The sequence below is a fragment of the Virgibacillus dokdonensis genome (genome assembly GCF_900166595.1).
Lineage (GTDB): Bacteria > Bacillota > Bacilli > Bacillales > Amphibacillaceae > Virgibacillus > Virgibacillus dokdonensis.
Genome location: NZ_LT745763.1, coordinates 2076174 through 2191516 on the forward strand (window position 1 = coordinate 2076174; position 115343 = coordinate 2191516).

Genomic DNA, 115343 nt, shown 5'->3' on the forward strand with positions numbered 1-115343 from the left:
CCACTATTAGAAGTGTGCCGTGAGGGACAAAAACGGATGAAGAAAAGAAAAGAGGTAAACGCGTAAATATTGCGTTTACCTCTTTTCTTACTCTATAATCGAAACTTTTAAGTTAACCGCATTCCTTAACTATTTAAGTTATTATCAGTTTAGCTTTCGTCACTAGCCCCTTGTTCTTCATCTGCTCCACCATCGGTTTGACCATTTTCATCAGAGGGGGTTTCTTCATCCTCCTCTTCTGGTGGACGAGCTTCCCCGTTATCTTGACCATTATCACCAGTATCAGCTCCACCGTCCCCTCCATCATCATCAGCAGGAGGTTCTTCTTGTTCTGCTGGTATGGTTACAGATGTTTGTTGAGCGGGTCCTCTTACGCCTTCGTTTTTACCTTTCTTACCAATAGGTGTAACAGATATGTTGTACGTTTCTCCCTGTGTAGCCCCACTTATTTCTAACCCATTTGACTGGACTGTTTGTGTCTCACCATTAACAGATACTTCAAAGGAAGCGGGCGGACCATTGTAATTCCAACTAACAACGATGAGTTTATTTGCCTCATTATAGGTAGCTGTTAACCCTGCTACTTCAGGTAACTCCTCTGGTTCTTCGTCACCTGTTGCTACAGTGGTTGTTTTCGGTTCACTTTTAGAATCGTCTTCATTACTAACTACCACAACTTGGATCGTATATTCTTTATTTGGTTCCACCGCGGATATTTCCATAGATGTATCTTCGGTTGTTGATAATGCTTGCATCTCACCGCCATCCACTTGCGCACTGACTTCAAAGGAAACATCTGCATCAGCATCATACTTCCAAGAAACGTCGATCGCACTCTTTTCTTCGTTAAAGCTTGCCGTTAATCCGCTAACCGGATCTAATTGATCAAACTTCTCGGAAGTCTCTTTTGGCTCTGTACCTTTAACAAACAACTCTGTAATAATCTTATCGCTAGGTGTATGTTCGCTTGGTTTTGCAGGTGGGTTAGATCCTTTTTCTACTTCGGCTTCTATTACGTTATCTGGTTTTACAAAATCCTTTGTCTCTATGTCCTTCGATATTTCTGTCATCGTATTTTTAAACATTTGTAATGGAATTTGCGTATTTCCATTTCCAGGAGGAATAACATCTCGACCTCCTCCTTTATCTTTATAACCACCAACCCATGCAGAAATGGTGTAATTCGTTGTATAACCACTAAACCAAGCATCAGGGCTTCCTTCACGGTCTTTTAAATTTGTCGTTCCGGTTTTACCAGCTACTGGAAGGCCTGGAATGTTTGCGTTCTTACCTGTACCCTCAGTTAGAACGGTTTTCATCATATCTGTCATCATATATGCTGTATAATCCGACATAGCAGGTTCTGCTTGTGGTGTTAATTCAACCGTTTTTCCATCTGGAAATTCGACTTTTGTGACAGAATAAGGTTCATTATACAACCCTTCGTTACCAAAGGCTCGGAAAGCTCCAGCCAGCTGTAAAGGTGTAACCTCTGTTCCTGTACCCCCGATAGCATCACCGACTAAAATTTTATCGTCTTTAAATTTGATTCCTAATCCTTCTGCAAATTCTTTTGCTTTTCCATAACCAACTTCTTCTAAAACCTTCACAGCAGGTACGTTTAGTGATTGTTTAAGTGCATGACGTGCTGTCATCCAGCCAGCATATTGCCCATTCCAATTACCAATTACTGAATCTGTACCACCGATTTTATATGGTTTATCATCGTTTATTTGATGGTATGTTGACATTTTATTATATTCAATTGCTGGCCCGTAAGCTACAATAGGTTTAAAAGTTGAACCTGGCTGTGTTGTGTTTTGAATAGCGTAATTTAGCTCTCTTTTCCCTTCGCTATTCCTTCTACCACCAATAGCCCGAATGGCTCCAGTCTTCGTATCAAGAACTGTCATTGCTGCTTGCATCTCATCGTCAGGATATTGAATCGGATTTGAGTCACTATCCGTTAGTAAGGATTCCACATGCTTCTGCACACCTTGATCAATTGTCGTATGAATGGTTAAACCATCTGTATAAATATCTGCACCGTCTACTTTTTCTTTCACTTCTTTTTCCACCTGTTGTAAGAAACCTTCATAAGGTGTCGTTTCTGGCTTATCTTCAACTAATAAAGAAGGAATATCAACATTTCTAGCTTCTTCGGCTTCTTTTGCAGAAATTTTATCATGGCGTACCATTAAATCTAAAACAGTATCCATCCGCTCTTTCGTCAATTCGGGATTTTTAAACGGGTTGTATGCTGTTGGTCGCTGTGGCAACCCAGCTAAAATGGCCGCTTCAGGCAATGTTAATTCGCTTAAATCTTCTTTGCCGAAATAAGTTTCTGCAGCTGTAGCCACTCCATAAGCATTACTACCGTAAAAGATTTTGTTCAAATACATTTCCAAAATTTCTTCTTTTGAGTAGTCTCTTTCTAATTGTAATGCTAACCATTGCTCTTGAACTTTTAAACTAATCTTTTTTTCAGCAGACAAGAAAGATTTTTCAACTACTTGTTGCGTAATCGTACTTGCCCCCTCTGAACCAAAGCCATTTTTTATATTGGCAATAATTGCACCGCCAATTCTCCTTAAGTCAATACCAGAATGCTCAAAAAACCTCGCATCTTCGGTTGCTGTAACAGCATCAATTAACACTTGTGGTAGATCATCGTAGCTAATTTTCGTTCGATTTTTCTCACCCATAACCGCAAATGATTTCCCATCAATATCTAGGAATTCTGAGGCAAGAGGGTCGGATAATTTCGACTCATCTAAATCAGGAGCTGTTGCTACCCAGTAAGCTGCTGTAGCTCCAGCACCAAGTCCCATAATTATAAAAATAATTATGATTGAAAGTAATATTTTTTTCCATAATGGTTTTTTCTTTGTTTTCTTTTGTTTTCTTCTCGCTGTACGAGACTGGCTATTATTTGCCATGCTTCATTCCTCCATCTCTAAAAATAAAGCTTATCAATAATTGTTAAATAGTCAACTCTAGCTTTATATTGAAAAGGGATAAAATAACCCTGCTGTTTTATTGTTTTATACGCAATAGATTTTTTATCTCCTTTTAGGTGAGCATACCAATGCGTAAAAAGTCTTTCAGCAGGAAATAAATATGTTTCATCAAGTACAGAAAAGCGTATGAGCAGAAAAGTAATACCGCCTTGAGCAGCAACTGCCTGCATATGTTCGACTTGATGAGCATGTATATTTGCTAACGGAAATAGCGTTTTATTTTTTGTTTCCTTTGCTTCAAAATCAATGTATTTTTCGCGATACACTCCGTTGTAATCCGTTGTTGAAGCTTGTTTGAAATAAGCTTCTGTAATTACTGCTGCACTTCGTTTTGGATAATTGACCTTAACAATTTGAACAGGTGTCGGTTTTTTGTGAATGACAGCTTTTTTTGTTTCTAAATAGTATGCATTTGTATCATTAATATCCTTTTCTAATGACATCCCACGATTACCAAATTGATGAGAATATAATTTTTTTTGCTTGTATAGATCCCCATTTTTTCTTCCATTTGGGTAATTCATTTATTTACAACCCCTTCTTTAAATCAACGTATGAATAAATGAAATAGCTGACACGTTTCATGGCGAAAAGAAATTGTTCAACAACACAAAATGTAAAGTTTAACCTTTTGTGTTGTCTCTGAAAAATTCACCTTGATTGAAATTCACTTTTATTTACATAGTATTTCCTCTCTGCAAAAAAATACTAGCGCCTTATGATGCATAGTAATGTCATGCTCCGTACATGTTATAAAATAATTGTTCTGAAAGGATGGGAGGCAGATGTATATAGATGCAAACATCAAAGCCTATCTTCATTATATAACAAATAAAACAACAGCACATAACCAAGATAATATAACACGTACAAACGCTTATTTTAAGTTTTATCTGAAATTCCCAGAAATAAAATGGGCTTTTTTAGCAAGTATCGTATCGAGAAATGCTGGCTGGAACATGACCGATCTGCAAATGACTCCATTTCAACATTTATTAGGGAGGCAAGAAAGACAGCGGCTGTTTATGACGTATGAGCGTGCTAATTGGCTCATTTTTTCAGATGCCTTCCCTCAACTCTTAGTATACCAATTATCCAAGCAAAACAACAAACCAATGTTCGATCTTCTTTCTCTGTTTCATGTTTCTAGTTATATGATAAAAGAATGGCACTATTTTTGGAAGTATTGTGATAAAAATCGTCTTGTACAAGCACTTATTATAAACGAACAGAATGTTATTCAAGAGCCTGTTATTAATCAGCATTATTTTCAACGCCGTGTATTTCATCAATTGCCTTATCAAATGCAAAACTTTTTTATGATGAATGCTGTTCTTTTGCCTTCTATGTCCAATGATGATTTATATGGTGCCTATGTCCATAACTTCACAAATAAAACGAACCGAATTCAGTTAGGGAAAAAACTAGCTTCTATTATTTTTTCCCCAACTGTCTATAAGCAAACGTTTTTATTTACTAAATATTGTACACACACTGGATCCAGACGTGATTATGAACGTTTTTTGAAGCTTCCCAAACAACCGATAACCCCAATCTTGCGAATGGTATATCCCAGTATTACACATCAAGATACCATACGAAAGGATTGGTATCAATCAGGGGGTGTAAAGAAAAAATGGATTCGCGACGCACCTCGATGTAACAAACAACAAATCGGAAAAACTTTTTATCAAAAACGACAAATGTTATTTGCTTATTTCTATACTAAACAAGTGTTTACGGCAAAAAAATATTTTTCAAAAAGGGATTAGCTTCTCTAAAATATAAATTAGGTTACAGTAAAAGAAAAAAAATAAAGATATTTTACGGTAAGGCAAACGTATCTCCAACTAGAAGCAGAAACAAAGTAAAGAAATACAACGTGTCATTTCGAGTAATTTTTAAAATCATTTTGAATAGATAAAGTGCTGCCATGCACGTATATGGCAGCACTTTTTTAAACACTTTTTTAACATCTAAGTTGCTGGAAAGTTGGGTCCGTTCAATTTTTTGTCTCCTTTTTTCAAAGATTTAGAACGGATGCTTTCTGTTTTGGTTTGTTTCTTCTTTTTATCTTTCATCGTTTACCCTCCTTTCATCATTAGTTTGTCAAAAACGTAAAAATAAATGAGTATATTCACTTGTTTTGTAAGCTTCATTCTAGTTTTGTCGAACGTGAAGGAAGCCTTCTTTTTAAGGCGAAATGTATACAGTAAGATGGAAAGGGGAGGTAGCATAAGAATGCTTGCGTATCAATCACCAAAAAAAGGAAAGCGCGGTGTGGACCGTAAAAAAGTGGAAGCAGCTTTATACGAATTATCAAATCAAATTCGCCGATTGGATCAAAAGTTGATCATGAAAGTAGAAAATAATATATCAAATCAATATTATGAAAAACTAAATGAAATTGCGCTAGTGAAGAAGCAATGTATACAATTAGAAAAAAATACAAGAGAACAAACAAAGTAAGCCTATCCAGTATCAACTTGTATCTACTTCGTTCCTCAAAAGAAATCATTTGAAAAAAATTTAAAATAGCACCATAGTAAAAAGTTCTTATTCATCTTCATTATATGTTACTATATAGACATATCATTATATTTAAGTAGGTTGAGATTTGCATGTATATAAAACAACAAACCAATATATTACAACAAAATTTATATCAGTTGAAAGAAAAATTTGAGCATACTAATCCTCCAAAGGATCGAAAAGATAGAGCGTTGTTTCTGAAAGTTAAAGAGGAAACAACGCCTATTTATCAGTTGCTTGAACGTTGGGAAACAGAAGCTTTACAGTTGGTACAAAAGCGCAAAGTGAATGTACATCCTCACCAAATTGTTTCTACAAGAGAAAATATGGAACTATTACTGTTACATAGTTATTATATAGATGTAAAGAAAAAACGATATATCGAATTATACAAATCAATACAATACATTTTCGATCAGTTAATGCGCGAGTTGGATACGCTGTTGTAAATCTGTTAGATGATTCTAAAATCAATTCGAGAAGGGGATGCATGATGAAAACAAAACAAGCATTAATAGAAGCTGCTAAAACAATTACAGAAAAAGCATATGTACCGTATTCTAATTTTCAAGTTGGAGCAGCGTTACAAACGGGTTCCGGAAATATTTATACAGGCTGTAATATCGAAAATGCTGCTTATCCTGTAACATGCTGTGCAGAGCGAGTGGCTATTTTCCAAGCAATTGCCAATGGTGAAAAATCATTTACGGAAATGGCTGTTGTTGCTGATACAGAAAGGCCCGTACCTCCATGTGGGTCTTGTAGACAAGTAATGAGTGAATTTTTTCCTTCAGATATGCTTATTCATCTAACTAACCTAAAAGAAGATATAAAAACGGTTAAAATGGAAGAACTATTGCCTTTTTCGTTTCAGCCTTCTGATTTAGAGCAAGAAGTGTAGCGAATTACGACATTTGTTCTCTATTGTAAAAGTATTTTTTATATTTTGGAGTGCTTGCAGACAAACTCGGTAACAGTAAACAATGTATTTTTCAATCGTAACAAACACTTTTTGATACTTCATTATGTACCACTCAAAACGCATTTGCACGGATTCATTTTTCACACCTCTTATTTAATGCTATAATAAAAAAAGAGTACACAAACATATTATTTTTTTCCAATCATACAATGGAAAAAAAGAAACAAACAAAGCCACACTTAATTATAGAACTGGTATGAGGTGATCGTAATGAGTATGAACCAAGTGCATTTAACAAGTAAAGATATTTTAGATAAAGATTTTAAGACCGCAATGCGAGGATATAACCAAGAAGAAGTGGATGAATTTCTTGACTTAATTATTCAAGATTATGATTTGTTTAAACAGGAGATCAATCGTTTACAACAAGAAAATGAGCAATTGCGAAAAACAAGTACTGAGAAACCAAAAGCAAGGTCTGTGCAAACTGCACCTAATCATCAAGTTAATTATGATGTGTTAAAACGTCTTTCAAATTTAGAAAAAGCAGTGTTTGGTAAAAAGTTTGCTGATTCAGAAGGGTGATTCTCATTTCTTAACTTGCTTTTTTTTATCAATATGGTATAATCTTATCTTGCACTAGTTGTTAAATACTCAAGTGATCGCTGTAATTTTTACAGAGGAAAGTCCATGCTCACACAAACTGCGATGTTTGTAGTGTTCGTGCTTGACGAAATCATAAGTCAAGGTAACCTTTTGGTTAACGGCAGGTGCATTTCCTAAGTCCAGTAATCGGATACGGAAGTAACCTTGAAAGTGCCACAGTGACGTAGCTGATTGGGAAACCTTTCAGGTGGAACGAGGTAAACCCCACGAGTGAGCAACCCAAATAATGGTAGGGGCATCTTTTAGTAGGGAATAGGAACCGAACGGAGGACAAGCTAAGCTTGTAGATAGATGATCACCACCAAAGTACGAGGTTGACCACCGTTAGCAGTACAATGGTACAGAACATGGCTTATCGAGTATTTAACAGGTCAAAATAATTAACATGAAGTCTCTCTATCGTTAAAGTGTATAAACGAAAGAGAGACTTTTTTCATTTAATCAACGATCTGTTTCTATCCATTCTTGTATGAAATTCATTTGCATAACGAATATTTATTCATGATGCATAAGAAAATATGGTAAACTAAAACACAAACAGTCATTGAAAGGACGTTTTTTTATGCAGACAGTTACATTAATAGCTACCGCAGCGATGGGATTAGAGTCTGTTGTTGCAAAAGAAGTTAAAAATTTAGGTTATGAAGTACAAGTTGATAATGGAAAAGTAGAATTTGAGGCGCCTATAAACGCAATTCCTCGTTGTAATTTATGGCTTCGTTCTGCGGATCGAGTAAAATTATTAGTTGGTAAATTTAAAGCTACATCCTTTGATGATTTATTTGAGGGAACAAAGGCTTTACCCTGGGAAATTTACATTGATGAAGATGGTGAAATTCCTGTAATAGGAAAATCTGTTCAATCAACATTACATAGTGTTCCTGATTGTCAAAAAATAGTCAAAAAGGCGCTCGTTGAAAGGATGAAATTAAAATATGGCATGATTTCTAAACTACCAGAAACGGGAGCAATGTATCGTGTCGAAATCGCCTTATTAAAAGATGAAGCAACACTTACGATCGATACTTCAGGCGTAGGTTTACATAAGCGAGGCTATCGAGTTGGACAAGGTGAGGCTCCGCTTAAAGAGACCCTTGCTGCTTCATTAGTATTATTAACCAATTGGCATCCAAATGAGACTTTCGTTGATCCATTTTGTGGTTCAGGTACTATCCCTATTGAAGCTGCAATGATTGGACAAAATATTGCTCCAGGTTTTAATCGTGAATTTTCATCCGAAGATTGGTCATTTGTTAAACAAAAGTATTGGGACAAAGCTTTTGAAGAAGCGGAGGATGTCGCTAATTATGATCAACCTTTAAATATTACTGGGACGGATATTGATCATAAAATGATTAACGTTGCGAATAGAAATGCACTTGAAGCAGGGCTAGGGGAACTTATTCAATGGAAGCAAATGCAAGTTAGTGATCTTCACTTTAAACAGCCTAACGGTTATATTGTAAGCAATCCGCCTTATGGGCAGCGTCTCGGAGATCAAAAACAATCAACGAAAACAGCAAAACAACTTGGTGAAATCATAAGTAACCACCCTAGTTGGAGTGTTTATATAATAACGGCATATGATCATTTTGAAGCCGCTTTTGGTAAAAAAGCAACGAAGAAGCGAAAGTTGTTTAATGGCTATATTCGAACAGACTATTATCAGTACTTCGGTCAGAAAGAAAGGGGAGATTCTGATGAAATTAAGTGATAAAAAACAGCAATTTAAAAATTATTTAAAAGAAATAGATTATTATCGAGAGGCACTTTCCCTTATACATTGGGATATGCGTACGAAAATTCCAACTAAAGGAGTAGAGCAGCGTTCAGAAGTGGCAGGTTTTTTGGGAGAAAAAATTCACCAATTGCAGACATCGAAGCAAATGGAAGCATTTATTAAAGAACTTAAACCTAACGCTGATGATCCTATTCTTTTAAGAACAATTGAAGTTTGTGAAGAAGAATATGAAAGAAATAAAAAAATTCCTCACAAGCTGTATAAAGATTTTATGATTACACAGACTAAATCTGAAGCAATTTGGCAACAAGCTAGAGAGACTGATGAATTTCATCTATTTCGACCCTATCTTAAAAAGTTAGTAGATTTCAACCGTGAATTCGCTTCTTATTGGGGATATGAAACTAATATTTACGATGCTTTGCTACACAAATTTGAGCCAGGTATCACAGTGAACAAACTAGATCATGTATTTCCTAAATTACGCAGATCGTTACGCTCTATATTAGAAAACGTACAAGCAAGTGGTGTAAAGCCTGATCCTAGCTTAATACAAGTTCATTTCCCTAAACAACAGCAAGTAGCTTTTACAGAGCAACTGCTTAAACAAATGGGCTATGACTTTACATCTGGGCGCTTAGATGAGACTGTTCATCCATTTGCTATTCCATTAAATCAAAATGACGTACGATTAACTACTCGTTATGACGAAAATGATTTCCGAATGGCTGTATTTGGAACAATTCATGAAGGGGGACACGGCTTATACGAGCAAAATATTGACCCTCGTTTATCCCAAACACCATTAGCGACTGGAACTTCTATGGGTATACATGAATCACAATCGTTATTTTGGGAAAATTTCATTGCCAGAAGTTATCCATTTTGGCAAAAGAATTACGACTTATTCTTGCAGTATGCTCCACATTCATTTCAAAATATAGATTTAGAGCAATTTTATCAAACAATCAACGAAGTGAAGCCATCTTTTATTCGAATTGAAGCAGATGAATTAACATATCCGCTACATATTATGATTCGATATGAGTTAGAAAAAGCACTTATGAATGAAGAAATCATAGTAGATGACTTACCTCATTTATGGAATGAAAAAATGAACGATTATTTAGGTATCACGCCGCCAACAGATAGGGAAGGTGTACTGCAAGATATTCATTGGGCAGGTGGTGATTTCGGGTACTTCCCATCTTACGCTTTAGGGTATATGTATGCAGCACAAATTTATCATACATTATCTAAAGACCTTCATGTAGAGAGCCTTATCCGAACTGGTGACCTTACTCCTATTAAAAGTTGGCTCGCCAATTCCATTCATCAATATGGAAAATTGAAAGAACCGCTGAAAGTTCTAACTGATGTAACGAACGAAACATTAAACCCTGACTATTTAGTACAACATTTAGAAAAAAAATTCAAGGCTATTTATCAGTTTTAATCGTATAAAAGATGCTGTAAGTAGGTTTAAGTAACGGTGTGTGTTTTAGTATGCAATTACATTTTGGTCGATTAACAGGGGGAACAACGCTCACACGTCATGATTTGTAAAGGAGATTAAAGCATGTCATATATTTGTTCCATTGGCTTGGGAATACCAGAGTATCGTCTAAGTCAACAACGTGTAAAAGAAATGGTTCAGGAAATTTTTCCTTATTCCAAGCGAGAAATTAACCGGCTACTCCCTGTTTTTGATCATGCACAAGTGGACGAAAGGCAGTTTGTAGTGGAAACTAATTGGTTTACAGAAAATCATTCCTTCCAAGAGCGCAACAATTTATTTATTGAACTTGCTAAAGCGTATGCGTTAAAAGCCATTGATGATTGTTTACATCAGATGGCGTTTTTATCAAATCCTATTGATTACGAAGATATTGATATGATTATCTTTGTGTCAAGTACCGGTGTAGCAACCCCTTCATTAGATGTGCATGTAATGAATGAACGTCCTTTTCGACAAGATGTAAAGCGCATGCCTTTATGGGGATTAGGGTGCGCTGGAGGAGCTATTGGCTTAGCAAGAGCACACGATTGGTTGTCAGCAAACCCAGATAAATCTGCATTAGTTATTTGTTGTGAATTATGCAGCTTAACGTTTCAAAAAGGGGATCTGAAAAAAAGTAACCTGATAGGAACTGCTTTATTTGGTGACGGTATAGGGGCCGCAGTTATTGTTGGAGAAACATCTCCATTAATTCAACATAGTAAAAATAAAGTACCACGTTTGCTGCAATCCGATTCTTATACTAAAAAGGACAGCATTTCGGTAATGGGATGGCAAATCACCGAAACAGGATTTGAAGTGATTTTTTCCAAAAGCATTCCTGCGCTCGTACAAAGTTTTTGGAGGGAGCATGTACAGCTATTTTTTAATCAACACCAATTAAACGAAAATGCTATTGCTACTTTTATTGCCCATCCAGGAGGCAAGAAAGTTATAGAAGCGATGCAACATGTGTTGCAAGCAGATGTTGATAAATTTCGTCACTCTATTTCTGTACTAAGAAAACACGGTAATATGTCTTCAGCAACCGTTCTTTATGTACTTTATTCATGGATGAAGGAAGCACGATATACAAATGAAAAAAGTGTGCTCTCTGCACTTGGTCCAGGGTTCAGTTCGGAATTGATTTTAATGGAGTGGATGTAGTAATGCCAATTTTTATGTGGATTATTTTGTCGGTGATTATAATACAGCGACTAGTAGAGCTGGCTATTGCACGTAGTAATGAGCAATGGATGAAACAAAGAGGAGCCATTGAAAAAGGAAAGAAACACTATAAATGGTTTATTATTATCCATACATTGTTTTTCTTGTCTCTCATTGCGGAAATTATTTTTCGTAATCAACAAAGCTTTTCCTTTAACTATGTTCTATTTGCTGCTTTTATAATTACCCAAATTGGCCGTATTTGGTGTATTACAACATTGGGTAGATTTTGGAACACCAAAATAATCATTGCACCGCAATTTGACGTTATTAAGCGAGGTCCATATAAATACGTAAAACATCCTAACTACATTATTGTTGGTGTAGAATTGTTTGTCATTCCTTTACTGTTTGGTGCGTGGTTTACAGCGATATTATTTCCAATTCTACATGTGTTATTATTATATGTACGCATTCCCGTAGAAGAAAAAGCTGTTTATGGGCATTAGATACACTTATAATTTCCTATAGTGCTTAAAATAAATAAAATGTTCCACTTATATGAAAGTGGAACATTTTATATAGTGAATATGAATGGATTTATTTAGGTTATGCTCAAAAGAGCGGCTTTTTACTAAAATTGTATAAAAGTTAGTCATGATTCATTTTTTTAGCTATATACATAAATGGCGTATCCATAATGGCTACAATAAACTTAATGATATAAGTAGTAATGAAAATTTCAAAAAATATTTCTGTTGGATAGCTTCCATAAAAAGCGATACTGCAAAATACGACCGTGTCCAATAATTGGCTAACACCTGTACTTCCATTGTTACGGATCCATAGATGCTTGTCAGCAGGAAACATCTTCCTAAATTTATCATAAATCCAAACGTCGAATGACTGGCTGATGATATAAGCTGCTAGACTTCCAGCAACCACCCTAGGAATTAAATCAAATATAGTTGTTAATGATTCATGAGCGATGTCGTCTGCACCAGGTTGAAACGTCAGGGCTATTTGCATAAAGATGGTCATCGCTAATAGCGTAGCAAACCCCATCCAAACCGCTTTTTTCGCTTCATCTTTTCCATGCTTTTCGTTAATAATATCTGTTGCCAAATAAGCTGTCCCATATAGAATGTTACCAAGTGTAGCAGTCAGACCAAAAAGTTCGACAGTCTTTAAAACTTGGATGTTTGCAATAATTGTAGCCATTCCAATCCAAACATAAAGACCTATTTTTCCAAACAGACGATAAAACAATAATAGCATGGAAAAATTTACGATAGCGAAGATAATCCAAATTATTTCGTTCGTCACATAAATTCCTCCTTAGTTTTGATAACGCGGGAGTTCTCGAACCGCGAAAAACACAAATGATATTATACGCCGCAAAGAACTAAAATGCAATTATTAATTGTGTATCTCCTGATTCAAGTAGTAAAAGGTGGCACATTTTCTTATATAAAATTAAAATACTAAAAAAAGTTTTAATTTAAAAAACGATTAATATGTGAGTTTATTGTTCTGATGATGAAAGAGATACATTATTATTTTGTTTAAAAGCTTTACATGAGGTTCTATTTTCTTTAGAGCATATAGAACACTTGCTAACTTCAATGAGTTGTAGTCCATAATTAACTGCTTCTTCTGAACGATGAAAGATATGATGTTCCCCAATTTTATACAAAAGACCACTTGCCTTTAGCATAGCCGTTACATCTGAATTTGCTTCTGAGATAATAATTGTTCCACCCATATTTTTAAAATCGGTAACTAGAGAGTCTAAATTAGCTGCGCCTGTGGCATCTAAAATAGAAACATGCTTCATTTTTAAAATTAGTACCGTTGGACGCTGATTGATGCACCGTGTAATGATAGATTCAAACTTGTCTGCAGCACCAAAGAATAACGCTCCACCAACAGTATAAAATGAAAGTTTGGGGCATGTGGAGCTTAACGTGTCCAAATGATTACCATGTGTTGTGTCTTTGACTTTATCAGGAATAACTTTTTCTACTTGCAACACTTCGCTCATCCGCTTTATGAACGAAACCATTGCAAGTAATAGACCAATTTGTACAGCTGTCGTAAGATTAACAAATACAGTTAATAGAAAAGTAACTACTAGTACAAGTGAATCGCCTGTTTTTAATTTAAGTATATGTATAAACGATTTATATTCACTCATATTATAGGCGACGATCATTAAAATAGGCGCCATACTTGCTAGAGGTATGTTCGATGCAAATGGTGCAAATAACAATAGAATTAATAAGACAAAAACACTTTGAAATATTCCTGAGAACGGACTAATTGCTCCACTTTTAATATTCGTAGCTGTTCTAGCTATAGCACCTGTTGCTGGGATTCCGCCAAACATGGGAGTGACCATATTAGCAATTCCTTGGCCAACTAATTCTCGATTGGAGTTATGCTTTGTCCCTGTCATTCCATCAGATACAACCGCAGATAATAGTGATTCTATTCCTCCAAGCATTGCAATCACAAAAGCAGGTTGCCAAAGCTCAGCAATAGTTCCCCAAGTTATTTCTGGCATTCGAAAGCTAGGTAAAGATTGAGGGATACCACCAAAGGATGTACCAATGGTTGCTACTTCAGAAGGATATAGCAGCATGGCGACAGCAGTTGGTAAAATTAATGCAACAAGTAGAATAGGAACCTTTGGAAGAATCTTTGGGATAAAGATGATGGCGAAAAGACCTATAAATGCTGTACATACGCTATACCAATTAATAAAAGCAATATTATCTATAATTTGCATCATATTCTCATGAAAATATTGCTTTTTGTCAAGTTCCTCAAGACCGAGAAAATTACCAATTTGACCACTAAATATAATAACAGCAATTCCCGATGTAAATCCGATAGTTACTGATCTAGGAATGAATTGAATCAATTTCCCAAATTTTAATATCCCCATTAACAAAAGTATAAATCCAGCCAAAAATCCGGCAACTAATAACTTTTCATAGCCGTACTCTAATACAATAGCAAGTAATATTGGAATAAATGCTCCCGTTGGACCAGCAATTTGAAATCTGGAACCTCCAAATAAAGCTACGAAAAGCCCTGCAAAAATGGTTGTGTATAACCCATACTCAGGTTTAACACCAGAGGCAATAGCAAACGCCATCCCAAGTGGAATGGCTACAATCCCTACTGTTAAACCTGCAATCATGTCACGCTTTATATCTACTAATGAAAAACTGTTGAAACGATTGTCTTTAAACAAATAATCTGATCTCTCCTTAAAATAAATTTTTAAAGCATTAAGAAATAAACCACTAAATTGGTAGAGAATTAGATTTAGCTTTTGGAGTTAGGTTTTTCTGAAGCAGGAAGGAACATGTGCGTTCACGAAAAAAGCCACTCTCCCTCAGTAGAGTGACAACATCTAATAAATTATTCGTTAGAAAAACTTGGCTTGTCACCAAGTATTAGCTGCGGATAGTGCAAAAAAAGCGGTAATCTAACGAAAAGATTACCGCTATATCTATGAGGTACGTTCGTTATTTTTTTACAACATTAGCTGCTTGTGGTCCGCGTTCACCTTCAACGATATCAAAAGAAACTTCTTGGCCTTCTTCAAGTGTTTTAAAACCTTCTTCTTGAATTGCTGAGTAATGTACAAAGACATCGTTTCCTTCTTCTTGCTGAATAAATCCATATCCTTTTTCAGCGTTAAACCATTTTACTACTCCGTTTTCCATCTAATTAATCCTCCTAAAATGCTTCACGTTCCCTTTGAAAAACGTGGTAATGCAAAGCAGATAACAGAACATAAAAATAGACAGCCTCTATAGAAGTGTAGGATCACTTTACACCCACTTCTATGGAAGCTGCCTGCATGAATGAATCCGTACATCTTCTTTGCTTGATTCTAATATAGCTTATTTATGTAACTTCGTCAAGGAAAGTAAGGACGATAACTCGACATTTTTTATGTTTCCAGTTATGATTTAAATGTATTAAATAAGCAATGAAAACGATTACTTAAACATCAAATTGAAAGGGGTCATACTATAATGAATAAGGATATTGAAATTGCCCAACAAACACCGTTAGAGCCAATACATAACATTGCAGAGCAACTTCAACTAACTTCAGAGGATTGGGAACCATATGGACATTCAAAAGCTAAGCTGTCAGCAACCTTATTTGAGAAATTAAAACAAAAGAAAAGCGGAAAGATCATTTTAGTCACATCAATTAATCCAACACCCGCAGGAGAAGGAAAATCAACAGTTACGGTTGGACTTGGACAAGCATTAAACCAAATGAGAAAGAATGCAATTATTACACTTCGCGAGCCTTCACTAGGTCCAGTTATGGGAATTAAAGGTGGGGCAGCTGGAGGAGGTTATTCCCAAGTTTTACCGATGGAAGATATTAATTTGCATTTTACTGGGGATATTCATGCTATAACTACAGCAAATAACGCTTTAGCTGCATTGATTGACAATCATATTCATCAAGGCAATGAATTACAAATTGACCCAAGAAAGATTGAATGGAAACGAGTAGTAGATATGAATGATCGCGCTCTAAGGCAGATCGTTGTTGGTCTAGGTGGAGCAAAACAAGGAGTTCCTCGAGAAGATGGTTTCAATATTACCGTTGCATCTGAAATTATGGCTATACTCTGCTTAGCCACCGATGTACAAAATTTAAAAGAAAGGCTTCGTTCAATCGTTATCGGCTATACATTCGATCATCAGCCTGTCACAGTTAGCGATTTGAAAGTAGAAGGTGCATTAACTCTGTTATTAAAAGACGCAATAAAACCAAACCTTGTACAAACGACAGAAAACACACCTGCTATTATTCATGGCGGCCCATTTGCTAATATCGCTCATGGCTGTAATAGCATTATTGCAACAAAAATGGCGGCTAAATTGGCAGATTATACAATAACAGAAGCTGGGTTTGGGGCGGATTTAGGAGCTGAAAAGTATTTTCATATTAAATCTCATGCAGGTAATATTGATACCTCAGCTGTTGTCATCGTCGCTACTGTACGTGCGCTAAAAATGCACGGCGGCGTTACAAAAGATAGGTTGATGGAGGAAAACATCACAGCTTTAGAGGCTGGCATGGATAATTTACAGAAACATATTGAAACCATTCAGGCTTTCAATGTACCATTTGTTGTAGCAATTAATCAATTTCCAACCGATACAAAGCAGGAAACATCATTTATTCAGCAATGGTGTGAAGCGCGAGGTTATGATGTTGCGCTAACCACTGTATGGGCTCATGGAGGAAAAGGAGGAATAGAGTTAGCTAAAAAAGTAATCGCTAAAGCAAATAATTCTCATTCTTCTTTTCAACCTTTATATGACATAAACGAGTCCTTGGAAAACAAATTAAGAATAGTAGCTCAGAAAGTATATGGGGCAGATGATATTGAAATAACAAAGGGAGCCCGTAAACAATTACGTTTTTTCCAAGAACAAGGTTGGAGTAATTTGCCTGTCTGTATGGCTAAAAACCAATATTCATTATCAGATGACCCAACGTTATTAGGGAGACCAACAGGTTTTACTATTACAATTAGAGAGCTTCGAGCATCTATTGGGGCCGGATTTATTGTCGCTTTAACTGGTGACGTGATGACAATGCCAGGGCTTCCTGCCAAACCGGCTGCTTTAGGAATGGATGTAGGGGAAGATGGACGAGCAAAAGGATTATTCTAATGCAAACAGCAGAACAACTATCTGAGATAGAGCATTTTGTATACAGGTTATTCTCTGATGACATTACTGGTCACGATTATTATCATATGAGGCGAGTTGCTCGTTTGGCAAAATATATAGCGGAAAAAGAAGACGCTAATCCGTTTATTTGTGAAACAGCTGCTTGGCTTCATGACGTTGGGGATGAAAAATTGTTTTCAGATCCTCATGTTGTCATTCAAGAAATAAGAGATTTGCTTGATCGCCTTTCTTTAACAAAACAACAAATAGAGAAAATAAAGCAAGCAATGCAAGATGTTTCTTTTCGTAAAGGGAAAACTCCGGTAAGCCTAGAGGGGAAAATCGTTCAAGATGCTGATCGGTTGGATGCTATTGGAGCGATTGGCATCGCTCGTGCTTTTAGCTATGGTGGGGCAAAAGAACGCCATCTTTATCATGAGGAATTAGACAATCATACAATCCAACATTTTTACGAGAAGCTATTACGTATTCGAGATAAGTTGCATACAGCAACCGCTAAAACCATTGCAAAAGAACGACATCACATCATGCAGCAATTCCTAGAACAGTTTTATCAAGAATGGAATTTCCCTAGCATAGAAAATAGGGGGTAAAAAATGAATATTCGTTTAACTAAGCTAAAAGATAGTGATGCAAAAGCTCTACTAGTGTTTGAAGCGGAAAATCGTTACTTCTTTGAGACGATGGTGCCCAGTCGTGGGGATGCGTACTATATGTCTGAAAATTTCCAAACAAGACATAAACAACTTTTAAAGGAACAAAGCCTAGGAATTTCACATTTTTATTTAATAAAAGACGATCATGATTTCATATTAGGTAGAATTAATGTGGTTGATTTAAATAAACAACGCCGAGGAGAGCTAGGCTATCGAATCGGAAAGTCCTACACTGGAAAAGGAATTGCGACAAAAGGTTTACAGCTTTTCATGAAAGAAGTAATAAAATTGGACATTAGAAAAATACATGCTAAAACAACCAGTAATAATTTTCCATCTCAAAGTGTGTTACAAAAAAATGGTTTCCATTATGAAGAAACAGATGCGGATTCATTTATTATGAATGGTGAGAAAGTAAAGTTTATGTACTATTCATGGGAGAATGGTAGAGAAATCGTATGACATGCTATTTTTAAAACTAGGATTGAGCGTTTTATGCAATGGAGGAATTCTGCTTGCAAAAACGCTCTTTTATAAAGACTAATCATTGCTTTACACGTGTAGCACCTAAATACCGTTCTTGCCAATAAGAATTATTCATTTTGCTTACTTCAACACCTCTCGATTCTCCTGCATGTATAAAGCTACCATTACCGACGTAGATCCCCATATGAGAAGGACCAGGCTTATAGGTTTCAAAAAAAACGAGATCTCCAACAGATGGCTCAGAAATTGGTTGTGAAAAATTATAGATTTCACTAACTGTACGTGGAATGGTGATACCTTCTTGTTGAAAAACATACTGAATAAAACCACTGCAATCAAATCCACCTGGAGATGTTCCACCCCAAACATAAGGTGTTCCCATTTGGGATCGGGCTTTCTCTACAATACCTGAACCATTTATACCTGTATAAGAAGGTTTTTGAACGGTCTTTTGTTTTGTTTTTTCTTTTGGTTCCGTATTCGGTTCTTTATTGGTAGCAGATAATGTTGGTTGTTTTTCTGTTGGTGTGGGTGGAGGGTCTATGATCAATTTCAAGTCATGCTTATTTTCAGCAATTTCTAACGCTTGCTTTGTTAGCGGGCCATATATGCCATCTAATTCACCTTCATAGTACCCAAAATATTGTAAGGATTTTTGTACAAGTTTCACTTTTTCGTTATGCATACCAGGCTGAATTTCTTTAGCAAAGGTTTTTAACTGCTGTTTATATTGTTTTTGCTCATTCTTTACGATAGCTGTTAATGTCTCTTTTTTTGCATTTCCGTTTATAGATAGCTTATGATTTGCTTGAAAATTTTTAATCGCATGCTTCGTATAATATCCAGACATTCCATCAACTGGTTGGTCAAAATACGATAATGTATGTAATTTTTTTTGTAACAAACGAACACTCTCACCGTGTTCGTCAATTTCTAACTGATCTGATTTAAATAAGATTTTATTTTGCAATTCAGGATATGCGTCGACATAATTTACAAAAGGCTGCGTCATTACAAAGCCATAGAGTAAAGATGTTTTCATAATTTTTTCCACATTTCTATTCATACACAGAACTCCCCTCCAATTACACTCTTGATGCAAGCAACTTTTGGCAAATTGGCGTCATGTGGTCTATTAATAGAAATATGTAGTTTTCAGCTAGTTATGAATTACGTTTTGATTACAAATGATTGGGTCAAGCTTTTATGTTACAATAAAACAGATAAGATGGAGTAGTTTGGAGGAATAATTATGATCATTGGTGAAGAAGCTTATTTAAACCTATGCCAACATATTTTGACGAATGGCACGAAAAAAGGGGACAGAACCAATACAGGAACCTATTCTGTATTTGGTCATCAAATGCGCTTTAATTTAGAGGAAGGATTTCCTTTATTAACGACAAAACGGGTGCCTTTTCGCTTAGTGGCTAGTGAACTTCTATGGTTTATTAAGGGAGATACAAATATTCGTTACCTGTTAGAGCATAATAACAATATATGGAACGAATGGGCTTTTGAGAAATGGGTTACTAGCAGTAATTATTCTGGGCCCGATATGAGTAATTTCGGTAATCGTTCTCAGGGAGATACTAATTTCAAAAAACAATATCAAGAGCAAATGGAAATTTTTAAAGATAAAATTTTAACCGACAATGCTTTTGCGAAGAAATATGGAGATTTAGGAAATGTGTACGGCAAGCAATGGCGTAAGTGGAAAACATCGCAAAATGAAACCATTGACCAGTTAAAAGATGTGATAGATAATATTAAAGACAATCCAAACTCCAGAAGACATATTGTCTCTGCTTGGAATCCGGAAGATTTACCATCCATGGCGCTTCCGCCATGTCATACATTGTTTCAATTTTATGTAGCGGATGGAAAGCTTTCGTGTCAATTGTATCAACGAAGCGCCGATGTATTTTTAGGAGTTCCGTTTAATATTGCTAGTTATGCGTTACTAACCTATCTAATTGCACATCAATGTAATTTAAAACCAGGGGAGTTTGTGCATACACTTGGAGATGCGCATATTTACCTGAATCATGTGGACCAAGTAAAAACACAACTGACGCGAGATATAAAACAAATGCCTCAGTTAGAAATAAATCAACAAAAAGCATCTATTTTTGATTTTGAATTAGATGACTTTAGAATTGTTGGATATGATCCTCATCCTACAATTAAAGCACCTATTGCTGTATAAAGGAAAGGAGATTGTTGTTACGAATGATATCATTACTTTTAGCGATGGATAAAAACCGTGTAATTGGTTTAAACAATGGCCTTCCCTGGCATTTGCCTAAGGATTTACGTTTTTTTAAAGAAAAAACGATAAATCAAACAGTTATTATGGGTAGGAAAACATATGAATCAATAGGGAAACCACTTCCGAATCGTAGAAATGTAATACTAACCAAAACAAAGAGGGACTTCCCAAAAGATATTGAAGTTATCCATGATTTACAAACTGTTTTACAGTGGAATGAAGAGCATCCAGAACAAGAATATTTCATTATTGGTGGCGCACATGTTTTTGAACAAATATTACCGAAAGCAGATCGTATGTATATTACGTGGATAAATCATTCCTTTAAAGGTGATACATATTTTCCTTCTTTTTCTGAACAGGATTGGGGGGTAACTTCAAAGGTAAAAGGAGAAAAAGACGATAAAAATCCTTATGATTACTATTTCTTACAATATGATAGAAAATAATGAATTGATTGCAATGTGCACGTATAATTGAGGTGTTTCTATTTAATGTAACTTTGGTTAATAATACATCGATACATTCCTTTAAAATAGAAAAATTAAAATTGATACTATTTAAATTTTGCTTCAAACAAGCGGATAATAAGGGATGCTTAGAAGCTTGTTTTGCGATAGAAAAACATGTTACACTTAAAGCGCTTATAGAATAGTGATGTGCATATATAAAAATAAGTTATGATCCGGATAATTACTTTTAAGAAGAGATCATCTAAAGAGGGTGGAAAAATGTTATCTAGCATTGGTTTCCCAGGACTCATTTTAATATTGGTCATTGCTTTAGTTGTTTTTGGGCCGAAAAAATTACCTGAGATCGGTAAAGCAGCTGGACAAACTTTAAAAGAGTTTAAAAACTCGACTAATGACTTAACGAGTGATGTGAGAGATGAGTTTAGAGAAACAAAAGATCTAATTACAAACAATAATCATGATCGGTAATGGGGAGTGAGGAGAATGTTTCAAAGTATAGGTATTCCAGGGCTTATTCTAATTTTAATTATTGCATTAGTAATCTTTGGACCATCGAAGCTACCTGAAATTGGTAAAGCATTCGGAAACTCATTAAAAGAGTTTAAAAATGCGACAAAAGATATTGCTTCAGACGATAACGATAACGCATCAGATAAGAAGGAAAACCCTACATCAAGTAAAAATTAGCAAGCGAAGATGTAAGGAAACTCCTTACATCTTCTTTTATGTGAAATGAGCACTTATACGAGAACTTACATAGTCTTTCACATAGTCATTTTATACATTTATAGCTTAAAGCTCTTAATGCGGGGCAGTAGGGGGAGTAACATGATGTCTGACAATCAACCAACAGAAGATAAAGAAATGAATTTAACAGGCCATCTCTCTGAGCTAAGAAATCGAATTATTGTAACAGCAATTTTTTTTATTTTGTTTTTTATAGTTGGTTTTGTTTTTGCAACGGATATATATGATTTTTTCCAGCAAGATTTATCCTTTAAACTTACCGTCATTAGTCCCGGTGAGATTATTTGGATTTATTTTACTTTAGCATCTGTAGTTGCTATTGCATTTACATTACCCATTCTAATTTTGCAAATATGGTTATTTGTAAAGCCAGGATTAACAAAAGGTGAACAAAAAGCAACAATCGCTTATATACCAGCTGTATTTTTCTTGTTTATTGGTGGACTGGTCTTTGGCTATTTTATGTTTATTAAACTTATTCTTCCATTTTTGCTTTCACTAAATGACGGTATGTTTAATGAAATGTTTACAGTAGATAAATATTTTCGCTTTTTACTGCGTGTAACACTTCCATTTGCTGTGTTGTTTGAAATTCCGGTAATCGCTATGTTTTTAACAGCATTGGGGATTTTAACGCCACAATTTATGAGAAAAACGAGAAAATATGCCTATTTTATTCTTATTATTATTGGCACTATCGTTACACCACCAGATTTCGTTTTACAACTTGTTGTTGCTGTTCCATTAATTCTACTTTATGAACTAAGCATTAATTTAGCTTCCATCGTATATCGAAAGAAGCAACGAAAACACGAAGCTTTTATGAACAACGCTGATTTATAGGGAAGGAGGAGGCCAATTGCGCTCCTTTTATCATTATTTAATGACTTACAGAGGAAAAAAACAACCAGATGATCAATCACATTTAGCGGATTGGGCATTCCAAGATCATCATTTCCCAAAACACGCTACAAGCTACAATGAAATAAGTAATTACTTGGAATGGAATAGTCCTTTTCCAACAGCTTTAACGGTTTTTGATGAATTGTGGGAAGCGTACGTTATGGATAATTAAAAACTGGCGTAGCGTCAAATCTTTATGTTAAATTTAACAGTATATTAAAATTGTATACTGTGTACCCTTAACTAGATGGTGGGGATTCCCTGGGAGCTTTGAAGGCTTCCTAAAAGCTTGAGCTTATCGCTCAAGCTTTTTTAAATTTTGTGTTCGTTGCAAAATATCCTTTACCCGCCTTATTATATTAAAAAAATAGCAAGAATTCGTGTCTAGCAACTTACTATTAAAAAAGAGATGCAATTATATATCTTAAAAGAGAGGATTCTACTGCTGTAAGTTGACATTGACAAACCTCAGCCTTAAAATTATATTGACCGATCGATATAATTAAGAGGTGATTAAAATTGAAATCTAAAAAAATGAATACAAAAGAGAAATTGATTCAAACAGCTTCTCGCCTTTTTCAATTACAAGGTTATCATGGAACTGGAGTTAAGCAAATTGTGGAAGAAAGTCATTCGCCTAAAGGTTCCTTATATTATTATTTTCCAGGTGGAAAGGAACAATTGGCAATCGAATCTGTTTATGCAACGGCGCAATTCATACGTATCAATATTCAAGAAAATTTAAATAAAGAAGATGATCCAACAAAAGCAATTCAATCATTCATTTATAAAATAGCTGAAATCTTTCAGAAACAATTCAGGCTTGAAGGAGTTCCCATTGCATCTGTAGCTCTGGAGACTTCTTTAATTAGTGAGCCTTTGAGAAAAGCGTGCCAAGAAGCATATATCAGTTTTCAACACCAATTTACAGAAAAATTAATTCAAGCAAAAGTAGCACAAAATAGGGCATGTGAATTAGGAATTGTTATTAATTCAATGATTGAAGGAGCTTTTCTACTATCCTTTACAATGGATAGTGCAGAACCATTATTGTTAGTAGCTGAACAAATTCCATTACTTTTACAACAATGTCATTAATTTAGAAAGAGGGTATACTTATGAAAGTTTTAGTAACAGGCGCTTGTGGTAATGTAGGAAAATATGTGGTTCGTGAACTTCTTCAAATGGGAGAACATGTTGTGGCTGCTGGAACCAATATAGAAAAGCTTAACCATTTATTTGGAGGAGATGTTGAAAAAGTAATTTTAGATTTTCAAGATTTGAAGACGTATCAACAGGCGCTTCATGATGTAGATCGCTTGTTTTTAATGCGCCCACCACACCTAGGTAAAGCAGATGACCTGTTCCCATTTATAGATGCAATGAAACAACATCATATTCAATTTGTATCTTTCTTATCGCTTATGGGAATAGAAAGAAACACCATCCCACCACATCATAAAATGGAGAAATATATAGAGTCAGTAGGTATACCATATGGACATATTCGCCCTGGGTTCTTTATGCAGAATATCTCAGGTATTCACGCAGCTGAAATTAAAGAAAAAAAGCAAATTTTTATACCAGCAGGGAAAAGCAAGACGAGTTTTATTGATGCAGAAGATATCGCTCTTTCTGTAGCGACTATTTTGCACGATCCTGGCAAGTATGAGAATACAGCCCATACCATTACCGGGTCAGAATCACTTGATTATTACCAAATAGCCGATATTCTTACAAAGGTTACTGGAAGCAAAATTACTTATGCAAAACCAGGTTTTTTGCGATACAGAAATTATTATCTAAAAAAAAGAAGGCTGAATAAATCTTATGTAAATGTCACAGTTGCGCTATATTTCATGACTCGATTAGGTACAGCAAAACATATCACCACCGATTTCACCAAATTAACTGGGAAGCAACCGTGTACGTTTGAAGATTTTTCAAGAAAACATATCAAGTGCTTTAAATAAACGAAGAGGGTTAAAAGATAACTTGAAAGAACTGAGTGTGCGGGACACTCAATTAAAGGGGGATGACAAAGCTATCATCATGATGACATTAAAAACGGTATGATAATTTCAAACAAACGTTTGATTAAATTATTAGCACACTTGTTTTAATGCTGTTTTTCAGCAATATTCGGCAAGTAAAGGAGAGTACATTAAGAAAACTGTAATTATGTGCGGTTGCCCGGGAAATATTTTATTTAGTGAATTGATTGAGCATCAAATTAATGAATGATGTTTTTCGTTTATTTGATTACAGCTGAGCCTACACTATTTTTATAACTTAACGTACACTATTGATAGGTGATTTACTTAAAGAAAGGAGTATGATCATATGGTATTTTCGCCAAATCAATCGGCTAATTTCCCATTTCATATGCAGCAAGGTCCTCCTATGAGACCAAATATGCGAGCCTTTACCCCTCAACAAAGTTTTTCTCGCGCACCATTTCCATCTGGTCCTTTCTCTGGGGGGCTTCTGCCAGGGGGACAATCATTTCCTAAAGGAGGGAAATTACAAAACTTATTGAGCCTTTTTCAACCACAAGCCGGTGTAAATAATGTTGGTGGTGGATTTTTAAGCAAAGGGGTTGGTGGCTTAAGTGGCGCACTGGATAATGTTCAGCAAGTATTAAATGTTGTACAAAACGCAGCTCCTATTGTGCAAGAATACGGACCAATGGTAAAGAATCTGCCTAGGATGTATCGGATGATGAAAGCTTTTAATTCATTTAATGATGAAGATATAGAAGATACAGAGAAAGGCAATACGGAAGCACCTTCTGATGATGATTTATTAAATACAAGTACTGTTCAAGCAGAAGATTCAGCAGGGAAGCAAGAAGAGGATAATCAACAGATTGGAAAGTCTGTACCAAAGTTATTTATTTAATTTAAATGCTCCTAACTTGATTTTTTCTTCTATAAAGTGAAGAATAGAAGAAAATGCGTCTAAGAAGGGGATGAAAATGATGAATGCTACAGCTACAGTAAAAGAATATGCAACCTTTGCTGGAGGATGTTTTTGGTGTATGGTAGAGCCGTTTGATCAACGTCCTGGAATTATCCGAATTACAGCTGGATATACAGGAGGGTCTGTGGAGAACCCAACGTATGAAGAAGTATGTTCTAATGCAACAGGACATGTGGAGGCAGTTCAAATTGAATTTAATCCAAGTATTATTAGCTATAAAAAGTTATTGGATACATTCTGGAAACAGATAGATCCAACAGACCCTCATGGTCAATTTAATGACCGTGGTGAGTCTTATACAACGGTGATATTCTATCATACAGACCAGCAAAGACGAGAAGCAGAAGCTTCCAAAAAGGAACTAGAAGCTAGTGAAAAATTTGCTAAACCAATTGCGACTAAAATTGTCCCTGCCAAAACCTTTTATCCTGCAGAAAAACACCATCAGGATTATTATAAGAAGCAAGGCTTTCATTATCGTCTATACAAAAAGGGTTCAGGTAGAGAGGATTTTATTAAGAAGCATTGGAAAAACAGATACGATCAAAATGAACTAAAACAAAAGCTTACACCTATACAATATCATGTGACCCAAGAAAATGGCACAGAACCACCATTTCAAAATGAATATTGGGATAAACAAGAAGAAGGGATTTATGTAGATATCGTTTCTGGTGAACCATTATTCTCATCTAAGGATAAGTATGATGCTGGTTGCGGTTGGCCAAGTTTTACTAAGCCTATAGACCGTTACCACATTGCAGAGAAAACGGACATATCGCACGGAATGATACGTACAGAAATCCGCAGTAAGGAGGCAGACTCGCATTTGGGACATGTATTTGAAGATGGTCCCAAAGATCAAGGAGGCCTTCGTTATTGTATGAATTCTGCTGCTATGCGCTTTATCCCAAAAGATAAGTTGGTCGAAGAAGGCTATGGAGAATATGTAACCTTATTCACTGATTGAGTTAACTACAATAATATTATGTAAACAAAAGGAGTAAAAAAATGATTCATTTAAATTGGGAAAACCAAAAATCGATTAAGCAATTAAAATGTGTTCATGCAAATGCAAAAAAGTTTGTAGTGAATAACAAATTAACACCTGGAAAGATATATGATGTAAAAAATGAAACAGATGAGTTTTATTTTATTATTGATAACAGTAAACGCATCGGCGGATTTCGAAAAGAATATTTTGAAGAAGTAAATTAACAAGAAAAGTTTATAAAATGACTAGTTACTCGTAGTGACTTTTTGCTAAAGTAAACCAACGCTTGTTGACAACTAGCAAAAAATAACCACAAAAACAAACTAGTTAAGTTATGAGTGGTTATTTTTTGAGTTAGAAACCACAGCATTACTAATTAATGTTTGAAATTCCCAGTATTGAATTACTTCACTTACGATATTGCTTTCATTTTTTATAGCAAATGCGTTATAATAATTAGTACAATAATAAATAACTACATAATAACATTCGTCTTAATGGATTCAAGAAGGAGGAGAGCCGTTTTGGCTTTTGTAATTACATCACCATGTAAAGAAGAAAAATCGGGAGAATGTGTGGAAGTATGCCCTGTTGATTGTATAGAAGAAGGAAAAGATATGTTTTATATTGACCCTGATATATGTATAGATTGCGGTGCATGTGAAGCTGTATGCCCTGTAGAAGCAATTTATATGGAGGATGAAGTTCCTGAAGAGGAAACAGAATATATAGCTTTAAATCGCAAGTTTTTTGAAGAACAATAAATGAATAATAAGCAAGCTGTAATCATTCAGCTTGCTTATTTGTATCTAAATAGCACGTAAACTCTTCATTTTGTTACAATTTGTTTTAAAGACTTAAACTCACATTTCTTTAAATTTTGTTAATTAAGTCTTGGCCAATTAGCAAAGCTTCTACAAAAATGAAATGCACTACGTTTATTTGACAGAAAAAGTTGAATAACCAGCTTCATTATAAAGTAATTTTTGATCAATATGAGTTACTTTAATAAAGGGATTCAATCCGTTTATTAAAGCGCCCATAAACTTTCTTATATGAGCTTCATTGCCTTCAGCTTCTAATTCAACCGTGCCATCCTCCTTATTTTTCACCCATCCGTGAACATCTAATTCAAGAGCTTTCTGTTTAGCAGAATAGCGAAAACCCACGCCTTGCACTCTTCCATGAAAAATCGCATGTATACGCATACTTATCACCTCAGTTACAATTATCCCTTTATACTAAAGTTTAAACATATTTTTCGATTAAAACCTAATTTTCATGTTCATACTAGTTAGTACATTTGGAATAGATATGACTTCAGCTTGGATTTTTTCTGTGTCTTATCTAATCCCATATAGAAAACATTATTAAACAAGAGAAGCAAAGTAGCGCACTCAGTAATGCCCCATTTTAATGCACTTTTTGAACAACCTCGATAAATAAAATAAAAAATGTTGAAAGGGAGTGAAGATGATGGTTGATAACCACTTGCCGAATCACTCACAATCATTTTGGCGTGAAACATCTACAATACCTAAATATCCATCCTTAGATACCTCCATTCAAACAGAAGTTGGGATCGTTGGAGGAGGAATAACCGGAATTACAACAGCATATTTATTATCTAAAAAAAATGTAAAAGTTACATTAATTGATGCGAATCCAATTTTAAAAGGAACAACGGGTCATACAACAGCTAAAATTACTGCACAACATGGTCTGATTTATGATGAGCTTATACAGCACTTTGGTATAGAACAAGCTACTCTTTATTATAAAGCTATGGATGAGGCTAAGCAATTAATTGAAAACAATATAAATGATCTACAAATAGATTGCGATTTTTGCCATGAAGATGCTTTTCTTTACACCAATCTAGATTCTTGGAAGCGTGATTTAGAAAAAGAAAAGGATGCCTATGACCAAATTGGTATTGAGAGTGAAATAACAAAGGATACCCCCCTAAAATTTCCGATGAAATTAGCTTTACAAATGAAGAATCAAGCTCTATTTCATCCGTTAAAGTACTTAAGCGAATTACTAAAAGAAAGTATAAGGAATGGGTTAACGGTCTATGAAAATACAGTAGCTGTAGATATTGAAAGTGATCGCTCAAACCCCTCCATTATAACGAAAGATGGTCATCGTATAAAGTGTGATTATATTATTGCTGCATCTCATTTTCCTTTTTATGATCGAGACAGCTTTTATTTTACTAGAATGTACGCAGAACGTGCTTATGTGCTGGCGATGCAATCTAAGGAAAAGTATCCTGGTGGAATGTACATTAATGCAGAATCACCAACAAGATCTGTTCGCACTACAACATGGAAGGGAAGAGATTTATGGTTAATAAGTGGGGAAAATCACAAAGCTGGCCAAGGTAAACCTATGCACGAACATTTTAAAGCATTACAATCATTTACGAATGAAAACTTTGAAGTAGCATCATATGATTTTCGCTGGTCAGCGCAGGATTTAACAACATTGGATAAAGTTCCTTATATTGGTCGTATAAAAAGTTCAACACCTAACATACTCGTTGCGACAGGGTACCGTAAGTGGGGAATGACGAACGGCACCGCTGCTGCAAATATGCTAACAAAGATCATTGTTAACAAAGCAAGTGAGTATACGAAACTTTTTGATCCGGCCCGATTTAAAGCAGATCCCACGATAAAAAAGTTTGTGAAAACGAATACAGATACAGCTAAGCAGATGGTGAAAGGAAAATTAGATAATACGAATAACCATTTGGATATTAATCAATTGCAAGCAGATCAAGCAACCGTTACACGAATTAATGGAAATCGAGCTGGTGTCTATAAAGACAAGAAAAACCAAATATATATTGTTGATACAACATGTACACACTTAAAATGTGAAGTCGAATGGAATTCCGGAGAACGCAGTTGGGATTGTCCGTGTCATGGTTCAAGATTTTCATATACAGGCGAAGTTTTGAATGGACCTGCGAACAAACCTTTAAAACATATCGATCCAAATAAATTAAAGTGAAGAATAAAAATTACTATGAGATTTAATAGCTCATAGTAATTTTTATTCTTGTCTCAATATCAAGAGAATACTTTAAAATTGAGATAAAAATAACTGTTTTCCCAGTAACTTCCGATAATATATATTATGTAAACCAGTATTTTAAAAAGCACTATAATTGCTTCTTCCCCTCGCTGGTTTATTTTTTCTATTTGGGAAACTTCCCAATTCCCCTTATGTAAACGAAACACATCTATAGCGACTGATTTGCCTACACCTGCTCTCCGAAACTTTTCATAATCAGAAATTGAAAAATAGGATTTAGTTTCTGTTCTATCAATTTAATTAAGACAAATCCAATGACACATTTTTTGCTTTTTAATATGCCACACTTAATTGGAAAATAAATCTGCTGATCCCATTGTCGTTTTATTTGAAGAAAAAGTGTATCAATTTATTAATTGAAAACTGTACCATCCCAATTTAGCGGTCACAAACATATAACTTTCTGTAAATGTTGATGCAAATAGAATATAGAATTTAGAGTTAATAATTATAATAAGACCTTTAAGTGCAAATTACCGCTTATGTTCCTATAATAAGCAGAATATATATAAATGCAAAAGTAAACGTTGCGGTCATCGTAATTACATCCATTGCTTTTTCAATCTTAGTGAGCCTTCTTTGTTTTTTAAGCAATTTGAGTTGGCGATAATACATAATACTTGATATAAATATTAACATAAATGCTAACGCTTTTAAATTTTCTAGAAAGATAAGCAAATAATCAGCCTTCTACTCTAATTATTGATAAAAAACACAGAAGTCTTCTAAAATAGAAGACTTCTGTGACAATTGGGGTGCGTGAAAAATTAAAAATAAATTTGCATACATAAATGTATAATGATCTTTTCTTCAAAAAAGGAGCATTTTTAAATTTTAATAGAAAATAACCTTTATTTTATTAAGACTTTTCAACTTCAATTGGGTTTAATGTAGGATTAGGTTGAAGTGTTGCTGTCTGATCATATTGAACATTTAAAAATACCAAACCACCTATAAGAAATGTACCACAAACTAATAATTTTAAGACTGTTTTTTTCACTTTCCTTCTCCTCCTTTATAAATTAAATAATTTCTCATAACTGCTATTAGCTAATTTATAATATTGTAAAGATGTTTTATACTTACCACTTTTCTCTAAATGGTTACCTAACATTTTTGCATAAAAAGCTAAATACTCATAATTTCTTTTTTTCTCTAGGTAAGGTATAAAATCATTAGCTAATACAGATATAAATTGTTTAGTTTCTCCATTTAATAAATGTGTATATACTTTGATAACATAGTCGTGTAAATCATCAGTATATTCGTTATAATCATTAATATATGTTTTCAAAACTAATGTTGTTTGATCCAAATAGTTCTTGGCTTTTTTATAATCCCCAACTAAATAAAACTCTTGAATTAATCGAATTAGGGATACTAATTTAGTTTTTTCTTTAAAGTTATTATTTTGTATTGCAATTAGATAATGTTCGATTGCTTTTTCTGAATTTCCAGTTATTGAATGCAGGTAACCCAGATTGTAATGTGCTAGATGAACTACATCTTCATTGTTTTTTAATTCTCCCAATTGTAATGCCAAGTTATAATTTTTGGTAGCCTTATCTAAATTCTTAATTCTATGGTGCGCAATCCCCAATAGGATATGGCATTGAGCACAGCGAATAAAATTGTAGTTTTTTTGAAAAATTCCCATTGCCTTTTTTGCATATTCAATACTCTCAAGATCATTCCATAATTTACTATGTTCTATAGATATGATATATTGCAGATCTGCTGTTTCATGTTCTTGAATATTTGCAAAACTGATAGTTTCTTCTGCTAATTTATAATGTTGTATAGCTTGATGGTGGTACGTTTTAAATGAGTAATAGTTTCCTTGAAATTTATGCCAATAATATTTATGTATAGGGTTAAATGAACTTGCCATCTCATGGAGTTCGTTAATTTTACATAATGCTTTTTTAAGATCCCGCATAATACAGTAATAACGAATTTTATGAATCTCAAACATGAGTGTCTGATCATTAATACTTCGGCCCAGCAACTGCTGCAATTCTTCATATATTTCTGATATTTTCTGTTTATCGAATCGGTCATAAAGCATTCCGTACCACTCTTGACATTTTTCTTCAATTTCTACATCTAGCTTTTCCGTAAGCTCAATCTCTAATCGGTTACAAAGCAATTGAATAATTTCAGGACTAGCTTTTGTCTTCTTATTTTCTATTTTTGATAAGTAGGATAATGAAACAATGCCTTCTGACAATTCCTCTTGTGTCATATTGCGCTTGGTTCGCTGTAATTTGATAATAGAACCTATATCTATCAATTTATCACCTACCAATCTCCCATTAATCTGTTATGTATCTAGTATAATTGTAACATAAATCCCAAAAATGCCTATTGGGAAAATAATTAGATTTTTTAACTAATTTCATAACGAATTGCTATGATTAATTAATTAGTTTTCCTCATATAGGAAAATTGCGGTAATGAATCCTTTTTATACCTAAAACAAGAAAAAGCATGTTTAAGTTACAACTTTAAAAATAATTCAAGATAAAAATATGTTAAATAAACCTGCACCAGTGATAGATCTGATTATTTTGATTGTTTTTCTGTCTTTTAACCAACAAGAACCTTTCTTTATAAGCTTTATTATTTGCTGTTAATGAAAAAACTACTCATCATAAAACAATACTTCTCGTCGAATCCCTTCTTGTTTGAACCCTAGTTTTTCATACGATTTCCTTGCTCTTGTATTAAAGTCAAAGACCTCTAATTCTATTCGATGTAAATTTAATTGTTCAAATCCATAGTTTATTAATTGTTCCATTGCTTCTGTCCCATATCCATTACCCCAATATGCTTTGTTAAATATAGCAATTCGTACGGAAGCATGTCTATTTTGCCAGTCAATATCACTCATTGCTATATCGCCAATGCATAGATCATTCTCTTGTAGACAAATTAACAGATCCATTCTAGTCTGATCATTAGCAGCAGAGGTAATAAACTGTTCTACACCTTTAAGACTAAATTTAGCTTGTGTTCCTGTAAACCGTCTTTCTTCATGATCCCAAAGATTTGCATACAACATGGGGACGTCTTCGTCTTCATCTTCAATCGGACGAAGATATATACGCCTTCCTTCTATAAATTTTATTGGCATTTCCATGTATTCACCCCTTCTCTTTTATCTTAGAAATAAATGCTTTACTGTTTTGTCTAAATGTAAAATTATTTTTTTATCTTTATGAAACAGTTCCTACTTTCACTCAAAAACACTAAAAATTACTGTTCCTGCGAACAATAGGTATTCCAATCTCCAGATTTAATATACATTTCACACATAGATTGATTTTTTCCTTCTATATACACAAATGCGTCCAATTCCCCCTGCTTTGTAAAGACAGTTTGTATCATGCGTTCATACAAGTTATCATTTGCTTCACAGCTTGTATATCCTTCCAGTTCATCTAAAAGATGTAATCCAGCTTTATCAACTTGGTACAGCTCACCATACACTGCATCCAATTTATCGATCTTATGTAAGACGGGATAGCCTCTTTTCGTATCAAACAGTGTCCCTTTTACCCAACAATACTCTGAAATACAAATTGCTCCGCTTAATACATGATGGTTAGCTTGATTTTTTCGTAATGTACCATAACAAAATACGTAATAAGTTGTCATTACATTCTCCCTTTTATACAAATTATACCAAAATAATTTTGTAATGTTGTGGTAATTAAGTCTTAACTGCACAAATTTTTAAATTTTTCTTAAAGTAAACCAGATATGTTTAGTGTAGTAAATAAATCGATTTCAAACAAATGAAATGATAATCATTATGATACATATAGGAGTGCTATTGAAGTGCGTATTTTCAATAATAAAAGCTGTAAGCCACCATAATCTTTTTATTTTTAAAGAATAAAACAATATGTACTGAAAAAAAGAGGTTGACTCAATAGAAAATAGCCCACAGCTTCATGATCTGCGCCCTGTCAAGTAGACAGTTAAAAAATAAAAAATTATGCCACAGCCTGGCGCCGGTATTCTAATGGTGCTAGGCTGTTTAATCTCTTTTGGTATCGTTCCTCATTATAAAATGTAATATACTTATCAATATCTTTTTCTAGCTCCTCAAAGTTCTTGTAATTCTTTAAGTCATAGATTTCACATTTAAAATGACCAAAGAAGCTTTCAATTGGTGCGTTATCAATACAATTACCTACACGTGACATACTGCGTTTCATCCCAGCTTCTGCCGTAAGATAACGATATTCCTTTGATGTGTATTGTGAACCACGATCGCTGTGAATTAAAGGGGCTGCATCGGGATTTGCCTTTATAGCTTCTTTTAGCGTGTTCATAACCAAAGGATTGTCATTATAGCGCCCAACCTGATAGGCGACAATCGAACCGTCATAAAGATCTTTAATAGCACTTAAATAAGCCTTGTTACCAAAGCCATACGTCAGATGCGTAATATCCGTTACCCACTTCTCATTCGGATTCTCCGCAGTAAATTCACGATTCAAAATGTTTTCTTCAATATTGATATAGCTTGTCTTTGTGGAATAGCCATTCGAGCGACGAATATGCGATTTTAAGCCCATTTGAATCATTAAGCGTCTAATTCTTTTCTCGTCATATTGTTTCTTATATTTGCGATTGATCACCATAGTTATTCGACGATAGCCGAAGTTACCGTTATACTTTCTGAATTCCTCTTTCACTTTTTTCATGAGCCACTCATTTTCCCTTTGTCCTTCTGTAGGTTCATGTTTCAACCATTTATAGTATCCAGATCGGGATACATCTAAAATTTCACAGAGTAATAGAATGGGTATTGTTGTCTCCTTGTGATAGTCATGAATCGCTTGAAATTTAGCTAGATGTTTACCTAGTCGCGCTGTCCCATCCCCCTTTCGATTTCCTTCAACTTTTTTAATAAGCCATTCTCCGCCTCTAAATACTGATTACGGTGTTCCAATTCTTTAATACGAAGTTGTAATTTCTCCTCTTCGGTAAAGCTAGCCTTTGTTTCTAGTGTTTTTCCACGACGATCCTGAAGACCCTGTTTCCCATCTTTTTCATATTTACGCAGCCAGCTATATACTTGTTGATAAGAAACGTTATACTTTTTAGCCGCCTCATGATAATTGTGCTCGTTCGCAATCGTATATTGCACAATTTCAATGCGTTCTTGAAGTGTGGTTTTACGCCCTTTTGTCATGGTTTCTCTTCCTTTACTAGTAGATTTTATCTCTTTCCCACTAGTATACTGGTTTATCCATTGACGTAAAACCGAATTAGATGAAATATTAAACTTCTCACAAGTCATTCTCAGACTGCCTTCTCCATTTAGATAAAATTCAACAGCTTCCCTTTTCAGTTCGCCGGAATACTTCTTCCATGTCCTCGCTTCCTTTAAACCATCCACCCCATCTGCTTCGTATTTACGCACCCATGAGTTAATCGTAGTACGGTCAACAGCGTATTCTTTAGCAATCGTACTGACAGACGCCATCCCCTCAATCACACGTAATACCGCCTCGATTCTTTCATCTAACGTATGTTTACTTCTTCTTTTAGACATAGAAAATGCCCCCAATATCGTAGTAAAGAGTTTTTATTATTTCTCTGTCTACCATATTGGGAGCATATCATCATATTGAACGAGGGCTATTTTCTAACTATTGCTTTTTTGATAGTATGAAACGTTACTATAATTTGTTTAAATAGTCACGTTGGAAGATACACATACGTAACACATCGTGATACCTTCCATTTACAAAAAATTCTTCTTTTAAATCCGCTTCTACATAAAATCCTAGCTTTTTATAAATATGAATAGCTTTTTCATTTTGTTTATCAACAATGAGATATAATTTATGCAAGTTTAATGTTGAAAATGCATAGTCCATTGCTAATTGAGCAGCTGGAAGAGCGTAGCCATTACCTTGATGTTTTGGAGAAATTATAATTTCAAACTCTGCGTTTCTATGAACAAGATAATCAATATAAGCAATATCTACTAAGCCGATTCTTTCTCCTTTACTTTCTACTATAAACCTCCGTAAATGCTCATCCTGTGCATGTTTTTCATACATTTCCTTTAATCTTGCAAACGAGTAGTATGGTTCTTCAAACCAATAAGACATAATAATTGGGTCGTTTACCAATTCATGAATAAATGGTAAATCCTCTTCCTCTAAAGGCCGTAATCGTAAATCATGTTCCACTTTTCTATATACCTCCACAATTAATTTAAATAACGACAAATTCTTTCAATAATTCTCTCCATCTAATTATATATGTTTACCTATAGAAAGAAAAAGATACTGCATTTCTACTTATTTATAAATAGCATTTTTCCAGGTTTGAAAGGCTTCTTCAACTAGTTGCAAAATGATTGTACAGCATCATCGTTGCTACATTTGATTATCCTCAGTATTTCAGAAATACTCTCCTGATCATTATTTTAATCGTCCTTTTGCAAGAACAATAGGTTTTATGTCACTCATTGTAGCTTTGTATAACATGATATTTCCTGTTTGTTGTCTTCCATCGTTAATGGCTTCAGCATCAAAATTTTTATCTAATGCGATCGTCCATACAGCTTGATTCTCTTTCATTAGAACAATAGCAAGCGTCCCGTATTGAATAGTCTCCTCCCAACTAAATGTCTCTGAAGTGCCGTTTGTTATAACGGTAATTCCTTCTGGATGATTGATCACCTCAACTCCATCACCACGCCATTCACCAGACGTAACCGCTCCAACTTCATAATAAGATGTCCCATCCCCACGATCTCCATAGGTAGCTATAAATTGCTGTAAATTGTCATCTGAGGTTTTGTAAGTAACTGCCGCTATATCATTTGCTAACCACTTTATCTTGGGTGAACTTTTCAAGTCTTCTGGAAGCGTTTGGTGAGGCATTGCCAAAATGCCGAATCTTGAACGATAATATGTAGCTGTTTGCGTGTTTGTCTGCTTTTTTATAACTAATACTTCTTTAAAATTAGGTGAAATGCTAATGATATTTCTTACTTGCTGATTAGTTGAAACAAGCATCCAAGTATTTACAATTGCAAATAACCCTAAGCAAACAACGACAAAAAGCCTCCACATCTTTGACAGACCTAGCAAAAACAAAAGCGCTAACGATAAAAAAACAGCAAAGCTTATATTAAAAAAATAAAATAGACGATTATCAGTATATTCTACCTGAGGATAAATAGTAGGAAGAAATAAAAAAACAATCTGGCCACAAAATATCAGACCCGCTAATAGAAACAGCAGCCAACCTGCTATACGTAATTTACTCTGTTTCAACAGGATCCACCTCCGATACAAACTCCCATGTTTCTCCGCCGTCCATTGACTTAAACTTACCTTTTACATTTCCACCTTTATAATCCCCATTTGGCCCTTGCCTAACTAGCATAGTTAGTTCATTACCATTTTTTTCAGGAGTTTCAGCAATTACAAAATGAAGTGTGTATGTATCTGGCACATAAACTTTTGCTTGTTTCCATGTTTGCCCAGCATCCTTCGTCACATAAAGCTGCGGCTCTTGAGGGTTAATAGTACCATAAGACAAAAAGCCAGTCCGTTCATCAACAAAGCCCCCATCTGCAATTAACCTTGAAATATTAGGACTTGATGTTTTTTTCCAGCTTTTACCGCCGTCAAAAGTAAGATGGACACTGGAATATTCCTGAGACATAGTTCGATTACCTGAAAGAATGGCATAACCAAAATCATCATTCAAAAATGCTATTTTCCGAAATCGAATAACTCCATAATTATCAACAATAATTGATGTGTTCCATGATTCCCCTTTGTTTAAGGAGTATGTTATTGCGACGTCCTTGTCTCCTTTCGGATGCAAAAATACCGTTCTCTCCTTAGTAAGTATGTAACTTTGCGGAATCAGTTCATCCTTCCTTCCATTGTAATCTCCAGCAAACAAAAGATCTCTTTCTATCGGAACACGGATCCAATTCTCCCCTTTGTTATAGGTTATAAACAGTTTTTCATTGTCAATAGCATGATCGACAACCTGATCTGTGACTAATGAATCCGTTATATTATCATTTTCATGAGGATCACCTCCTTCTGAATGATCTGTTTCATCAGTATCCATCATTAAAGTGGTTTGATTACTTTGCTGATAAATAATTGTAGCAATAATTAAACCGACCAACATAAGAGCGGACAAACTGGTCAAAAACGCTTTCATGAGGATTACCTCCTTTCTTAAAAGTAAGTTTATGCTCTAAATAACGAAAAAGTTCATCCCAAATTGCTAGCAATAACATATTATAGACATTTCCATATACAAAACTGCTACCCCTATTAATCTAGTATTATAAAAGCTTAAAAATAGAATAGCGTTATACCTATGGCAATAATCATAATATCGGCACATACATGGATGATCCACGAAAACCAAATTGTCTGGTTTCTCTCATTTACCTTATGAAAAACTATGGCGATCCCCCAAAGTCCTACAAAACAAGTGATAATTAAACTAGGGCTAAACCATAAGGCAATCATGGGTATATGGTAAGTTGCAAATAGCAAAGGGCTAAAAAAGTATCCGATTTTCCTGGGTAATTGAAAGAAAATAAACCCGCGAAAGAAGTACTCCTCTAACAAAGAATTAATAAAAGTAATATAGATGCCAACGAAAATAAACCCCGTGGCGCTTATACCTAATCTTCCAGTTATATCTCGCTTGATTTGGCTAACTGAGAAATAAGGAGATAGAAACAAATAAGCAGCTAAAACGACGGAGGCAGATAATGCTCCAAGAAAAAGTAAGAGTAACCGATCTCTTCGGTTCATTTTATCTAAAGTTAGAACATCTCTAAAGCGAAAATCGCCAAATAGACGAGCGTATAACCACATTCCAAGAAAAAACAACGTCATTTTGCTTAATGATTTAACAACATAATTAACATCCATTCCATGCTCCACAAAGGCAAGTAAGGCACATATTAGACTAGAAACACTGATAATATAAGCTGACTTTTTCATTGAAGTTCTCCTCAGAAGTATTTGTGCAAAAGGATTTCACTTCTTTTATTTATTGAAGCTATTATAAGTAATGAAAATACAAAACGATTATCCTAGTTATGCTTATTTTAACATATAAAAGCCAACGATGACGAAGCTTCGTTGGCTTTTATATGTTAATAATGCATAGATACGTGTAGTTATACCTTAGCTCTATTTTCCAATGAAAGATGAAGAAAAAGTTTGCTTATCGTTAAAAAAGCACCATGTCGGAAGTATTTATTTTGGTTATAGCAAAACCTTAACATCTTTATGAGAAATAGCGTCAGCGATGATACATAAAAGGATACCAATTTTATTCCGCAAATAAATTCATGCTTAAATAGCGTTCTCCAGAATCCGGAGCAATACAAACAACTTTCTTTCCTTTTCCAAGACGCTTAGCTGTTTGGATAGCTGCATATACCGCAGCAGCACCTGATAGACCAATAAAAATGCCTTCTTTTTGTCCAAGTTCTTTAAACAATTGAACTGCATCATCATCTGCAATTTGCATAATTTCATCGTAAATAGACGTATTTAAAATCTCTGGTATAAAACCAGGGCTTGTGCCGACAAGCTTATGCTTACCAGGCTTTCCTCCTGATAAAACAGGAGATCCTTTTGGTTCTACTACAGCGATATGGATGTGTGGAAGCTTTTCTTTTAATACTTCACCTGTACCAGTTACTGTTCCTCCAGTTCCTGCAGTACATACAAAAGCATCTAGCTCACCTTCCATTTGCTCAAGTATTTCCAAAGCCGTTGTTGTTTTGTGAATATCCGGATTGGCCATATTTTCAAATTGTTGTGGAATAAAACTTCCAGGATGTTCTTTTTGTAACTCCAACGCTTTGTTTATTGCACCAGGCATCTTTTCTTCACTAGGCGTTAAAACAACTTCTGCACCATAAGCTTTAAGAATATTCCTTCGTTCAGCAGTACTATTATCGGGCATGACAATGATCGTTTTATACCCTTTTGCCGCCGCACTCATTGCTAATCCAATGCCAGTGTTTCCACTCGTAGGTTCAATAATAGTATCACCTGGTTTCAATAATCCTTTTTCCTCCGCTACTTTAATCATATTATACGCGGCTCTATCTTTTACACTTCTACTGGGATTATACATCTCTAGTTTCACATATACGTCTGCAGCATGGTCAGGAACAAGTTTGTTTAATTTCAACATTGGCGTGTTTCCAATTAATTGACTAATATTTTCTACTACACGCATTTCCCCATCCTCCTTGTTAAACAAGTACTTTAAGAAAGTGATTGTTTCAACGACTTTTCCATTTTTATATGCGGGTTTATAGCAATAAGTGCTTGTAAAAATTGTTGTTTGTCTAGCGGTGATATACTTGTTACGTTAAATTTTCCACAATGCAATACAATTCGGTCAAGTGATAAAGCTGGCGCAGCAGCTAAAGGATTTTTTTTCGCTTGAAAAACGACTTCAATCTCTTTTATATTTATCGTTTGACGAACAGGCCCATAGCGAATTTTAAGTTTTTCACCAATAATCCGATAATCCGTGGCAAACCAAAACCATAATAAGAACACAATTAAAGGAAGGATTAGTAAAATAGACAACCCGTTTCCTGTAATTATCGGTATAAAAAATCCTATTATAGAAATCCCCCATAAGAGAACAGTAATCCATTGATCCTTCTTGGAAGGAAACACCATATATTTTCCTCCTGTATGTTTTTTATTCATTATAAAGGGAATACAACCTTTTTTCCAACTATACCTATTGGATTAACGTATGTACAGAATCGGCTTCGTCCCTTATAGAGAGTTTAAAGCAATACAGAAGTGTTCGATTTAATGACACTTTCATTTTATATTGAATAAACACGCAACAATAAAAGATCCCAATTCCTTTGTCAAACTTAAGAAATCGGGATATTACTTTATAAAGAAAATCACCTATATAAATGATGTGTTGGATGAAACAAATCTTCCTCTGTTTTTCTTACAATGGAAAAGTTTTCAACATTGTAATGTCCATGCAGAGTATTATTATGATGCTGGATAATTTGCTCTGCATGTAAAATATCGCTTCCTGTTGTAGAATGTCCATCACCTACTAATGTAACATCTAACCCATTAATCGTAGCTGTTCTGACTGCGCTATCAATACAATGCTGGGTCGTACACCCCATCATAACTACATGTTCAATTTCTTCAGATTTAAAGTAATTTAAAAGTCCAGTTCCATAGAAAGAATTTGTTGCGGTTTTATCAAAGAATGTTGTATTTTTAGGTATATGGATTTCCTCATGCACTTGAAAACCCTTCCCTTTGCCTTCTGCAACATCTAAATCCCTAACAAAGACAACAGAAATATTTAATTTACTTGATTTTTCAATGAACTATTGATATTTCTAATTAATTCCTCTTTTAAAAAAACGGCTCCATATTCTTTGTTTCCCTCTATTAGCTCTTGTTGTGCATCAATGATTAATAAAATTTGTTTCAAATAATGCCCCCCTTTCTTATTTTAGCAAACGATATCTTAAAGAAACATGTCCCTAGCTTCGTATTCGCTACGTCAATATTTACATGGTTAATTATACTATCTACCTCCTTAAATCAACTATTTGACAATATATTGAAGATTGAATTTTTATGATAGTTTAAATGTTACCATAATTAGGTGTTAAAGAACATTTTTTATAGTATGTGTTATGTTACTTTTATCTTTTTTAATGAGGCACAAATGAAGAAAGGAATTTCAATATTCTATCATAAAGCTAATAATTCTTCCCAACCATTCATAGGTCACTAACAAAACTATTTCACTTGCTAGTCTATATTATTAAGAAGAAAGTCTCTTTTCGAAAAAAGTTTAAACAGTAGCTAAGTTAACACATATGGAACGCGTACTTGTTTTTTTAAATACTAGTCATCAGAAAATTTCAATTGTGCACGATGGTTAAAGAACGCTTTGTATGTTAAATGGAGAAAAATTACAACAGTAATTGAAACAGTTCCTGCTACACCAAGCATAATTGCAATCTGATACTTCACAGCACTGACAGGTGATGCTCCAGCAATAATTTGTCCTGTCATCATACCAGGTAAGAATACAATTCCCATACCGACCATTGAATTAATAGTTGGAAGCAGTGCAGAATCAAAAGCTTCATTAATAATCGAATTGGATGCTTCTTTTGGCGTTCCACCTAACATTAAAGCTGCTTCTACTTTTTCTTTTTGTTCTCTCATACCAATAAGTAATTGGTTTACACCTAAAGTAATACCAGTCATCGCATTACCGATGATCATGCCACCAATCGGAATAAATAACTGTGGATCATACCAAGGATCTAATTGAAGAACAACGAATAAAAAATAAGCCATACTCACAGATATGCCTAATACCATAGCTAACGCAATCGTCTTTTTAACAGATATATGAATGGCTACGGTTGCACGTTTATACACATTATAGATAGCAAATCCAAGCATAAATAAAACAATGACTGAAGTGATCGCTGGATGCGGATTTTCAAACACAATCATTAATAAATAACCAACTAAAACCAATTGCACTGTCATCCGTACTGTGGAAATAACAATTAATTTTTGCCTCGGGATACCTTTCACACGAACAATAACCCATAAAATAACAATAAAAACATATGCGAATAGTAATTGCCAAAAAGTTAAATCAATAGAACTTGGCTCGCTCACTTTGTATTCCCCTTTCCATACAAGTCTGTATAATTCATATAGCTTAACTGTTAGGAGACATTTTTACTATAATGATCCATTGCAATGGTCACATCTGCTACACGCCTCGCTAACTCAAGATCATGCGTAATCATAATTAAAGATTTGTTTTTTGTTTTAATAGGTTCGATAAACGCATCAATAACCTTATCTGCCGTATCGCTATCCAATGCAGAGGAAGGCTCATCTAAAAGAAAAACATCTGCTTGTAGTAACATAGCTCTTGCTAATGCAAGCCGTTGTTTTTCGCCACCTGATAAATCTTCAGCAGGAGCGTCTAATGGTTTATGTAAAAAAACCTTTTCTAAAGTCTCTTTAAGTTTTAACTCATTTACTACATCTATACCAGATAATTTCTGTCCAATTTTTAAGTTGTCTTCTACGGAGCCTGGAAATATGACTGGAGTTTGTGGAACCATAGTTATCGATCTCCTAAGCTCGATCGGATTCATTTTCTGCATGTTTTCTCCTTGATAGAAAATAGTCCCTTCGTCAGGCGAATCCAAATGATTTAACAATCGTAAAAAAGTCGATTTCCCACTTCCGCTCTTTCCAACGATACAAACAATTTGTTGGGCAGGGATTTCTAGTTTGTTTATTTCAATAATCCCCTTCACTTTTATATTTTCCGCTCGAAACAATGCCATTTTTATCAACCTCACGATGTAATTTTGCTCGTATACTACATATTTTCACTTATTACTACTGTGTTACTCATTGAACAATATAGTCCATATAACATTCCACTTACTAACTATAAATTATTTTGTTAGCTTAACCAAATAAATTGATTTCATGACAGTAAAAAACAGGCTGGACATACGTGCAAACGATTGCTTTCTTTTCGAAGTAGTGACTGTTTTTAGTATTTGGATCTAAATCATCGTGCTTGTATCCGTAATAAGGAATGAAACAGAAGGATTGCAGAGAGGCATCCCCCATACCCCTCATAGGTATATGGGATACCCCCCTATAAACACCTTTATTACATGACAGAAACACAAAAACTTGGCTTCATCGCCAAGTTTTTGTGTTTTGAGACAACAGGAGAGGTCATGTAGTTAGTTAATTCTCTTTCGACCAATCATCTCCAGTTATCTCATTTAAATAATAGGATCGAAATTACCAGTATAAAGTAGTCTATACAAGCTTATCTAAATACTTCCATTCTAGAGATTCGAAGGTGCCAATTATTCGTTCACGATCATAATTCCATAATGCTCGGTCTAGTTCACACGTAATGGGAACATTGCACTTTATTTCAGCAAGGCTTCTTGATAAGAGCAACATATCCATATTTGTTTTTATTTTTGTTTGTACACCTTTTGGCAATGTATTTATATTTGCAATTAATGCATCAATAGATCCATGTTCTTGAATTAATTTCAACGCTGTTTTTTCACCGATGCCTTTAACACCTGGGTAGTTATCAGAAGGGTCTCCCATTAATCCTTTTAAATCAATTATCTGTTTCGGTTGAATACCTTTTTTCTCATAGAAATTATGTTGATGAAATAAATCGTAATTTCCCTGTCCTTTTTTCATAATTGCCACGCGGATACCATCATCCACTAATTGTAAAATATCTTGATCACCTGTAAGAATAGTTACTTCGTGATCTTTCGCATATATCTTAGCTAGGGTTCCAATACAATCATCTGCTTCATAATTTTCTAAACCAATATTTGGCATATTAAAACGATCTACCACTTGTTTTGCTAAGTCAAATTGCGGTATTAATTCAACTGGTGGTTTATCCCGGTTCGCTTTATAATCAGCGTACATTTCCGTTCTAAAAGTTTTGCTCCCCATATCCCAACAGCAGATAACATGCGTAGGTTCAAATGTGTGCACAGCGTCTAAAAAATAGCGCAAAAACTGATAAACCCCATTTGTTGGCATCCCTTCACTTGTCTTCATGAAATTACCACGGAAAGCTGTGGCAAAGAAACCTCGAAATAATAGCGCCATGCCGTCAACTAGCATTATTTGATGTTTATTCAAAGTAAAATCCTTCTTTCTATTTGTGATCTGCTAAAATAGCAGATATATGATCATGTTTGTATAATAACTCTTGCAACGAAACGTTTGATGACATCATCTCTTCATAACTTTCCATATGTTTTTGGAGTTGATTAGCCATAGTCTGTTTTAACTCCTCTATAATTGCTGTCCACTCTTCCTCATAAAAAGCGGCCATCATTTGTTCCTTCTCATCCATAGATTGTTTCGTTACTGGTTTAAGTAATTCAAAGATAGTCTCTTTCATTTGTTCCTTCTCATTTTTAGCAAAGAAAGCTTTTGTGTGTTTATATGATTGAACAATTTGAGCAAAAGCTTGCAAATTAACATTTTTTAAAGGCTCGATAAAATCAGGTGAAGCAATTTTCTTTCTGTCTATTTCTGCAAGCAAAAATGAATGATCGATTTTTTGACTCTGTTTCTCTACGGATCGGTACACTTCTAGCATTTTATCATTCATAAATGCCTCTAAACGTAACGATACAGCTTGTAACTCTCGAAGCAATTCAGTTTGACAGTAATCAACCAAGTTTTGTAGACAAATCCAAACCTGTTGCCGCCCTTCTTTACCGGATTCCGTAATTGTTGCTGGATTGAATGTTTCTTTAAATATATCATGGAAGCGAATGGAAAATCGCTCCAAAACATAATATATTTGTTTTTCCACTTTTTGTTTCACTTGATTTATTTCTATTGTACCTTTCATACGATCAATGATCTGTTCTATTTGCTGGCGTTTTTGTTCAATGGCGTTTTTGAACGCCTCTTTTTCTTGTTGATCCAATTTTTGTGATGCTATAAATTGTTGAAGTTGTTGCTCTATACGTTCCACATCTCGGTAAGCTGCAGCTACAGCCAATTTCGTTAAACCGTGATGGATAAATGGATAAAAATCGTCTTCAAACTTACTCATAAGCTCATCAGGACGATGATTCATTTGCTTTTCCGTTAATGCTTTCCTACTAGAGACAGGATACAAGCGAGGAAAACGAATCCCTAATTGCGTTAGCTGTTCTTTTACATATGTGGAAACTAACGATAATTCCGCTTTGTCTTTTGCTAGATCGGCTGCATTAACGACAAAAAACATTTTATCTAATTCAAAAGCATCCTTTACTCTACCTAATTGCATAAGAAAATCTTTATCAGTTCGATTCAGTGCATGATTATAATAGGTTACATAAAGAATTGCATCTGCATGTTTAATATAATTAAAGGCAACATTTGTATGTCTGGCATGAACAGAATCTGCTCCAGGTGTATCAACAAGGCTGATTCCTTGTCTAGTTAATTCACAATCGTAAAAAAGATCAATCGTGTCAACAAAACAAGCTTTTGTCTCATCTGCCACATAGCTAGGAAATGCTTCTATAGATAAAATAATTTCTTCACCTAAGTCATCCTTTATGGAATCGAAACCACTTAAAAGAGCCTGCAAAAATGATTGATACGTGTTTTCTAAGTCTGGGTGATGATGAAGTTGTTCCCTAGTAATCCAAGTAATCAATTCTTCTAGTTCATTTGCAACTGGTGAAAATTTTTTTGTCATCGACGTTATTTCTTTCACTAATTCTTGTTTTGTTTTTAATTGTACCAATAGCGTCCCATGCTGATTTTTATCTGTCACTGGGTGTATTCGATTGACAGTAGCAGTGGTTGGATTTGGTGACACAGGTAAAACAGCTTCTCCCATGAGTGCGTTCGCAAATGAAGATTTTCCAGCACTAAAAGCGCCAAATAAAGCAATCGTGTATGTGCGATGTTGTAATCGTTGTTGTTTACGAGATAAATCTTCTATAAGTGATTGAAAGCCTGGTAAGTTTTTAACAGTATCTATGGTCTGTTCAATAGCCTTTATAGCCCTATCCACTGGTTGGTTTTTTTCTGTTAATTCAGTTGTTGTTTGACTCGATTTAGTTAGTAGCTTGTCAGGGATGTTTTCCCGCTTAAATAGTGCTGGCTCACTTGCAAATTTTATACGTTTTTTTTGTTTTGATACATGTTCTTCTATTTCTACAATTGTCATTTTCACAGTAGCAGACTCATGATAACGAGCCTGTCTAACCATCGTTTGCTTTTGTTCTAATTCATCTACTAATGCATAATAATGGTTTAATTTTTCTTGAATATAATTGATTTCTGTTAATTGTTGCTTCAATCGTGAACGCTCAGGAACCACCTCAGCTTGAAAAGCTTGCTCAATTTGGTTCCATAAAGTATGTGCTAATTGTTTTGCTCGCTTCTTTATTTCATGCGCCACATCATTGGTATAATGAAGGATCACATCACCATTAAGTGTCGCTCCTTGTTTCATCGTTCTTATAAGGTCTTCTTCCTTAACAGCAATCGTAAAGTGGTGTAAATCATGTTGAACTTGTCCATCATCCACTTTATACGCTTTTATCAATTGGAGCCATTTGTCTCGAAGTTTCCATTGTAATCCAGCCTCTACATTCTGCTGTAAATCAGATACAAATTCAGTTAATCGTTTTTTTCTCTCTTCCTCTGTTTTCTTTTTCGCCCCAATAAAACCAACTTTAAAATCGCTTTGTTGAGATTCTAAAAAAGAAGTAGCTTTATCTCTTAGTGTTGCTGGCATTAAATAAGCATTCTTTACCGTTTCTTGTAAAATGCTATAAAAATCTGCTTTAAAATCAGCTTCCCTCTGTTCAAGTGCTGATAACGCATCTACTATGATTGATTTTTTTGCAAGCTTTTCCTGTTGCTCACTCGTAACATAGTCGTTTTCCAATGCTTCTTCATATTGTTCTTGAAGAAAATCAACATGTTGTGTAATGATGTCATCTATATGGTGTTTACGATCTAATAACGCTTGTTTACGACTAGTCAACAATTCTTGTATGGCCTTTTGAAGCTCGGTAAATTGGTTATGCTTCGACTCCGGTTCATATAAGGAAGTGTAAAAGATTTTTTCTGGTTTAATTTCCCATAGATCAAAAGTTTGCTTAATACTCTCTTTAAAACTAGCAAATGTTAATTCCGACTCCTTATGTTTATCAATCTGATTAATGATGATGTAAAACGGAATATTCTTTTGTTGAACATCAAGCATAAATTGTAAATTTACTTCTGATTGCACATGATTATAGTCCATCACATAAAACAATGCATCCATTAGATGGAGGGAACCCTCTGTCATTAATCGATCTGCATCGTCTGCAGCATCAATACCAGGCGTATCAATAAATGCAGAATTTGAAGGAAGCAATTGTTCAGATGTACTAATTTCAATCTTTTGGATATTATCCTTATCCATGGAATATTGTTTTAAAACTTCCAAATTAAACGGTTCTTTATATTCTTCTGGATCACTATGTTTAAAATAAACCCTAACGCTGCCCTTGCCAGATGTGATTTTAACAATGTTTGCACTTGTTGGAATTGGGCTGTTAGGTAAAATATCTTGCCCAAGCAAAGCATTAATCATCGATGATTTTCCAGCAGAAAAATGCCCAGCAAAACAGATCGTGAGTTCCTGTTTCTTATATTTATCGTAGAGCTCAATTAATTTCTCTGTGCGCATATCATCTCCGTTTTCACGTACTTGTTCATATACAGAAGCTAGTTGATATACGAAACGTGGCGCGGCTTCTTTCTCCATGATGATCTCCCCCATAGTTCTCTCGCATCCCCTTATCCGATTTACTAGCGTCTATTATACGAGATATGTAACTCTATTTCTACTTAAAATCATTTTAGTTTACATAATAAAATTATTGTATACTAAAATGAACGCTCGCTATTTATGGATTAGCTGAGCGTTCATTATATTTAAATTCTCTATACCGGATATACACCATGTTTTCTTTCCGTAAATGTTACATTTTTTGATTCATAGATAGAAAAGCGTGTCTTTAATTCTTCTCGCAACTTCTCTGGATCAATAATTGCATCAATTACCATTTCTGAAGCTAAGCGGTAAATATCAATATTCTCCTTATACTCTGCCTGCTTTTCTTTAATAAAGGCCGGTCGCTCATCTTCCGGTAATTCCTGAACCTTATTCGCATATACGGCATTCACTGCTGCTTCAGGTCCCATAACAGCAATTTGAGCAGTAGGTAAGGCTAAACAGCAATCTGGTTCAAAAGCTGGTCCTGCCATAGCATATAATCCAGCTCCGTATGCTTTCCGCACGATAACAGAGATCTTAGGAACCGTCGCTTCACTCATTGTCGCGAGCATCTTTGCTCCGTGACGAATGATGCCAGCGCGTTCCACTTTTGTCCCAATCATAAATCCAGGTACATCTACTAAGAATAACAGTGGGATATTAAATGCATCACAGAGTTGCATAAATTTGGCTGCCTTATCCGCTGAGTCCGGAAATAAGACACCGCCTTTCATCCTTGGCTGATTGGCAATAATACCAATAGACCGTCCGTCTATTCTTGCTAGACCCGTAATTAGTTCAGGCGCAAACTTCTTCTTTATCTCACAAAAGCTATCTTCATCTATAATTTGATCAATAAGATCATACATGTTAAAAGCAGCATTTTGATTCTCTGGAATTAAGTCAGAAATAGTTGTTTTCAGTTGTTTTGTTGCTTTTGCTTCTTCTATGTTTGGTTTCTTCCTAAAATTGGCTGGAAAATAACTTAAGTAAGTTTGCGTGTATGCAATGGCTTCTTGCTCAGACTTTGCTAACACATCACCAACCCCCGAAACAGAGCAGTGCATATTAGCTCCACCCATTTCTTCTAAACTAACTTGCTCGCCAATAACCTTTTCTGCCATTCGTGGTGAACCTAAATACATAGAAGCGTTCCCATCAACCATAACGACAATATCACAAAAAGCAGGGATATAAGCGCCTCCTGCTGCAGAAGGGCCAAACAATAGACATACTTGCGGCACGCGACCTGATAATTTTATCTGGTTATGAAATATTCGTCCGGCACCTCTTCTTCCAGGAAACATCTCTACTTGATCTGTAATTCTCGCACCAGCAGAATCTACTAGATAAATCATGGGAATTTCCAGTGATAAAGCAGTTTCTTGAATTCGAATGATTTTTTCCACGGTACGCTTTCCCCATGAGCCAGCTTTGACCGTAGAATCATTTGCCATGATACAAACGGATTGGCCGTTTATTTTCCCAATCCCTGTAACCACACCATCAGATGGTAGTGCACCATCCATGCAATTTGCAAAAAAAGCATCTTCTATATTTAAATCTTCATCTAATAACCTTTTTAACCGTTTACGTACAAACAACTTACCTTGTTCCTCATTTTTACGATGATATTTTTCTTGTCCACCACTCTTAATAGTAGCTACTTTTTCATCATATATATTCTTATGAGTCATCGTATTTAGCCTCCCATTTAGTTCCCCTCATATTTCGGTAGTCTTTTCTCACGAAAGGCGTGTAACCCTTCCATTCGATCTTTCGTTGGAATTGTTTGCTGATAGGCTAATCTTTCAATAAGCAAACCTGTTTTTAAATCGGTTTCTGCACCTTTATTTATAGCTGTTTTAGCCTGTCTAAGGGCAACGGGTCCATTCCTTGAAATAGTTGTTGCAAGTTTATTAGCCTCTGTCATTAAATCACTTTCTAATACGATTTCCTCTATTAACCCGATTCGATAAGCTTCTTCCGCATCGATGCGTTTCGCTCCAAAAATCAATCGTTTCGCTTGCCCCATTCCTATCAATCGCGGTAGACGCTGTGTACCGCCTGCTCCTGGTATAATAGCGAGCGAAGTTTCTGTAAGCCCCATTTGCACATGGTCCGCAGCAATACGAATATCACATGCTAATGCTAATTCTAATCCACCACCAAATGCTACCCCATTCATTGCAGCAATAACTGGTATAGACAATTCTTCTATTCTATTTATTGTTTCACTAATACTAGCAACAGCAGCTATTACTTCTTGATCATTCATATTCGCACGCTCTTTTAAATCTGCTCCTGCACAAAATGCTTTCCCACCATTCCCAGTAATAATGGCACATCGAACAGTATGGTCTTGTTCAATGATATGGAGCGTTGTTTGTAGTTCTTTGAGTAATGGCTGTGATAGCGCATTTGCAGCTTCTGGCCGATTTATTTTTATTACAGCAATGGATGCTTCCTTTTTTAATTCAATATTTTGATCCACAAGTATCCTCCTTCATGGAAAAGTTAGCATCATTCCATTATTCAATGATAGCAATAACATCTCCTTCATTCACAAAATCCCCCTCATTTACTTTTAACGCTTTTACTACTCCAGACTGTTCAGCTGTAATAGGTATTTCCATCTTCATAGATTCCAAGATAACAACATCTTGACCTTCCTCTATTGTTTGCCCTTGTTCTACCGTTATCTTCCAAACACTTCCTGCCATCGTTGCTTTTACTTCCATTTTCTTTTCCTCCCTAATAATAAAACGGCTATTTGGTTTATATCTATACTAAGTAATACGAAGGTAGATTACATTATTTGTAATATAATTCTAGGTAATTCGTGGTCGTATTTCCAGCTTTAAATTGTTCGTGCTCTATTACATGCAACAACATTGAAATATTTGTTTTTATTCCTGTAACCTTATATTGCCCTAGTGCTTCTTTTAATAAAGCAATAGTTTCATCCCGTGTTTTCCCGTGAACGATTAATTTTGCAATCATTGGATCATAAAATGGGGTTACATCATAATTCGTACCTACAGCGATTTCATTACGAATGCCGTCCCCTTTCGGAGGTTGAAATATATCAATATGCCCAGGTGATGGAAAAAATGTGCTCGGATCTTCCGCATATATCCGAGTTTCAATTGCATGGCCTTGGATGGATAATTCTTGTTGCGTTAAGTTCAACCGTTTGCCGCTAGCGATTTCTAATTGCTTTTCAACAATGTCTATTCCTGTTATTTCTTCTGTAATGGGATGTTCTACTTGAATACGTGTATTCATTTCTAAAAAATAGTAGTTCTCCTCTTCATCCACTAAAAATTCAATTGTACCAGCATTCGTATAGTGAAGAGCCTTCGTTGCTTGAACTGCTTTTTCACCCATTTCTAGCCTAGTTGCTTCGGATATAAATGGAGACGGAGCTTCTTCAATCACCTTTTGATTTCTCCGTTGAATAGAGCATTCGCGCTCAAATAAATGTATGGTATTTCCATAAGTGTCAGCTAGTACTTGCACTTCGATATGACGGGCATTATCTATTTTTTTTTCAATAAACATTGCTCCATCACCAAATAAGCTTTGGGCTCGTTTCGCATTGTTCGTAAATGCTTCTGCCAACTCAGCTTCTTTATACACTACTTGCATACCAACCCCACCTCCTCCAGCAGAAGCCTTTACCATCACCGGGTAACTAATTTGATTAGCGTGTAAAAGAGCATCTTCCACTGTAACAATGGCGTCTTCTGTTCCAGGAACAATTGGAACTCCCGCTTCCTTCATCGCGCTTCTAGCTTCAATCTTATTACCCATTTTTTGAATAACCTGACTTCTAGGCCCAACGAAGATAAATCCAGCTTGTTCACATTGCTTAGCAAAGCCAGCATTTTCACTTAAAAATCCATAACCTGGATGTATAGCATCTGCTTTTGCTTCCTTCGCTATCGCAATGACTTTTTCAGCATTTAAATAACTTTCCTGTACACGTGGCGGGCCAATTAAATAACTTTCATCTGCCATTTTTACATGAGGTGCGTGTTTATCAGCTTCGGAATAAACACTTACCGTTTGAATATTTAATTTTTTGCATGTGCGGATAATCCGTACCGCAATTTCTCCTCTGTTAGCAATAACAAGTTTATTTATCATGATCTGCCCCCTATTCAACTAACTTTTGCATCGCCATTTCTTTCAAGCGGTATTTTTGAATCTTTCCACTTGCCGTCATCGGATACTCATCCACAAAAGCAATATACTTTGGTATTTTATGCCATGATATATTCCCTTCACAAAAAATGCGTATATCGGCTTCAGAAATAGTACTCTCTTTTTTGGGAATAATCCATGCCATTATCTCTTCGCCATATTTTTCGTCAGGGACACCAACAATTTGCACATCAAGTATATCTGAATGCTGATATAAAAATTCTTCAATTTCTCGTGGATAAATATTTTCCCCTCCACGGATAATCATATCTTTCATTCTTCCCGTTATTTCTAAATAACCATCTTCTCGAAGCAAAGCTAAATCTCCAGTGTGTAGCCAACCTTCCTCATCTATTGCCTGCTTAGTAGCTTCGGGATTGTTATAATATCCCTTCATCACATGATAACCTCTTGTCAACAATTCTCCAGGAACTCCACGTTTTTGTTCTTTATTTGTTCCTGGAATGACGATTTTTATTTCAACATTAGGATGAGGCATCCCGACCGTGCTCACTCGTAACTCTATAGCGTCATCTGTCTTCGTTTGTGTAATTACAGGTGAAGCTTCGGTTTGCCCATATGCGATTGTTATTTCATCTGCGCCCATTCTTTCCATTACTTTCGTCATAACTTCCATTGGACAAGGCGACCCTGACATGATCCCTGTTCTTAAACTAGACAAATCATACCGTTCGAAATTAGGGTGATTCAGTTCAGCAATAAACATCGTTGGCACACCATGTAAAGCGGTGCATCTTTCTTGAGAAACTGTCTTTAGTACTTTTTCTGGGTCAAATTTCTCTACTAAAACCATTGTAGCTCCTTTGGAAACGGCAGCTAAGACTCCTAGAACACAACCAAAACAGTGAAAAAAGGGGACGGGGATACATAACCGATCTGATTCAGTCAACTTCATACAATCAGCAATTTGCTTCCCATTATTAACAATATTATAATGTGTCAGCATCACACCTTTGGGAAATCCAGTTGTTCCAGAAGTATATTGCATATTAATAACGTCATGCATTGCTAAACTTGCTTTTCGTTCCGTTAGGTCTTGTTCTGCTATGCCTTTTCCTGCATGCATGATATCGATCCATTTATACGCAAAAGCATAATCCGTTTCACTTAAAACGATAATGTTTTTTAGTTTTGGTAAAACTTTTGATTTTATGTTCCCTGGTGTCGCGTTATCCAGTTCTGGACAAATATTTCTTAAAACTTCCAAATAAGACGTCCCTTTATAATTTTCAGCCATAATTAAAGTAGAAGCCTCGGATTGTTTTAATAAATATTCTAGCTCATTAGCTTGGTAGTTCGTATTTACGGTTACTAATACAGCCCCTATTTTAGCGGTTGAAAATTGGGTCGTTAGCCATTCAGGTTTATTGTCCGACCAAATTGCCACATGGTCTCCCTTACTTATTCCTAAAGCCATTAAACCTTTGGCTGCTTCATTTACCTCCTTATTAAATTCCTCATATGTTTTTCTAAGGTTTAATTCTGGGTAGATAATTGCTTCATGATTCGGAAAATATTTTACTTGTTTCTCTAAAAGTTCCCCAACAGTTTCATGTAAAAGCGTCATGAATATCCCCCTTTTGATCCATTAACAACCTAAGTGTCTAGCAATAACTAAGCGTTGAATTTCTGAAGTACCCTCTCCGATTTCAAGTAATTTCGCATCGCGCAAATAGCGTTCTACTTCATATTCACGCATATATCCATAACCGCCATGAATCTGAATCGCTTGATTCGCTGAACGAAAAGCAGTTTCAGTAGCATATAACTTTGCATAAGTAGCTTCTTTCCCAAATGCTTTGTCTTTATCTTTTAACCAGGCAGCTTTATGTACCATATTTCTAGCTAACTCCACTTCCATTGCCATATCAGCTAACTTAAATTGAATCGCCTGAAAATCGGATATAGATTTACCAAATTGTTTTCGTTCTTTTGCATAGGTTAGCGCTTTCTCCAATGAGGCTTGAGCAATCCCTACACCGAGAGCAGCTATAGATATGCGGCCACCATCTAAAGTATATAGGAATTGTTTAAATCCTTTTTTTGGATTCCCTAATAGATTTTCTGTAGGAACGCGTACATTATCCAATAAAACTTCAGATGTATCTGATCCACGAACACCCATTTTGTCATAACTGCTTGTAATCGTGAGCCCTTCTGTATGCGTAGGAACAATAATAGCAGAAATAATATTTTTCCCTCGATCATCTTTTCCTGTTACAGCGGTTACAATAATCGTTTTAGCGTAGCTTGCGTTTGTAATATAACATTTTTCTCCATTTATAACATATTCGTCACCTTCCACTACTGCTGTCGTCTTTGTTCCCCCAGCATCTGACCCAGCATTTGGTTCGGTTAAGCCAAACGCCCCTAATGTACTACCTTCAGCAAGTGGGACTAAATATTGTTGTTTTTGTGCTTCTGTTCCAAAATAATAAATCGGACTAGCACCTAATGAAACAGCTGCTGCATAACTTAAGCCTGTGCTTCCACAAACGCGGCCAATTTCCTCCACTGCTAAAGCATATGAAATTGTATCTCCCCCAGAACCACCATATTTTTCAGGAAATGGGATCCCTAACAATCCCAGCTCACCTATTTGTTTAAAAATATCAATTGGAAAAGAAGCTGTTTTATCAATTTCAATTGCTCGTGGTTTGATGACAGATTCAGCAAAATCCCGCACCATATTTTTCACCATTGTTTGTTCTTCGGTAAACGAAAAATTCATGAGCATCCCCCTTTGTTGGACTAGACCGACTGGTTGGTCTGTATTTGGCATTTCTTTTATCGAGAAGTGTCGGAACCATAACGTCCTCTTTTTTCCTCACCTAATTCAATCTCTTTTGGTATGATAGATTGTAAAATAAGATCAATAAATATGTCGCTAATTTCATCAATTGTATTCTTCCCCGTAGGCTGATACCACTTATACGTCCAATTCACCATCCCTAAAATGGCCATTCCTGCTATTTCAACAGGTAAATCATCACGAAATTCTCCATCTGCTTGACCTTCAGCAATTGTATCAAAAATCAACTGTTTAAACTGGTCTCTTTTTTGTTTAATTAAAGATTCATATTCTGGCTTCAAATAGATACTTTCCTGATAAAAAACGGAAATATGCGGTTTATAAATATCAAATACTTTCACAAAATCCTTAATAATCGCTTGCAGCTTATCTGTTGGAGAAGTATGACTGCTATTTGCAGCTTCCGCTTTTTCCAATACATAGCTAATAAATATATCATGAATGACGTAAAGCAATTCTTCCTTAGAAGTAAAATGATGATAAAAGCCGCCTTTAGACGTTTCTACATCCTTAACAATTTCATTTACCGTTACACCATGAAACCCTTTCTTTTCAAATAACAGTAATGAAGTTTGAATAATCTTTTCTCGTAAATCCGTCCTTATCCCTCCTTCCTTTTGTATACGTTTACATTATCATAGTTAGCTGAAAATTTAAAGTGTTTATACGAATCAAATATAATTTGACAACAAATCAACAATGAGGAAATCATGGAATTGAAACAATATAAGCATTTTATAAGTAATACAAACACCCTGAATTTAAGTTATTTAAAAACCGAACCAGCATTTACGATCTACTGGTTCGGTTTAGCTGTTATGTTCAAAAGAAAATAAATGATGTACGATTAAGTTTCCGATGAATTTGCAAATGGCTGCTCATATTGGACTTGTTTCCATGCCTCGATAATTTCTCCATGAATATCAGCATCTATAATAAATGATCCGTTACTGTACCGATCACTATTGGATAGTTCTAATGGGAATACGTGATGTACTTCTTCATCTTTTGTTTTAAATTGAATTGTATCTTGTTCGTTAACGAGAAAGAAGCCTCGTATTCGATGTGGTTTACTTTTCAGTTCACGAAGCATTTGTAAACCTCTTTTAGCTCGACTTGTTTTCTCAAACATATTTAACTTCATCCGCTTGCAAGCGCCGCGCTGCGTTAAAACAACTAAAGAAGGCTCTGATAAATCATCAAATATTTGACCACTAACTACATGTTCATCATTTTTTAACTGCATTGCTTTTACTCCAGCAGCACGTTGGCCAACAACTGAAATTTCGGATTCGTGATACCATAATCCATATCCTTTGTCTGAAGCAACAAATACATCTTGATTTCCATCTGTTAAATGGACATTAATTACTTCGTCACCATCTTTCAAGTTAAGTGCAATCAATGGCTTTGCATATCTTTGTGCTTCATAAAGATGGAATTGGCTTCTTTTGACCATACCATTTTTGGTAAAAAACAATAAATAGCAACCTTCATGAAATTGACGTATAGGTAAACATTCAATTACTTTTTCTTCTTTTTCTAAGGTTACGATATTAGATAAATGCTGTCCAATATCTTTCCAGCGAATATCCGGTAACTCATGTACAGGTAAATAAATATACCTACCTTTATTTGTGAACAAGAGAACTTTATCCGTTGTATTTAGTTCTATCAAGCGAATTAGATGATCTTCTTCTTTCATAGCGAAATCTTCCCCGTTGGAAGCACTATAAGAACGTAAACTCGTCCGTTTTATATAACCATCTCTCGTCACTGACAATAGTACATCTTCACTTGCAACCATCACTTCAATATCAATTTTCAGTTCTTCAATCTCAGCCTCAATAACTGTTAAACGTGGCGTCGCATATGTCTTTTTTATTTTCCTTAAGTCTTTTTTAATTGTTTTTAAAAGTTCCTTTTCACTGCCTAAAATAAGCTCCAATTCCTTAATTCGTTCTTGTAAAGCATTTGCCTCTTGCTCTAATGAAGTAATATCTGTATTTGTTAATCTATATAACTGCAAAGTAACAATGGCTTCAGCTTGTGCTTCTGTAAAGGAATAGGTCGCGATAAGGCGTTGCTTTGCATCCTGTTTATCTTTGGATGAACGGATCGTTTGAATTATTTCATCAAGAATAGAGATAGCTTTAATCAAACCTTCAACGATATGAGCACGATCTTTCGCTTTTTTTAGATCAAAAGCTGTTTGCCTCGTTACGACTTCTTTTTGATGGGCAATATACGACTCTAATAATTGGTTTAACGATAATTGTTTAGGTGTTTTATCTTGTATAGCAACCATATTAAAATGATAGGTTACTTGTAAGTCTGTATTTTTAAATAAATAATTTAAAACACCTTCTGCATTTACGTCTTTTTTTAATTCAATGACAATTCGTAATCCTGTACGATCTGTCTCATCGCGAACTTCAGCAATCCCTTCTACTTTTCGGTCAATGCGCAATTCATCCATTTTCTTAACCATATTCGCTTTATTGACTTCATAAGGGATTTCATCAATAATAATCTGTTCACGGTTTCCCCGTAGGCTTTCAATGCTTGTTTTCCCACGAACTACAATTCTTCCGCGACCTGTTTCATACGCTTTTTTTATTCCATCAAAACCTTGGATAATCCCTCCGGTAGGAAAATCAGGCCCTTTTATAACCTTCATTAATTCTTCCGTAGTAACAGTAGGCTTATCAATTTTAAGAATAACGGCATCTAACACCTCTGCTAAATTATGCGGTGGTATATCTGTTGCATATCCAGCAGAAATTCCAGTTGACCCATTTACGAGCAAATTAGGAAACTTTGCTGGTAAAACAACGGGCTCTGTATCGGTATCATCAAAATTAGAAATAAAATCAACGGTATCTTTATCAATATCTCTCAGTAGCTCAGAAGCGATGCTAGACAATCTAGCTTCCGTATAACGCATGGCAGCAGGTGGATCGCCATCAATACTTCCATTATTTCCATGCATTTCAACTAAAACGTTTCTTACTTTCCAATCTTGACTAAGTCGAACCATAGCCTCATAAACCGAGGAATCGCCATGTGGATGATAATTACCGATTACTGTACCTACTGTTTTTGCCGATTTTCGAAAATTTTTATCATGTGTATTTTTTTCTTCATGCATAGCGTAAAGGATTCTACGTTGTACTGGTTTTAAACCATCTCTAGCATCAGGTAACGCTCTATCCTGAATAATATATTTACTATACCTTCCAAATCGATCGCCTATTACTTCTTCTAAGGGAAGGTCTAAAAATGTTCCTGGTTGAGTCAAACCGAGCCCTCCTTAAAATTTATTCATCTGTATAAATTTTATCATTTTCTAAAATATTGGAATCCTCATCCAAACCGAATTCAACATTGCCTTCAATCCATTTTCTTCGTGGTTCTACTTTATCCCCCATCAATGTTGTTACTCTACGTTCAGCACGTGCTAAATCATCAATAGTAACACGAATTAACGTTCGGGATTCAGGGTTCATGGTTGTCTCCCAAAGTTGATCTGCATTCATTTCTCCTAAACCTTTATAGCGTTGTAATGAATAGCCATTTTTAAATTCTTGAGCGACTCGTTTCATTTCTTGTTCATCCCACGCATAGGCTACTTGTCTCTTTTTTCCTTTCCCTTTAGCAATTTGATATAAAGGGGGAAGTGCAATATAGACTTTTCCAGCTTCTACAAGCGGGCGCATATAGCGGTAAAAAAATGTGAGCAATAAAACTTGAATATGTGCTCCATCCGTGTCTGCGTCAGTCATGATAATAACTTTATCATATTGAACATCCTCTAAATCGAAGTCACCGCCTACACCAGCACCAATTGTATGGATAATCGTTGAGATTTCTTCATTCTTAAAAACATCTTCCAGTTTAGCTTTTTCTGTATTAATTACTTTCCCCCGTAATGGAAGTACTGCTTGAAACTTGCGGTCTCTTCCTTGCTTGGCAGAGCCTCCTGCTGAATCTCCCTCTACAAGGTATAATTCATTTCGTTTTGCATTTTTTGATTGAGCAGGAGTAAGCTTTCCGCTAAGCAGGGTTTCTCTCTTTTTTCGCTTTTTTCCTGTTCTTGCTTCTTCCCTTGCTTTTCGAGCTGCCTCTCTCGCTTCCTTTGCTTTTATCGCTTTTTTAATCAGCAAATTGGCGATATCTGGGTTTTCTTCAAGGAAAAAAGTCAATTTTCCAGAAACAACGGCATCTACTACAGATCTTGCTTCAGGAGTACCTAATTTCCCTTTCGTCTGACCTTCAAATTGTAATTTATCTTCAGGCACACGTACCGAGACGATGGATGTAAATCCTTCACGTATATCTGTACCTTCTAAATTTTTATCTTTTTCTTTTAACAGTTCTGTCCGCTTTGCATAATCGTTAAACGTTCTTGTAATTGCCGTTCGAGCCCCAGATTCATGCGTCCCACCATCTTTCGTACGAACATGATTAACAAACGAAAGCATACTCTCTGCAAAGCCATCATTAAACTGAAACGCAAAATCAACCTCAATACCTTGTTGTTCACCTTCAAAAGCTACAACCGGATGAAGTGTATCCTTTTCCTCATTTAAATAATTTACAAACGCTTTTAAGCCATCTGGAAATTGGTATTTCTCTACTTGATGATATCTTACATCATGTAATTCAATAGTTAGACCTTTTAATAAAAAGGCTGCTTCTCGTAATCGCTCTGATAGTGTCTCAAAATCATAAACTGTAGAAGTAAAAATAGTAGGGTCAGGTTTAAAATGAATGGTCGAACCAGTTAACTTCGTCGTTCCTTTTTTCTCCAACGTTCCAACACGTTTACCTCCATTTTCAAATCGCTGAAAATATTTATGCCCATCTCGATGAATCGTTACTTCAAGCCATTCTGACAAAGCATTTACTACTGAAGCACCAACTCCATGTAAACCCCCACTGGTTTTATAACCGCCTTGCCCGAATTTACCTCCTGCATGTAAAATCGTAAAAATAACTTCAGGAGTTGGTTTTCCTGAACGATGCATGCCTGTAGGTATTCCTCGTCCATAATCTGTTACGGAAATGCTATTATCCTTATGTATCATTACTTTAATGACATCGCCAAATCCAGCCAAGGCCTCATCTACCGCATTATCTACTATTTCAAATACAAGATGATGCAATCCTCGAAGATCTGTACTTCCAATATACATTCCAGGTCGTTTTCGTACAGCCTCAAGGCCTTCTAGCACTTGAATCGAGTCATCACTATATGAATTAGCTTGTTTTGTCACGCCGTACCTGCTCCTTTCATTTCTGTATGTACTATATTAGAACGAACGTTTGCATATGTAAAGAAGAAAGAAGTTACTTCGCTGGTAAATAGTCTTTTCATACTATATTATAAATAGCACACTTCTATTGTAATTAGAGAAAAGAGTTAGAAATAACATTTCAATTTGAACATATCTATAAATTTATTACTCCATAATAAAAGTTGGGAAAACTACTCTTATTTTAATGTAACGGTTAATTCGTTGCTATGAAGCATTCATGATTTTAACTGCCTTCCATCTTCCTATTTTAAGCCCCGTTACTTATTATACTATAGAGACAAGTTGCTCATATTGCAAGAATGACTCTCATTTAAACATGCTAAATCGCTGTCCCTTTCAATCATTGACGAGGTTTTTGTCCCACTCGTTAATATAAAATTAAGTATATATTAAAATGCTATGGAGAGAGATTATTCCCCTTATTCTTCCTTCGCTTATAAGTTGTACGATCATCTTTAGAGAACAAAGTCTTTTTGCCCTTAGTAAAAAAAGACTTTACACAAACAAAAGGATGACATGTTGTTGTCACCCTTTTATTCTACCTATTATTTCACCAACACAGCATGGACTACTTTAATACATAAGTCCATAATAACAGTAAAGCCATGACGCTTTAAGTAATGATATGCTTCTTCATTAACAATACCTTGTTGAGCCCAAAAAACCCTACAACTTGTTTTTACAGCTTGTTCTGCAATTTCAGGTAAAAATTCTGGTTTGCGAAACACATTAATAATATCTATTGAATCAGGTACTTCTGACAACGACGTATAGGCTTTTTCCCCAAGAACTTCCTCTACAGTGGGGTTTACAGGAATGATTTTATACCCTTCTTGTTGCATAATCTTAGCAATTTGGTAAGATGTTCGTTCTGGATTATTGGATAATCCAACAACGGCAATTGTTTTAGCGGTAGCTAGAATCTGCTTCAGTTCTTCATTTGTTGGGTTTTCCCAAGTCATATAATGACCTCCTTCATTTTATCCCAAAAATAAGTTGCTATAAGATTCCTGCTGAGACGAGAAATGAAGAGGTAACAGCACCTAAATGGTCTTCTTTGTAAGCATTCTTTAAGTCACACCTTAGTGATGCAGACAATTAGGCGAGAGGCTTCCCGTTATTGTAATAATCCCTGATCTGTTAAAAAATCTTTAGCAACTTTTTCAGGTGACTGATCTTCATAGTCCACTAGATAATTCATTTCCCTCATTTGTTGATCCGTTATTTTACCTCCAAGCTGATTTAAAACTTGCTCTAGTCCAGGTTGTTTTTCTAAAGTATCGTTACGTAAAAGAGGTGCACCTTGATAAGGAGGAAATAAATTTTTCGTATCTTCTAAAGCAACTAAACCAAGCTCTTCCATGTAACTATCTGTTGCATATGCATCAATGAGATCAACTTCACCCGATGTTAATGCTTCCTGTCGCAAACCAGGATCCATTGTGTTAACATCTGCAATGTCCAGCTCATAAACATCCTGCATTCCAACATATCCATCGTATCTGTCCTTAAATTCCAATGTAAATCCTGCAATCAACTGTTCTTCTACTTGTTTAATGTCTTCCATTGTTTGCAAGTTATATTGATCAGCTATTTCTTTTGTCGTTGCAACGGTGTACGTATTATTATAATCCATCGGCTGTAAATATGCCATATCAAATGCCTCTTCCATTCCATCTTTGGCTTGTTGATACACTTCTAGTTCATTTTGGCTAGTTGTCTCTTCCTCTAAATGAGTAACAATGGCTGTTCCTGTAAATTCAGGATAAACATCAATACTTCCTTGTTCCAATGCCTCAAACACAAATGCTGTTTTTCCAAGATTTGGCTTTAGGGTAACGTTTAAATCCATTCCCTCTTCTATTAAGAGCTTGTACATATTCATTAAAATAGTGGGCTCAGCCCCTAATTTCCCACCGATCACGATGTCTTCCTTTTCTTCCGTTTCGATAACGAATGGAGCGATAACAATACATATAGCAAGTAGTAACATAACTAACAGCGTTTTAATGCCTGCTTTCTTAGAAACTCGTTCAAACCACCGTAAAATGACATCGAGTGCAATTGCAAGTAAAGCGGCAGGTATAGCTCCTAATAAAATTAAATTAACATCAGCTCCACGGTCTAAGCCTAATAGAATAATTTCTCCTAAACCGCCAGCTCCAATTAAAGCGGCTAATGTAGTTGTTCCAACAATTAAAACCATAGATGTCCGAACTCCTGCCATTAATACTGGCATCGCAATAGGTAGTTCAACTTTTATTAACCGCTTATAAGAATTCATCCCCATGCCAGTTGCTGCTTCAATATAAGCTTGCTCTACTTCTTTAATCCCAGTATAACTATTTCGTAAAATTGGCAGTAAACCGTAAGCAGTTAAAGCGATAACAGCTGGTAGCGTTCCAATACCGAAAAAAGGAATTAAAAATGCTAACACCGCTAAACTTGGAATAGTCTGTAAAATAGCTGTAAGACCTATGACCGGTTCAGCTATTTTAGGAAATCTTGTTAACAAGAGCCCTAAAGGAACGGCAATTAAAATAGCAATAATTAAAGAAATAAGTGATATTTGCAAATGCTCCCAAATAGTTTCAGCAAGCATTCCTTGTCGGTTTTGAAATGCGTTTATAAACTCATTCATCTTCTGATCCCCCTGCAAACAGGGACTGATCTTTTAAATACGCAACCATATCTCTAAATTGAAACACTCCAACAAGTTTATTTTCTTTTACTATTGGGAAGAAATCTTGGTCTACTTCTTCTGTCATATGGACCACCTCTGATAAAGGAAGATTATGTTGTAGTTGTATGCCTTCCATCGTCCTACCTTGTTTCACCATACCAACATAATTATTATTTTCATCCTCTATTATATATAGTAGGTTAGGATCATATTCTCCTTGTTTCAAAGCAGTTCGGCTTAATATATGTTTTCTTGCAGAAGAAGCAATTGTTTCCACAGGTGTCTCCCAAGGTGACTGACTTTTACCAGTGAATTCTTTTACAAATGTAGTTTTCGGGTGACGTACGAGATTGTCTGGTGTATCAAACTGTACAATTTCCCCTTCATTCATTAAACAAACACGATCCCCTAATGCCATTGCTTCTTTTATATCATGGGTAACAAACAAAATGGTTTTTTTCACTTCTTGTTGTAATCTTTGGATATCTGTTTGCAATTGCTGCCTACTGATCGGATCTAAGGCACTAAATGGCTCATCCATCAATATAATATCCGGATCACCTGCCAAAGCACGAATAACTCCAATACGCTGTTGCTGACCACCAGAAAGTTCGACTGGCAGTTTTTTCTTATACATGGATGGATCAAGACCGACCATCTCTAATAGTTCCTTAGATCGATTTCGAATTCGTCGTCGATCCCATTTTTTTAATTCAGGAACAACTGCGATATTTTCTTCTATGGTCATATGAGGAAATAAAGCTATTTCTTGTAGTACGTAACCAATATTCCACCGTAACTGGTCAATTGGAAATGCCCTAATATTTTCTCCTTTTATGTAAATGTCACCTGAAGTTGGTTCCATTAGTCGATTAACCATTTTAATTGTTGTTGTTTTACCACAACCACTTGGGCCAATTAAAGTAATAAATTCTCCTTTTTCGACTTGAAAAGAAATATCTTTTACAGCTTCTGTTCCATCTGGATATGTTTTGTAAACTTGGTTAAATTCAATCATAAAACAAGCCTCCATATATATAATAACTGTGATCTACGTTCAGTTAGAAGGGTTCCTCTTTCTTAGCTGGATTTTTCGTTTAGCTAGTTATAACCTGTCTAGTTGTCTACTGGTTATAATTATTGTAGTATGAATGCTGTCATCTTTTAAAGCGAGCCTCAAACACAAACAATACCATATAGCAGTATACAATCATATGATTGTTTAAATAAAAATTTCAATGCTTATGTAATACCCCTTATACAAAACGAAGAAACCTAGTATATGAATTAACTGTTCTTAATTTCTAAACTTCATGCTAAAATAAAGAACAGCACTAATAAATTTTGCAAGTTTGCATGGTATTCATCATAACCACTATAATATACTTCGTTGTAATAATTGTAGTGCGGTAAAATCTTCAATTTATTTAGTAGTCCAAGGATATGTCCTAAGGGCTCTAAACGAACATGGAATTTAGGTGCTGTTATCTCCACTCATACTTGTTTAGCCGTATCTTCTGAGTTTTGAAGTTGGGAGTCTTGCAGCACCCTATATCTGGAATAATTAACATCATATACGGAAAGTAGGGGAAATAAAATATGGAATTTATTCTGTTTGCTTTTATAGCCTATTTACTTGGTTCAATCCCTTCAGCGCTTATTGTTGGTAAGGTTGGATATAACAAAGATGTACGGCAGCATGGAAGCGGAAATTTAGGGGCAACTAACACCTTTCGTGTATTAGGTATAAAAGCTGGAATCATTGTAACTTTAGCTGACATTTTAAAAGGGACTGCAGCAACACTCATCCCCCTAATATTTGACGCTGATGTACACAGACTTATTATTGGACTGTTCGCCGTTATTGGTCACACATACCCGATTTTTGCTAAAATGAAAGGTGGAAAAGCGGTTGCAACGTCTGCAGGAATCATTTTAGGTATTAATCCACTATTATTTTTATTGATGATATCAACTTTCATTATTAGCTTGTATATTTCTAAATATGTGTCGCTTTCCTCCATTATTACTGGAGTCATAACAGTTATTCTTTCTTTTGTTTTTCAAAATACAGGATTAATTATCGTTACGTCACTATTAACTATTTTCGTGATATATAGACATCGGGAAAATTTAAAGCGAATAAAGAACAAAACAGAGCCAAAAATTACGTGGATGTAGCTACATAACATGATTATCTAATGCACTATACTTTGTTACAATTCATAACGAGAAAACTATAGCTAGAACTTGAAAAAATAACGTTTCTTTGTAGTTACTTTGAAAAATGCATTTTATTTTGTTTAAAAGACTTTAGCATGTCATTACTGTTTATGCAAAAGTTATCGTTTTTTGTCATAGAGTATTTTTGTGAAACTTTTCAAAATAGATGGTGCCCTTGCTTTATTGAGACATAAAGGAGGGCATTTACTTACTTTTAATTAAACTTGTTGCAGCAAAAAAACTCTTAATAAGAAATAGAACCTAAAAATTGATTATCATTACGTCGTAACGTATACTTTAACAATATAGAGAAAGGGGGCAATATGATGAAACATCAAGCAAAGGCTTTTCCAGTAAAACAATTACCTTCTAAAGAAAAGCGCCATCAACTATTTGGTTCTGTAAAACCTGCCCCAAAAACAAAACCTGTTGATAAAATGCATATGGCGGATTTACAGAATACAAAAAAAGATTTTTTATTTGATCTAGATGCGGTTGGGGTTACAAAGGTAAAACACCCTATTTTGATATATAGTTTCATGCCACCGTACACACAAACAAGTGTCGCAGAATTCACATTCACTTCCAGCTTAAAACAAACGAACAAAGGCACAAACATGAGTCGCTTTATTGAACAACTAGCAAGTTACCAAAAAAATGGGTTCTCTACGGACCTAGAATTATTAAAGAAGTTCACAAAAGATATGGCCAAAAGAGTTGAACAACAAGATGCAACAATAGAAGTAAGCTTCCCTTGGTTTTTTGAAAGACAAGCCCCTGACACAAGTCTTATTGGCTTAAATCACGCTAATGCTAGTATTAAAATGGAATACCATGAAACAAAAGGATTCCATATTCAATTATCTTTAGGTGTATCCATTACTACACTATGCCCTTGCTCTAAAGAAATAAGTGAATATAGCGCTCATAATCAGCGTGGTAATGTTACAATGGAAATAAGAGTTAGTGATGATTATCAAGAAGAAGATCTTGATTGGAAAAAAGTCTTGCTTGAAGCAGCAGAAAGTAACGCAAGCGCTCGATTACATCCTATCTTAAAACGAACGGATGAAAAATTTGTTACAGAACAAGCATATGAAAATCCGCGTTTTGTCGAAGATATGGTTCGTTTAATAGCTGCTGATTTATATGAAACGCCATTTATTGAAAAGTTTAAAGTAACTTGCCAAAATGAAGAATCTATTCATATGCACGATGCGATTGCTGAAATCACTTATGATAAGACCAAGGGTATTTGAGATAAAGAAGGGTTATTATGAAGTATATCTTTATCGGTTTGATAAAATTTTACCGTACTGCTATCAGTCCTTTTAAACCGCCGAGTTGCCGATTTTTCCCTACTTGCTCTGAATATGGACTCGAAGCCTACAAACGATTTGGTGTTGTTAAAGGTACCTATCTAACAGTAAAGCGAATTAGCAAATGTCACCCTTTTCATCCAGGTGGCATTGATCTGGTACCTGAAAAGAACAAGAAATGAAAAGGAGCTGTCACCATGGATATACAGATAAGTAAAGAAGCAGCGAAATGGTATAAGCATGAGTTAGATTTAGAAAACAATGACAATTACATTCGCTTTTTTGTCAGATATGGAGGATTTGGAGGTAATATTCCAGGTTTTTCACTAGGTGTAAGTAAGGATGCACCTGAGGAGGTACATGCTGCTAAAGAAATAGACAACATTACTTTTTATGTCGAAGAAAAAGATGCATGGTACTTTGAAGATAATGATTTAAAAATTAAGTTTAGCAGAAAAAAACAAGAACCAGAAATTTCTTATGAAAAAAGAGCTTAGATTATAAGCTCTTTTTTCATACTTTAAAGGAAAACAGAAAGTACACTTATTTCCAATTTTTTAACATGTGAGTGTTGAAGACTTTCTATGCAATTGTAGCTGTTTTAAGAACTATAGTAATTGGAATCGTTCTATTTGGTCCCACTCGTCTTCTTTTTCCAATATGTATTTTTGCTTTTCTCCAAATAAATCAAAGTGCGGAAAATCAGCCTTTTGATCAATCCACTCTGGCTGTAAATTGTACTTCTTTCCCCAAGCAATTAATTTTTGTATATCTTTGCAACCTGCTTTCGTTACTGTTGTACATTTGGGAAAACGATGATCCAACCAAAAATGGGTTAAAAAAGCAATTTCTCCTGCCCTTACTTTTTGCTTCCAATACTTTAATTCTTGACGACTAATGCCGAATGCCACTTTCTTTTTCTCCTTTTAATTGACTTTTATATGCTTGATGCCAGGTTGGAAAGGTCTTCTTCAGCGATAGCGGACGAAACGTGTGCTTATTCACAATAACATGTTCCGTTGTCCCACTAACAGCAACTTTCTCTTGCCCATTCAATATATAATAACCGTAGACTGTACGTATGCCATTATAAGATTCTAGCCACGTTTCAACAGTTACTTGTTCCCCGTAACGAATTGGGTGTTTAAATTGAATGTTTGCGTTAGTGACAGGCGAAACGATTTGATGTGCTTCCATTTCTGTATATTTTAACCCTAATGATTCAATAAATTTCGTTCTTCCAATTTCAAACCACACTAAATAATTAGCATGATATACAACTCCCATCTGATCTGTTTCTTGATAACGTACTGCGATTGGTGTTTTTATACTTGACAATGAAGGATTCCTCCTATTAAAAACTATTTCTTTATATAGCTTAACATATTTTCAAGAATCCTTCTTCTAGCAAGTTTTAACGTATGTAACAAAGCTTAATATCAAGGACACTCGTTTAGAATCAATCTACTTAGTATTCTATAAAGTGAATTTGCCACCTTCCATTCTTCACGCATTATCTCATAGGATAAGTGTATTAGCTGAAGATACCATTTAAACTTGTTATCTTAAAGTGGGAGCCTTACAACGTCTTACATTCGAGGTATTCCCCCCAAATACAACAATTTGTACTTGGGAGGGGAAGAAAGTAACATTAATTTTGGTCTTTATATTCATCTTTAATTTCTTGGCGCATACCTTCAATCGCTTGTTCTCTTCGCTTATTCTTTTCTTGAATAGCTTCTTTCTCCTTACCAGAAGAATATTGCATGGTCTCATGTGATTTTTCAATATTTTGTATCGTATCTTGGACCATATCTTGCAGTTTTTCTACATTGTCACTTCGATCATCAGGTTTAGGACGATATTGATCTGACATATCTCTGCCCCCTTTTCTATTTAATATTTCCGTTCGTTTATAGTTTGCCTAGTTAAAATAGATCTATACCATTCTTCCATTTATTTTAAAAAAAGTCACGTAACCATTTAAAAAGTGGTTACGTGACTTTTTATGCATTCTTTTGTTGAATATGCTTATGTTTTGCTTCTATTTTTTCTTCGATTTTTTCCATCAAACGTTGATCTTCTAAGATAGATTGGCGATTTTTCTGCAACAAATCATTAAATGTTCGGTTTTTTTTAAGAGAAATGGGGATCTCCTCCTTTTTAAAACAGGTTACCCATTTCAGAATCATTGTATACACCGAATTACTATTTTTATTACAGCAATATATAGACGGGAATAAACATATGAAGTACAGGCAATTTCCCCCTGTACTTGGGCCTACATATCTGCTACCGTTTTTTTCATAAATTGATAATCCATTGGTCCTGGATGTATTTTGGCAATCTTTCCTTCCTGATCAATAAAATAAGTGGTTGGTACAGCTACAACCTTATAGGCACTTCTAACTTCCGCTTTTTCATCTAGAGGAATTGGGTATGTATAGTCATATTTCTCAATATAAGCCGCGACATCTTCCTTTTTGCTTTCACTCTTTGTTAAATTGATAGCTACTACCTCTACTTCATCTTTAAAATGATCATAAAACTCTTGCATGGCGGGCATTTCCTTACGACAAGGAGGACACCATGTTGCCCAAAAATTTAGTATTACCTTTTTCCCTTGTAATTCTGAGAGTTGTAATTTCTTTTCACCCAATGTATTTAGTGAAAAATCTGGAGCAGTCTCGCCGACGTCAAGTGGATTTTTGACCGAAGAAATCATTCCACCTTCTGTATCTCCAGTTACGTTGTATGCATTTTCTTTTGTTGTTTCCGATTCTTTCTTTTGCTGTACGTAATTAAATAACACACCGCCAGCTAAGGCAATAATGATTGAAATTCCTACTATCCTCTTTAACATAAAAATTTCCCCTTGTCCTTTTTCATATTCATTATCTATCACCGGCTATATGTATCGTTTACCAATAACTATTATTTAATAAAAATCTTAAATAATTGTATAGTCAACTAAAACCCATTTTAACATCTTTAGAATATAAAGACACGTGATATTTTTATACTACAGGAAAAACGAGAAATATTATGAACGAATCAACTAAAGATAAAGAAATCATGCCACAAAAACAGATGATGATATCGTAGGGCGATTCGTGAAGTCACTTAGTTGCTGGGCGATGGAGCCCGACATGGCTGTTCAGTTATTTCCTTATCTACTAGCACCTCACTTTATAATTTTATATGAAAAAACAACTCTTTTTACACTTATCTAATTCATTTATTTTAGACAGTATTTTAAGAAACTAAACATTTTAAAGCAAAAGTTTTTTCATGATAGATGGTGGCTCGCACTCTTGGCGAGCCATGGTTGTTTCTTACCTTATTAAAAAAGATCTCTGCCAATAAATAGGCAGAGATCTCAATCTCCTCTTGTTCTTTGTTAAATAACGCTTAGCTTGCTACGTAACACCATTTGCAAAATACCACCGTGTCTATAATAATCAATTTCTACATCACTGTCAAAGCGAGCAATAGCTTCAAATTCTACTTGTTTACCAGATTCATCAACTGCTGTTACTTTAACCAAATCATGAGGTTTTACGCTTTCATCTACTGCCACATGATAGGTTTCCTTTCCAGTTAAGCCAAATTTATCAGCGTTTTCTCCTTGCTTAAATTGTAAAGGAAGAACTCCCATCATAACCAAGTTTGACCGATGGATGCGCTCAAAGCTTTCAGCAATAACTGTTTTGATTCCTAATAAATTTGTTCCTTTTGCAGCCCAATCTCTAGAAGAGCCCATTCCATAGTCTTTACCTGCAATCACCATAAGACCAGTATCTTCTTCTTGATACTTCATGGCAGCATCATAGATTGGCACAACTTCTTCTGTTGGCCAGTATGTTGTAAATCCACCTTCTGTTCCTGGTGCAATTAAGTTACGGATTCGAATATTTGCAAAGGTACCACGCATCATCACTTCATGATTTCCACGACGTGAACCATATGAGTTGAAATTACGAGGTGACACACCTTTATCCTGCAAATATTTTCCTGCCGGCATATCTTTTGCAATTGCTCCAGCTGGTGAAATATGATCTGTTGTAACAGAATCACCAAACTTCCCAACAACTCGCAAATTCTGTAAAGGCTCTACAGTACCTGGTTCTTTCGATAACCCTTCAAAAAATGGAGGATTTTGAATATACGTAGACTCACTATCCCACTCAAACAGTGGTTCATCTGTAGTATCAATTTGATTCCAACGCTCATTGGAACTAAATACATCTTCGTACTCTTTGCGGAAAATTTCTGGTTGGACAACTGCTTCTACTTGTTTTTTAATATCTTCCATAGAAGGCCAAATGTCACTCATGTATACTGGATTTCCGTCTTTATCTGTTCCTAATGCATCTTTTTTCAAATCAATATCAACTGTACCTGCAAGTGCATAAGCAACAACCAATGGTGGTGAAGCTAAATAGTTAGCTTTTACCAACGGATGGATACGTCCTTCGAAGTTACGGTTTCCAGATAACACAGAAGCTACGGTCAAATCGTTTTCAATAATTGCTTGTTCGATTTCTTCACGTAGAGGCCCTGAGTTACCAATACAAGTAGTACAACCATACCCAACTAAGTTAAAACCTAGTTTATCCAAGTATGGAGTTAGACCTGCATCTTCCAAATACCGTGTAACTACTTTTGATCCAGGTGCAAGCGAAGTTTTTACATACTCCGGAACTTCTAAACCTTTTTCCACAGCATTTTTCGCAAGCAACCCTGCCCCTAACATTACATAAGGATTTGACGTATTCGTGCAAGATGTAATTGCTGCAATTGCAAGCGCACCTGTTTTCATTACAGAAGATTTTCCATTAGGGTGTTCGACAACAGCTTTTTTATCAAATTCAGATTTATCTAATCCAAAACCTTGATTTCCAGCTGGTGCTGTTATTGCTTTATTAAACTCTTTTTTCATATTAGATAAAGAAATGAGATCTTGCGGACGTTTCGGCCCGGATAGATTTGGTTCTAATTTGGATAAATTAATTTCTACAATTTCTGTATAATTTGGATCTTCTTGATCTGGTGAATACCAGAGGTTATTTAATTTACAGTATTTTTCTACAAGATCAATCTGTTCTTGAGTCCTACCTGTTAATTTTAAATAGTTTAATGATTCTTCATCAACTGGGAAGAACCCGCAAGTAGCACCATATTCTGGCGCCATGTTTGAGATCGTTGCTCGGTCAGCTAATGGCATATCTTTTAGACCTGGACCAAAATATTCTACAAATTTACCTACCACATTTTTTTCACGTAACACTTGTGTAACTTTTAATGCTAAATCAGTCGCTGTAGTGCCATTTGGAAAACTACCTGTAAATTTCACACCAATTACATCAGGTGCAGGAAAGTACGAAGGTTGCCCAAGCATACCTGCTTCTGCTTCAATACCTCCCACGCCCCATCCTAATACTCCTAGACCATTTATCATCGTAGTATGTGAATCAGTACCTACTAATGTATCAGGAAACGCCTCATATTCGCCATTTTCATTTTCTATACCATGAACGACATTAGCTATATATTCCAAGTTCACTTGGTGAACAATCCCGGTTGCAGGTGGAACTGCACGGTAATTATTAAATGCTTTTTGTGCCCAGTTTAAAAATTCATAACGCTCTGCATTTCGTTCAAATTCCAATTCCATATTAGCTTTTAGTGCATTTGCAGTACCATATTGATCTACTTGTACAGAGTGATCAATAACTAAGTCTACAGGTACTTCAGGATTGATTTCTCCAGGCTCTCCTCCCATATCTACCATAGCCTTTCTTAGTGAAGCAAGATCGACTACGGCTGGGACACCAGTGAAGTCTTGCAAAATAACACGGGATGGTTTGAAAGGCACATCTACTCCTACGCCCTCTTTTGTCCCCCATTTTGCTAATCTTTCTACATGTTCGTCTTTAATTTGATGCCCATCATGTTGACGAATTAAAGATTCTAACAGCACACGTATTGAAAAAGGTAATCGTGCTACTTTTCCAAAACCAGCTTCTTCTAAAGCTTTTAGTTCATAATAATTGTACGTTTTGTCATTGAGTTTAAATTGCTTTTTTGCATTTAATGTATTGCTCTTCCCCATGTGTGTACCCCTTCCTTCTTCATGCTCGCCGTATCAAAATACAGCGTTTGTTATTACATCTACAATATAAAACCTTTCACTGTCTCTATCTTATAAGAAAAACCAACTTAAAACAAACCATTCAACCCTCTTAAGCTTATAGTAAAAAATTATGCATATCGATAAGAAAAACTTATATAAAATAATATTATTCCAATCACTTGTTTATACGATCACTTCTATGCTTTCAATTTTTATACTCTGACTTATTTAAAATCATGCTGGTATTGGGAAAATAATCCTGAATGTGCTACCAATCTGTTCATTTGCTTTTACCTCTAAAAACGCTTGATGTCTTTCTAAAATTTGTTTTGTAATCATAAGTCCCAGTCCTGTACCACTTTGTTTTGTAGTGAAAAAAGGCTCACCTAATTTATGTATTATTTCTTGCGGTATTCCAGGTCCTTCATCAATAATGCACACATCTACATGAGAGTCGGAAGAACTAGTTACGATTCGAATACTTCCTCCCTGTTCCATAGCCTCAATAGCATTTTTAATTAAGTTAATTAATACTTGTTTAATCTGTGAACGATCACAGTAAATTTTATCTTTTTCTGAGCCACCGTATTCAATAAAGATTCCTTTCATTTTTGCTTGAGGCCCAAGCAATACAATTACATCACGAATCATTGAATCAATTGATTCTAATTTCTTCGTTTCAGTTAATGGCTTAGAAATAAATAACAACTCTGAGGTGATCGTTTCCATTTTCTCTATTTCTTCTATCATAATATTGTAATATTCTTCTTTCCGTACACCCGCTTGCAGTAACTGCAAGAAACCTTTTAAAGATGTTAGAGGGTTACGAATCTCGTGAGCAACACCTGCAGCTAATTGACCAGCTACAGACATTTTCTCTGATTGAATCATTATTTCTTCTACTTCTTTCTTATCTCGCTTATCTGCTATAATGGAAAGATAGTAAGTTCTGCCTGTATCTTTTTCTTTCATTTTAGTCAGTGTACAAGATGACCAAATGGCTTCTCCAGCACTATTTAAAACATTCAGTTGATAAAAACGCTTTAGCGCTGGAGAACGGTCACAATTTTCTTTAATATAGTCAATATCTTCTGTAGATACAAATGTATACCATGGTTTTCCGATTAATTGGGATGGATGATAGCCAAGAATACGCTCGACAGATTTGGAAGTATAGACAAACAAACCGTCCTCATTCAAAACGGAAATAATATCATGGCAATTTTCTTCTATCCAAGTGAGCATAGATGTCGATAGAGACGACAATTGAGGATTATCCCTTTGCATCTGTTCCAGTTCAGCTAAATGAATAGTTTCATCGGTATTTCCTATCTCTTTTTCGTACCTCATCATATTTCCCCCTTCTTTTGCAAATATCAACAATTCCTTTCTGTTACATAATTATATGACTTCAATTTTAATAGTATGACGCTTGTTTCCATATATTTTTCAGCTTATAATGAAATTGACCGTGTATTTAAACATCCAATTATTAGTAATATTACTATAAGTGAATGAAAAAATAAATTAAATAGTTAAATATTTTGTCAAATTCTTGCGAAATTTTGGAAAAAAGAAGGGGAGGAGGAGTATGATGTCGGTTTTTGTTGATTACTTAATTATTTTTTGGGGTTTTTTTATGATTGCAATTATGGCTATTGGCGGTTACTTCATGTTTCGTAAATTTCTTAAACGATTGCCAAAGGAAGATGGAAAATCGACAATGGACTGGGAAACTTATTTTGTAAATAAAACAAAACATATGTGGGATGATGAAGAAAAGCAACTTTTAGAAGAGTTGGTTTCTCCTGTTCCTGAACTATTCCGTGATGTTGCAAGACATAAGATTATCGGGAAAGTTGGAGAAGTTGCCTTAGCAAAAAGCAGACAAAAAATTACACAAGATGTATTAATTGAAGGGTATATAATTGCTACCCCCAAACGTGATCATAAATTTTTACGAAAAAAATTAGCTGAAAAACAAATTGATACTGCACCTTATGAACATTTCTTTCAACAATCCAATAATGATTACAATTCGGATTGGAAGAAAAAACATCAATTATAACCATATAAATTTATCTTAATGGTTTTGAAATAAATCTATCATAATACTATCCATAAATCTCTTATAATGGAAAAAACCGACTTATCCTTCAATAAAGAGGAAGATCGGTTTTTTACACTGGAAAATATAGAATTTCAGGGTTTATAGTATAAGAAAAACTAGAGCTATCGTCATAAGGCTTTGGCAATAGCCAAGTCTTTCTAAAATTTATTTGAAATTAAATTAGTTAAGTGAAAATAACGGCTATAGTGATCTGTGATTAAAAATTATTTAATTTAGTTTTTAATTCCTTAGCCAACTGTAAATATTTATAAAGCATCGCTATGCGCCAAGTAAAAATCATCCCAAAAGCTAATAGGAAAAACATACCACTAGTTTCACCAAGAGATATATGACTTCCTATAGCAAGCTTAACAACAATACGGAATAACAATAGACTAAATAGTATAAAAGCAAATGCTTTAGACGGAATTAAATAAATCGCTTGATTCCGAATTTGAAACTTGGATGTCTTAATTAAAAAGAAGGAGCATAATACACCTACACTAAAAGCTTCTAAAACTTGATACCAACTAATTTGAAACATAGGAAACAAAAACATTAGCGCTCCAGTACTCATAAAAAGTGGTGGTAGAATGATTTTCTTAACAGAAGCCGGCCTTTTTGCTGCTTTTAATCGAAGAAAAATCATAGAAGTTGCCATTATAGCTGCCCCAACTGTACTTGCAATAAACCAAAACATGTGCAATTCACTTTCTCCCATCATAACCTAAATAATTTACTTGTTTACGTGTGACATGGAGAGGAAAAGTAATAGACGAATAAACAAAGCGTCATTTGGAAATTATTTAATAATTAAGAAACAAGTGTCACGTGGTGTTAATACGTTTTTAAATGTATTACACGCTCAATGGTATCGTGGACTCGATTATCGTCAAATGGCTTAACAATGAAATCCTTTGCCCCAAGCTCTATCGCTTCAAAAACTACCTTTTGTTGCCCCATTGCCGAACACATAATTACGGAAGCTTTAGGATCTAATTCAATAATCTTTTTCATAGCTTCAATACCGTTCATTACAGGCATTGTTATATCCATAATTACAATATCTGGCTCCAATTCTTGATATAGTCGCACAGCTTCTTTGCCGTTTTCTGCTTCTCCAACAATTTCATGATTTTTCTTTTTTAGAATCGAAGCGAGTGCAGCCCGCAAAAAATTAGCGTCATCGACTACAAGTATTTTTGCCATGCCACATTTCCCCCTCACTACTCCGTATCATTAGCAATTGATAAAATAATTGTCATCATTACACCTACAACTGTTAAGTATACACCCAAATCAAATATCATGGCTGTAGCTAACTCAATTTCACCAAATATAGGAAAGTGAAAATAACCATAGGTTTGGGATAAAAAAGGCTGTTGAAAAAGAAAAGAACCAATACCTGTGCCAACAGCGATTGCTAAGCCAGCAGGAATTAATTTCACATAATTAATTGGTAACACCTTTCTTACTTCTTTAAACCCGTAGGACATATTCATTAAAAGAATAGCACCAGCAGTCATAAGGCCTCCAACAAATCCACCACCAGGAGAATTGTGTCCAGCCAATAACAAATACACTGCAAAACCCAGTAGAATAAAGGCAATTAAAGATGCAGTGGTTCGTAAAATAAGATCATTCGTTTTGTACATTTGTATTGCCCCTTTATATAGCAGTTATAGTTTTTATTGTAATATATCACAAGTTAAAAATCCATTAGAAGCCATAAAAACCAAATAATCCTGCTAGATATGAAGTTAGCGCGGTCATCCAATCAAAAAACAAAGCGATCCCCATAAAAATCATGACATAGCCACCAATTTTAACAAGTTTTAAGCTGTGCTTTTTTATCCATTTTAATTTACCAATAAAAAATGATAGTACGAAGAAAGGTACTGAAAAACCAAGTATGTATCCAATCATCATCATCATGCCGGTATTAGGCTCTGTGGCAGCTAATGATAATACGATCCCTAAAATCGGGCCAGTACATGGCGTCCATCCTAAGGAAAATGCTAGACCGATAATAAATGTGCCAATAAATCCTGCAGGGCGATTTTTAAAATTTATTTTTCGATCTTTCATTAAAAAATCAAAATTTAGTATACCAACGATAACTAAACCAAAAAACACGATCACTATAGCACCAATTTGCCGAATTATATCTTGGTACAAAAGCAAAAATTCCGATATACCTGAACTTACAAATCCCATCATAATAAATACGGCAGAAAATCCTAACAAGAAGAACACCGTATGAAATATGCTTTTTGCATTCATCATTTTATTGTCCTCAGCTAACTCATTTACGCTCATACCTGTAATATAGGATAAAAATGCTGGATATAAAGGTAATACACACGGGGATATAAAGGAGAGAAAACCTGCTCCAAAAGCTATGAATATATTTATTTCCGACAAAGGTATACCTCCTCTATTACTAATCAATGTGTCTATTGTATCAAACTGGCAATTGATGTCTAGCAAACATTTTTGACAATTAAGTGAAAACGTTTAAAAACCATAATTATTCATGAAATTTTAACCAATCTTCTATGAGCTTATAGATTACTCAATCACCTGTATTACTTAATTATTAAATTATATAGACTCATCAGAAAGAATTTAGCAGAAGAGAGGATGCTAATGATATCAATGCATAATGAACATATTGTGCTTTAAATGGCACCGTTTTGTATCGCTTAAAAACCTTTTATCATCCTTCTAATAAAAACTTCAATGAAACTAATCATTTGTTTAAACGTATTTTATATAGGGTAATTTCTCATAAATAAACTTGAACACTAAGAACGCAATTTATTAATATAATATAATGCAAAGAGTCAGAGAGGAGTTATGAAAAATTTATTTTATTTGTTGATTTTTGCTATAGTTGTTCAATTTATATTCTCCATCACTTAGAAATTACGAGGAGATATATTAGAAAACTTAAAGTACTTAAAAAAGAAACAATGGTTCCTAGATTATCTTAACCAAGAAAACTATTATGTTCACAACAAAAGAGTCCGTAAAACAATTGCTAATTTTAAAACAAAGAAACTTTAAAGGAAATCCTATTTAATTAAGTGTCAAAATAAACTTCACAAAGTTTAGCTCGGTGAGTCCCGCAACTCAATACGAACTTAAAGAAGCTCTGTAAAATGGACTGGTATGATGTTCACGTCGTCTTCCCTTGTTAAAAGCTCGTTTTTCATAAAATATCACTTTTTCTTAGGTAGCAGAGGAAAATATACTCGCTTTTCGAACGCCCGATCCTCCTCTTAAAGCTCGCTGTGCGATCTCGGTCGCTCGTTTTTCCACAGGAGTCTAGCAATATTTCCCCTGCAATGAGTATCTCAAAATAGAACCTTTTTCACCTCTTGCTGCCATAAAATTTCATGCTTCAAACGTTCAAAGTTTCTTGTGCCAAGTGAATCTCGCTTTAAAATCTTTACTGTATTGTTGATGCCTTTGGTATAACGGAGCCATGAAAGATTGTAAGATCTCTTGTTCCCAACGTAAAAACGTTTTTCTTACGTGGTGAAATGCCTATTCATCCATATTGGAAACACGCATCCATTCCAACATTCCTCCAATTTCTTCTCATCACTTGTTTTTATCCATTTATCTATTTTCCCAACCTAAAGTAATTCTGCTACTTTTACTTTAGGATAACAAAGAGAGGGAGAATAAGTGTATTTTTTGCACACTGTAGGAACTCCATTGCGTTTCAATAGAGGACACTACTACATTTAGTAAAGAGTCATATTAAAAAACCACCTTTTCTGCTTAATTTTTCACAGAAATAAGTGGTTTTAAGGAATTTTAACCCAAAATAATACTAAAAGTGCTAATAAAATTAATCAAACACACTTTTTGATAATGAATAACAACGTCTAAAACCGCTAGAACCCTTGGTATATCAACGTTTTTATTTCCCGGACTGATTGTTCATTGCACGCATCATTTGATTAATTTTCTTTTGGGAAGGTTTTTGACCCATTTGCATCATTAATGTTCGTAACATTTGCTCATTAATCGGTGGATTCTTTTTCATGTAATTCATCATATATTTTCTTGCAAGAAAGAATCCAAGAGCAACACCAATAATTAACGCTGCTACAGCGATTAATACGACCCATATTGTGTCCATGTAAAGCTTTCCTCCTTCGTGTTGTCTCTTAAAACAGTATAGTAAATTAATACTAGGAATACATTGCCTCATTATGTTCTGGTTGACTGTATTCCAAAATTGGTGTTATCCAACCAAAGTTTTGTACATTATCGCCAACGACAAAAAGCATTGGTTGATAACTACGTAATATTGGAAATAGCATTTCCTCAGCAATTTCTAACGTTTCACAATGAAATTTTAATTGTTTTTCACCAATATGTAAAGAAATGCATGCCTTCTTATTATATATACTAACCTTATGCTTGTCTATATTTACAAATAAATTAGCAGAATTAAAACGTTGAATTGTTAGCAAAATTCCTTTATAACAAATAGGGTACGTAATGTAATCAAATTGTCTGCGCAAAACAGAACGATTAGGTTGAGATTTCATTTCCATAAAAAACCGATATAATAAGCTACTTTTATGGAAATAATTCTTAGCTACTTCCTCAGTTAAGTGGTATATAGAATACATGTGCATAGGTATAATCTCTCCGATCTTCCTACTATCATGCAGGATTTTATTAGATACACCTATTATACGTGTTTCAAATTAAAAATACTGTCAGGTTTTAAAGAAAATTACCACTTCTTTTGTCTGTCTTTGGCGATCACTATAATATATTCGATTTAGATAAATAAAATTATTTACTAGAGTAAAAAAAGAGGCTGTTGCACAATCAGGTAATTGATTGTGTAACAGCTTTTTTGTGTATACACAAAAAAACAGACCACAAAGGGTCTGCTCTCATGTATTATTGATTTATGACAAATAAAAGAATAATACAAACCCAGTATACGCAAACTGCAGCAAATTATCAATTATATTTACCGATGGATGTAGAAGAAATGATTCCTATGGATGATTCGGTCCGGCTCCACTGCCTCTTATGTGAAAGGATGGATTATAGAGAACTACTACAGGCATACGCTTCCAAAGGGAGAAAACCAGCAGTCGATCCAGTCATTCTATTTAAGGTCATTACCTACGCAGCCTCGCAAAAAATCTACTCTTCCCGAGGGATAGAAAAAGCATGTCGTCGGGATATCAATTTCCGTTGGCTTCTTCAAGGGTATGGCAGCTCCTGATCATTCTACTATCAGTCGTTTCAAGCAAAAATATCTGACCGATACGGTGATGGAACAGCTCTTCTTTCAACAAGTCGTGTGGCTTTATCAACAAGAAGCGATTACCGGTGAAACCATCTATATCGATGGCACCAAAATCGAAGCGTATGCCAACCGGTATTCTTTCGTATGGAAAAAGGCAATCACCAAACATGAAGCCAAGATGTATACCAAATGGCAAGCCCTGCTGGAACAGATCAATACAACATACTGTCAGATTTTCACTAGTCCTTACGAGACTTTTTTAGAAGATTTGAAAAAAGTGCTTGTTTTCCTAGAGAAAGTAAAAGCGAAAGAAAACATCACGTTCGTTTATGGAAAAGGGAAAAGAAAAACGGTCCTTCAACGTTATCATGAACAAGTAAAGGAAATGCTTCAACGTAAAGAACACTACGATACTTCCAATCAGATTATGGGAGAGAAACGAAACAGTTATTCTAAAATAGACCATAATGCCACGTTTATGCGAATGAAATTAAAGAAGCAAAAACAGACGGCCTATATCAAGCCGCAAAATCATGAACGCAAGAAAAAAGCTTCTTTCAAAAAGAACATCAGACACCGAGAAAACATGGCTTATGATAAAAGCACAGATACCTATACCTGTGCCAATAACCAGCAGCTGCATGCCATTAGAAACTACACGCGAACCTCGCAGACTGGCTATCAATCTCAGGTAACCGTCTACGAATGTGAAGATTGTACAGGTTGTCCGCTCAAAGAAAAATGTACAAAAGCGAAAGGGAATCGCCAACTGCATGTAGCCAAGGAATTTCTGGCATACCGGGAAACAGCGCAAGAAAATATTCTAACAGAAACAGGCACACTGTACCGTATGAATCGTTCCATTCAAGTGGAAGGGACGTTCGGCGTACTGAAGGAAGATTATCATTTGAAGAAATTTCGTACGCGAGGAATAGGTAATGTACGAAACGAACTTTTAATCCTGGCATTTGGTTATAACCTCAATAAAATACATACGAAAATTCAAGCTAATCGCCTAAACCTCTATTATCATCCATTAAAGACAGCTTAAAAAAATAAAAAAAGGCGAGGCTTATTTAAGTGCGTCAAAAACCGATTAAATTTCCTTTTATCACCATAAATAAAATAATGCATCTTAAAACGAGCAATCTCATATATAAAAAGGAGCTGTCAGCAAATGCATATTATGCATTTTGCGACAGCTCCTTTTTTTATTTTATTTAATCAACAAATGATTCTACATGCTTAACTACATTTTCCACGGTAAATCCATATTCTTTCATTACTTTCTCCCCATTTGCAGAGGCTCCAAAAGTATCAATACCAATAATTTTCCCGTGTTCACCTACATATCTTTCCCAACCAAATGGAGACGCCATTTCAATAGCTATCCGATTCTTGACAGTTTGAGGTAGAATTTGTTCCTGGTAGTTTTTATCCTGTGCTTTAAAACGATCCCAAGATGGCATACTTACTACACGAGCTTCTATACCTTTTTCTTTCAGTTCAGCTTGGGCACGAATCGCTAATTGTACTTCCGACCCGGTTGCCAGAAGGATTACATCAGGCGTTTCTTTATTTGCTTCACTAATAATATAAGCACCTTTTTTAACACCCTCATACGCATGTTCTTTCGTACCAGAAAGTGTAGGTAAATTTTGCCTGCTTAACACAAGTGCTGTCGGTGTATCTGTAGATTCTAAAGCTAATCGCCAAGCTGCTTGTGTTTCGTTTGCATCAGCTGGTCGGATAAGCGATAATCCAGGCATTGCTCGTAGTGAAGCAAGCTGTTCAATAGGTTCATGCGTTGGACCATCTTCCCCTACCGCAATAGAATCATGTGTAAACACGTAAGTAACAGGTGTATTCATAATTGATGCAAGACGGATGGAAGGTCGCAAATAGTCACTAAACACAAAGAAAGTACCGGCGAATACATTTAATCCACCGTGTAATGCCATACCATTTAAAGCTGCGCCCATCGCATGCTCTCGTACACCAAACCAAATATTTCTACCAGCATAGTTTTTACGAGAAAAATCATCTTCCCCGTTCATGGTAGTTTTATTTGAGCCAGCTAAATCAGCACTACCACCAAAGAAGTTTGGAACGGTTTTAGCAATAGCGTTCAATACTTTTCCAGAAGATGCCCTTGTAGCTAGTGTATCTTGTTCTGGTTCAAAAACTGGAAGATCTTTGTCCCAATCAGCAGGAAGTTCACCGTTGAGAGCAAGCTCAAACTGCTTAGCTAATTCTGGGTACCTCTCTTTATACATTGCTAGATGTTGATTCCAGTTTTCCTCTTCTTCAACACCTCTTTTAACTATTTTTTGGTTGAAATCTTCATATACTTCTTCGGGCACATAGAAATCTTCTTCATGTGTCCATTTATAAAATTCCTTTGTCAGTTTCACTTCATCTTCACCTAATGGAGCGCCATGTGAAGCTGACGAAGCAGATTTATTTGGAGACCCATACCCAATGATGGTTTTCACTTCAATTAAAGTTGGTTGTTTTTGATTTTCTTGCGCTGCTTTAATAGCTTGTCTAATTTCATTGACATCATTACCATCTTTGACAGTTAATACTTGCCAACCGTACGATGCAAAACGTTTTTCAATATCTTCAGAGAAAGATTTATTTAAATCTCCATCTAAAGAAATATCATTAGAATCATAAAGTGCTATCAATTTACTTAATCCCAGATGTCCTGCTAAAGACGCCGCCTCATGAGAGATACCTTCCATTAGATCGCCATCGCTCACTATTGCATATGTAAAGTGGTCTACAACCGCAATATTTTCTTGATTATATTTAGCAGCCAAATGTGCTTCTGCCATTGCCATACCGACAGCCATACCAATACCTTGTCCTAAAGGTCCAGTAGTTGCTTCTACTCCATCCGTATGATGAACTTCAGGATGTCCAGGAGTCTTAGATCCCCACTGTCGAAAGGATTTTAAATCATCCATAGATACTTGATAACCTGATAAATGTAGTAAACTGTATAATAACATAGACCCATGGCCTGCCGATAAAATAAATCGATCACGATTAAACCATTTTGAATTTTTAGGATTATGGTTCATAAATTCGGTCCATAACGTATAAGCCATTGGCGCTGCCCCCATTGGTAGACCTGGGTGCCCAGAATTTGCATGTTCAATAGCGTCAATAGACAATGTACGGATTGTATTAATAGATTGTTGCTCAATTGTATTTGCCATTTCAGTGTAAACTCCTTTCATAATTATGCCTATATTCATTCTATAATGAAACCTACTTTGCTACAAGTGAAATCATGCACTTATAACAAAATAGGTATTGCTACTTCTTGTTATGCTTTTTTTGTAAATCTTTTACTTTTTTCGGTGTTACATCATTTCCCTCTGGATCAACTACTTTCATTGTTTTAAACTGATTTTTAAAAGATTTTCTTACACTCTGTAAGTATTCCTGGCGTAATTTTTTTTGTTCGTTTTGTTCAGAAATAGTTAGTCCGTCCACTTTGGATTTTCTTGCAAGCTCATTAATACGTTCGATCTTACCTTTTGAGAGCATCCATCTACCCTCCCTCATGCGTATATTTTTATTCTGTTAAATCATAAGTTTTCGGTGACAAAATTGCACTCTCTTTCATTGTACAATAGATGTCATTGATATAAAACAGGTGTGCTTATCAACATGATTCCTTTACAGTACCATATAAAAAAGAGAAGGGCAAAGAACTTGTCCTCCTGAGAATACCTTTATTTTTGTTTGCTTTCATATTCTTGATAGCGTCTATGAACAGTAGCCTTTGATACATTGTAACCTAGACCATTTAATGTATCAGCAATTTCTTTAAACGTCAGACCATTTTGTCGTAAATTAATGACTTCTTCAACAGGAAATTCTAATCTTTGCCTTCCTGGAGCTTCATTTCTATTCGAAAGATTTAAGGTGGGATCATATCCTTTTGCAATTGCCTGCTTCATCCCTCTTTTTATCTTTATATTATGTATTTTGCGTTGATACTCCTCCACAATCCCAACGATCTGCAACACCATGGAATCTGCTTCCGATAACTCTAACTTCCCTCCATGAAAGCTTGTATAAATAGGAATATGTAATTTCAGCAGCTGGTGAAAAAGGGCAATTTTTGTATTCCCCCTACCTAAACGAGTCTCGTCTTGAATCAATAAACAATCTGCCCTTTTTTGAGAAAAAATCTCTAACATCTTAAATATCCCATCTCGATCAATACTATATCCGCTCTCTTGCTCTTGTATACACGCTACCACAGTAAGTTGATATTCAGCTGCCAGTTTAACCAATTCCTGTTTCTGTCTTATTAATGATGTTTCTTGAGTTTCTTTGTCAGTACTTACCCTACAATATACAACTGCCTTCACAATGTTTACTCCTTCTATCATATTAACTCATTATAATAGAATAATATAAGAAACCTAATGTTAATGCAAAAGCTACAAGATAGAATGCGTCTGTTTTGGTCAGTTTTTGAAACATCTAATAGCCCTCCTTATACAATATAGAACTTTTGTTCGCTTTCTACCCCTATTATAACCGAACGCGTGACCTTGTCAAGTGTTTTTCGAACGAATGTTTGCGCGAAGTTTTATCTAATGGTAAACTAAGGTTAATTAATATTATGCGCGAGGTGATAGATTCATGACTAAACTTTCCAAAAGGCAACAAATGATATTAGACTATATAAAAGATGAAGTAATGCAAAAAGGGTATCCACCATCTGTAAGAGAAATTGCCAAGGCTGTGGGTTTAGCGTCTAGCTCGACTGTTCACGGGCATTTAGCTAGAATTGAAGACAAAGGCTATATTAGACGTGACCCTACAAAGCCAAGAGCAATTGAGATCTTACATTTGGAAGAAGAGAATCCTATTCCAAAAGAAGAAGCACTTTATGCGCCTGTTATCGGGAAAGTAACAGCAGGCTTGCCCATAACAGCTGTAGAAAATATTGAAGAATATATTCCGCTTCCTGCAAATACGGCTAATCCTGATGATAGTCTATTTGTTTTAGTAATTGAAGGAGAGAGTATGATTGAAGCTGGAATTTTAGATGGAGATATGGTAATCGTTAAACAGCAAAACACAGCACAAAATAGCGAAATTGTTGTTGCAATGACAGCAGATAATGAAGCAACCGTAAAACGTTTTTTTAAAGAAAAAGATCATATACGATTACAACCAGAAAATGCAACCATGGAGCCGCTTATATACGATAATGTAACCATTTTAGGGAAGGTTATTGGATTGTATCGACATATACACTAAAAAACTGCCAGTTGGCAGTTTTTTTTGTGTATAAATATTGGGTTACTATGAATTTTGTTTTGTCATCATTCCCCCGTATATTAGACAGGACAATAAATATGCACATAGTAAACGGGGCTCTTTTCCTTAATTTGTGATAGATAAAACAATGAATAGCAGTATTCTTCTAGACGCAACTGATGTGTAATGGCATGTTCCTTTGCTTCATTCAATATTTCTTGCATCTTTCTCATATCAGAAAAAGGATTCCCGACAAAATTATAACGAAGTGCTGTTGGAAAACTAATTTTTTTGATATCTTGATCGATACTAGAAATAATGTTAGAGCAATATACTTCTCCTTTTTTAGGATGATGAAAATCTCTTAAGTTGTTTTGATAAACAATCATCGAAGTCTTATTCCAAAAAACATCTTCTTGGGAGTCATACAGATTGGATTCATTAATATTGAAGCCTTTATCATCAGCTGTAAAGTTAAATCCATCACAGGTAAATATATAATTATCCTTAACCACTTCCCACATATTTGGTTTTGTTTGAAAAGAGGCTAGCCTTCTATTTAACTCTTGTAAAAAATAGATTTTTTTATCTAATAACTCTCTCTCTAGCAATAATGTCTCTAAATAACTCTCGTTAAATTTCGATACATCTGTCAAATCTTTATAATCAAGCCAGTTCTTAATTGTTTTTAAAGGTACACCTAATTCACGCAACCAAGTGTTACATTACTAAACTTCAAAGCGTCATTCAAAGAATAATACCTATATTTATTATCTTTAACAACAGAAGGAGTAACTAAATTCTCTTTATCGTAATAGCGCACTGTATCACTAGACACTCCATGAAATTTGGCTATGTCTCCTGTTTTAAAATATTTCTCAGCCATATGTTAAAATCTCCTTTGTTTTGTCTTTAAAAGCGACTAGCATAAGGTACCTCTACTATCTGTAGATGTTATCTAACATACTACAGAATACGTTACAATTCTAAATTTATCAACAGACGAAACGCTACTTAACAAGACAAAAAAGAAGAAGAAATTGAAAAAGACCTGTAATGAACACAAGTCTTTTACTCTAGTAATATAAAAGGTGCCTGCTTGAATTCGTTTATTCAAGACTTGAGGATAACATATGGTATTAAAAACACTTTTATTTTAATTATTCAACAGCTGCGTTGCTTAATTGTGTCAGAATTTCACTATAAGACGGATATGGATGAATTGTATCCTTTAGTTTATGGAAGGGAATATGGAATGTTTTCATAAGTTGCAATTCGCCCAATAACTCACAGGCTCTTTCCCCTAAAATACTTGCTCCAATTATAAATCCATCTTGATCACAAATTATTTTGGCTTCTCCGGTTGTCTTTTGATCAACAACAGCCCTATCTAATTCAGAATAGCTTACTGTATAAACATTAAACTTGTCTTGAAATTTCTCCCTTGCTTCATTTTCAGTCATCCCTGTTCTAGCCAGTTCTGGATGTGTGAAGGTGCACCAAGCTGGGTGTTGCTCTATTGGGGTATGCATTTCTAAAAATGCATGTCGCATTGCCTGTTTAGCTTGAAATCCAGCCATATGAGAAAATAAATAAGGACCAACCACATCTCCTACAGCATAAATGTTGCGAACTGAAGTTTCATTATATTCATTAACTTCAATGCCCTTGTTAGTATAGCGAATCCCCAGATCATCTAAACCAATTTTTTCTATATTCGGCTTTCTACCTAAGGCAAACAATATCTGTTCTGCTTCAATATGTTCAAGTACATCGTTCCTATCTATAGTTAGGGTTGTAGTACAATTTGCTTGTTTTACTTCAAGCGCCTTCGCGGATGTATACAGTTGCACCCCTTCCTCTTCCAACGTACCCTGGAGCTGTTGTGCTAAGCCTTTTTCCTCTCTAAATAAAATACGGTCAGCCATTTCAACTAGTTTTACTTGCACTCCTAAACGTTGAAAAGCTTGCGTTAATTCAACACCAATAGGGCCACCCCCTACAACGATTAGATTGTTTGGTAAATCTTCAAGTTGAAAGACGTTCTCATTTGTTAAATAGTTAACCTGATTAATTCCTTTAATAGAAGGAATAAGAGCTCTTGATCCAGTGGCAATAACTATTTTTTCAGCAGTAATGGTTTCATGAGCTACACGTATGCTGTGTTGATCGTTAATTTTCGCATCACCTTGAATATATTCAATACCTGCAGCTTGTAATTGCTCTACTGCCTCCGCTTGATGCGCTTTTTCTATTAATTGACGAACTTTACTCATTATTTGCTTCCCGTCTACTTCAATGTTGGCATATTTTTTCGCCGCATGAATTTCATCAGCAAGTTGAATAAGTGCTTTACTTGGAATACAACCCGCCCAAGTACATTCTCCACCTGGCTTATATTTGTCAACTAATACAACTTTTTTTCCCATACTAATTGCTTCCATAGCGGTGTTTAGACCACCTGCTCCTGCACCAATTATTGCTACATCATATGTGAACATTGTACAACTACTCCTTTATCTATAGTTACTATGTTTGTAAGTATAAACTATGGAACGATTCCAGAGTCAATACGTATTGCCATACTCCGGCTTACAAAACTGGATACACAGAAATCTGTAGTTCACTCGAATCTGGTTTCTTGCGTTATATTTAGGTTTTACTTTGTATGGAAATCACAAGGATCATCCGAAGTGTAGTAGCATATTTTTCCACTCGGTATAAAAGTATGCGCAACCCACCTATACTTCGTCGTGTGTCACCTTCCAGCGCTCCCCTTTCTTGATAATATTTTAAACAAGGTATAGAATGCGAAACCGTCTTATTTTACAATAAGTAAAGTAACTATTCGCCCTTTACCGTCTAATGAACTAATGTTTATAGGAAATATTAACTAAAATATTTTTTTTGATCTCTTTCCTCTTTTAAAATTTCTACAGCCTCTCTAAAACGTTGTGAATGTATAATTTCTCTTTCCCTTAAAAATTTCAAGCTATCGTTTAAATCAGGATCATCGGACATATCAATAATCCATTGATATGTCGCCCGCGCCTTTTCTTCCGCAGCAATATCTTCATACAAATCGGCAATAGGATCTCCTTTTGCCTGGATATAAGTGGCAGTGAATGGAGCGCCTGCTGCATTATGGTAGAACAACGCTCTATCGTGATTAACAAAATGTTCACCAAGACCAGCCTGCTTTAATTGTTCGGGAGTTGCATCTTTCGTTAATTTATAAATCATCGTTGCAATCATTTCCAGATGCGCAAATTCTTCAGTTCCAATGTCATTTAAAAGTCCTACTACTTTATCTGGTATAGTGTAACGTTGGTTTAAATAACGAAGTGCAGCAGCAAGTTCTCCATCTGCTCCTCCATATTGTTCAACGAGAAATTTTGCCAACATTGGATTACAAGTACTGACCTTTACTGGGTATTGTAGCTTTTTTTCATAATACCACATCTTGGCTTCCTCCTATCCAAAATGATATGATATATAATTTTAAACTTGCCATGGCCAAGGGGTATCTTTCCAATTCCATGGATAGTCAGAAAAACTTTTTCCAAAATGCATAAGTGGTCCAAATTTCTTTTCAAAGTCCATTTTTAATTGCATCGTTTCCTTTGATAAATTATTAAATTGTTGAATAGCTTCAAAATCGTTAGGATGGGTATCTAAATAAAGGTTTAAATCAACTAGGACAAAATCGTTTGCTTGAATTTCTTCGAGCAGCCGATAATATTCGGGAGGCATTTGCTTATTCACCTTGTTCGTCTCCTTTATGAGGGTTTGGATAAGGACTATATAATTGAGGCCAAAGTGTACCATGATAGAGTGCTTCTTTTGGAGTGTTAAATTGTTTTAATCCATATGGTTGAAACCCCATATATAATTGAGGTGGAGTAGCATAACTTTTCACTTTACTGGGTTTACATGGATCATACGGACTTATATAAGGTTTCCAATATTTATATTGTGTGAACATAATTGTCTCCTTTCTTTATCTTCTATTTTATATATATGATTGTTACTTGCATTTATTCTTATTAATGATGCAGACAAAATGTACACTACCAAAGTTTAGCAGGTGCCTCAACATAGATAAATACAAATAAAGTTGATATAAATCTCCCATTAAGACTCTATGAAACAAAGAAACGAAGCACTAATATGCTTCGTCACCATACAACATTTCGTAATTCTTTTTCTTCATTACCAGTTTTCAGCACCCCATCTGATTGCGCTTTCAAGATAATGCTGTTTACGTTGTCTAAATTTATTATTGTATTTTTACTTTTGTACCAATTAGAATCATAGCGCTTTAAACTAAAGAAAAAATCATTTTTACTTTCTCGCTCCTCCTCTGTAACAACTTCAGTACCATCTGTCATATGAAACGTGATTATATATTTTTTCACTCCTTACACCTCCTTTATTTCTATAATATGATAAAATTAATAAATTTTCTCGTTTTACACCTTATCGTAAAATGAGCATTAAAATAAAGCTTCTTTTCATTACATAAAATAATCACTACAAAATTCACTTTATGTACTTACCATCGTAACCTAACTATTTTTTTGATTCAATTCAATCTAAACGTGCATAATCTATTTTTGTTCTGCTACTATAAATGCTAATTTTTAAGTATGTACAAAAACGTTCATTTACCGTACGCATTTTTGATTCCCAGTGTATATTACAACTGATAGGCCAGCACTTGTAGTAGCTGGCTTTTGGCTACCAAATCTATGCGAGTATAGGTCATCATGTCAAGTTGTAATTATTCATGTACATGTAAAGATTAGCACGCTTTAAGCGAAAGCGTACATACTTAGACAAGCAAAAAACCACATTTTGAAAGAGAGATATGTGCTAAGAAGAAAACCCTTCCACCGTCCTTGCTAAGCTTGTTAGTATCCTAGAAATATCCGAATTATAGTGATATTCTATAGAGTAAAAAGTACTCCCACCTATTGTTGTGCATCAATGTTTAATAAAATTTTCAAATAATGCTCCCCTTTCTTATTTTAGGAAACGACATCTTAAAGAAATATGTCCCCTACCTTCGTTTTCGCTATGTCAATATTTACATGGTTAATAGAATGAATTTAACAGTTAGGTTATTACTGATACGAGTAACTTTTTTTACTATTCTACTCTAACGTATTTATTACTTGCTGTAACATAATAAATTGCGCCTTTACTATTTTTGACCTTATACTGTTAGCCATTACCGACTTTTAATTTGTTAACAATGGTCGGAAAACCTTCCCCTTTGTTTAGATGGCCAACAACATATATATCCGTCCAAGAAGGTTGATTATAAAAACGGAGATGACCATCGTGAATAGATTCTACTCGTCTACCAATAAAGTCAACATGTATATTCATTAATTTATTAGGGTGCCCTTGTAAATCTCTTTTGTGCACCTAAAAATAAATTTCTTGAAGAAGTACTTTGTTTGGCTCGACCTGTTGCACCTTGTACCACTTTCCTTGCTCAAAGGCCTTAGCTGAAGCATCCTCAAAGCTAGACTAAACTCATTCTTCTATCCTAAATATTTCGTCCTTATCTTCATTGAATTGATTTGCTACATAATTTCTTATTATTTCTTCCGTTACCGTTCCTACGGTGGCACAAAAATATCCTCTTGCCCACAGGTGCTGCCCCCAATATCTCTTTTTGAGTTCTGGAAACTCATCCTGCAATAATCTCGATGATCTTCCTTTTAGATACTAATATTTTACTTGGAGCAATACTTGGAGGACAAGATAATAATAAATGAATGTGATCTTTCCCAACACTTCCTTGCAATATGGTAATCCCTCTGGCTTCACAACTTTTTCTTATCAAATCACGCACTCTCACCGCTATGTGACCGCCCAAAACCTTATATCTATACTTTGTCACCCATATGACATGATACTTGATATTCTACACAGCATGACTATTTTTCTATATCCATCCATACTTTCACCTCTTCACTTCGTATGGACAAAAAAGGTAAGGCTAAAAGCGGACACCGTCTTTAGACGGTGGAGTTAGACCATGCATTTGTAAGTTAAAAATAAAGTAGGTAACTATTAAAAATGCACACATATATAATAAAATAAAAGAAAAAGGTATGAATGACTTTGAGGATCATATGAGTATTTTCTAGATGAATGATTCTCTTTTTCTGGGTAATCTCTGGGCATTCACCCAGAGACCAACAAGCTATGATTTGATACACCAAAAAACCCTCGACACCAATAGTGCCAAGGGCTTCCGCTATTAATAAGTTCTTAAATATTGCTCTCTTTCCCACGGGTGTACTTGTGTTTTAAACATTTCCCATTCGATTTCCTTTGCTTCAACAAAGTGTTCGAAAAGGTGTTCACCTAAGGAATTTACAATAACTTCACTTTTCTTTAATTCTTCTAATGCGTCCGCTAAGGTGCTAGGTAAATCGTGAACACCATTTTCTTCACGTTCTTCTTTAGACATCACATAAATATTACGATCAACTGCTGGTGGCGGAGTCATTTCATTTTCGATACCGTCTAAGCCAGCTGCTAGTAAAGAGGCAAGTGCTAAATATGGATTTGCTGATGGATCCACACTACGAGCTTCTACACGCGTGCTAATACCACGAGAATTTGGAATCCGCATGAGACAACTTCGATTTGCACCAGACCAAGCAATATAACTAGGAGCTTCATAACCAGGAACTAGACGTTTATAGGAATTAACGGTTGGGTTTGTAATCGCTGTGAAGCTACCAGCATGTTTAATAATACCCGAAATAAATTGAAAAGCCGTCTTACTTAACCCCATATCACCGTCTTTATCATAAAATGCATTTTCTCCATTTTTAAATAACGACATATTCACGTGCATGCCGGAGCCATTCACTCCAAATAATGGTTTCGGCATGAAGGTTGCGTGCAAATTATGCTTACGGGCAATTGTTTTTACAACCAATTTAAACGTTTGAATATCATCTGCATGCTTTACCGCATCTGAATATTTAAAATCAATTTCATGTTGACCAGGAGCAACTTCGTGGTGGGAAGCTTCAATTTCAAAACCCATTTCTTCTAATTCAAGAACGATGTCTCTACGGCAGTTCTCCCCTAAGTCTGTTGGTGCAAGATCAAAATAGCCTCCGTGATCGTTTAATTCCATAGAGGGATCGCCTTTTTCATCTAGCTTAAAGAGGAAAAATTCAGGTTCAGTCCCAATATTAAAAGCATCAAAACCTAACTCTTCCATTTTCTTTAAATTTCGTTTTAAATTGTAACGTGGATCACCTTCGAAAGGAGTCCCATCCGTTTTGTAAATATCACAAATAAAGCGAGCTACTTTTCCTTTTTCTGATGTCCAAGGAAAAACAACAAACGTATCCAAGTCTGGGTACAAATACATATCAGACTCCTCAATGCGTACAAATCCTTCAATGGAAGAGCCGTCAAACATCATCTTATTATCTAAAGCCTTACCTAATTGACTAAGTGGAATCTCCACGTTTTTAATGGTCCCCAACATATCCGTAAACTGCAAACGGATAAAACGGACGTTTTCCTCCTTAATGCGTTTTACTACATCTTCTCTTGTATAAGTGCTTCCCATACTTTGTCCTCCTATTTCAATTTTATTTATTTGAATAGGAAAACAAATAGATAGTAATAACGTATATGAAATTCATAACTACACACCACCAATTCAATGTTTCCCTTGCCTAGTGAAATTTAATAAAATTTATAACATTCCAACATTTCACATTTTTAATTGGTTGGTTCGTTTTATTACATCACGTACTAATATCCATTTGTTTCCCTAAACGAACCAAATTGTAAAGTTACTTTTTATAAAAACTTGGCTTATCGCCAAATTTTACGGTGAAGCCTTCGTTTACTTATACTAAAAAACTTATATAGCTATAGCGCAAGATACATAACGGGTAACTTTAGCATAAGGATACGTTTAACGGCTAAAAAACCTAGCAAGGTCTCCCTGACGCAAATTAGCTTTTTTATGAGCGCTTGGCTCATTTAATTCTTGCCTTAGAATCCTCCGCAACTCCTTGTCAGATATCTGAGAGGATTCAGTCATTTTTAGTTGTGAAACTTGTTTCGTTTCATCTTCATTCAACAGTAGTTTAATGCCGGCAATATTTAGCCCCTTATCCAAATAATCTTTAATCTCAAGCAGTCGATCAACATCATTAAACGAAAATAATCGCTGATTTCCAGTGGTTCTTTCTGGATGAATTAAACTGTGCTCTTCATAATACCTTATTTGCCTAGCTGTTAATTCGGTAAGCTTCATTACAATGCCGATTGCAAATAGAGGCATGGAACGACGATCTTTATCATTCAATTCATGACCCCCTAATTCATAATACTTTTTCATTATATGTCATGTAATCTAACATGTCAATATCATGTAAGGTTTTCTAACACTAACGAAAGCATTTTTTAAAATTTACATGCTACGATTCTTTTTTTCTTCCATCCTAAACCTTAATCGCTTCACCCGTTATTGAAGGTGAAGCGGTATGATTCATTATTAATATTGTTTAGTTATCAATCGCACAAAGATAAATTTGAACGACTATTTATTTAAAGTCATATTACTGAGCTTCTCTAACGATTCTGTAATGGCTATCTTTACATGGGCATACGTTAGCCCACCTTGAATAAACGCTACATAAGGGGGGCGTAGCGGGCCATCAGCAGACAACTCAATACTTGCCCCTTGGATAAACGTTCCTGCTGCCATAATTACTTCGTCCTCATACCCAGGCATTTTGCTTGGAAATGGTTTCACATAAGCATTTACTGGTGAATGTTCTTGAATCGCTTGGCAAAACATAATCATGTTTTCTCTATTGTGAAATGTTACCGATTGAATCAAATCTGTACGCTCTGCTTTATAATGTGGCGATGTTGTGTAGCCGGCCAATTCCATTAGTCTTGAAGTAAAAACAGCTCCCTTAAGAGCTTCACCAACTACATGAGGAGCGAGGAAAAAGCCTTGAAACATTTCTTGTAGCATGTGAAATGTTGCGCCAGTCTCTTTTCCAAGTCCTGGTGCAGTTAGACGGTTGGCGCATTGGTGAATAAGTGATTCTTTTCCAACAATATAGCCTCCCGCTCGAACAATACCGCCACCGGGATTTTTAATTAAAGACCCAGCAATAACATCCGCTCCTACATGTAGTGGTTCCATCTCTTCGACGAATTCGCCGTAACAATTATCAACAAACACGATGACTTCAGGAAGAATGGACTTCACAAAGTTCACCATTTCCTCCATCTCTGTTATCGTAAATGAAGGCCTATCATCATATCCCTTGGAGCGTTGTATGCCAATTACTTTTGTTTTTTTATTCATTGCTTGCTTAATAGCTTCAAAGTTCACCTTACCGTTCTTTAATAGATCAACATGCTGATAAATAATTTGAAAATCACGTAAGGATCCTTCAGCTTTACCACGAATACCGATTACTTCTTCTAAAGTATCATAAGGCTTACCAGTAATATACAATAGTTCATCACCAGGACGCAGTATACCAAATAGAGCCGTTGTAATAGCGTGCGTACCAGAAACTATTTGAGGTCTTACAAGTGCATCTTCTCCTCCAAATACTTCAGCATAAACACTTTCCAGCACTTCTCGTCCCCTATCATCATATCCATAGCCGCTTGTTGACTGAAAATGACTATCACTCACACAGTTGTTTCGAAAAGCTTGCATTACACGTCTTTGATTTTTCTCAGCTACGTTGTTGATCTTTGTATATTGTGGTTTACAATCTTCTTCCGCTTGTCTTGCTAATAAATCTGTCATGTAGTTACTCCTCTAAAAGTCGGTTTAATGCTATTCCTTTTCGCATATATCCGTTTAATTTGTATACTTGTTCATCTTCTGAAAACATCTTTGATTCAATAATACTCTCGTGTTCCAATTGTTGTAATAACTTGCCCTGATCCGGTCTTAGTGTTAGAGAATAAAATGACCAATCAGCTTTTAGTAGGGCTTCCAGTTTATGTAGTAACTGTTGTACATCTTCTGTCTGATAAGCACTCATAAACATATAAGGATGGTTCATTGGTATAACACCTTGCACCCATTTATCTTTCTTATTATAAATTGTAAGCATTGGAATCGTATCAGCTTGAAGTTCTTGTAATAATTGCAAAACAGTATCCTGTTGCTGATTTAAATCAAGATGGGAGCCATCAACCAAATGAATAAGAAAATTAGCTTCTTTTACTTCCTCTAATGTTGATTTAAAAGCGGCAATTAAAGAAGTCGGCAAATCTTGTAAGAATCCAACGGTATCCGTAACAAGTACATTCATTCCTGATGGAAGTTGAATTTGCCTCGTTAACGGGTCAAGTGTGGCAAACAATTGATCTTCCTCTAATGAAGTACTATTTGTGAGTTGGTTAAAAAGCGTTGACTTTCCTGCATTTGTATAACCAACAATTGCAATTTGCAAGACGTCATTTGTCTTTCTTCGCTTACGATATTGTTCCCTTTGCTTAGCGACCGTTTGTAAACGCTGCTTTATATCATGGATACGTCTACGAATATGCCGCTGATCGGTCTCTAATTTTGTTTCACCAGGGCCTCTTGTTCCAATCCCACCTCCTAATTTTGACAACGCTGTCCCTTGCCCTCTTAATCTAGGTAGTAAATACTCTAGTTGAGCTAATTCAACTTGTAATTTTCCTTCTTTTGTTCTAGCACGTTGAGCAAAAATATCTAAAATCAATTGGCTTCGATCAATCGTTCGAACACCGAAAGCTTGACTCATATTTCGAAGTTGGATTGGTGATAATTCATCATTTGCAATGACTAAATCCACTTGATCTTCCTGAATAGAAGCATTTACTTCTTCTAATTTTCCAGAGCCAATATATGTACCAGGGTGAATGTTATCTCTATTTTGGGTAAATATTTGAATAACATCTCCACCAGCAGTCTTACTCAATGAATTTAATTCGGCTAGGGACGATTCAAAATGATGATTTGTTTGTTTCGGTTGCTTTACTGCAATAATGATTACTTTTTCATTCACTACAAACAGAACCTCTTTTCTTCATGCAATTCTTTACCAACTATCATAACAAATCTTAAGCAAATCCCCAAAATTAACATCTTCTGCAACTCTTCTTCATAAAAGCAACTGCATATCAGATAAAGGTAACTTTCCTATACAACATGAAAGGCGCTGCATAGATCTCACCTTAAATATCTGAGGAACTAACAGCAGCACCTAATTAAGCCAATCAATCTTAGCCTTCATTAAATTTCATGTGAAGAAATTCACTATTCAATTAAATGTGTAGGTTTTCAACAAAAGTATTTGGCTATAAACATCCATCCTTTTATATGCGTATAAACAGCATACTAATTTAGTTTTAACTGCAAATCTTGAATTGTTAAGTAAATAAGATCATCTGTAGTAAAGTGCTCATTCTCCAACAACCTAACTGCATGCATACGAATAGCACTCTCTACCACGTTACGTACATAACGTGCATTGGAAAAGTTACGATTATTCGTGCGTGTTTTTTTTATTAAATGTGCTTTTAATTCTATTTCAGCATCTTTGGTAAGTTGATACTCGCGATCTGCTGCCATTCGTTTAGCGATTGAAAGCAATTCTCCAGCTTCATAATCACGAAAATCTAATATAAATGGAAACCTGGATTCTAAGCCAGGATTTAATGTTAAGAATCGTTCCATTTCGTATGGATAACCAGCAAGAATTAGCACAAAATCATGCTGATAATCTTCCATATGTTTTACCAATGTATCAATTGCCTCTTTACCAAAATCTTTCTCGCCACCACGCGCAAGTGAATAAGCCTCATCAATAAACAAAACGCCACCTTGGGCTTTCTGTATAATAGAGCGGGTTTTTTGCGCTGTCTGACCAATATATTCTCCTACCAAGTCTGCCCGTTCAGCTTCAATAAAATGGCCTTTAGATAATAAGTTCATATCATAGTATAGCTTAGCCAACTTTCTAGCTACCGTTGTTTTTCCTGTCCCAGGATTACCCTTAAAAAGCATATGCAATACTTGTTCATGATTCACTAACCCAAACTGCTTTCGCTTTTCATTGATGACGACCGTTGCATATATTTCTTTAATTCGTTCCTTAAGTTGCTTCATACCTACAAACGATGCAAATGCCTCATCAATATGATTAAATGGGTTGTTTTTTTTGTTCATTGCTTTTTTTTCTGTATATGTCAAATGCGAGGTGTTTTTTTCCTTTAAAATGATGTTTACTTGCCCATTTCGATTACTTATAAATTGTGTTTCCATGTCATCACCCCTCAGTAATATTTAGTATACGCCGCGATCCAAAAGGTGTGACATTTGCCTATTTTTTTAAAAATACAATTTAAAATATCAGATTTATCGCCAATTTTTATGGCGAAACAAAGCTGTGATTTTTCTTATACTATAAACCTTAAAACTTATATTTTCCTATAGCATAAAAAAACGAATGCACATATGCATCCGTTTTTTATAGTTATTCCTTTTCCAGCTCGACATTTTTAGCTGGTGAAAAGGTAGAAATAGCATGTTTAAAAATTAATTGCTGTTTACCATCTGTTTCAATTAAAACCGTGAAATTGTCGAATCCTTTAATAACTCCTCTTAATTGAAACCCATTCGTTAAAAAAATTGTGACAGCTATACGGTTTTTACGAAGTTGATTTAAGTATTGGTCCTGAATATTTACAGATTGAGCCATTATACTTCCTCCTCATTTCTATCTATACTATAATTAGTTCGACCTAGCTTTGAATAAATCCTGCAAGATCATCTAAAATATTTCTTAATTTTTCATCAATGGATACACTAGAAACATCATACCAAGATACATCCATTTTATTGCGAAACCAAGTATATTGCCTTTTGGCATATCTTCTAGAATTTTGCTTTAATGTTGCAATAGCTTCAGTTAAAGATATTTCGTTTTTGAAATAAGGGAGAAATTCTTTATAGCCGATCGCTTGCATAGATTGTTTATGAGCATATCCCCGACTATACAATTGATAAGCTTCTTCTACCAGACCTTTTTCTATCATATCATCTACACGCTTATTAATCCGATCATATAATTTTTCACGGTCCATTTCCAATCCTATGATTTTATAATCATACGGTGACTTTCCACTTTGCTGTTGCTGGTATTCTGACATTCGTTTTCCTGTTGTTTCATAGATTTCTAACGCACGCACAACACGCCGATAGTTGTTTGGATGAATTTTTTTTGCCTGTTGCGGATCAACTTTCCTCAACCTTTCATACAAAGGTTGGATGCCATTTAACTCTATTTCTTTATTTAATTTTTTAATCAACTCGTTATTACGCTGATACGCTGTAAAGTTATAGTTATAGAGGGCAGCCTGCACATATAAACCACTTCCGCCAACTAATATAGGTAATTTGTCCTTGACTGATATTATTTCTATGTAATGGTCTACATACTGTTTAAAATCAGCCGCAGAGAACGATTCATCGGGACGTTTTATATCAATCATATAATGTGGAATGTTTTTCATTTCATCCTTTGTCACTTTTGCAGTCCCAATATCCATTCCTTTATAGATTTGCATAGAATCTCCGCTAATAATCTCACCATTATAATGTTTAGCTATTTCAATACTAAGTTTTGTTTTACCTACCGCAGTTGGACCTACGATAGCAATAAGTTTTTTTTTCATTCGTATTCCCCTATTATGCACACGTTACTGTTTTAAATACGCTCTAAGCATCCAAGTATATTTTTCAAACGCTCCTTGTATATCAATAAGTAAATCTTCTGTAGGGCTGTCATTTAACTCTACAGCTTTTGGTAGCCCTTGTGTCTTAATTTCCATTATTATTTGCAGCAAATCTTGCAGCAACTGCTGCATTATTTCTTGTTCTTCATCATCTGCATTTGCTTCTTCTAAAGTTGATTCTTTCAAATATTTTACCATTGTAGCTAAAGGTTTGCCATCTATCATTAGTATACGTTCGGCTATCTCATCAATATCATGAGCTACCTTCAAGTACATATTTTCAAACTGCTGATGAAGAGTTAAAAAATTGCTTCCTTGAATAAACCAATGGTATCGGTGCAGTTTCACATAAAGAACAAATTGATTAGACAGTAATTGATTAAGAAAATTTACAAGCTGTTGATTTTTCACCATACACACCTCTTCCAGTTTTCCATAGTATGGTAAACTGAAAGCAACTTTATACATTTTCACATCACACGTTTAAACATTTTTTCTAATTCATAAGTTGAAAAATGAACGATAATAGGTCTTCCATGCGGACAAGTAAATGGGTCTGTAGTTTGTCGTAAATGTTCAAGTAATTGTGTCATTTCTTCATCATTTAAATAATGGTTAGCTTTAATAGAACGTTTACAGGACATTAAAATGGCCGCTTCTTCTCGAATCTTTTCCACATCAATCTTCTCATCTTTTATTAGCTGTTCAACCATTTCCCGAATAATTGCTTCTTCTTGTCCAGCAGGGAACCAGCTGGGGTGTGAACGAATAACATACGTTTGTTGACCGAATGGTTCGAAAAAAAGTCCTGCTGCTTGTAATGTTTCTTTATATGCCTCCACCCAAATTGCTTCTTCTTTAGAAAATTCAAATGTTAATGGAATAAGTAATTGTTGCAAATTATTCATAGGCTGACCGAGTTTTTGTTTAAAAAACTCATATTTCACTCGCTCTTGAGCAGCATGCTGATCAATCATGTACAGCCCATTTTCATTTTGCGCCAAAATGTATGTGCCTTGTAATTGTCCAATTGGATACATAATCGGAACACGTGGTTCAACTTTCTCGTTTTTCTCTTGTTCTGCTATTTTCTCACCTGTATCTGTGCACACATTCCTATCTATATACTCTTTTTCCTGCTGCATTTCACGTGCACGCTCTACGGGGGTTGGCTCCATTTCGTTGTCAGCAAGCTCAATATGATCACTTTCTTGCTTTCTAGCAGCCTCATTTAGCCCTTTAGATGAATTATTTTCAACAACTGGTTCACGAACGCCAGCCGGGTAATTCCACTGTCTAATATCCGGTTCTAGTTCTGAGCTAGAAGGTGTAAAATCAAAACTATGTTGTATAGACTTCGATTTAGGTACAGATTTACTTTCCATTTCAGGAATTAAGGTTGCTTCCCGAAATGTGTCTTTAATGGTTTGCTCAATTGCTTGATATAATTCTTTATCCTTACTAAAACGCACTTCTAATTTAGTGGGGTGGACATTAACATCTACCAGAATAGGGTCCATTTGTATAGAAAGAACAACAATAGGTGAACGTCCAATAGGCAACAATGTATGATAGCCTTGGATAATCGCTTTATTTAATGCAACGCTTTTTATATATCTTCCATTAATAATGGTTGACATATAGTTTCTAGAGGCTCTCGTTACTTCTGGTTTAGCAATAAATCCACCAATAGAAAAGTCGAGTGTTTCGTGCTTAACAGGTAACATATGCTTCGCTACATTCATTCCATAAACCTGAGAAATAACTTGTAATACATCACCTGTTCCTGCTGTTTTAAAGATGTTCTTCCCATTATGTGTGACTTCAAATCTTATTTGTGGATGTGACAAAGCCAAGCGATTTAACAGATCTGTAATATGCCCTAATTCTGTATGAATGGTTTTCATATATTTTAGACGTGCAGGCGTATTAAAAAATAACTCGGATACCATAATTTCTGTCCCTTTTCGTGCAGCTGATTTCTGTTTATCAATTAGTTTACCGCCTTCTAAAGTTAAACGAGTACCAGCGTGTTCTCCCGTTGATGTTTGGACCGTTAGTTTGCTGACAGAAGCTATACTTGCAAGCGCCTCACCACGAAAACCAAGGGTTCGAACGTGAAATAAATCGGTCTCATTCTTTATTTTGCTTGTTGCATGCCTCAAGAATGCTGTTTCACAATCTTCTTCTAACATCCCGTCGCCATTGTCAGTTACTTTAATAACTTGTAAACCCGCTTCTTTTATCTCAATTTTCACCCAAGTGCTGTTTGCATCAATACTATTTTCAACGAGCTCTTTCACAACGGATGCAGGACGCTCAACAACTTCACCTGCTGCAATTTTATTAGCGAGAGAATCTGGCATTTGTATAATTCGCATGCAAATAACTCCTTTTACTGCAAATTTCGTTTATTCCATCGTATAATCATAGTTTTTGGGTTCGGTTAAAAATGTAAATCTATCACATTTTTATTTTCGTGCCTTTTTTTGCAGTTGATATAACATATTCATCGCTTCTATAGGGGTTAAAGCAAATAAATCTATGTCTTTTAACTCTTGTACCACTTTTTCATATTGATTCTTATGTTTAGAAACTGGCTTCTCTTCTTCGGTAAAGAAAGACAATTGTCCCGTCCCCTCGACAGAAGCAGCTTGTTCCGTCTTCGCTTTGACTTCAGATTTAGCCTCCATGTTTCCTTCTAGTTCTTTTAAAATTTCACTAGCACGAGTAATTAAACTATCAGGTAAGTTTGCAAGCTTAGCTACATGGATACCGTAACTTTCGTCAGCAGGGCCTTCTTTAATTTGATGGAGAAATACAACATTCCCCTCATGCTCTTCCGCTCTAACATGAACATTTTTTAAGTGAGATAACGTATTAGCTAGATCTGTCAGTTCGTGATAATGTGTTGAAAATAGCGTTTTTGCTTGGATATGATTATGAATATATTCAATGATTGCCTGCGCTAAAGCCATTCCATCATATGTGCTTGTCCCTCTCCCAATTTCATCAAATAAAATCAAGCTCTGTTCAGTCGCATTAGTGATCGCATGATTTGCTTCGAGCATTTCCACCATAAATGTACTTTGACCAGCAACTAAATCATCTGCAGCACCAATTCGTGTGAAGATTTGGTCAAAAATTAAAAGTTGAGCCGATTCACAAGGGACAAAACAACCTATTTGTCCCATAATAACAGTTAATGCCAATTGACGCATATAAGTGCTTTTCCCTGACATGTTCGGCCCTGTTATTAGTAAAATATGATTTTGTGCATCTAAAATAATATCATTAGGTACAAAAGTGCCATCATCCATTACTTGCTCAATCACAGGGTGCCTGCTCTGTTTTATTTCCAACTTTTGTTTATCAAATGTAGGGCGAACATAATTGTTAGATTCACTCACAGTTGCAAACCCTTGTAGCACATCTACATAACTTACTTGTTCAGCTAAACGTTGCAATTCTGGAATAAACGCTTTAATTTGTTCGCGAATTTCAATAAAAAGTTGATATTCCAATTCGACGCTCTTTTCTTCCGCTTCTAATATAAGCTGCTCTTTTTCCTTTAATTCTGGTGTAATATATCTCTCAGCATTTGTTAATGTTTGTTTTCTTTCATAACGCCCTTCAGGAAGTAAATGCAAGTTAGCTTTCGTTACCTCAATATAATATCCAAACACGCGATTATAACCGATTTTTAATGATTTAATACCGGTTGCTTGTTTTTCTTTTTGTTCCAGTTCAGCAATCCACTGCTTTCCATTTCTTGATGCATCTCGATATGTATCTAATTGCTCGTTATAACCGTCTTTAATAATGCCGCCTTCTTTAATTGGAATAGGTGGGTCGTCTACGATGCTTGCTTCCAGTATATCTATGATTTTGGGTTCTATATATATATGGTCTGCTAATTTATAAAGTTCCTGCTGAGAGAATTGTTGTAAAAGTTGTTTCAGAACCGGAATCCTTTGTAGCGAACTCTTCAGTTGTTGTAAATCACGTGCATTGACATTACCGAAAGCAATTCGTCCCGCAAGCCTTTCTAAATCATATACCGATTTTAACGTTTCTCTTATTGCGTCTCGCTCCATAAACTGCGCATAAAAGCCTTCAACAATATGAAGCCGTTTTTCAATTTCCTGTGCGTTTAAAAGCGGGCGCTCTAACCATTTTTTTAACATTCTGGATCCCATAGCTGTAACGGTTTTATCGAGGACCCATAGTAAACTACCATACTTTTCTTTTTTCATTAACGTTTCCGTAAGTTCTAAATTCCGCTTTGAATACATATCTAATGATAAGTGATGCTGTAGTGCAATAACTTGTGCTTGTTGCATATGATCAAGCGAACGCTTTTGTGTGTGTTGAACATAATTTAGCAATCTGCTAAAAGCTGTCAATAGTCTTTCATCATCGATGTTTTCACATAAATTTCGATATTCTGCATTAAAGGTCACTTCATCCTGATAAGATAGAGTAACATGTAGCCTCGATTTTAACTGGTGTTGTAATTCCTCAGGCAACTTAGAGGAAACAACAATTTCTTTAATCGGTTGATTATATAATTCATGAATTACCCCGTCCCAACCATGTTCAATCAAAGCCAGTTGGTTTTCACCTGTCGACAAATCACTATATACTAATACATAGCTGCTATCAAAATGAGACAAACTGGCAATATAATTGTTTTCTTTTTCATTTAGCATGGCTTTTTCCATAACCGTCCCAGGTGTAATTAATTGAATCACTTCCCGTTTTACTACACCTTTAGCTGTTTTAGGGTCTTCTACTTGCTCACAAATTGCAACTTTATAGCCTTTTTCTATTAAAATTTTGATGTAATTCTCCGCGGAATGATAAGGAACCCCGCACATTGGAACAGGATTAGGACTGTTCGAATCCCGTTTTGTCAGCGTTATTTCTAACTCTCTTGCGGCTTGAATAGCATCCTCAAAAAACAGTTCATAAAAATCACCTAAACGAAAAAATAAGAACGCATCCTTATAAGATTCTTTTATATTTAAATATTGCTTCATCATTGGTGTTTGTTTTGCCATGTTTGTTCCTCCAAAAAACCGTAAATTATTCTTATGTCATTATAGCATACAATTAGCAGTACTTTCGATCATTCAAGTAAGAGCCCCTAACAGCATAAACCTTAAAAAAGCTTCATATCATCAATACCAAGCCAGCTTACGGTGATGAAACGGCATCGTTTTACTTATACGATAGAGCTAAATTTTATACTTTTCGATAGCCAAAAAAATTACGAGGAAGGTTTCTCCTCGTAATCCGGTTAATCTTTGTTTAAGAAATCTGGTTCTACTTCTTCCAATTCGTCATCTGTAAGTTCTACATCCCAAACTTCATCTTCGTCATCATCAACATATTCACGCTTTGGATCCACACGAACTGCAACTTTTGTATCTCCGATAATTTGGACAATAAATTCCCTTTCAATCTCTACTGCTATTTTATGCCCTTTGTTTTCAATTGTACAATTTAAGCAATTAGGCTGTTGAACAACTTTGGCTATTACATCAAAGTCATCATTTAAGCAGTTTTCATCTTTTATCGATAATGGTACTTTATCGCTGTAGGTAACCCTCTCGGTAATAGCTTCTGTTTTTGTGTTGTCATTATACGAATACCAAATGTTAATTTCGTAACTTCCATTTATCTCTACAGTATCTTGTGATTTTTTCTTTGCATTATACAAATGGTTAATAACCCAGCAACCTAAAATACTTGAAGGTCTATGTGATGGTGTAACGGAATGGGTTGCTTGCGAGAACTTACGACCTTTGCCACAAACCGCTTTCGTTATGATCTCTCTATATTCTTTATCTAAAAAAGACATAATTACCTTTACCTCCTCTTTTTTCATAGTCAGTTTATGCAAGACAAATACCTAAAGTGCATAATGAAAAGAAAAATAGAAAAGGAAGTAGGTAAAAACGAACAGCGTTAATACCAACTAGTTGCTTTAACTGAGAGATAAAAACTCTAGTTGGACGTTTAGGTGCAGCGTCTGTAGAAAAAATCAAGTAACAGATAACAGCACCTTACATTTTTTAATAGCAACCCACGGATTAAAACTTACTTTTTAATGGCTACAACCTGATTTTGTTCTTATCTTCGAACCTGTTTCTCCAGTTAAAACATCGCCACCTGTAGATTCAATTACTTGATTGGTAACTTCTCTTGCAATTGTAGCAGTAATTAACTGTAAAACATCATTAACAACAACTTGTATTTCTTTAAACTCCTGTACAACAGGAATTGCATCAATTTCTGATTGAAAAATATCCAGTTGTTCCTCTACTTTTTTTAAAGCTTCATGTTTTTCATAAGCTTGTAAATTAACAGCTTGCTTTTGTAATGCTTTAATCTTTGTTATTAATTGTTGTACTTTTTTATTTTCATTAATTTTCGCTTCCACTTGCTTAAAATGTTCAATTTCTTCTGTATTTGCTAACATATTCGCAAGTTTTTTCGCTTCATCCAGCACCTGTTTGCGCGTATACTCTGCCATTGTTATTTCACCCCTACTGTATTTTCAATCATAACACCATCTAAAGACCATGTTTTAGCTTCTGTAATTTTCACGTCTACAATCTGCCCAATTGCAGCCTTTGGTCCTTTAAAGTTAACGAGTTTATTTCTTTCCGTATACCCCGCTAGAACTTCTGGATCTTTTTTGCTTTCACCCTCTACAAGTACTTTTACGACTTGATCCTGATACGTTTTCATAGACGCAGCAGACTGCTTATTGACAAGCTCATTTAAGCGATATAGTCGTTGCTTTTTTACCTCTTCTGGAACATTATCTTTCTTCCTAGCTGCAGGAGTCCCTTCACGTGGTGAATAAATAAAGGTGTAAGCTGCTTCAAAACCAACTTCTTCCATTAAGGTCATCGTTTCTTCAAACTGCTCTTCCGTTTCGTTTGGAAATCCAACAATAATATCTGTCGTTAACGTTGCGTTCGGCATCGCTGCGCGAATTTTCCTAACGAGTTCTAAATACGATTCTCTCGTATATTTCCGATTCATTTTCTTCAAAATTTCACTACTGCCTGACTGGACTGGCAAATGAATATGATCTAACAAATTCCCCCCTTTTGCCAATACTTCAATTAAGCGATCATCAAAATCTCTAGGGTGTGATGTCGTAAAACGAATTCTTGGGATATCAATTTTGCGAAGTTCATCCATTAAATCACCTAAACCGTATGTCATGCCGTCTAAATCTTTTCCATAAGCATTTACGTTTTGCCCTAATAAGGTTACCTCTTTATAACCTTGAGCAGCTAAATGCCGAACTTCTTGGATGATATCTTCCGGAAGACGACTTCGCTCTTTTCCACGGGTCATTGGTACAATACAATACGTGCAGAACTTATCGCAACCGTACATAATGTTAACCCATGCTTTTATTTTTCCTTTTCGTGCTTTTGGAAGGTTTTCAATGACATCACCTTCTTTAGACCACACTTCAACGATTTTTTCTTTACCAAACATTGCTTCTTTCACAAGATGTGGTAACCGATGTATATTATGAGTACCAAAAATCAAATCAACATGCTGGTGTTTCTTCAATATCCGATTCACCACAGTTTCTTCTTGAGACATGCAACCACAAACACCAAGGATCAAATCTGGCTTTTCTCGTTTTAACGCTTTTAAATGTCCAATTTCACCAAATACTTTATTCTCAGCATTTTCTCTAATTGCACAAGTATTCAACAAAATAATATCAGCATCATTTGTTTCAGAAGTAGATGTATAACCCATTTCGGTAAGAATTCCAGCCATTACTTCCGTATCATGCTCATTCATTTGGCAGCCATATGTACGAATTAAAAACTTCTTTCCTTCCCCAATATTTTCCATGTCTTCGGGAATAGAAAAATCGTAATGGACATTCACTTTATCTCTTCCACGTTTACGTGCTTTATTTAAATTCGGTGGTTCATAAGTTGTTTTGAAATACTTGGAAATCAAATCTTCACTAGAAGTATTTTTAATACGCTCCATATTATCCATACCGGATTTTACGTCCGTTGGATTTGTTTCCTTAATTTGTGCTTGTTGCTTACGTTGTTGCTCGTTCATAATAATCTCCTTTCATTTTGTGTAAACCACAATAACCTTTTAGGGTCATGAATACTCACTTTATCAGATGACTTATTTGTTTACATTCATTCATTTATTATAAATGCTATATTCGAAATAAACAACAGTTGGCCTTTTGCTATAGGTTAGGAAAATGTCAAACAGTAGAATTTTAGCTTTACAATAACTTATAAGAGATTTGTAGACCGCATTTTTCCGAATGGCTACGAATTTTTGTAATAAAAATAGTGTTGCGTAAGTACGCAACACTTAATTAAACATATCTCATATAAAAAATTATCTGGGCTCTACAATTAATTTAATTGCTGTACGCTCTTCTTCATCAATTAAAATATCTGTAAAAGCCGGAATACAAATAAGATCAACCCCACTTGGTGCAACAAATCCTCTAGCAATCGCTACCGCCTTAACAGCCTGGTTTAATGCACCAGCTCCAATAGCCTGAATCTCCGCTGAGCCACGTTCTCTTAACACATTCGCAAGTGCACCTGCTACTGAATTTGGATTTGATTTTGCTGACACTTTTAATACTTCCACCACTAGTACCTCCTTCATTTAAACTATTCTAGTTCTACTTATACTATATTCTTGGAGATGTTAGCTTATTACCCTTATTATGCATTAATAATTCTTAACATTCAAATAATCTATCTTTAACATTTCTTCAATTACAGTTTATCCTCATAATTCTAGCGTGAATAGAAATAAACCAATACTCTTATGCCCTATTTCAATCCGTTTTATTTTTTGATTTGTCAAATTAAGCGAGACAACATGCTTTTATCAAAATCCTGACCGACATAATCTATGAAACACTCCATTGGTGTTTTGTATTTCAATGATTTCCTTGGTATGTTATTCCGTCGGAGTGCAACCTCAGAAATATACTCTTGTGACACAGGATTAAAGTCCATTTCTTTTGGTAGCCCATTCTTTCTCAGAAGACCGTTGGAATGCTCATTTAGCCCCCTTTGGGATGGCGTTCCAGGATCTGCAAAATAAATATCAACATCTTGTTCATTGCTGATGGATTTCCAATTGGAAAACTCTTTCCCGCAGTCAAAGATAATGGACTTAAATAAGTGTTTTGGTAATCGCTCAAACCATTGATTGAGCGATGTTTCAATATTGATTGCCTGTCTACCAGCTGGTTTAATTGCGATGATGCATTTTGTTAAACGCTCAACAAGCGTGATGACAGCGCTCTTGTGATGACGTCCCACAATGGTATCTCCTTCTAGATGACCAAATTCTTTCTTGTAATTTGGGTGATCGTGATCACGATCAAGGATGGTGCGGCGAAATTTTTGTTTTCCTCTTCTTTCCTGGTGACCATTTGGTTTGCGTTTGCCTTGCATAGGTAAATCATTTTGGTTAAATTCGCCTGATGAAAACTTTCGATAAAGCGTGCGCATGCTGCAGGAGATAGTCTTTTCGTTTCGTCCGATTATTACATCAGGCGTCCAGCCATCGCGGACTTTTTCATGAATATAAGCTTTTTCGTTAGGTGTTAATTGAATCTTTTTACGACCACATGTCGCTTTATTCGCTTGATATTGTAGATAAACGTCTATCGCAGTAAGTCCTTCTTTCAGTTGTCTAATAACACGATAAACAGCTTCATGGCCACGCTTTAATTTATTGGCAATTTTTCGACCAGAAACGCCGAATTCATGATATTCCTCTATGAATACCAGTTCTGTTTTGGTAAGATGGGTGTAGGACATGTCAGATACACTCTCCTTAACTTTGGTTGGTTATTCGTTGAGTATATCATGACATGTCTTTTTTGGTGTCTCGCTTAATTTTACAATCTAGGTTTATAAAAAATGCGACATACTAACCTTACATAAATGGATGATCTTCATTGATTAGAATACGCTCGATTTTATGGGCTTTTCCTGTTTTCGTATCAATAGTTACAACACAGCCATTTAATTGCGCTCTGCCCTGTTTTGGTACTTCAAAACGAACTGGCATAGATGTTAAAAAGCGTTGAATAACAGCTTCTCTTTCCATTCCCAAAATACCATCGTAAGGCCCTGTCATGCCAACATCTGACAGATACGCTGTACCATTTGGTAAAATACGCTCATCGGCCGTTTGTGTATGCGTATGTGTGCCAACAACAGCGCTCACTCGTCCATCCACATACCATCCAAATGCTTGTTTCTCACTTGTTGCTTCTCCATGAAAGTCAACAAATATAATGTTTGTACGTTGTTTTGCTTCTTTTATTAATCCATCTGCTATGGAAAAAGGGTCACGTATTGGTGGCAAAAAAGTTCTTCCTTGCAAACTAATTACAGCAACTTCAATGCCATTAATATTTACATATACGATCCCTTTACCTGGATTATTAGTTGGAAAATTTGCTGGTCGAATCATTTTGTTTGCGTTATCAATGAAATCATAGATTTCCTTTTTATCCCATGTATGATTTCCCATTGTAACTACTTGCGCGCCCCATCCTAGTAGCTGCTTATAAATTTTTTCTGTAATCCCTTTACCTGCAGCAGCATTTTCACCATTAACTATCGTAAGGCTAGGTCGATACTTTTCTTTCAATCTTGGCAAATAATATTGGACCATGTCTCTGCCAGGAGAACCAACAACATCGCCAATAAATAATATTTTCATGCTTGTCTCATCCTATCTATTTTCATATCATTAGTTTTTCATATCCATTAATGAATGTCAAAAATAAAAAGCAGTCCGAAGACCACTTTTTATTTAGCATATTCCACTGCTCGAGTTTCTCTAATTACTGTAACTTTAATGTGTCCAGGGTAGTCCAGTTCGCCTTCAATTTTCTTACGAATATCTCTTGCAATTCGAACGGATTCTACGTCGTCAATTTCATCTGGTTTTACCATAATTCGAATCTCTCTTCCAGCTTGAATGGCAAATGATTTTTCTACACCAACAAACGACTCCGAAATTTCTTCCAGTTTTTCTAAACGTTTAATATAATTTTCCAACGTCTCGCTTCTTGCTCCAGGTCTAGCCGCAGATAATGCGTCAGCAGCAGCTACAAGCACTGAAATAATGGAAGTAGGTTCTTCATCGCCATGGTGTGAAGCAATAGAATTGATAACAACTTCATGCTCTTTGTACTTCAAAGCAAGTTCTTTACCAATTTCCACGTGACTTCCTTCTACCTCATGATCAATGGCTTTCCCTATATCATGAAGCAGTCCAGCTCTTCTTGCCAACATTTCATCTTCACCAAGTTCAGCAGCAAGCAAACCAGCTAGATAAGCTACTTCCGTGGAATGTTTTAACACATTTTGTCCATAGCTTGTCCGATATTTCAAACGCCCAAGAATTTTAATTAAGTCTGGATGTAAGCCGTGCACTCCCACTTCAAACGTTGTCTCTTCACCAATTTCTCGAATATGATTATCCACATCACGCCTTGCTTTATCCACCATCTCTTCAATGCGAGCTGGGTGGATACGTCCGTCCTGAACGAGTTTTTCTAAGGCCAAACGAGCTGTTTCTCTTCGTATAGGGTCAAATCCTGATAGTATAACTGCTTCTGGAGTATCATCAATAATCAAGTCAATTCCTGTTAACGTTTCTAATGTTCTTATATTTCTTCCTTCTCGTCCAATGATGCGCCCTTTCATCTCGTCATTAGGAAGGTTGACAACGGATACTGTCGTTTCAGCAACGTGGTCAGCAGCACAACGCTGCAGAGCTAACGATAGGATGCTTTTAGCTTTTTTATCTGCTTCTTCTTTCGCACGATTTTCTGCCTCTTTAATAATTAGAGCAGATTCATGAGCAACTTCTTGTTCTACACGCTCTAAAATAATTTGTCTAGCCTGGTCTGTTGTATACCCTGAAATGCGTTCAAGCTCAGTTTGCTGCTCTTGTATCATAGCTTCCACTTTGCTTTCCATTTCTTCAATTTGTTGTTGTTTGTCTGCTAACGACTGTTCTCTTTTTTCTAAATTAAGTTCTCGCTGATCTAACGATTCACTTTTCTTGTCCAAATTTTCTTCTTTATGCATCAGACGATTTTCTTGTTTTTGTACTTCGTTTCGTCTCTCTCGAAGTTCATCTTCTGTTTGCTGCCGAAGTTTATGATTTTCATCCTTCGCTTCAAGAAGGGCTTCTTTCTTTGAAGCTTCTGCATTCCGATGTGCTTCATCAACGATTTGTTTAGCTAGCGTTTCGGCACTCGAAATTTTTGCTTCAGCAATAGACTTACGAATCAGATAACCAACAACAATACCGACGATTAGGATTACAAGCAAAATGGAGATGAGCATTAGACTGTCCATGATTTCACCTCCTCTTGCTATAAAGTTGTACATCAATTATTGTCGGCATGTAAAAGTTTCAATGCGTTAAATAACCATATAATATATCATATAGATGATAAATTTATACAAATTTAATTTTAATTGTGTATGGAGAGAATGTCAAGGAAACGTCACAACTTCATACAATATGTTGGTAAATAATGCTATAAAACATCCAACTAGCTATTGCGATTATTATTGTCTTGAGGACGTGTACATATCTCTATGTAATAGATGTTCTAAATAATGTCAAGGCGTTTGAGAATTGGTTAAATAGAACCTTTGTCGTAGCATTAAAATGTTCTCTTTGTGTTTATGCTACCCTCCTTTCATAGGAAAATAAAAAAATTAAAACCACCTCTTGCATTTAGCAATAGGTGGTTAGTAGATTACACATCTAAACTTTCTTGATTAAATTCTTTTGTTTCTTCTTCCTCTGGTTGATCATCCAAATTATAATGCTGCCTAATTAATGCGTGAATTTCCGCCTGCATATCTGTGTTCTCTTTCAAAAACTGCTTGGCATTTTCACGTCCTTGACCAAGCCTCTCTTCATTATAAGAGTACCAAGCACCACTTTTTTGAACAATATCTAAGCTAGAACCAATGTCTAGTATTTCACCCTCTTTAGAAATACCTTCTCCATACATTATATCTACTTCTGCTTGTTTAAATGGTGGTGCAACTTTGTTTTTTACAACTTTAATTCTTGCCTTGTTTCCTACCATATCATTTCCTTGCTTCAACGATTCAGCACGGCGAACTTCCAGACGTACAGATGAGTAAAACTTCAGCGCACGACCTCCAGGAGTCGTTTCCGGATTACCAAACATAACGCCCACTTTTTCGCGAATTTGATTAATAAAAATAGCCGTAGTCTTCGATTTGTTAATAGCACCAGATAGTTTTCTTAATGCTTGGGACATCAAACGAGCTTGAAGTCCAACATGCGAATCTCCCATTTCACCTTCAATTTCAGCTTTCGGAACGAGTGCAGCTACGGAATCAACAACAATAATGTCAACAGCACCACTACGAACTAGTGCTTCTGCAATTTCTAAAGCTTGTTCTCCTGTATCTGGTTGCGAGAGTAATAGCTCTTCAATATTCACGCCTAAAGCACGAGCATATGTTGGATCAAGTGCATGCTCTGCATCTATAAATGCTGCTTGCCCCCCCTGTTGCTGCGCTTCTGCTATAGCGTGTAAAGCTACGGTCGTTTTACCAGAAGATTCTGGTCCATATATTTCAACAACCCGCCCTCTTGGGTACCCACCAATTCCAAGTGCTACATCTAAAGCTAAGGAACCACTAGGTATCGTTGCAATTCTTTGTTCAGCTTGCTCCCCTAATTTCATAATGGAACCTTTTCCAAACTGCTTCTCTATTTGTTTTAACGCTGCATCTAAAGCTTGTTTCTTATCACTCAAAACGTCGCCCTCCTTTAATCATCTACTAACATCATACATGCTTTTCGCTTAATTGCCAAGCAAAAAGACGAATAAACGTTCTCATCATTAAAGTGAAAAACAACTACAAAATTAAATTATAGGCTTTTATGAAATTATAAAAACAAAACAAACCACTCTACAGCAAAATGTTATTTTAGTATTTGATATAGTAGCTCAAGACCTTTAAGAACTGTTCTTCTTCGAATAGCATTCCTATCTCCTGGGAATAAGAACTTCTTAGTAACAAATGTACCATTGTCGTTATAAATAGAAATATAGACTGTACCAACTTGCTTTCCTTCCATCTTAGTAGGACCAGCCACACCAGTAAAAGATATTCCTATAGTAGATGAAAATTTAGTAGCTGCTTGCTTTGCCATCGCTTCAGCACAATCTTCGCTGACTGCTCCATTTGTTTCTAAAATCTCTCCTGGTACATTTAACGTATTCTGTTTTGCTATTATTGTATAAGTAACCATGCCACCTTGAAAAACATTTGATGAACCAGAGACAGTCGTGATTTTTTCTGCAAACGCTCCACCAGTCAAACTTTCTGCAGCTGCAAGCGTATATTGCTTCGCTAATAACAAATCTACAACTTTCCCTTCTAATGTTTCGTGATCTTCACCATACGCATATTGCCCTACGCGTAAAAAGATTTTCGCTTTCGTTTCTTGCAACAGCTGATCTGCCTTTTGAAGCGAATCACTTTTTGCTGTTAATCGAATGACAATACCTTCTTCTTGAGCAAGAGGAGCAATTGTAGGATTTGTTTGTTCGTGAATAATATCCTGTAGTTCATGTTCAAGCTTCGATTCACCAATTCCAGTAAATTTCAGTAAAACAGATTTAATGATCTCTTTTTTACCCAGCAGTTTTTGTATGGATGGAATCATGTATTCTCTTACTAGAGCTTTCATTTCTTTTGGAACACCCGGGAGAAAAAACCATGTGCAACCATCATATGTTAGCTTCATCCCAGGAGCCATTCCTACAGGATTCATCCAAACTGTTGCCCCTTCAAATACTCTCGCTTGTTTTGAATTATTTGGCGTCATCACTGTCTGATGCTTTTCAAAATATGCTCGTATTTTGCACATGGATGGTCCATGCTCTACTAGAGGTATAGTACTCAATTGCTGAAATGCTTCCCTTGTTAAATCGTCTTCTGTTGGCCCCAGACCACCAGTAACAATAACAATATCTGAACGTTTATGAGCTATTTGAAATGTTTCACGCACACGCTGTAAGTTGTCTCCAACAACTATATGGTGGTACGTGTTAACACCTTGGTTAGCTAACTGCAGAGAGAGCCATTGAGCGTTTGTGTTTGCAATTTGCCCGAGTAAAAGTTCAGTTCCAACAGCAATTATTTCAGCTTGTAATTCCTCTTTCATTTCGAATCCCTCATCACATGCCAATTTTTAATAAAGTAGTCTATGCCAGATAATATTGTAAAGAATAAACTAATATATAGCATGATTTCCCCAAAAGGAAAGCCTATATATGAAAACGGGAAATTATGTAATAACAAAACAGCAATAGCGACCATTTGCGTTGCTGTTTTTATTTTCCCCATATTACCAGCTGCTAGTACTATACCTTCCCCAGAAGCAACAAGACGAAGTCCTGTAACTGCAAACTCACGACTAATAATAAGAATAACGACCCATGCTGGGGCAACTCCCATTTCTACTAAAATAATGAAAGCAGCGGAAACAAGTAGTTTGTCTGCTAGTGGATCAAGAAACTTCCCTAAATTTGTAACAAGGTTATATTTTCTTGCGTAATAGCCATCCACCCAATCCGTTCCAGCTGCAATTATAAACAATAAAGCAGAAATGAAATGAGATATTG

General features: G+C 35.4%; 113 protein-coding genes, 1 other RNA gene and 2 pseudogenes (2 of these 116 cut by a window edge). 35 read left to right on the forward strand and 81 right to left on the reverse strand.

Going from position 1 to position 115343, the window contains the following annotated elements:
- On the forward strand, positions 1 to 66 hold the 3' end of the coding sequence (gene nth / locus B2C77_RS11290) for an endonuclease III (RefSeq protein WP_077703691.1). It extends 597 nt beyond the left edge of the window; the window shows 66 of its 663 coding nt (coding positions 598–663); its start codon lies beyond the left edge, outside the window; its stop codon occupies positions 64 to 66.
- An 83-nt stretch (positions 67 to 149) separates the two neighbouring features.
- Here the strand turns inward: nth and B2C77_RS11295 are convergent, their stop codons facing one another.
- A complete protein-coding gene (locus tag B2C77_RS11295) occupies positions 150 to 2939 on the reverse strand; it encodes a PBP1A family penicillin-binding protein (RefSeq protein ID WP_077703692.1) in 2790 nt (929 codons plus the stop codon).
- A 17-nt stretch (positions 2940 to 2956) separates the two neighbouring features.
- A complete protein-coding gene (gene recU, locus B2C77_RS11300) occupies positions 2957 to 3544 on the reverse strand; it encodes a Holliday junction resolvase RecU (RefSeq protein WP_077703693.1) in 588 nt (195 codons plus the stop codon).
- 261 nt (positions 3545 to 3805) lie between these two features.
- On the opposite strand from recU, the gene B2C77_RS11305 reads away from it, so the two are divergent.
- The 10 genes from B2C77_RS11305 (at position 3806) to B2C77_RS11350 (ending at position 12055) form a co-directional block, all read left to right on the forward strand.
- The gene (locus B2C77_RS11305) at positions 3806 to 4792 is read left to right on the forward strand and encodes a DUF2515 family protein (RefSeq protein ID WP_077703694.1); all 987 of its coding nucleotides are present in this window, start codon (positions 3806 to 3808) and stop codon (positions 4790 to 4792) included.
- Positions 4793 to 5261: 469 nt separating this feature from the next.
- The gene (locus tag B2C77_RS11310; protein ID WP_077703695.1) at positions 5262 to 5489 is read left to right on the forward strand and encodes a hypothetical protein; all 228 of its coding nucleotides are present in this window, start codon (positions 5262 to 5264) and stop codon (positions 5487 to 5489) included.
- Between the two features lie 152 nt (positions 5490 to 5641).
- Positions 5642 to 6001, forward strand: a complete 360-nt coding sequence (locus B2C77_RS11315; RefSeq protein WP_077703696.1) for a DUF1798 family protein — start codon at positions 5642 to 5644, stop codon at positions 5999 to 6001.
- Between the two features lie 44 nt (positions 6002 to 6045).
- Positions 6046 to 6453 (forward strand): cytidine deaminase, encoded by a 408-nt coding sequence (locus tag B2C77_RS11320; RefSeq protein ID WP_077703697.1) that lies wholly within the window; start codon positions 6046 to 6048, stop codon positions 6451 to 6453.
- 291 nt (positions 6454 to 6744) lie between these two features.
- Entirely contained in the window at positions 6745 to 7059 is a 315-nt protein-coding gene (gpsB, locus tag B2C77_RS11325) for a cell division regulator GpsB (RefSeq protein ID WP_077703698.1), read from the forward strand.
- 65 nt (positions 7060 to 7124) lie between these two features.
- An RNA gene (gene rnpB / locus B2C77_RS11330) (RNase P RNA component class B) lies at positions 7125 to 7500 on the forward strand.
- Positions 7501 to 7702: 202 nt separating this feature from the next.
- Positions 7703 to 8854, forward strand: a complete 1152-nt coding sequence (locus B2C77_RS11335; protein ID WP_077703699.1) for a THUMP domain-containing class I SAM-dependent RNA methyltransferase — start codon at positions 7703 to 7705, stop codon at positions 8852 to 8854.
- Complete coding sequence (locus B2C77_RS11340) at positions 8841 to 10337, forward strand: carboxypeptidase M32 (protein ID WP_077703700.1); 1497 nt, start codon at positions 8841 to 8843, stop codon at positions 10335 to 10337. Before B2C77_RS11335 ends, B2C77_RS11340 begins: the two co-directional genes overlap by 14 nt.
- Before the next feature lie 123 nt (positions 10338 to 10460).
- Positions 10461 to 11546 (forward strand): type III polyketide synthase, encoded by a 1086-nt coding sequence (locus B2C77_RS11345; protein ID WP_077703701.1) that lies wholly within the window; start codon positions 10461 to 10463, stop codon positions 11544 to 11546.
- Positions 11547 to 11548: 2 nt separating this feature from the next.
- A complete protein-coding gene (locus B2C77_RS11350; protein WP_077703702.1) occupies positions 11549 to 12055 on the forward strand; it encodes an isoprenylcysteine carboxyl methyltransferase family protein in 507 nt (168 codons plus the stop codon).
- A gap of 142 nt (positions 12056 to 12197) precedes the next feature.
- On the opposite strand, the gene B2C77_RS11355 is transcribed toward B2C77_RS11350, so the two are convergent.
- From B2C77_RS11355 to B2C77_RS11365, 3 genes are all read right to left on the reverse strand, one after another.
- Positions 12198 to 12872 (reverse strand): queuosine precursor transporter, encoded by a 675-nt coding sequence (locus tag B2C77_RS11355; RefSeq protein WP_077703703.1) that lies wholly within the window; start codon positions 12870 to 12872, stop codon positions 12198 to 12200.
- Between the two features lie 199 nt (positions 12873 to 13071).
- Positions 13072 to 14754, reverse strand: a complete 1683-nt coding sequence (locus B2C77_RS11360) for a SulP family inorganic anion transporter (RefSeq protein ID WP_077706892.1) — start codon at positions 14752 to 14754, stop codon at positions 13072 to 13074.
- A gap of 331 nt (positions 14755 to 15085) precedes the next feature.
- Positions 15086 to 15286, reverse strand: a complete 201-nt coding sequence (locus tag B2C77_RS11365) for a cold-shock protein (RefSeq protein WP_021291310.1) — start codon at positions 15284 to 15286, stop codon at positions 15086 to 15088.
- A 315-nt stretch (positions 15287 to 15601) separates the two neighbouring features.
- On the opposite strand from B2C77_RS11365, the gene B2C77_RS11370 reads away from it, so the two are divergent.
- From B2C77_RS11370 to B2C77_RS11380, 3 genes are read left to right on the forward strand one after another with little or no spacing between them, the layout of a single operon-like run.
- A complete protein-coding gene (locus tag B2C77_RS11370) occupies positions 15602 to 17272 on the forward strand; it encodes a formate--tetrahydrofolate ligase (protein ID WP_077703704.1) in 1671 nt (556 codons plus the stop codon).
- Positions 17272 to 17886 (forward strand): HD domain-containing protein, encoded by a 615-nt coding sequence (locus tag B2C77_RS11375; RefSeq protein WP_077703705.1) that lies wholly within the window; start codon positions 17272 to 17274, stop codon positions 17884 to 17886. Before B2C77_RS11370 ends, B2C77_RS11375 begins: the two co-directional genes overlap by 1 nt.
- A gap of 3 nt (positions 17887 to 17889) precedes the next feature.
- Complete coding sequence (locus B2C77_RS11380; RefSeq protein ID WP_077703707.1) at positions 17890 to 18411, forward strand: GNAT family N-acetyltransferase; 522 nt, start codon at positions 17890 to 17892, stop codon at positions 18409 to 18411.
- A gap of 82 nt (positions 18412 to 18493) precedes the next feature.
- Here B2C77_RS11380 and B2C77_RS11385 read toward each other — a convergent pair whose 3' ends face one another.
- Positions 18494 to 19501: a C40 family peptidase gene (locus tag B2C77_RS11385; protein WP_077703709.1), complete on the reverse strand. Its 1008-nt coding sequence runs from the start codon at positions 19499 to 19501 to the stop codon at positions 18494 to 18496.
- 186 nt (positions 19502 to 19687) lie between these two features.
- On the opposite strand from B2C77_RS11385, the gene B2C77_RS11390 reads away from it, so the two are divergent.
- The 12 genes from B2C77_RS11390 (at position 19688) to B2C77_RS11445 (ending at position 27570) form a co-directional block, all read left to right on the forward strand.
- On the forward strand, positions 19688 to 20644 hold the full coding sequence (locus tag B2C77_RS11390; protein ID WP_077703712.1) for a thymidylate synthase: 957 nt from the start codon (positions 19688 to 19690) through the stop codon (positions 20642 to 20644).
- Positions 20645 to 20667: 23 nt separating this feature from the next.
- Positions 20668 to 21156, forward strand: coding sequence for a dihydrofolate reductase (locus tag B2C77_RS11395; protein WP_077703715.1), 489 nt, complete (start codon positions 20668 to 20670; stop codon positions 21154 to 21156).
- A 282-nt stretch (positions 21157 to 21438) separates the two neighbouring features.
- Positions 21439 to 21648 (forward strand): twin-arginine translocase TatA/TatE family subunit, encoded by a 210-nt coding sequence (locus tag B2C77_RS11400; protein WP_077703718.1) that lies wholly within the window; start codon positions 21439 to 21441, stop codon positions 21646 to 21648.
- A gap of 15 nt (positions 21649 to 21663) precedes the next feature.
- Entirely contained in the window at positions 21664 to 21867 is a 204-nt protein-coding gene (tatA, locus tag B2C77_RS11405; protein WP_077703721.1) for a twin-arginine translocase TatA/TatE family subunit, read from the forward strand.
- 144 nt (positions 21868 to 22011) lie between these two features.
- Entirely contained in the window at positions 22012 to 22770 is a 759-nt protein-coding gene (gene tatC, locus B2C77_RS11410; protein ID WP_077706893.1) for a twin-arginine translocase subunit TatC, read from the forward strand.
- A 16-nt stretch (positions 22771 to 22786) separates the two neighbouring features.
- Positions 22787 to 23002 carry a YozE family protein gene (locus tag B2C77_RS11415; RefSeq protein WP_077703724.1) on the forward strand — a complete coding sequence of 72 codons (216 nt, stop codon included), beginning with the start codon at positions 22787 to 22789 and terminating at the stop codon, positions 23000 to 23002.
- A gap of 347 nt (positions 23003 to 23349) precedes the next feature.
- Positions 23350 to 23928 carry a TetR/AcrR family transcriptional regulator gene (locus B2C77_RS11420; RefSeq protein WP_237342731.1) on the forward strand — a complete coding sequence of 193 codons (579 nt, stop codon included), beginning with the start codon at positions 23350 to 23352 and terminating at the stop codon, positions 23926 to 23928.
- 20 nt (positions 23929 to 23948) lie between these two features.
- Positions 23949 to 24803: an NmrA family NAD(P)-binding protein gene (locus B2C77_RS11425; protein ID WP_077703727.1), complete on the forward strand. Its 855-nt coding sequence runs from the start codon at positions 23949 to 23951 to the stop codon at positions 24801 to 24803.
- A gap of 370 nt (positions 24804 to 25173) precedes the next feature.
- The gene (gene vrrA / locus B2C77_RS11430) at positions 25174 to 25731 is read left to right on the forward strand and encodes a VrrA/YqfQ family protein (protein ID WP_077703729.1); all 558 of its coding nucleotides are present in this window, start codon (positions 25174 to 25176) and stop codon (positions 25729 to 25731) included.
- A gap of 76 nt (positions 25732 to 25807) precedes the next feature.
- Positions 25808 to 26782 carry a peptide-methionine (R)-S-oxide reductase MsrB gene (gene msrB, locus B2C77_RS11435; RefSeq protein ID WP_237342733.1) on the forward strand — a complete coding sequence of 325 codons (975 nt, stop codon included), beginning with the start codon at positions 25808 to 25810 and terminating at the stop codon, positions 26780 to 26782.
- A gap of 41 nt (positions 26783 to 26823) precedes the next feature.
- On the forward strand, positions 26824 to 27030 hold the full coding sequence (locus tag B2C77_RS11440; RefSeq protein ID WP_077703734.1) for a DUF6501 family protein: 207 nt from the start codon (positions 26824 to 26826) through the stop codon (positions 27028 to 27030).
- Positions 27031 to 27330: 300 nt separating this feature from the next.
- On the forward strand, positions 27331 to 27570 hold the full coding sequence (locus tag B2C77_RS11445) for a DUF362 domain-containing protein (RefSeq protein WP_073004058.1): 240 nt from the start codon (positions 27331 to 27333) through the stop codon (positions 27568 to 27570).
- A 174-nt stretch (positions 27571 to 27744) separates the two neighbouring features.
- On the opposite strand, the gene B2C77_RS11450 is transcribed toward B2C77_RS11445, so the two are convergent.
- Positions 27745 to 28014, reverse strand: coding sequence for an acylphosphatase (locus B2C77_RS11450; RefSeq protein WP_077703737.1), 270 nt, complete (start codon positions 28012 to 28014; stop codon positions 27745 to 27747).
- Between the two features lie 268 nt (positions 28015 to 28282).
- On the opposite strand from B2C77_RS11450, the gene B2C77_RS11455 reads away from it, so the two are divergent.
- Positions 28283 to 29827, forward strand: a complete 1545-nt coding sequence (locus B2C77_RS11455; protein ID WP_077703740.1) for an FAD-dependent oxidoreductase — start codon at positions 28283 to 28285, stop codon at positions 29825 to 29827.
- A gap of 943 nt (positions 29828 to 30770) precedes the next feature.
- Here B2C77_RS11455 and B2C77_RS21680 read toward each other — a convergent pair.
- The 29 genes and pseudogenes from B2C77_RS21680 to B2C77_RS21430 all read right to left on the reverse strand — a co-directional run bounded on the left by B2C77_RS21680 (position 30771) and on the right by B2C77_RS21430 (position 64892).
- Entirely contained in the window at positions 30771 to 30911 is a 141-nt protein-coding gene (locus B2C77_RS21680) for a hypothetical protein (protein ID WP_164085524.1), read from the reverse strand.
- A gap of 15 nt (positions 30912 to 30926) precedes the next feature.
- Positions 30927 to 32219, reverse strand: coding sequence for a helix-turn-helix domain-containing protein (locus B2C77_RS11465; RefSeq protein WP_141130718.1), 1293 nt, complete (start codon positions 32217 to 32219; stop codon positions 30927 to 30929).
- Positions 32220 to 32555: 336 nt separating this feature from the next.
- Positions 32556 to 33053, reverse strand: coding sequence for a GNAT family N-acetyltransferase (locus B2C77_RS11470; RefSeq protein WP_077703748.1), 498 nt, complete (start codon positions 33051 to 33053; stop codon positions 32556 to 32558).
- A gap of 116 nt (positions 33054 to 33169) precedes the next feature.
- A complete protein-coding gene (locus B2C77_RS11475; RefSeq protein WP_077703751.1) occupies positions 33170 to 33571 on the reverse strand; it encodes a gamma-glutamylcyclotransferase family protein in 402 nt (133 codons plus the stop codon).
- A 341-nt stretch (positions 33572 to 33912) separates the two neighbouring features.
- A protein-coding gene (locus B2C77_RS11480; protein WP_141130719.1) for an IS3 family transposase occupies positions 33913 to 35483 on the reverse strand; the annotation gives its coding sequence in 2 pieces (ribosomal slippage) (positions 33913 to 34820 and positions 34820 to 35483; 1572 coding nt in all).
- Positions 35484 to 35610: 127 nt separating this feature from the next.
- Positions 35611 to 36129, reverse strand: a complete 519-nt coding sequence (gene speG, locus B2C77_RS11485) for a spermidine N1-acetyltransferase (RefSeq protein ID WP_077703755.1) — start codon at positions 36127 to 36129, stop codon at positions 35611 to 35613.
- A 234-nt stretch (positions 36130 to 36363) separates the two neighbouring features.
- Complete coding sequence (locus B2C77_RS11490) at positions 36364 to 37224, reverse strand: hypothetical protein (RefSeq protein ID WP_077703757.1); 861 nt, start codon at positions 37222 to 37224, stop codon at positions 36364 to 36366.
- The gene (locus B2C77_RS11495; protein WP_077703760.1) at positions 37211 to 38134 is read right to left on the reverse strand and encodes a WD40/YVTN/BNR-like repeat-containing protein; all 924 of its coding nucleotides are present in this window, start codon (positions 38132 to 38134) and stop codon (positions 37211 to 37213) included. Before B2C77_RS11495 ends, B2C77_RS11490 begins: the two co-directional genes overlap by 14 nt.
- Positions 38135 to 38271: 137 nt before the next feature.
- Positions 38272 to 38934, reverse strand: a complete 663-nt coding sequence (locus tag B2C77_RS11500; RefSeq protein WP_077703762.1) for a CPBP family intramembrane glutamic endopeptidase — start codon at positions 38932 to 38934, stop codon at positions 38272 to 38274.
- Between the two features lie 334 nt (positions 38935 to 39268).
- Complete coding sequence (gene cysK / locus B2C77_RS11505; protein ID WP_077703765.1) at positions 39269 to 40189, reverse strand: cysteine synthase A; 921 nt, start codon at positions 40187 to 40189, stop codon at positions 39269 to 39271.
- Between the two features lie 29 nt (positions 40190 to 40218).
- Positions 40219 to 40674 carry a PH domain-containing protein gene (locus tag B2C77_RS11510; RefSeq protein WP_077703767.1) on the reverse strand — a complete coding sequence of 152 codons (456 nt, stop codon included), beginning with the start codon at positions 40672 to 40674 and terminating at the stop codon, positions 40219 to 40221.
- Between the two features lie 209 nt (positions 40675 to 40883).
- A pseudogene (locus tag B2C77_RS11515) lies at positions 40884 to 41440 on the reverse strand (isochorismatase family protein).
- A gap of 422 nt (positions 41441 to 41862) precedes the next feature.
- A complete protein-coding gene (locus B2C77_RS11520; RefSeq protein ID WP_077703770.1) occupies positions 41863 to 42657 on the reverse strand; it encodes an ABC transporter permease in 795 nt (264 codons plus the stop codon).
- A 50-nt stretch (positions 42658 to 42707) separates the two neighbouring features.
- Complete coding sequence (locus tag B2C77_RS11525; RefSeq protein WP_206193285.1) at positions 42708 to 43343, reverse strand: ABC transporter ATP-binding protein; 636 nt, start codon at positions 43341 to 43343, stop codon at positions 42708 to 42710.
- A gap of 493 nt (positions 43344 to 43836) precedes the next feature.
- Entirely contained in the window at positions 43837 to 44682 is an 846-nt protein-coding gene (locus B2C77_RS11530) for a 5'-3' exonuclease (RefSeq protein WP_073004823.1), read from the reverse strand.
- A gap of 34 nt (positions 44683 to 44716) precedes the next feature.
- Positions 44717 to 48340 carry a dynamin family protein gene (locus tag B2C77_RS11535; RefSeq protein ID WP_176087320.1) on the reverse strand — a complete coding sequence of 1208 codons (3624 nt, stop codon included), beginning with the start codon at positions 48338 to 48340 and terminating at the stop codon, positions 44717 to 44719.
- A 179-nt stretch (positions 48341 to 48519) separates the two neighbouring features.
- Positions 48520 to 50049 (reverse strand): acyl-CoA carboxylase subunit beta, encoded by a 1530-nt coding sequence (locus B2C77_RS11540; RefSeq protein WP_077703776.1) that lies wholly within the window; start codon positions 50047 to 50049, stop codon positions 48520 to 48522.
- 17 nt (positions 50050 to 50066) lie between these two features.
- Positions 50067 to 50846 (reverse strand): enoyl-CoA hydratase, encoded by a 780-nt coding sequence (locus B2C77_RS11545; RefSeq protein WP_101933923.1) that lies wholly within the window; start codon positions 50844 to 50846, stop codon positions 50067 to 50069.
- A 37-nt stretch (positions 50847 to 50883) separates the two neighbouring features.
- Positions 50884 to 51093, reverse strand: coding sequence for an acetyl-CoA carboxylase biotin carboxyl carrier protein subunit (locus tag B2C77_RS11550; protein ID WP_077703782.1), 210 nt, complete (start codon positions 51091 to 51093; stop codon positions 50884 to 50886).
- 73 nt (positions 51094 to 51166) lie between these two features.
- Complete coding sequence (locus B2C77_RS11555) at positions 51167 to 52504, reverse strand: acetyl-CoA carboxylase biotin carboxylase subunit (RefSeq protein WP_077703784.1); 1338 nt, start codon at positions 52502 to 52504, stop codon at positions 51167 to 51169.
- Between the two features lie 10 nt (positions 52505 to 52514).
- Positions 52515 to 54149, reverse strand: coding sequence for an AMP-binding protein (locus tag B2C77_RS11560; RefSeq protein ID WP_077703787.1), 1635 nt, complete (start codon positions 54147 to 54149; stop codon positions 52515 to 52517).
- A 21-nt stretch (positions 54150 to 54170) separates the two neighbouring features.
- Positions 54171 to 55313, reverse strand: coding sequence for an acyl-CoA dehydrogenase family protein (locus B2C77_RS11565; protein WP_077703790.1), 1143 nt, complete (start codon positions 55311 to 55313; stop codon positions 54171 to 54173).
- A 56-nt stretch (positions 55314 to 55369) separates the two neighbouring features.
- On the reverse strand, positions 55370 to 55999 hold the full coding sequence (locus B2C77_RS11570) for a TetR/AcrR family transcriptional regulator (RefSeq protein WP_077703793.1): 630 nt from the start codon (positions 55997 to 55999) through the stop codon (positions 55370 to 55372).
- Positions 56000 to 56241: 242 nt separating this feature from the next.
- Positions 56242 to 58695 carry a DNA topoisomerase IV subunit A gene (parC, locus tag B2C77_RS11575; RefSeq protein ID WP_077703796.1) on the reverse strand — a complete coding sequence of 818 codons (2454 nt, stop codon included), beginning with the start codon at positions 58693 to 58695 and terminating at the stop codon, positions 56242 to 56244.
- 19 nt (positions 58696 to 58714) lie between these two features.
- Positions 58715 to 60673: a DNA topoisomerase IV subunit B gene (parE, locus tag B2C77_RS11580; RefSeq protein ID WP_077703799.1), complete on the reverse strand. Its 1959-nt coding sequence runs from the start codon at positions 60671 to 60673 to the stop codon at positions 58715 to 58717.
- 587 nt (positions 60674 to 61260) lie between these two features.
- Complete coding sequence (locus B2C77_RS11585; RefSeq protein WP_077703802.1) at positions 61261 to 61677, reverse strand: CoA-binding protein; 417 nt, start codon at positions 61675 to 61677, stop codon at positions 61261 to 61263.
- Positions 61678 to 61832: 155 nt separating this feature from the next.
- Positions 61833 to 63356, reverse strand: coding sequence for an ABC transporter permease/substrate-binding protein (locus B2C77_RS11590; RefSeq protein WP_077703805.1), 1524 nt, complete (start codon positions 63354 to 63356; stop codon positions 61833 to 61835).
- On the reverse strand, positions 63349 to 64416 hold the full coding sequence (locus B2C77_RS11595; RefSeq protein WP_077703807.1) for an ABC transporter ATP-binding protein: 1068 nt from the start codon (positions 64414 to 64416) through the stop codon (positions 63349 to 63351). Before B2C77_RS11595 ends, B2C77_RS11590 begins: the two co-directional genes overlap by 8 nt.
- Positions 64417 to 64709: 293 nt before the next feature.
- Positions 64710 to 64892 (reverse strand): hypothetical protein, encoded by a 183-nt coding sequence (locus tag B2C77_RS21430; protein ID WP_141130720.1) that lies wholly within the window; start codon positions 64890 to 64892, stop codon positions 64710 to 64712.
- A gap of 105 nt (positions 64893 to 64997) precedes the next feature.
- Between B2C77_RS21430 and plsY the strand changes: the two genes are divergently transcribed.
- The 4 genes from plsY to B2C77_RS11615 all read left to right on the forward strand — a co-directional run bounded on the left by plsY (position 64998) and on the right by B2C77_RS11615 (position 67437).
- A complete protein-coding gene (plsY, locus tag B2C77_RS11600; RefSeq protein WP_077703810.1) occupies positions 64998 to 65579 on the forward strand; it encodes a glycerol-3-phosphate 1-O-acyltransferase PlsY in 582 nt (193 codons plus the stop codon).
- Positions 65580 to 65944: 365 nt separating this feature from the next.
- Positions 65945 to 66880, forward strand: a complete 936-nt coding sequence (gene folE2, locus B2C77_RS11605) for a GTP cyclohydrolase FolE2 (RefSeq protein ID WP_240458800.1) — start codon at positions 65945 to 65947, stop codon at positions 66878 to 66880.
- A 17-nt stretch (positions 66881 to 66897) separates the two neighbouring features.
- Positions 66898 to 67122, forward strand: coding sequence for a membrane protein insertion efficiency factor YidD (yidD, locus tag B2C77_RS11610; RefSeq protein WP_073004003.1), 225 nt, complete (start codon positions 66898 to 66900; stop codon positions 67120 to 67122).
- Positions 67123 to 67137: 15 nt separating this feature from the next.
- The gene (locus B2C77_RS11615) at positions 67138 to 67437 is read left to right on the forward strand and encodes a HesB/YadR/YfhF family protein (RefSeq protein ID WP_077703816.1); all 300 of its coding nucleotides are present in this window, start codon (positions 67138 to 67140) and stop codon (positions 67435 to 67437) included.
- 111 nt (positions 67438 to 67548) lie between these two features.
- On the opposite strand, the gene B2C77_RS11620 is transcribed toward B2C77_RS11615, so the two are convergent.
- From B2C77_RS11620 to B2C77_RS11650, 7 genes are all read right to left on the reverse strand, one after another.
- Positions 67549 to 67851, reverse strand: a complete 303-nt coding sequence (locus tag B2C77_RS11620) for a hypothetical protein (protein WP_077703819.1) — start codon at positions 67849 to 67851, stop codon at positions 67549 to 67551.
- Entirely contained in the window at positions 67835 to 68278 is a 444-nt protein-coding gene (locus B2C77_RS11625) for an acyl-CoA thioesterase (protein ID WP_077703822.1), read from the reverse strand. The genes B2C77_RS11620 and B2C77_RS11625 overlap by 17 nt, the downstream gene beginning before the upstream one ends.
- A gap of 313 nt (positions 68279 to 68591) precedes the next feature.
- A complete protein-coding gene (gene tlp, locus B2C77_RS11630) occupies positions 68592 to 68816 on the reverse strand; it encodes a small acid-soluble spore protein Tlp (RefSeq protein ID WP_077703825.1) in 225 nt (74 codons plus the stop codon).
- Positions 68817 to 68946: 130 nt separating this feature from the next.
- Positions 68947 to 69132, reverse strand: a complete 186-nt coding sequence (locus B2C77_RS22370; protein WP_077703828.1) for an FbpB family small basic protein — start codon at positions 69130 to 69132, stop codon at positions 68947 to 68949.
- Positions 69133 to 69221: 89 nt separating this feature from the next.
- Positions 69222 to 69803, reverse strand: coding sequence for a TlpA disulfide reductase family protein (locus B2C77_RS11640; RefSeq protein WP_077703831.1), 582 nt, complete (start codon positions 69801 to 69803; stop codon positions 69222 to 69224).
- A 537-nt stretch (positions 69804 to 70340) separates the two neighbouring features.
- Positions 70341 to 73055, reverse strand: a complete 2715-nt coding sequence (gene acnA / locus B2C77_RS11645) for an aconitate hydratase AcnA (protein WP_077703834.1) — start codon at positions 73053 to 73055, stop codon at positions 70341 to 70343.
- 255 nt (positions 73056 to 73310) lie between these two features.
- A complete protein-coding gene (locus B2C77_RS11650; RefSeq protein WP_077703837.1) occupies positions 73311 to 74426 on the reverse strand; it encodes an ATP-binding protein in 1116 nt (371 codons plus the stop codon).
- Positions 74427 to 74667: 241 nt separating this feature from the next.
- Between B2C77_RS11650 and B2C77_RS11655 the strand changes: the two genes are divergently transcribed.
- Positions 74668 to 75144 carry a DUF2621 family protein gene (locus B2C77_RS11655; RefSeq protein ID WP_077703840.1) on the forward strand — a complete coding sequence of 159 codons (477 nt, stop codon included), beginning with the start codon at positions 74668 to 74670 and terminating at the stop codon, positions 75142 to 75144.
- A 259-nt stretch (positions 75145 to 75403) separates the two neighbouring features.
- Here B2C77_RS11655 and B2C77_RS11660 read toward each other — a convergent pair whose 3' ends face one another.
- From B2C77_RS11660 to sirA, 6 genes are all read right to left on the reverse strand, one after another.
- Positions 75404 to 75886, reverse strand: a complete 483-nt coding sequence (locus tag B2C77_RS11660; protein WP_077706896.1) for a CcdC family protein — start codon at positions 75884 to 75886, stop codon at positions 75404 to 75406.
- Between the two features lie 137 nt (positions 75887 to 76023).
- Positions 76024 to 76395 carry a response regulator gene (locus B2C77_RS11665; protein ID WP_077703843.1) on the reverse strand — a complete coding sequence of 124 codons (372 nt, stop codon included), beginning with the start codon at positions 76393 to 76395 and terminating at the stop codon, positions 76024 to 76026.
- 17 nt (positions 76396 to 76412) lie between these two features.
- Positions 76413 to 76841 carry a Na(+)/H(+) antiporter subunit B gene (locus tag B2C77_RS11670; RefSeq protein ID WP_077703846.1) on the reverse strand — a complete coding sequence of 143 codons (429 nt, stop codon included), beginning with the start codon at positions 76839 to 76841 and terminating at the stop codon, positions 76413 to 76415.
- Between the two features lie 64 nt (positions 76842 to 76905).
- Positions 76906 to 77610, reverse strand: a complete 705-nt coding sequence (locus B2C77_RS11675) for a cytochrome c biogenesis CcdA family protein (protein WP_077703849.1) — start codon at positions 77608 to 77610, stop codon at positions 76906 to 76908.
- 1510 nt (positions 77611 to 79120) lie between these two features.
- Positions 79121 to 79342: a YneF family protein gene (locus B2C77_RS11680; protein WP_050352841.1), complete on the reverse strand. Its 222-nt coding sequence runs from the start codon at positions 79340 to 79342 to the stop codon at positions 79121 to 79123.
- 52 nt (positions 79343 to 79394) lie between these two features.
- Positions 79395 to 79847, reverse strand: coding sequence for a sporulation inhibitor of replication protein SirA (sirA, locus tag B2C77_RS11685; RefSeq protein WP_077703851.1), 453 nt, complete (start codon positions 79845 to 79847; stop codon positions 79395 to 79397).
- A gap of 284 nt (positions 79848 to 80131) precedes the next feature.
- On the opposite strand from sirA, the gene B2C77_RS21875 reads away from it, so the two are divergent.
- Together B2C77_RS21875 and B2C77_RS11690 are read left to right on the forward strand one after the other, a co-directional pair.
- Positions 80132 to 80455: a transposase gene (locus B2C77_RS21875; RefSeq protein WP_217697386.1), complete on the forward strand. Its 324-nt coding sequence runs from the start codon at positions 80132 to 80134 to the stop codon at positions 80453 to 80455.
- Complete coding sequence (locus B2C77_RS11690; RefSeq protein ID WP_217697387.1) at positions 80442 to 81530, forward strand: transposase; 1089 nt, start codon at positions 80442 to 80444, stop codon at positions 81528 to 81530. Before B2C77_RS21875 ends, B2C77_RS11690 begins: the two co-directional genes overlap by 14 nt.
- Positions 81531 to 81699: 169 nt before the next feature.
- On the opposite strand, the gene tkt is transcribed toward B2C77_RS11690, so the two are convergent.
- From tkt to B2C77_RS11705, 3 genes are all read right to left on the reverse strand, one after another.
- A complete protein-coding gene (gene tkt / locus B2C77_RS11695) occupies positions 81700 to 83706 on the reverse strand; it encodes a transketolase (protein ID WP_077703854.1) in 2007 nt (668 codons plus the stop codon).
- Between the two features lie 100 nt (positions 83707 to 83806).
- A complete protein-coding gene (locus tag B2C77_RS11700) occupies positions 83807 to 84040 on the reverse strand; it encodes a DUF896 domain-containing protein (RefSeq protein ID WP_077703857.1) in 234 nt (77 codons plus the stop codon).
- Positions 84041 to 84228: 188 nt separating this feature from the next.
- On the reverse strand, positions 84229 to 84873 hold the full coding sequence (locus B2C77_RS11705) for a YneB family resolvase-like protein (RefSeq protein ID WP_077703860.1): 645 nt from the start codon (positions 84871 to 84873) through the stop codon (positions 84229 to 84231).
- 277 nt (positions 84874 to 85150) lie between these two features.
- On the opposite strand from B2C77_RS11705, the gene lexA reads away from it, so the two are divergent.
- Complete coding sequence (gene lexA / locus B2C77_RS11710; protein ID WP_077703863.1) at positions 85151 to 85774, forward strand: transcriptional repressor LexA; 624 nt, start codon at positions 85151 to 85153, stop codon at positions 85772 to 85774.
- Between the two features lie 80 nt (positions 85775 to 85854).
- On the opposite strand, the gene B2C77_RS11715 is transcribed toward lexA, so the two are convergent.
- From B2C77_RS11715 to pgsA, 29 genes and pseudogenes are all read right to left on the reverse strand, one after another.
- Positions 85855 to 86487: a hypothetical protein gene (locus B2C77_RS11715; RefSeq protein ID WP_077703866.1), complete on the reverse strand. Its 633-nt coding sequence runs from the start codon at positions 86485 to 86487 to the stop codon at positions 85855 to 85857.
- Positions 86475 to 86660 carry a MerR family DNA-binding transcriptional regulator gene (locus B2C77_RS11720; protein ID WP_077703869.1) on the reverse strand — a complete coding sequence of 62 codons (186 nt, stop codon included), beginning with the start codon at positions 86658 to 86660 and terminating at the stop codon, positions 86475 to 86477. Before B2C77_RS11720 ends, B2C77_RS11715 begins: the two co-directional genes overlap by 13 nt.
- 274 nt (positions 86661 to 86934) lie before the next feature.
- Entirely contained in the window at positions 86935 to 88275 is a 1341-nt protein-coding gene (locus B2C77_RS11725; protein WP_077703872.1) for a dihydrolipoyl dehydrogenase family protein, read from the reverse strand.
- 388 nt (positions 88276 to 88663) lie between these two features.
- The gene (locus tag B2C77_RS11730; RefSeq protein ID WP_077703875.1) at positions 88664 to 89236 is read right to left on the reverse strand and encodes a manganese catalase family protein; all 573 of its coding nucleotides are present in this window, start codon (positions 89234 to 89236) and stop codon (positions 88664 to 88666) included.
- Between the two features lie 39 nt (positions 89237 to 89275).
- A complete protein-coding gene (locus B2C77_RS11735) occupies positions 89276 to 89527 on the reverse strand; it encodes a spore coat protein CotJB (protein WP_077706897.1) in 252 nt (83 codons plus the stop codon).
- A gap of 4 nt (positions 89528 to 89531) precedes the next feature.
- Entirely contained in the window at positions 89532 to 89759 is a 228-nt protein-coding gene (locus B2C77_RS11740; RefSeq protein WP_077703878.1) for a spore coat associated protein CotJA, read from the reverse strand.
- A 193-nt stretch (positions 89760 to 89952) separates the two neighbouring features.
- Entirely contained in the window at positions 89953 to 90192 is a 240-nt protein-coding gene (locus B2C77_RS11745; RefSeq protein WP_077703881.1) for a hypothetical protein, read from the reverse strand.
- A gap of 808 nt (positions 90193 to 91000) precedes the next feature.
- The gene (locus tag B2C77_RS22515) at positions 91001 to 91207 is read right to left on the reverse strand and encodes a hypothetical protein (RefSeq protein ID WP_331805997.1); all 207 of its coding nucleotides are present in this window, start codon (positions 91205 to 91207) and stop codon (positions 91001 to 91003) included.
- Between the two features lie 111 nt (positions 91208 to 91318).
- Positions 91319 to 91709 (reverse strand): annotated as a pseudogene (gene tnpA / locus B2C77_RS11755) (IS200/IS605 family transposase).
- A gap of 342 nt (positions 91710 to 92051) precedes the next feature.
- Positions 92052 to 93389: a type I glutamate--ammonia ligase gene (gene glnA, locus B2C77_RS11760; RefSeq protein WP_077703884.1), complete on the reverse strand. Its 1338-nt coding sequence runs from the start codon at positions 93387 to 93389 to the stop codon at positions 92052 to 92054.
- Positions 93390 to 93743: 354 nt separating this feature from the next.
- On the reverse strand, positions 93744 to 94115 hold the full coding sequence (locus B2C77_RS11765; protein ID WP_438272976.1) for a MerR family transcriptional regulator: 372 nt from the start codon (positions 94113 to 94115) through the stop codon (positions 93744 to 93746).
- A gap of 258 nt (positions 94116 to 94373) precedes the next feature.
- Positions 94374 to 95612: a methionine gamma-lyase family protein gene (locus tag B2C77_RS11770; protein WP_077703890.1), complete on the reverse strand. Its 1239-nt coding sequence runs from the start codon at positions 95610 to 95612 to the stop codon at positions 94374 to 94376.
- Positions 95613 to 95616: 4 nt separating this feature from the next.
- Positions 95617 to 96849 carry a GTPase HflX gene (gene hflX, locus B2C77_RS11775; protein WP_077703893.1) on the reverse strand — a complete coding sequence of 411 codons (1233 nt, stop codon included), beginning with the start codon at positions 96847 to 96849 and terminating at the stop codon, positions 95617 to 95619.
- 332 nt (positions 96850 to 97181) lie between these two features.
- Complete coding sequence (locus B2C77_RS11780; RefSeq protein WP_077703895.1) at positions 97182 to 98108, reverse strand: AAA family ATPase; 927 nt, start codon at positions 98106 to 98108, stop codon at positions 97182 to 97184.
- A gap of 211 nt (positions 98109 to 98319) precedes the next feature.
- On the reverse strand, positions 98320 to 98544 hold the full coding sequence (gene hfq / locus B2C77_RS11785; RefSeq protein ID WP_073004912.1) for an RNA chaperone Hfq: 225 nt from the start codon (positions 98542 to 98544) through the stop codon (positions 98320 to 98322).
- 43 nt (positions 98545 to 98587) lie between these two features.
- On the reverse strand, positions 98588 to 99520 hold the full coding sequence (gene miaA, locus B2C77_RS11790) for a tRNA (adenosine(37)-N6)-dimethylallyltransferase MiaA (RefSeq protein WP_077703898.1): 933 nt from the start codon (positions 99518 to 99520) through the stop codon (positions 98588 to 98590).
- Between the two features lie 24 nt (positions 99521 to 99544).
- Positions 99545 to 99991 carry a Dps family protein gene (locus B2C77_RS11795; protein WP_077706898.1) on the reverse strand — a complete coding sequence of 149 codons (447 nt, stop codon included), beginning with the start codon at positions 99989 to 99991 and terminating at the stop codon, positions 99545 to 99547.
- 59 nt (positions 99992 to 100050) lie between these two features.
- Positions 100051 to 101961 (reverse strand): DNA mismatch repair endonuclease MutL, encoded by a 1911-nt coding sequence (gene mutL / locus B2C77_RS11800; RefSeq protein WP_077703901.1) that lies wholly within the window; start codon positions 101959 to 101961, stop codon positions 100051 to 100053.
- A 90-nt stretch (positions 101962 to 102051) separates the two neighbouring features.
- A complete protein-coding gene (gene mutS / locus B2C77_RS11805; protein ID WP_077703904.1) occupies positions 102052 to 104643 on the reverse strand; it encodes a DNA mismatch repair protein MutS in 2592 nt (863 codons plus the stop codon).
- 239 nt (positions 104644 to 104882) lie between these two features.
- Positions 104883 to 105446 (reverse strand): outer spore coat protein CotE, encoded by a 564-nt coding sequence (locus B2C77_RS11810; protein ID WP_077703907.1) that lies wholly within the window; start codon positions 105444 to 105446, stop codon positions 104883 to 104885.
- 246 nt (positions 105447 to 105692) lie between these two features.
- The gene (locus B2C77_RS11815; protein WP_077703909.1) at positions 105693 to 106121 is read right to left on the reverse strand and encodes a YlbF/YmcA family competence regulator; all 429 of its coding nucleotides are present in this window, start codon (positions 106119 to 106121) and stop codon (positions 105693 to 105695) included.
- Between the two features lie 2 nt (positions 106122 to 106123).
- A complete protein-coding gene (gene miaB, locus B2C77_RS11820; RefSeq protein ID WP_077703912.1) occupies positions 106124 to 107701 on the reverse strand; it encodes a tRNA (N6-isopentenyl adenosine(37)-C2)-methylthiotransferase MiaB in 1578 nt (525 codons plus the stop codon).
- Positions 107702 to 107998: 297 nt separating this feature from the next.
- Entirely contained in the window at positions 107999 to 108259 is a 261-nt protein-coding gene (locus tag B2C77_RS11825) for a stage V sporulation protein S (protein WP_073004934.1), read from the reverse strand.
- A gap of 218 nt (positions 108260 to 108477) precedes the next feature.
- Positions 108478 to 109449 (reverse strand): IS30 family transposase, encoded by a 972-nt coding sequence (locus B2C77_RS11830; protein WP_077703915.1) that lies wholly within the window; start codon positions 109447 to 109449, stop codon positions 108478 to 108480.
- 118 nt (positions 109450 to 109567) lie between these two features.
- Entirely contained in the window at positions 109568 to 110362 is a 795-nt protein-coding gene (locus B2C77_RS11835; protein WP_077703918.1) for a TIGR00282 family metallophosphoesterase, read from the reverse strand.
- Between the two features lie 89 nt (positions 110363 to 110451).
- Positions 110452 to 112014, reverse strand: a complete 1563-nt coding sequence (gene rny / locus B2C77_RS11840; RefSeq protein WP_077703921.1) for a ribonuclease Y — start codon at positions 112012 to 112014, stop codon at positions 110452 to 110454.
- 410 nt (positions 112015 to 112424) lie between these two features.
- Positions 112425 to 113465, reverse strand: coding sequence for a recombinase RecA (recA, locus tag B2C77_RS11845; protein ID WP_077703924.1), 1041 nt, complete (start codon positions 113463 to 113465; stop codon positions 112425 to 112427).
- Positions 113466 to 113635: 170 nt separating this feature from the next.
- Positions 113636 to 114883 carry a competence/damage-inducible protein A gene (locus tag B2C77_RS11850; protein ID WP_077703927.1) on the reverse strand — a complete coding sequence of 416 codons (1248 nt, stop codon included), beginning with the start codon at positions 114881 to 114883 and terminating at the stop codon, positions 113636 to 113638.
- Positions 114880 to 115343: the 3' portion of a CDP-diacylglycerol--glycerol-3-phosphate 3-phosphatidyltransferase gene (gene pgsA / locus B2C77_RS11855; RefSeq protein WP_077703930.1), read on the reverse strand. The gene runs 115 nt beyond the window's last position; only the last 464 of its 579 coding nucleotides appear in the window; its start codon lies off the right edge, out of view; its stop codon occupies positions 114880 to 114882. The genes B2C77_RS11850 and pgsA overlap by 4 nt, the downstream gene beginning before the upstream one ends.

Coding starts and splice junctions, on each gene's coding strand:
- lexA (WP_077703863.1), top strand. CDS start 85,151: ATGACTAAACTTTCCAAAAGGCAACAAATGATATTAGACTATATAAAA.
- recU (WP_077703693.1), bottom strand. CDS start 3,544: ATGAATTACCCAAATGGAAGAAAAAATGGGGATCTATACAAGCAAAAA.
- B2C77_RS11495 (WP_077703760.1), bottom strand. CDS start 38,134: ATGAAAGCGTTTTTGACCAGTTTGTCCGCTCTTATGTTGGTCGGTTTA.
- B2C77_RS11320 (WP_077703697.1), top strand. CDS start 6,046: ATGAAAACAAAACAAGCATTAATAGAAGCTGCTAAAACAATTACAGAA.
- B2C77_RS11565 (WP_077703790.1), bottom strand. CDS start 55,313: ATGAATTTTTCGTTTACCGAAGAACAAACAATGGTGAAAAATATGGTG.
- B2C77_RS11380 (WP_077703707.1), top strand. CDS start 17,890: ATGAATATTCGTTTAACTAAGCTAAAAGATAGTGATGCAAAAGCTCTA.
- B2C77_RS11555 (WP_077703784.1), bottom strand. CDS start 52,504: ATGATAAATAAACTTGTTATTGCTAACAGAGGAGAAATTGCGGTACGG.
- cysK (WP_077703765.1), bottom strand. CDS start 40,189: ATGCGTGTAGTAGAAAATATTAGTCAATTAATTGGAAACACGCCAATG.
- B2C77_RS11670 (WP_077703846.1), bottom strand. CDS start 76,841: ATGTACAAAACGAATGATCTTATTTTACGAACCACTGCATCTTTAATT.
- B2C77_RS11720 (WP_077703869.1), bottom strand. CDS start 86,660: ATGGCTGAGAAATATTTTAAAACAGGAGACATAGCCAAATTTCATGGA.
- msrB (WP_237342733.1), top strand. CDS start 25,808: ATGATGAATGCTACAGCTACAGTAAAAGAATATGCAACCTTTGCTGGA.
- B2C77_RS11725 (WP_077703872.1), bottom strand. CDS start 88,275: ATGTTCACATATGATGTAGCAATAATTGGTGCAGGAGCAGGTGGTCTA.
- B2C77_RS11525 (WP_206193285.1), bottom strand. CDS start 43,343: ATGGCATTGTTTCGAGCGGAAAATATAAAAGTGAAGGGGATTATTGAA.
- B2C77_RS11315 (WP_077703696.1), top strand. CDS start 5,642: ATGTATATAAAACAACAAACCAATATATTACAACAAAATTTATATCAG.
- B2C77_RS11345 (WP_077703701.1), top strand. CDS start 10,461: ATGTCATATATTTGTTCCATTGGCTTGGGAATACCAGAGTATCGTCTA.
- B2C77_RS11650 (WP_077703837.1), bottom strand. CDS start 74,426: ATGAGGTACGAAAAAGAGATAGGAAATACCGATGAAACTATTCATTTA.
- acnA (WP_077703834.1), bottom strand. CDS start 73,055: ATGGGGAAGAGCAATACATTAAATGCAAAAAAGCAATTTAAACTCAAT.
- B2C77_RS11350 (WP_077703702.1), top strand. CDS start 11,549: ATGCCAATTTTTATGTGGATTATTTTGTCGGTGATTATAATACAGCGA.
- B2C77_RS11360 (WP_077706892.1), bottom strand. CDS start 14,754: ATGATTGCAGGTTTAACAGTAGGGATTGTAGCCATTCCACTTGGGATG.
- B2C77_RS11585 (WP_077703802.1), bottom strand. CDS start 61,677: ATGACTTGGGAAAACCCAACAAATGAAGAACTGAAGCAGATTCTAGCT.
- tkt (WP_077703854.1), bottom strand. CDS start 83,706: ATGGCAAATACAATTGAGCAACAATCTATTAATACAATCCGTACATTG.
- hfq (WP_073004912.1), bottom strand. CDS start 98,544: ATGGCTCAATCTGTAAATATTCAGGACCAATACTTAAATCAACTTCGT.
- B2C77_RS11440 (WP_077703734.1), top strand. CDS start 26,824: ATGATTCATTTAAATTGGGAAAACCAAAAATCGATTAAGCAATTAAAA.
- B2C77_RS11740 (WP_077703878.1), bottom strand. CDS start 89,759: ATGTTCACACAATATAAATATTGGAAACCTTATATAAGTCCGTATGAT.
- tatC (WP_077706893.1), top strand. CDS start 22,012: ATGTCTGACAATCAACCAACAGAAGATAAAGAAATGAATTTAACAGGC.
- miaB (WP_077703912.1), bottom strand. CDS start 107,701: ATGAACGAGCAACAACGTAAGCAACAAGCACAAATTAAGGAAACAAAT.
- B2C77_RS11530 (WP_073004823.1), bottom strand. CDS start 44,682: ATGCTAGTTGACGGCATGGCGCTATTATTTCGAGGTTTCTTTGCCACA.
- mutS (WP_077703904.1), bottom strand. CDS start 104,643: ATGGCAAAACAAACACCAATGATGAAGCAATATTTAAATATAAAAGAA.
- B2C77_RS11470 (WP_077703748.1), bottom strand. CDS start 33,053: ATGGAAATGCCAATAAAATTTATAGAAGGAAGGCGTATATATCTTCGT.
- B2C77_RS11665 (WP_077703843.1), bottom strand. CDS start 76,395: ATGGCAAAAATACTTGTAGTCGATGACGCTAATTTTTTGCGGGCTGCA.
- B2C77_RS11810 (WP_077703907.1), bottom strand. CDS start 105,446: ATGTCTTTTTTAGATAAAGAATATAGAGAGATCATAACGAAAGCGGTT.
- B2C77_RS11550 (WP_077703782.1), bottom strand. CDS start 51,093: ATGGAAGTAAAAGCAACGATGGCAGGAAGTGTTTGGAAGATAACGGTA.
- B2C77_RS11815 (WP_077703909.1), bottom strand. CDS start 106,121: ATGGCAGAGTATACGCGCAAACAGGTGCTGGATGAAGCGAAAAAACTT.
- plsY (WP_077703810.1), top strand. CDS start 64,998: ATGGAATTTATTCTGTTTGCTTTTATAGCCTATTTACTTGGTTCAATC.
- B2C77_RS11455 (WP_077703740.1), top strand. CDS start 28,283: ATGGTTGATAACCACTTGCCGAATCACTCACAATCATTTTGGCGTGAA.
- B2C77_RS11500 (WP_077703762.1), bottom strand. CDS start 38,934: ATGAAAAAGTCAGCTTATATTATCAGTGTTTCTAGTCTAATATGTGCC.
- B2C77_RS11535 (WP_176087320.1), bottom strand. CDS start 48,340: ATGGAGAAAGAAGCCGCGCCACGTTTCGTATATCAACTAGCTTCTGTA.
- B2C77_RS11680 (WP_050352841.1), bottom strand. CDS start 79,342: ATGGACACAATATGGGTCGTATTAATCGCTGTAGCAGCGTTAATTATT.
- B2C77_RS11590 (WP_077703805.1), bottom strand. CDS start 63,356: ATGAATGAGTTTATAAACGCATTTCAAAACCGACAAGGAATGCTTGCT.
- tlp (WP_077703825.1), bottom strand. CDS start 68,816: ATGTCAGATCAATATCGTCCTAAACCTGATGATCGAAGTGACAATGTA.
- B2C77_RS11390 (WP_077703712.1), top strand. CDS start 19,688: ATGATCATTGGTGAAGAAGCTTATTTAAACCTATGCCAACATATTTTG.
- B2C77_RS11615 (WP_077703816.1), top strand. CDS start 67,138: ATGGATATACAGATAAGTAAAGAAGCAGCGAAATGGTATAAGCATGAG.
- B2C77_RS11700 (WP_077703857.1), bottom strand. CDS start 84,040: ATGCTCTCAAAAGGTAAGATCGAACGTATTAATGAGCTTGCAAGAAAA.
- tatA (WP_077703721.1), top strand. CDS start 21,664: ATGTTTCAAAGTATAGGTATTCCAGGGCTTATTCTAATTTTAATTATT.
- B2C77_RS11780 (WP_077703895.1), bottom strand. CDS start 98,108: ATGGAAACACAATTTATAAGTAATCGAAATGGGCAAGTAAACATCATT.
- B2C77_RS11450 (WP_077703737.1), bottom strand. CDS start 28,014: ATGCGTATACATGCGATTTTTCATGGAAGAGTGCAAGGCGTGGGTTTT.
- B2C77_RS11765 (WP_438272976.1), bottom strand. CDS start 94,115: ATGCCTCTATTTGCAATCGGCATTGTAATGAAGCTTACCGAATTAACA.
- B2C77_RS11850 (WP_077703927.1), bottom strand. CDS start 114,883: ATGAAAGAGGAATTACAAGCTGAAATAATTGCTGTTGGAACTGAACTT.
- sirA (WP_077703851.1), bottom strand. CDS start 79,847: ATGCACATGTATTCTATATACCACTTAACTGAGGAAGTAGCTAAGAAT.
- B2C77_RS21875 (WP_217697386.1), top strand. CDS start 80,132: ATGACAAATAAAAGAATAATACAAACCCAGTATACGCAAACTGCAGCA.
- B2C77_RS11735 (WP_077706897.1), bottom strand. CDS start 89,527: ATGCCTCCCGAATATTATCGGCTGCTCGAAGAAATTCAAGCAAACGAT.
- yidD (WP_073004003.1), top strand. CDS start 66,898: ATGAAGTATATCTTTATCGGTTTGATAAAATTTTACCGTACTGCTATC.
- B2C77_RS11370 (WP_077703704.1), top strand. CDS start 15,602: ATGAATAAGGATATTGAAATTGCCCAACAAACACCGTTAGAGCCAATA.
- B2C77_RS11640 (WP_077703831.1), bottom strand. CDS start 69,803: ATGTTAAAGAGGATAGTAGGAATTTCAATCATTATTGCCTTAGCTGGC.
- B2C77_RS11425 (WP_077703727.1), top strand. CDS start 23,949: ATGAAAGTTTTAGTAACAGGCGCTTGTGGTAATGTAGGAAAATATGTG.
- rny (WP_077703921.1), bottom strand. CDS start 112,014: ATGGACAGTCTAATGCTCATCTCCATTTTGCTTGTAATCCTAATCGTC.
- B2C77_RS11365 (WP_021291310.1), bottom strand. CDS start 15,286: ATGGAAAACGGAGTAGTAAAATGGTTTAACGCTGAAAAAGGATATGGA.
- miaA (WP_077703898.1), bottom strand. CDS start 99,520: ATGAAAAAAAAACTTATTGCTATCGTAGGTCCAACTGCGGTAGGTAAA.
- B2C77_RS11560 (WP_077703787.1), bottom strand. CDS start 54,149: ATGACGCTTTTACATGAAACTGTTGGGGAACTTTTAGAGAAACAAGTA.
- B2C77_RS11295 (WP_077703692.1), bottom strand. CDS start 2,939: ATGGCAAATAATAGCCAGTCTCGTACAGCGAGAAGAAAACAAAAGAAA.
- B2C77_RS11690 (WP_217697387.1), top strand. CDS start 80,442: ATGGCAGCTCCTGATCATTCTACTATCAGTCGTTTCAAGCAAAAATAT.
- vrrA (WP_077703729.1), top strand. CDS start 25,174: ATGGTATTTTCGCCAAATCAATCGGCTAATTTCCCATTTCATATGCAG.
- B2C77_RS11595 (WP_077703807.1), bottom strand. CDS start 64,416: ATGATTGAATTTAACCAAGTTTACAAAACATATCCAGATGGAACAGAA.
- B2C77_RS11655 (WP_077703840.1), top strand. CDS start 74,668: ATGATGTCGGTTTTTGTTGATTACTTAATTATTTTTTGGGGTTTTTTT.
- glnA (WP_077703884.1), bottom strand. CDS start 93,389: ATGGGAAGCACTTATACAAGAGAAGATGTAGTAAAACGCATTAAGGAG.
- B2C77_RS22370 (WP_077703828.1), bottom strand. CDS start 69,132: ATGATTCTGAAATGGGTAACCTGTTTTAAAAAGGAGGAGATCCCCATT.
- folE2 (WP_240458800.1), top strand. CDS start 65,945: ATGATGAAACATCAAGCAAAGGCTTTTCCAGTAAAACAATTACCTTCT.
- B2C77_RS11660 (WP_077706896.1), bottom strand. CDS start 75,886: ATGTTTTGGTTTATTGCAAGTACAGTTGGGGCAGCTATAATGGCAACT.
- B2C77_RS11335 (WP_077703699.1), top strand. CDS start 7,703: ATGCAGACAGTTACATTAATAGCTACCGCAGCGATGGGATTAGAGTCT.
- B2C77_RS11830 (WP_077703915.1), bottom strand. CDS start 109,449: ATGTCCTACACCCATCTTACCAAAACAGAACTGGTATTCATAGAGGAA.
- B2C77_RS11400 (WP_077703718.1), top strand. CDS start 21,439: ATGTTATCTAGCATTGGTTTCCCAGGACTCATTTTAATATTGGTCATT.
- B2C77_RS11835 (WP_077703918.1), bottom strand. CDS start 110,362: ATGAAAATATTATTTATTGGCGATGTTGTTGGTTCTCCTGGCAGAGAC.
- mutL (WP_077703901.1), bottom strand. CDS start 101,961: ATGCGAATTATACAAATGCCAGATTCTCTCGCTAATAAAATTGCAGCA.
- B2C77_RS11310 (WP_077703695.1), top strand. CDS start 5,262: ATGCTTGCGTATCAATCACCAAAAAAAGGAAAGCGCGGTGTGGACCGT.
- B2C77_RS11305 (WP_077703694.1), top strand. CDS start 3,806: ATGTATATAGATGCAAACATCAAAGCCTATCTTCATTATATAACAAAT.
- B2C77_RS11730 (WP_077703875.1), bottom strand. CDS start 89,236: ATGTGGTATTATGAAAAAAAGCTACAATACCCAGTAAAGGTCAGTACT.
- B2C77_RS11395 (WP_077703715.1), top strand. CDS start 20,668: ATGATATCATTACTTTTAGCGATGGATAAAAACCGTGTAATTGGTTTA.
- B2C77_RS11375 (WP_077703705.1), top strand. CDS start 17,272: ATGCAAACAGCAGAACAACTATCTGAGATAGAGCATTTTGTATACAGG.
- B2C77_RS11385 (WP_077703709.1), bottom strand. CDS start 19,501: ATGAATAGAAATGTGGAAAAAATTATGAAAACATCTTTACTCTATGGC.
- B2C77_RS11540 (WP_077703776.1), bottom strand. CDS start 50,049: ATGACTCATAAGAATATATATGATGAAAAAGTAGCTACTATTAAGAGT.
- gpsB (WP_077703698.1), top strand. CDS start 6,745: ATGAGTATGAACCAAGTGCATTTAACAAGTAAAGATATTTTAGATAAA.
- B2C77_RS11475 (WP_077703751.1), bottom strand. CDS start 33,571: ATGACAACTTATTACGTATTTTGTTATGGTACATTACGAAAAAATCAA.
- B2C77_RS11510 (WP_077703767.1), bottom strand. CDS start 40,674: ATGAATAAAAAACATACAGGAGGAAAATATATGGTGTTTCCTTCCAAG.
- B2C77_RS11770 (WP_077703890.1), bottom strand. CDS start 95,612: ATGACAGATTTATTAGCAAGACAAGCGGAAGAAGATTGTAAACCACAA.
- B2C77_RS11340 (WP_077703700.1), top strand. CDS start 8,841: ATGAAATTAAGTGATAAAAAACAGCAATTTAAAAATTATTTAAAAGAA.